Source organism: Streptomyces sp. NPDC004610, assembly GCF_040609715.1.
Classification (GTDB): Bacteria; Actinomycetota; Actinomycetes; order Streptomycetales; family Streptomycetaceae; genus Streptomyces.
The window spans coordinates 113,754-212,837 of sequence record NZ_JBEXLA010000006.1; the positions used below are offsets into that span (position 1 = coordinate 113,754).

Below are 99,084 nucleotides of genomic sequence, written 5' to 3' on the forward strand. Positions count from 1 at the left end.
CGGCGGCGTCCCGGGCCAGCTTGAAGGAGTCGCCGGTGACATCGGCGAACTGGATGACCTCGTCCCGCTGGTAGTGGTGCCCGAGCACGAACACCTTGTCGCCGAGCTTCTCCTTGGCCGCGCGGGCCCGCTCGACCAGATCCGGGTCGGACGGCGAGGGCAGGTCGCCGGGACACTCGACTCCGCGCTCGCTGCGCGGGTCGGCCTCCCGGCCGAGGAGCAGCAGGGCGAGCGGGGTCGGCTGTACGTCGAGGTCCTGCGTCGGGGCGGTGGTCACGACACACACCCTTTCTGTTCTGCGCACACTTCTCGTCTATTTGACGTTATCTATCATAACCGCTTCATGTCAGTTTGACGATGCGCATAACGTCGATGTGACGTGAATCCCCGTCGCGGTATGTGCGAGCATGAAAGGGGAAACGGCGGCAAGGGCGGGCACTCGAAAAGACGGGCCCCGGCCCCGGAATAGAAACGCCGGCCCCGCCGGTTGAACCGTCGGCAAGCAGTCTCCGAGCAGTCTCCGTACAACCCGGGAGAGATGTAGATGTCCGTATCGGACGAGACCACCACCGTCACCGACGGCATCGTGCTGACCGAGGCCGCGGCGGGCAAGGTCAAGGCCCTGCTCGACCAGGAAGGCCGTGAGGACCTCGCGCTGCGCGTCGCCGTCCAGCCCGGCGGCTGCTCCGGCCTGCGCTACCAGCTCTTCTTCGACGAGCGCTCCCTCGACGGGGACGTGACGAAGGACTTCGGCGGCGTCAAGGTCGTCACCGACCGCATGAGCGCCCCCTACCTCGGCGGTGCCACGATCGACTTCGTCGACACCATCGAGAAGCAGGGCTTCACCATCGACAACCCGAACGCCACGGGCTCCTGCGCCTGCGGCGACTCGTTCAACTAAGCCGCGCGCGGCTTGACGCCGAAGGCGGCGGGCACCCGGTAAACCCCGGGCACCCGCCGCCTTCGCCGTCCTCCCACTGCTCCGACTGCTACGGCTGCTCCAGCTCTCCGCTCACTCCGGCAGCCGAGCCCCCGCCTTCTCCAGCGGCACCGCGTCCCCGTCCGAGCCGAGCACCGCCCGACCACCCAGCGGCTCGTCCAGCCGTACGGTCTCGTGCTTGATCTCGGCGATCAGAATGCAGACCTTGTCCGGCCAGGGCGTCTCGGTCACCGTCACCCGCACCTCGCCACCGCTCTCCTCGGCCGACACGGCATAGTCCGCGCACACCCCACCGGTGAACCGGACGGTCAGCTCCCGCCCCGCGGCGGTGTACCCCTCGACCACCACGTCCCGGCTCTGCGCCCCACCGCCCGAAGGCTGCGCAGGCCGCCCCTCCGAACCCGCCAGATACGCCGGATCCACCGCCGGATGCGTCACCGTGAAGGCGTCCGCCGCCCCGGCCGCCCGCACCTCGAACAGCCACGACGGCACCAGCGCCGGCTGCCCCGCCACGGTGTGCGGCGCCAGCCCGAACACCGCGTCCTGCACCGTGACCGCCTCCTGTGCCCCCTTGCCGGGCAGGCCGGTGGAGGGCGCGCAGGCCGCGTCCGGCGGCACGGTCGCGTCCAGCGGTACGGGCTCGGCACAGCCGCCGATCCCGACCTCGCCGTTACCGGAGGTGGCGTTCAGCAGCCGCAGCGTCTCCTGCGCGCTCAGCACCGGGTACGAGTCCCCCTCGACCGGCGTCCCCAGCTGTCCGCTCCCGGCCACGACCTCGCCCTGCGCGCTCAGGGTGAGCTGGGTGTTCCACCCGTACGTCGGCAGCCCGCCGACCCGGGGCACGGCGTTCACGATCCTCTGAGGGCCCGCCGACTGCCCGGTGTCGATCTTGGCGTCGTCCTGCCCGACCGCCTTGAGCACGGGCACGGCCAGCTCCCGCGCCTCGGCCGCGCCGATGGGGTCGACGGTCGCCCCGGTGGGGGGAGCCGCGCACTTGGTGGGGCTCGCGCAGGTGTCCGGACCGGCGGCGTACCGCGAGAAGCTCCAGGACCCCGGCGCCTCGCGCCCCACCGACAGACTCGGCCCCTGACCGTCCTGCCCGCCGATCCGCCAGGCGTTCCCCTCGGCGACCGGCGTCCCCTCGATCCCGAGCGCCTCCGCGAGCCGGGTCACCTCCGCCGCGCCGATGTCCCCCGAGGGCCGGTACACGGCGGCGGAGCCCGGCCCCTTCGGCAAGGTCCCCTCGGCCCGGTAGGCACCCCCACCGGGATCCGGCTCACCCGGCGCGATACCGCTCCGCTCGCCGTACCCGTCCAGGGCGAGCGGCGGAGGAGTACCCGCCCCTTCCCCGGCCGCCGGCACCCCGGCATCGGCGTCCCGCCCCGCCCCGCCCCCGGCGGAGGTGGCGACATACAGCCCCCCACCACCCACCAGCAGCACAGCGGCGGCAACGGAGGTGATCAACGCGAGGGATCGGTGACGGGTGGGGCGGGGAGTGCGGTTCTCCGGGGGGGAGTGGCCCTCCGGGGGTGTACGGCCCTGCGGGGGTGATGGGGGTTCCGGGGGCGCTGTAGGCCCGGAGGGCGCCGGGGTGGCTGGGGATGCCGGAGCCTCCGGACCCCCTGGAGCCTCCGGACCGCCCGGAGTCGCGTGACCGCCCGCAGCCCCCGGCGTCGCCGGACCCCCCTCCCCTTCAGGCGCCCCCCGCGCCCCGGAAGCCCCCCGCGCCCCCAAAGCCTCAGAGGCAGCCCCCGCAGCCCCCGCAGCCCCCACACCCCCCATACCTTCCCCGCCCTCGGGTTCAGGATGGTCGGGTCGCTCGGTGTTCACCGCATCGCTCCTTCGGCCGCTCAGCTGTCCCGGACGACCCGGACGGTCGTATACCAGTTCCCCCGGACAGGGGATGCCGATGGGACGCGGCCGGGGAGCACACGGTTCCCGGCGGACGCCGTCAGTCGCCGTAGTCGGACATCGCGTCCAGCAGCCGCGCCGACCCCGGCGGCACGGTCACCCCATGGATCAGCGACGGCGGCACCGGGCTCGCCGCACCGCGCACCGGCACGGGGTAGTGCGGAGCCATCCGGGCGCCGTCCCCGCGCAGCGACGCGAGGTCGCCTTCGAGGTCGGCCGGAGCGGGGGAGTGGGCCTTGAGGTTCGTCATAGCGGCACCGTAAGCACGCTGGAGCCTGCGGAGAAAGATCTACTATCGGGTAGTTTTGCCTGCTTCAGCGGCGCCGGGCCACCCGGTAGCGTTGACTGTCACTTACCCTCCACTCAGGAGCGTCCACGCCGTGCGCATCGCAGTCACCGGCTCCATCGCCAATGACCACCTCATGACTTTCCCCGGCCGCTTCGCCGACCAGCTCGTCGCGGACCAGTTGCACACGGTCTCGCTCTCCTTCCTGGTCGACAAGCTCGACGTCCGCCGGGGCGGGGTCGGCGCCAACATCGCCTTCGGCATGGGCCAGCTGGGCACCCGGCCCGTCCTGGTCGGCGCGGCGGGCGCCGACTTCGGCGAGTACCGGGCCTGGCTGGACCGGCACGGGGTCGACACCGACTCCGTCCGGATCTCCGAGACCCTGCACACCGCCCGGTTCGTCTGCACCACCGACGCCGACCACAACCAGATCGGCTCCTTCTACACCGGCGCGATGAGCGAGGCCCGGCTCATCGAGCTGAAGACCGTCGCCGACCGCATCGGCGGCCTCGACCTGGTGCTGATCGGCGCCGACGACCCCGAGGCGATGCTCCGCCACACCGAGGAGTGCAAGACGCGCTCCCTCTCCTTCGCCGCCGACTTCTCCCAGCAGATCGCCCGGATGCCGGGGGAGGAGATCCGGATACTGCTGGACGGCGCCGCGTATCTCTTCTCCAACGAGTACGAGAAGGGCCTCATCGAGACCAAGACCGGCTGGAGCGACGAGGAGATCCTCGGCAGGGTCGGCCACCGGGTCACCACGCTCGGCGCGCGCGGGGTGCGGATCGAGCGGGCCGGCGAGGACCCGATCGAGGTCGGCTGCGCGGAGGAGGAGCGCAAGGCCGACCCCACGGGCGTCGGCGACGCCTTCCGCGCCGGGTTCCTGTCCGGGCTGGCCTGGGGGGTCTCGCTGGAGCGGGCGGCGCAGGTGGGCTGCATGCTCGCGACGCTGGTCATCGAGACCGTGGGGACGCAGGAGTACCAGCTGCGCCGGGCGCACTTCATGGACCGGTTCACCAAGGCGTACGGCCATGAGGCGGCGGAAGAGGTACGGGCGCATCTGAACTGAGTCCGTTCAGCGGGTCGGACCGAGTCCGTTCAGCGGATCGGGCTGAGTTCGCTTCAGCGGGTCGGACCGAGTTCGCTTCACCGGGTCCGACCGAGTGGTTCACCGGGTCCGGCGGACGAGGTACACCGTTCCCTTCTCCGCCGGTTCCTCCCCCACGTACTCCTGCCCCCGCATCGCGCACCACGCCGGGATGTCCAGGCGGGCGGCCTCGTCGTCCGCCAGGACCCGGACCGTGCCGCCCACCGGGACCCGGTCGATCACCTTGGCCAGCTCGATGACCGGCAGCGGGCACAGCTTGCCCAGCGCGTCCACCACCAGCGTGTCCCCGGCCACCGCAACGGTCGGTTCCGGGGCCCCGAGCCGCGCCCGCACCCCGGCCACCGCCCCCGGCAGCACCGCGAGGAACCGCTCCACCTCCCCCTCCTGCGCCCCCGGCGGCAGCGACACCCGGACATTGCCCTCGCTCAGCACCCCCATCGCCTTCAGCACATGGCTGGGCGTCAGCGTGCTGCTGGTGCAGGACGAACCGGACGACACCGAGAACCCCGCCCGGTCCAGCTCGTGCAGCAGAGCCTCCCCGTCGGCATAGAGACAGGAGAAGGTGACGATCCCCGGCAGCCGCCGCTCCGGATCGCCCACCACCTCCACATCCGGCACCTCCCGCGCCACCCGCGCCCGGATCCGGTCCGTCAGCTCCCGCAGCCGTACCGCCTCCCCGGCCGCCTCCGCCCGGACCGCCCGCAGCGAGGCCGCCGCCGCGACGATCGCGGGAAGGTTCTCGAAGCCCGGCGCCCGCCCCGACTCCCGCTCGTCGGACGGCCCTTGCGGCGCGAACCGCACCCCCTTGCGCACCACCAGCACCCCGACCCCCGGCGGCCCGCCCCACTTGTGCGCACTGGCCGTCAGCAGCGACCAGTCCCCCTCCACCCGGCCCCACCCCAGGGACTGCGCGGCGTCCACCAGCAGCGGCACCCCCGCCGCCCGGCACGCCGCCGCCACCTCGGCCACCGGCTGCACGGTCCCCACCTCGTGATTGGCCGACTGGAGACAGGCCAGCGCGGTGTCCGCGCCCAGCGCCCCGGCGTACTCCCCGGCCGCCACCGCACCCGTACGGTCCACCCCCACCCGGACGGCCGTCCCGCCCGCCGCCTCATGTGCCTCGGCCGAATGGAGTACGGACGAATGCTCGACCGCCGACACGATCAGGTGACGGCCAACTCGCCCACGCCCGGCCAGCGCACCCGCGATCCCGGTGTGCACCGCCCGCGTCCCCGACGAGGTGAACACCACCTCGTCCGCCCGGCACCCCACCGCCTCCGCGACCGCCTCCCGCGCGGCGTCCAGCAGCATCCGCGCCCGCCGTCCTTCCCTGTACAACCGCGAAGCATCGGCCCACCCGTCATCCAGCGCCGCGAGCAGCGCCTGCCGGGCGACAGCGTGAAGAGGAGCCCCGGAGGCGGCATCGAAGTAGGTCATGGGACAACGCTAGAACGCCGAGTGACACCGACGCCGGACAGGGGCGCGGGGCCGTATCGATCGCGGCTCCGCCGCGGGGCGCGACCAGCCCCCACGGCGCCGCACCCGGCCAAACCAGCGAACCGCCGATGACAAGGGCCCCCCTCCCCGCGAACCGTCGGAGACGGTCGGCTAGGGTTTGGTCCGCATAAACATCCAAACCCCTGCCCGACGCAGGGCGGCGACCGACCAGCGAGAAAGCAGGCCGCAGCCAACCGCGCGGGCGAGACTCTCGGGAAGGCGCTACGTGAGTCCCAACGGCTCCGACCTCCCCCACGGCCTGAAGGGCGTGGGCGGTACCCCCAAGCCGCGGCGCCCCGTGCGGCGCGCGCTGCTCCAGGCACTGACCGCGGGCCTGGTCCTGGCGACCGCCACCGGTTGCACATGGGAGGACTTCCCCCGCCTCGGTATGCCCACCCCGACCACGGAAGAGGCTCCGAGGATCCTCTCCCTGTGGCAGGGCTCGTGGGCCGCCGCGCTCGCCGTCGGCGTGCTGGTGTGGGGCCTCATCATCTGGAGCGCGATCTTCCACCGGCGCAGCCGCACCAAGATCGAGGTACCTCCGCAGACCCGGTACAACGTGCCGATCGAGGCCCTCTACACGGTCGTACCGATCATCATCGTGTCGGTCCTCTTCTACTTCACGGCTCGCGACGAATCCAAGCTGCTGAGCCTGGAGAAGGAGCCCGACGTCACGGTCAACGTGGTGGGCTTCCAGTGGAGCTGGTGCTTCAACTACATCGAGAACGTCGAGGGTTCCACCGGCGACGCCAAGACGGCGGAGGAACTCGACGCGATCCCCACCCGCTACAAGGAGGCCTTCCCCGACAACGCCGGGGGCGTCTACTCCTGTGGCACGCCGGGTGAGCGCAACCCGCAGACCAACAACCCGGGCCCGACGCTGTGGCTGCCCGAGGGCAAGACGGTCCGCTTCGTACTGACCTCCCGGGACGTCATCCACTCCTTCTGGGTGGTGCCGTTCCTGATGAAGCAGGACGTCATCCCCGGGCACACCAACGCCTTCCAGGTGACCCCCAACCAGGAGGGCACCTTCCTGGGCAAGTGCGCCGAGCTGTGCGGCGTCGACCACTCCCGGATGCTGTTCAACGTGAAGGTCGTCTCCGAAGAGCGCTACGAGCAGCACCTCCAGGAGCTGGCCGAGCAGGGACAGACCGGTTACGTGCCCGCCGGCATCGAGCAGACGCAGGCCGAGAAGGACCGGGAGACGAACCAGCTGTGAGCATCATCGACGAATCCCAGGGCGGGGCGGCGGCAGCGCCCGCCTCGCACTACGCGGACGAATTGCCGGTGCGCCGCAAGCAGCCGGGCAATGTCGTGGTGAAGTGGCTGACGACCACCGACCACAAGACCATCGGCACGATGTACCTGATCACATCGTTCGCGTTCTTCTGCATCGGCGGCGTGATGGCGCTCTTCATGCGCGCCGAGCTGGCCCGTCCGGGCCTTCAGATCATGTCGAACGAGCAGTTCAACCAGGCGTTCACGATGCATGGCACGATCATGCTGCTGATGTTCGCGACGCCGCTGTTCGCCGGGTTCGCCAACTGGATCATGCCGCTCCAGATCGGTGCCCCGGATGTGGCGTTCCCCCGGCTGAACATGTTCGCCTACTGGCTCTACCTCTTCGGTTCGCTGATCGCGGTGGGCGGCTTCCTCACCCCGAACGGCGCCGCGAGCTTCGGCTGGTTCGCCTACTCCCCGCTCTCCGACGCCGTGCGCTCGCCCGGTCTCGGCTCCGACCTGTGGATCATGGGTCTGGCCTTCTCCGGCTTCGGCACCATCCTCGGCTCGGTCAACTTCATCACCACCATCATCTGCCTGCGCGCCCCCGGCATGACGATGTTCCGGATGCCGATCTTCACCTGGAACGTGCTGCTGACCGGTGTGCTGGTCCTGCTCGCCTTCCCGGTGCTGGCCGCCGCGCTGTTCGCCCTGGAGGCGGACCGCAAATTCGGCGCCCATATCTTCGACGCCGCAAATGGCGGAGCCTTGCTATGGCAACACCTCTTCTGGTTCTTCGGCCATCCAGAGGTCTATATCATCGCGCTCCCCTTCTTCGGCATCATCAGTGAGGTCATCCCGGTCTTCGCCCGCAAGCCGATGTTCGGCTACCAGGGCCTGATCGCCGCGACCATCGCGATCGCCGGTCTGTCCGTGACCGTGTGGGCCCACCACATGTATGTCACCGGCGGAGTGCTGCTGCCGTTCTTCTCCTTCATGACGTTCCTCATCGCGGTACCGACCGGTGTGAAGTTCTTCAACTGGATCGGCACGATGTGGAAGGGGTCCTTGTCCTTCGAGACACCGATGCTCTGGGCCACCGGCTTCCTGATCACCTTCACCTTCGGTGGTCTGACCGGTGTCATCCTGGCCTCGCCCCCGATGGACTTCCATGTCTCCGACTCGTACTTCGTGGTGGCCCACTTCCACTACGTCGTCTTCGGCACGGTCGTCTTCGCCATGTTCTCCGGCTTCCACTTCTGGTGGCCCAAGTGGACCGGCAAGATGCTGGACGAACGGCTCGGCAAGATCACCTTCTGGACCCTGTTCGTCGGCTTCCACGGCACCTTCCTGGTCCAGCACTGGCTGGGCGCCGAGGGCATGCCGCGCCGGTACGCCGACTATCTGGCGGCCGACGGCTTCACCGCCCTGAACATGGTCTCGACCATCAGCTCGTTCATCCTCGGCGCGTCGATGCTGCCGTTCTTCTACAACGTCTGGAAGACCGCCAAGTACGGCAAGAAGGTCGAGGTCGACGACCCCTGGGGCTACGGCCGCTCCCTGGAGTGGGCGACCTCCTGCCCGCCGCCGCGGCACAACTTCCTCACCCTGCCGCGGATCCGCAGTGAATCCCCGGCGTTCGACCTGCACCACCCGGAGATCGCCGCGCTCGACCAGCTCGGCCATGGCGGTCACGAGACCGGCGCCATCGCGGGCGGCGGCAAGGAGGCCGGCAAGTGAAGATCCAGGGCAAGATGTTCATGTGGCTGAGCGTCTTCGTCCTCGCCATGGCGATCGTCTATGGCGTGTGGTCGAAGGAGCCGGTCGGTACCACGGCGCTCTTCCTGGCCTTCGGCATGTGCATCATGATCGGCTTCTACCTGGGCTTCACCGCCCGGCGGGTCGACGCGGGTGCCCAGGACAACGAGGAGGCCGATGTCGCGGACGACGCCGGTGAGCTGGGCTTCTTCTCCCCGCACAGCTGGCAGCCGCTCACCCTCGGCATCGGTGGCGCGCTCGCCTTCCTCGGTGTCGCGGTCGGCTGGTGGCTGCTGTACTTCTCCCTCCCCGTCATTCTGATCGGTCTGTGGGGCTGGGTCTTCGAGTACTACCGCGGCGAGAACCAGACGCAGTAACGCCGTCCCGTTTTTTCCGGTCGGCGCAGAGCCCGGACACTCCGTCAGGAGGGTCCGGGCTCGCGCGTTTGCCGCACTCCGTCCCCCGCACGGCTCACTGAACGCGCCGGACCGGCCGAGGCTTCCTAGCGTGAAGCCATGAGCACCTCTCCGCGCACCCGTACCGTCGTCAGCTGCACGCTGCTGGTGATGGCCCTCGGCGTGACCGTCACCGCCTGCGGCAGCGACGGCAACCCGCTCGCGGCCACGCCGTACGACGCTGCGGACCACGTCTCCTTCCAGGGCGCCACCACCGACGCCACCGCCGAGCCCGCCAAGGCGGGCAAGGGCACGACCGAATCCCCCGGCGCCCAGCCCGCCGGGCAGAAGCAGAAGCCCGGCGAGAAGGCCAAGCCGGGCGAGAAGCCCGAGCCGCAGCTCGCCGACCCCTCCAAACCGCTGGACGTCACCGCCGAGGGCGGCAGCCGGATCACCGACGTCACCGCCGTGGACGGCGCGGGGCGCTATCTCGCGGGCGAACTCTCGGCCGACGGCCGCCGCTGGCACAGCACCTCCCCGCTGGCCGCCGACGCCCGCTACACGGTCCGGGTGAGCACCGAGAACGAGGACGGCAAGCCCGGCCGCCGCACCCACTCCTTCGACACGGGCAAACCCCGCACCCAGAAGCGTCTGGACGTCATCTTCGGCCCGGACTCCGGGGACTACGGCGTCGGCCAGCCCGTCGTCGCCGAGCTGAGCGAGCCGGTCGCGGACAAGGCCCAGCGGCGGATCGTGGAGCGTGGACTGAAGGTCACCGCCAAGCCCGGGGTGGAGGGCGCCTGGCACTGGGTGAACGACCAGGAGCTGCACTACCGGGCCAAGGAGTTCTGGCCCTCCAACGCCACCATCAACGTCCGCAGCAACCTCAACGGCATCAAGATCAACGACCGGCTGTGGGGTGGCAAGGCCGACCCGCTGAAGCTCACCACCCGGGACAAGCTGGTCGCCGTCGCGGACGCCGGGGCGCACTGGATGACCGTCTACCGCAACGACGAAGAGATCATGTCGATGCCGGTCACCACCGGCAAACCGGGCTACGAGACCCGCAACGGCGTCAAGGTGGTGCTCGGCCAGGAGTACTTCGTCCGGATGCGCGGCAGCAGCGTCGGCATCTCCGCCAGCTCCTCGGAGGGCTACAACCTGCCGGTCTACTGGGCCACCCGGGTGACCTGGAGCGGCGAGTACGTGCACGCCGCGCCCTGGTCCATCAGCGACCACGGCGTCCGCAACGTCAGCCACGGCTGCGTCGGGATGAGCACCGGCAACGCCGCCTGGTTCTTCGAGAACTTCGGCGAGGGCGATGTCGTCGAGGTCGTCAACTCATGGGGCGACTCGATGGAGCCGTTCGGCAACGGCTTCGGCGACTGGAACCTCGACTGGAAGGACTGGCGCACCGGCAGCGCCCTCCTGGGCGGCACCCCCGAGGGCCCGAAACCGGAGGACGCCCTGCGCCTGAGGCCGGAGCAGGCGTAAGGGCTTTCAGGGGCGCGGGGAACTGCGCGATCAGCCACAGCTTCCCCGCACCCGCCCGATCAGGCGACGGCCCCGCCCCTCAAGCGCTCTGCAACTTCCGATTCCGCAGCAGCGACGCCAGCGCGGAGGCGAACTCCACCGGCTCCACCGGCAGGGTCACCGCCGCGTCCGCCCGCGACCACGTCGCCAGCCACGCGTCCTGGGGCCGCCCCATCAGCAGCAGCACCGGCGGCGCCTCGAAGATCTCGTCCTTGAGCTGCCGGCACAGCCCCATGCCCCCCATGGGCACGGCCTCGCCGTCCAGCACGGCCACATCGATCCCGCCCCTGTCCAGCTCCTCCAGTACCGCCGCGGGCGTCGCGCACTCCAGGAACCGCACCGGTGGCACATCCGGCGCCGGCCGCCGGCCCGCGGCGAGCCGCACCTGCGCGCGGGTGGTGGAGTCGTCGCTGTAGACCAGCACGGTGGCGGTCGGCTGCATGCTTCCTCCGTGACTTCGGCGTGACCACGGGCGGCGGTGCCCGATGCCGCGGATGCTACTCCTTCCCCCACCCCGTCGACACCGGTGGGAACACCCCTTTGATCACCCGGCGAACCCCCGATGACGGCCGAACGATCGGCCATCCGGGCAGTACACACGCTGCGAACACTCCGAACGGCACCCCCCGGAGTGAGGGCGGGATAAGCGACCGACATAATGTCGGTCGTGGCGACAGCAACGACAGTAGAAACCGGGCACGCGCACCCGTCGGTCAATCGGCCGAACCTCACCAGCGTCGGAACCATCATCTGGTTGAGTTCCGAGCTGATGTTCTTCGCGGCCCTCTTCGCGATGTACTTCACCCTGCGATCGGTGACCGGCGCCGAATTCTGGACGGAGAAGGCTGACACCCTCAACTTCCCGTTCTCGGCCGCCAACACCACGATCCTGGTGCTCTCCTCCCTCACCTGTCAGCTCGGCGTGTTCGCCGCCGAGCGCGGTGATGTGAAGAAGCTCCGGATGTGGTTCATCGTCACCTTCATCATGGGTGCCGTCTTCATCGGCGGTCAGGTCACCGAGTACACCGAGCTGGTCAAGCACTACGGCCTCTCGCTCTCGTCCGACGCCTACGGCTCGGTCTTCTACCTGACCACCGGCTTCCACGGACTGCATGTGGCGGGCGGACTGATCGCCTTCCTGCTGGTCCTGGCCCGCACCTACGCGGCTCGGAGGTTCACCCATGAGCAGGCGACCGCGGCCATCGTCGTGTCCTACTACTGGCACTTCGTCGATGTCGTCTGGATCGGCCTCTTCGCCACGATCTACATGATCAAGTAGCCGGGCCCGTGCCCGGCGCACGCACCCGCATTCCAGAAGCAGCATCGACGCAGAAGATCCTGACACCGGGGTAATCCGTGAAAAAGCTCTCCGTACGACGACGCCATCCGCTGGCGGCGGTCGTCGTCCTACTCCTCGCGCTGGCGGCCACTGGGGGGCTGTACGCCACGTTCGCGCCCGCGGACAAGGCGCAGGCCGATACGACCGCCCAGTCCCTCGCCATCGAAGAGGGCAAGAAGCTCTACGCCGTCGGCTGCGCCAGCTGCCACGGCACCGGCGGTCAGGGCACCACCGACGGCCCCAGCCTGGTCGGGGTGGGGGCCGCGGCCGTCGACTTCCAGGTCGCCACCGGCCGGATGCCGGCCGCCACCTCGCAGGGCGTCCAGGTACCGAAGAAGAAGAACATCTACTCGCAGGCCGAGATCGACCAGCTCGCCGCGTACATCGCCTCCTTCGGCGCCGGCCCCGAGGTCCCGACCGAGGAGCAGTACGGGCCCCAGGGCGCGGACATCGCCGAGGGCGGGGAGCTGTTCCGCAACAACTGCGCGCAGTGCCACAACTTCACCGGCAAGGGCGGTGCCCTGACCAAGGGCAAGTACGCGCCGCCGCTGGACGACGTCGACCCCAAGCACATCTACGAGGCCATGCAGACCGGCCCGCAGAACATGCCGTCGTTCCCGGACACCACGCTGACGGAGCAGAACAAGAAGGACATCATCGCCTACCTCGACGCGGTCAACAGCTCCGACACCGAGAACCCGGGCGGTATGTCGCTGGGCGGTCTCGGACCGGTCGTCGAGGGCCTCTTCGCGTGGATCTTCGGCCTCGGCGCGCTGATCGCGGTCGCCGTCTGGGTCGCCGCTCGGACCGCAAAGGCCAAGAAGTCATGAGTAGCCAAGACATTCCAGAAGAGCACCTGCCGGCCGAGGCCGAGCACCACGCGCCCGCCGTGGCGGACGAGCAGAACCCGTTCGCCGACCCGGGCCTGCCCCCCCACGAGCCGCGTGTCCAGGACATCGACGAGCGGGCCGCCAAGCGCTCCGAGCGCGCGGTCGCCTTTCTCTTCACCCTGTCGATGCTGGCCACCGTCGGCTTCATCGCCTCCTATGTGGCGATCCCGAAGGAAAAGTCGATCTTCGTCTTTCCGATCGGGCACATCAACGCGCTGAACTTCGCCCTCGGGCTCACCCTCGGCGGCGCGCTGTTCCTGATCGGCGCGGGCGCGGTCCACTGGGCCCGCACCCTGATGTCGGACCACGAGATCGCCGACGAGCGGCACCCGATCGCGGCGGAGCCCGAGGTCAAGGCCAAGGTCCTGGCCGACTTCAAGCAGGGCGCCAAGGAATCCGCGCTCGGCCGCCGCAAGCTGCTCCGCAACACCATGTTCGGCGCGATGGCCCTCTTCCCGCTCTCCGGTGTGGTCCTGCTGCGCGACCTCGGCCCGCTGCCCGAGGACAAGCTCCGCCACACCCTGTGGAAGCGGGGCAAGCTCCTCGTCAACATGAACACCGACGAGCCGCTGCGTCCCTCGGACGTGGCCGTCGGCTCGCTCACGTTCTGCAAGCCCGAGGGCCTGGAGGAGCACGACCACGGCTTCCAGAACGAGATCGCCAAGGCCGCCCTGATGATCGTCCGCATCCAGCCGGACGACATCAAGGACGCCCGCGAGCTGGAGTGGTCGCACGACGGGATCGTGGCGTACTCCAAGATCTGCACCCACGTCGGCTGCCCGATCTCGCTGTACGAGCAGCAGACGCACCACGTGCTGTGCCCCTGCCACCAGTCCACCTTCGACCTCTCCGACGGTGCCCGGGTGATCTTCGGCCCCGCCGGTCACGCCCTGCCGCAGCTGCGCATCGGCGTGAACGACGAGGGCTACCTTGAGGCGCTCGGCGACTTCGAAGAGCCCGTCGGTCCTGCATTCTGGGAGCGCGGATGAGCACTACGAGTTCCACGACGACCACCGAGAACGAGGCCAGGCGGGGCAAGGCCCCCGCGGGCGAGCGCGTCGCCGACTGGGCGGACGGCCGGCTGGGGATCTACTCCCTGGCCAAGGCCAACATGCGCAAGATCTTCCCCGACCACTGGTCGTTCATGCTGGGTGAGATCTGCCTCTACAGCTTCATCATCATCATCCTGACCGGTGTCTATCTGACGCTGTTCTTCCAGCCGTCGATGGCCGAGGTCGAGTACCACGGCTCGTATGTGCCGCTCCAGGGACAGCTGATGTCCCAGGCGTTCGAGTCGACCATGCACATCTCCTTCGATGTGCGCGGCGGACTGCTCATCCGGCAGATCCACCACTGGGCGGCACTGATCTTCCTGGCCGGCATGTTCGTGCACATGATGCGCGTGTTCTTCACGGGCGCGTTCCGCAAGCCGCGTGAGATCAACTGGCTGTTCGGGTTCCTGCTCTTCGTCCTCGGCATGTTCACCGGTTTCACCGGCTACTCGCTCCCGGACGACCTGCTCTCCGGCACCGGTGTCCGCTTCACCCAGGGCGCGATCCTGGCCACGCCGATCGTCGGCACCTACATCTCGTTCTTCCTCTTCGGCGGGGAGTTCCCGGGGACCGACTTCGTCGCCCGGTTCTACTCGATCCACATCCTGCTGCTGCCGGGCATCATGCTCGGTCTGGTGGTCGCCCATCTGATCCTGGTCTTCTACCACAAGCACACGCAGTTCGCGGGCCCCGGAAAGACCAACAAGAACGTCGTCGGCATGCCGCTGCTGCCGGTCTACATGGCCAAGGCCGGAGGCTTCTTCTTCCTGGTCTTCGGTGTCATCGCGGCCATCGCGGCGATCGCGCAGATCAACCCGATCTGGGTGCTCGGCCCCTACCGGCCCGACATGGTGTCCACGGGCGCCCAGCCGGACTGGTACATGGGCTTCGCCGAGGGTCTGATCCGGTTCTTCCCCGGCTGGGAAGTGAACTTCTGGGGCCACACCCTGGTCCTCGGCGTGTTCATCCCGCTGGTGCTGTTCGGTGTGGTGCTGATGGCCATCGCGGTCTATCCGTTCATCGAGTCCTGGATCACCGGCGACAAGCGCGAGCACCACATCCTGGACCGTCCGCGCAACGCCCCGACGCGCACCGCGTTCGGCGTCGCCTGGATCACGATGTACATGATCACGCTGGTCGGTGGTGGCAACGACCTGTGGGCCACCCACTTCCAGCTGTCGATCAACGCGGTCACCTGGTTCGTCCGGATCGGGTTCTTCGCCGGACCGGTCATCGCGTTCATCATCACCAAGCGGATCTGCCTCGGCCTCCAGCGCCGGGACCGGGAGAAGGTGCTGCACGGCCGGGAGACCGGCACGATCAAGCGCCTGCCGCACGGTGAGTTCATCGAGGTCCATGAGCCGCTCAGCCAGGAGCAGCTGCACACCCTCACCGCGCACGAGCAGTACGAGCCGGCCCAGGTCGGCGCGGCGACCGACGAGAACGGCGTCGCCCGCAAGGTGAAGGCCCCGGACAAGCTCCGCGCCAAGCTCAGCAAGGCGTACTACGGGGAGGACTCCCAGATCACCAAGCCGACCGTCGAGGAGTACAAGGAGATCACGAGCGGCCACGGCCACCACTGATCGCCTCCGGCGCCACCGGCAACACATGCAGTACGTGCCACACCCGCGTCGCCACAGCCGAGGGCCCCGTTCCGGACACCGGAGCGGGGCCCTCGGCCTGTCCGTCGTGGGGTTCCGCGTGGGTCCCTCGCGGGGTCCCGCGCCGGGTCCGTCCGCCGGGTCCGTTGGGTGGACGGGGGGCGGGCGGCCGGGCCCGGCTGGATAGGGTGGACCCGCATCGAACAGACCCGTCCCCGCCCCTCCCGGCGCGGGACCACACCCAGGAGCGGCTTATGAGCGCTGTGCACCCCGCTGGAGGCGACACCGCGGCGGCCCGCTCCTGGCCCGACGTCCTGAACGCGCTGCTCTCCGGCCGTGACCAGAGCGCCGAGGACACCGCCTGGGCGATGGACCGCATCATGAGCGGCGAGGCGACCGACGCCCAGATCGCCGGGTTCGCGGTCGCCCTGCGAGCCAAGGGCGAGACCGTCGAGGAGATCACCGGCCTGGTCCGGACGATGTACGCGCACGCCAAGGTGATCGAGGTGCCCGGCCGCACGGTCGACATCGTCGGCACCGGCGGCGACGGCGCCAAGACCGTCAACATCTCCACGATGGCCTCCATCGTCGTCGCCGGGACCGGTGCCACGGTCGTCAAGCACGGCAACCGGGCCGCGTCCTCCGCGTCCGGCGCCTCCGACGTCCTGGAGAAGCTCGGGGTCAATCTGGAACTGACCCCGGCCCGGGTCGCCGAGGTCGCCCAGGAGGCCGGGATCACCTTCTGCTTCGCGATCAAGTTCCACCCCGCCCTGCGGTACGCCGGCGCGGCGCGCGGGCAGCTCGGGATCCGGACGGTGTTCAACATCCTCGGCCCCCTCACCAACCCGGCGAGGGTGCGCGCGCAGGCCGTCGGGGTCGCCGATCCCCGGATGTCGCCGGTGGTCGCCGGGGTCTTCGCCGAGCGGGGCAACTCCTCGCTGGTGTTCCGGGGGGACGACGGGCTCGACGAGCTGACCGTCACCTCGACGTCCCGGGTATGGGTGGTACGGGACGGGAAGGTTACGGAGGAGACCTTCGATCCCCGGGATGTGGGGATCGAACTGGTGCCGGTGGAGGCGCTGCGGGGCGGGGATCCCTCGTTCAACGCGGGGGTGGCGTTGCGGGTGCTGGAAGGGGAGCGGGGGGCCGTGCGGGACGCGGTGGTGCTGAACGCGGCGGCTGCGCTGGTGGCTCTTGAGCCGACGTCTGCTCCGCTGGTGGAGCAGATTCGGGTGGGGATGGAGAAGGCGGCGGCGGCGATTGACTCCGGGGCGGCGAGGGCTGTGCTGGAGCGGTGGGTGGCTGCGAGTAATTCGTAGCCGGTCGGGTGCGGGTGGGTGGGGGCTGGTCGCGCAGTTCTCCGCGCCCCTAGAAGCCTTGCGGCTCCCCTCGGTTCAGGATCTGGGGGGAGTTGCGCTTTCTTCGATCGGTCGCGTAGGTTTTCGAGCAGGTCATGAGTGACAGCCATCAGGCCCCGGCCGGCTGTCCGGCAACCCTCCGTCCGTGGCGGGGTGCCCCGGGTGAAGACCAGGCCGTAGGCAGCGAGGTCTGCGGCAAGCGCGGACCCCTCGCGTCACCAGGGGTCCTGGTCGTCGAGGAGTGGGCCCATGTCCGTCGCCACCACCACCGCCGTTTGCGAGCCGCTGCCGGTTCTCGGCCGGGACGTCACCGTGCCGCTCGTCACCGGGGGCGAGGTCACCTACGCCGCGCTCGACTACGCCGCCAGCGCACCCGCGCTCCAGCGGGTGTGGGACGACGTCGCCGCGTACGCGCCCTACTACGGCAGCGTGCACCGGGGGGCCGGGTATCTCTCGCAGCTGTCGACCGATCTGTTCGAGAACGCCCGCGCCACCGTCGCCGCCTTCCTCGGGTGCCGGGAGGGTGACCAGGTGGTGTTCACCCGGTCCACCACCGACTCGCTCAATCTGCTCGCCGCCGCGCTGCCCGACGGCTGCCAGGTCTTCGTCTTCGAGACCGAGCACCACGCCTCCCTGCTGCCCTGGAAGGACGCCCGCGTCACCTACCTGGACGCCCCGCGCACCCCGGCCCAGGCCGTCGAGACCCTGGAGCGGGCCCTCGCCGCCCGGGACCCGCACGGCCCCGCCCTGGTCTGTGTCACCGGCGCCTCCAATGTCACCGGCGAGCTGTGGCCGGTACGGGAGCTGACCGCCGCCGCCCACGCCCACGGCGCCCGGATCGTCCTGGACGCCGCCCAGCTCGCCCCGCACCACCCCGTCTCGCTCACCGACCTGGACGTCGACTGGGTCGCCTTCTCCGGCCACAAGCTGTACGCCCCCTTCGGCTCCGGCGTCCTGGCCGGCCGCGCCGACTGGCTGACCGCCGCCGAGCCCTACCTCGCCGGTGGCGGCGCCAGCCGCAAGGTCACCCGGCGCGAGGACGGGGGAGTGGACGTCGAGTGGCACGACAGCGCCGCCCGCCACGAGGCCGGGTCGCCCAACGTCATCGGCGCCTACTCCATCGCCTCCGCCTGCGCCGCCCTCACCGAGGCCGGGTTCGACACCCTCGTCGCCCGTGAGCGGCACCTCATCGACACCGTACGGGCCGGGCTGGCCGGGATCCCCGAGGTGCGGGTGCTGTCGCTGTTCGGGGACGACGCCCCCCGCGTCGGGGTGATCTCCTTCGTCGTCGACGGCTGGAACAGCTCCCACTTCGCCGCCGCGCTCTCCGCCGAGTACGGCATCGGCGTCCGCGACGGGCTGTTCTGCGCCCACCCGCTGGTGCGCACCCTGCTCGGCAGCGACCCGCAGTCCCAGGGCGAGTGCGGCGCCCCGGAGGCCGCGCCCGGCGAGAAGTCCCTCAACGCCATCCGGGTCAGTTTTGGCGCCGGCACCCCCGACGAGCACATCGAGCGCTTCGTCCGCGCCGTGGGCGAACTGGTCGCCGACGGCGCCCGCTGGAACTACCGCACGGTCGACGGCCGCTGCGTCCCCGACACCTCCGCCTGAACCGGCAGCCGGGCCCCCAGCACCACCATCCGCAGCGCCCGCTCGGTGGCGTCGGTGAGCAGCTCCGCCGCCCGCACCAGCGCCTCCGCCAGCGCCATCGGGGCGGGCATGATGCCATGGCAGGCGTCCACGCCCGGTACGTCACCGGCACCCTTGCCGAGGGTGCCGGCCAGCGCCAGCACGGGACGGCCGGAGAGCTTGGCGCGGCGGGCCACCTCGCCCGGCACCTTGCCGCGCCGGGTCTGCTCGTCGAGGGCGCCCTCGGCGGTCAGCACCAGATCGGCGCGGGCGAGACGGGCGTCCAGGTCGAGATGGTCCAGCAGCACCTCGAAGCGCGGCAGCAGCCGGGCCCCCAGCGCCGCCAGCCCGGCCCCGAGCCCGCCCGAGGCGCCGGTGCCCGCCCCGGACCGCAGATCGACCGTGCCCGGCCCGAGATCGCGGCGCAGCAGATACGCCCAGCGCTCCAGCCCCTCCGACAGCCGCTCGACCTGCGCCGGGGTGGCCCCCTTCTGCGGCCCGAACACCCGGGCCACGCCCCGCTCCCCGCACAGCACGTTGTACGGGTTGCAGGCGACCAGGATCTCGGTCCGGGCCAGCCGGGGATCCAGCCCCCGCCCGTCGATCCGGTGGAGCCGCACCAACTCCCCGCCACCGGGCGCCAGCTCGAACCCATCGGCGTCCAGCAGCCGCGCTCCGAGCGCCTGGAGCGCGCCCGCGCCCCCGTCCGAGGTCCCCGAGTCCCCGCAGCCGACGACGATCCGCTCCACCCCGATGTCCAGCGCGGCCCGGATCAGCTCGCCCACCCCGTAGGTCGTCGTGGCCCCCGGGTCCCGCAGACTGGCCGGCACCAGCGACAGCCCGGCGACGGCCGCCATCTCCACGACGGCGGTACGCCCGGAGTCCAGCAGCGCGAAATGGGTGCCGACGCTCTCCCCGAGCGGCCCGGTGGCCGACAGCGCGACCAGCCGCCCACCGCCCGCCGAGGCCAGCGCGCGAGCGGTCCCCTCCCCACCGTCCACCAGCGGAATCAGATCCACCTCGGCCTCCGGCAACACCCGCCGCACCCCGGCCCCGATGGCCTCGGCAGCGGCCTGAGCGGACAACGACTCCTTGAACCCACTGGGGGCAACAGCAATACGGGAGAGCATCAGAGGGCTCCTCAGAGATAGGGGGAAGGGGGAACGCCCGTCTTTCACGGGGGCGGTCCCTGGTCGACAGGGGGAGGGGCAGCGCCCCGTCTTTCAGGGGCGCGGGGCTGTGTTGATATGCGGCTCCGCCGCGTGGGCGCGACCAGCCATAACGAACTCGCAGCCGCGCACAGCAGGTCCACGAACGGAGTGTTATCGCAACGGCACCCCCATCACCGGCCACACCACCACCGCGAACACCAGCACCAACACCGCGGTCAACGGCGCCAGAAACGCCGAAAGCCTCAGCAGATCCCGGGGCGTGTACGTGGCAACCCCCGGTACCTCCGCGAACAACGCGACCGGCTTCGCCGACGCCGGAAGCGTGTGGCAGAACCCCGCCGCCGCCGTCGACGCCAACGCCGCCGCGACCGGATTCACCCCCACCCCCACCGCCGCCGCCACCACCAGCGGCACCAGCACGGACGACCGCGCCGACCGCGACTGAAGCACCAGATGCGCCGCCGTGCTGATCGCGATCACCGCCGCGAGGAACACCTCCGGCCCCACCCCCGTCGGCAGCCCGGACACCAGCCACTTCGCCGCGCCCGAGTCGGACAGCGCGACCCCCATCGCCATGGTCGCCGCCATGAACAGCAACAGAGACCACGGCACGGTCTTCAGCGCGTCCTTCAGCCTCACCGTGCCGATCGCCGGTGAGGCGGCCACCACCGCGCCGATCAGCGCGACCAGCGCCGGCGGCACCTGGTGCAGCGGCTCGCTGCACCACAGCAGCACCACCGTCGCCAGCAGCAGCGCGCAGCGCGACTCGGCGGGGGACCAGGGCCCGGTGACGGGCTCCTCGGTGTGCTGCTGGATGTCCGCCGCGCTGATCTCCACCGGCAGTTTCCGGTCCGCCCGCCGGGTCGTCGTCAGCAGCACCACCTCCGCCGCCAGATGCGAGGAGACCACGGCCAGCGGCAGCCCGATCAGCAGCCACTCGGTGAACCCGACCCGCTCCCCGGTCGACTCCCACAGCACCGACACCGTGATCAGATGGGCGCCCGCGCCGATCAGGGTGGCCACCGCCGACAGCAGGATGACCGTCGGGAACAGCAGCGCCAGCATCACCACCAGCCGCCGGTGCTCGGACAGCGCCTTGGCCAGCGCCAGGAACACCGGCAGGGCGAGCGCGGCCCGCCCGGAGGTGGCCGGGACGGCGAACGCGGTGACGACCAGCGCGGCGGTGGTCAGATGGGTGAGCTGCCGTACGCTGCGCGCCCCGCCGACCAGAAAGGCCGCCGCCCGCCCCGCCAGCCCGGTCCGGGCCACCGCCGCCGCGAGGACGAACGCGCAGATCAGCAGCCAGACGGTGGAGTCACCGAGGGTGCCGAAGAAGGTGTCGCTGCTGATGACCCCGGTCACGGTCAGCGCCAGTCCGGCGCCGAGGGCGATATAGGTGTCGTCGATCGGGGTGGCGATCCAGGCGCAGGTCGCCAGGGCGAAGACGGCGAGGGTGAGACGGGCGGTGCCGGACAGGCCGGGGAAGGTGCCGGGGACCGCCAGCACGGCGCACAGCGACAGCGCCAGGCACAGGCCCACGGTCAGTCGGAGGTTCAGGGTCACGCCATCGAGCGTTCACGCGGGCGGTGAGCCCTTGATGAGCCGTCGATGAAAGAGACTTCATGCTCGCTGGTGAGGGGCGCCCGGCGGATGCTCCCCGGGGGTCACACCGGCAACCGGTACCCCATGCCCCGTACCGTCTCCACCCGTTCGGCGCCCAGCTTCTTGCGCAGGGCCCGGACATAGACGTCCACGATGTTCGACCCGGGGTCGAAGTCGTAGCCCCAGACATGGGAGAGGATCTGTTCGCGGGAGAGCACCTGGCCGGGGTGGCGCAGGAACAGTTCCAGCAGGACGAATTCACGGGCCGTCAGATCGACCGTGCGCTCCCCGGAGCGGGCCCGGCGGGTGCGCAGGTCCAGGGTGAGCGAGCCGGACTTCAGCACGGTCACCTCCGGCGCCCTGGCCGCCGTCCGCAGCCGCAGCCGGACCCGGGCGAGGAGTTCCTCGAAGCGGAACGGCTTGGTCATCCAGTCGTCGGCGCCGCCCTCCAGACCGGCCACGGTGTCCCGGACGGAGTCGCGGGCGGTGAGCACGATGACGGGGGTGGTCACCCGGGCCTCGCGCAGTTCGCGCAGCACGGTGAAGCCGTCGCGGCCGGGCAGCCCGATGTCCAGGACGACGAGGTCGAAACCGCCGGTGAGGGCGTACTCGTAGCCCGCCTCCCCGTCGCCGACGACGGTGGTGGTGAAGCCGTTGGCGCGCAGGCCCTTCTCGACGAAGGAGGCGATGCGCTCCTCGTCCTCCACGATGAGGATCCGGTTCATTCGGGGGGCCTCCCTCCGGGCGGGACGCGGCATGGCTTCATGGGCGGGTCTCCTCCAGGGTGAGGACGAAGGTGGCGCCGCCGCCGTCCGTCTCGTGCAGCCCGACCCGGCCGCCGTGCGCCTCCGCTATGGCCCGCACGATGGACAGGCCGAGCCCGGCGCCGGAGCCCCGGGTGCCGCGGCGGGCGGTGCCGCGCCGGAAGCGCTCGAAGATGACGTCGACGTCCTGCGGGCGCACCCCGGTGCCCGAGTCGGCGACATACAGCTGGACGCGGGCCCCGTCGGTGCGGGAGCCGATGCTGATGCGCTTGCCGGGGCCGGTGTGCTGCACCGCGTTCTGGGCGAGCTGGACCATGGCCTGGGTGATGCGCTGCGGATCGAGCCGGACCTCGGCGTCGGCGACCTCGGCGAGCTGCCAGTCGCGTTCGCCGAGCGCGCGGGCCTTGACATAGACATCGGCGGTGAGTTCGGCGAGCTGGACCGGCTCGGGGGTGACGAAGTCGGGGCGTTCGGCCTTGGCGAGCAGCAGCAGGTCCTCCACGATCCGGCTCATCCGGTCGAGTTCGTCGGTGACGAGGCGGACGGTCTCCTCGCGTTCGGCCGGGTCGTCTCCCATGACTTCCAGATGGCCGCGCACGATGGTGATCGGGGTGCGCAGTTCGTGCCCGGCGTCGTCCACGAACTCGCGCTGGGCGGCGAAGGCCCGCTCCAGGCGGTCCAGCATGTCGTTGAAGGTCTCGGCGAGGGCGGCTATGTCGTCCCGGCCGTGGACCGGTATCCGCCGGGTGAGGTCCTGCTCGGTGAGCTGGGCGGCGGCGGCCCGGACCAGCCGTACGGGCTGAAGTATGCGTCCGGCGACGACCCACCCTATGCCGGTGGTCATCAGCAGGGCGACGCCGGAGATGGCCAGCAGGATGCGGAAGACCTCGTCGGCGCGTTCGTACTCGCGCTGCGGGTGGAAGGCGACGACGAAGGCGGCCTCCGGCTCACCGCCGTAGGGGGCGATCTCCACCTTGGCCCAGCGGATCTTCCCGGCCGGGCGCTCCACCGTGCCGGTGGTGTCGTCCGAGCCGAAGATCTCCCGGCGGGCGTCGGCGTCCTGGTGCAGCGGCAGCGCGGCCGGGATCTCCCGCTGCTGGATGATCTTCGCCGGGTCCGGGCCGCGGCTCGCCACCAGCCCGATCAGCTCCTCGTCGGCGTCGGCGTGCTGGCGCTCCAGGAACACCCGCAGCAGCCGGGTCGCGTCGGTGAAGGGCTGTCCGCCGGCCGGGTCGACGCCGCGCTCCTCGAACTGGGTGAACTCCACCGCCTCCTGGGCCAGCAGATCCGCGATCCGCTGATCGGTGTCGCGCAGCAGGATGGTCCGTACGGTCGTGGCGACCGAGCCGAAGGCCACGGTCATCACCAGCAGCAGCCACAGCAGGATGCGGACCCGGGCGGAGATCCGCGCGCGACCCCGGTCAGCCGTCGTCGCCGCCGCCGATGCCGTCGTCGTCCGCGTCGTCGTCCCCGCTGCCGGCCGGTCCGCCTCGGTCGTCGTCATCGTTTCCGCCGGTGGTGCTGGAGTTGCCGGGTGTGCTGGGCGTGGTGGGGGTGCCGGGGGTGCCGGTGGTGGGTGGGGCGTCGGTGGCGGGGGGCGGGGAGACCACCTCGTCGCTGGGGGTGGGGGCGGGGACGTCGGGGTTCGCCGTCGGGGAGCCGCTGTCCAGTTCCACCTTGGCGGGCACCTCGGGGGACTCCGGCCGGTCGGTGAGGGCGAAGCTGGTCGCGGCGATCCCGAGGGGGATCACGACGACGGCGGCGAGGGCCGCGATTCGGTGGGAGAAGACCATGGTCTCGATGCTCGGCGCCGGGGACGGGAGTGGGGATGAAGCTTGGGTGAGGGTTTCTTCATGTTCCTCCCCCGGCGCCGCACCAGCCAAAGCCCCGCGAAGCCGCCCGGTGTGCTAGGAATCCAGGCCGATCGCGAACGCCGCCTCCAGGTCGTGCTGGGAGTACGTGCGGAACGCGACATGCGTGTCCGTGCCCTCCACGCCCGGGATCTTGCTGATGCGGCCCGGGATCACCTCGGCGAGGTCCTCGTGCTCCTTGACCCGGACCATGGCGATCAGATCGTACGTACCGGTGACGGAGAAGACCTCGCTGACGCTGTCCAGCGCGGCGATCTCCTCGGCGATCTCGGGGATCCGGTCCACGCTGGTCTTGATCAGGACGATCGCGGTGATCACGGCTGGTTCTCTCCCTCGGGGGCCGGAGCTGGGGCGGGCTTGGCGGGCTTCACTCTAACCGTCCGCCCGAACCGGGCCCACGCGTAGCCGAAGCCCAGGCCGAAGCCGATCAGATGGGCCAGATAGGCGACCCCGGGCCCCCGCTCGGCCCGGCCCGCCGCGATCCACTGGAGGGTCACCCAGAACGGCAGCACCACCCACGCCGGAAAGCGCACCGGCAGAAAGAACAGGAACGGCAGCAGACTGGTCACCCGCGCCCGGGGGAAGGCACACAGAAAGGCGCCGAGGACCGCGGAGATCGCCCCGGAGGCGCCGACCAGCGACTGATCGGAGTCCGCGTGCGCGGCGGCGTAGCCCAGCAGGGCGAGATAGCCGCAGCCGAGATAGAAGAGGGTGAACTCGACGCGGCCCATCCGCTCCTCGGTCAGCACCCCGAAGACGTAGAGGAAGAGCATGTTGCCGAGCAGATGGACCCAGCTGCCGTGGATGAAGAGCGCGGTCGCGGGGGTCAGCGCGGCCCGGGGTTCACCTTCGAACAACTGTGCGGGCACGACACCCCAGTGCCGGAAGTAGGCGCGCTGCGCGGCCAGCAGGGCGTCCCCGGTGCCGTAGGACGGATTGAACCCGGAGGCGGGGCCGATCAGGAAGATCAGACAGCAGACCGCGATCAGGGTGTACGTCATCGGGCCCGCCGGCCGGCGCAGCGCCGCCACCGCCCGGCCCGCCGTCCCGCTCCAGTTGCCGATCATGGCTACAGAGCATGACGTACCGGGACGCAACCACGCAGACCGCCTCGCCGCCGTCCCGGGATGGGCGTCGCCCGCCCCCCAGGCCGTAGGGTTACCCCCCGACATGCTCGGAGCGCCCGGCGTGTCGCGGACACTGGAAGGGGCGCTCGGCGCTCCGGGGCGCTCCCGTGCCCCTCCCGGCGCACGCGGGGGTCAAGGAACGCTCGGGCCCCGACGAAGACGTAGGACGAAGAGAAGGAAGCGGACGCCCACGATGACGGTTCCCCTGCCCACCGCCACCTCGCGGTGGCGCTGCACCCTCTGCGGCAATCTGACCCGCTTCGATGTGACGCGCTCGTCGAAGGTCGTCGAGTACGTCCATCTGGACCTGGCCGGGGAGCCGAAGGTCGAGGAGCGCGAGGTGCTCAGTGAGACCATCGAGTCGGTGCGCTGCCGCTGGTGCAACGCGGTGGACCAGGTGGAACTCGTGGACAGGCCGGGCACCGACTCCTGACGGAGCCGGGGCCCCCGACCGCCGATCCCGTGCGGGGATCGGCACAGGTATTGGGGTGACGGATGGTGGAGACCACAGGCGGGGGGCCGGGCGACGGCGCCGCTGAGGTGCTCGACCGTCCACTGCCCGACGGGGTGCGCCGCCGGGTCGTGCAGATCGTGTCCGACGGCTTCGGCGGGCTGACCGTCGCCGAGCTGCCCGCGCAGCTGCGGCAGTACGCCCGCTTCGCCCCCAACCGGCGGGCCAAGTTCGCCGGGAACGCGATGGCCGCCGCCCTGGAGACCGACGCGCTGTTCCGGCAGCGCATCGGCGAGAAGCTGCGCGAGGCCCAGCCGGAGCTGACCGGCGCGCTGGACTCCGGTGCCCCGCCGCCCGCCGCCGATCCCCTCGATGTGGCGGCGGCGGCCTATGTGCTGCGGCCCCCCGGCTGGGTGAAGCTGGTCACCGCGGCCGGCGAGGAGGCCCAGCGCGCGGACGCCGAGCGCGCCGACGAGGAGAGCCGCGCCGAACTGGAGCGGCTGCGCACCGAGCTGGCCACCGCCCAGGACCAGATCCGCGCCGAGACCGAGCGGCTGCGCACGGAGCTGGACAGCGCCCGCAAGGAAGCGGAATCGCTTCACCGCAAACTGCGCGCCGCGGTCAGCGATGTGCGGCGCGGCGAGGCGGCGCTGCGCAAGGTGCAGAGCGAGCTGGAGGCGGTGCGCGCCGAGGGGCAGGCCCAGGTGTCCGCCGCCGAGAGCGAGTCCCGGCGCCTCAAGGCCCGGCTCGGTGAGTCCGAGGCCGCCCTGGAGGCCACCCGGCGGGCCGCCCGCGAGGGCCGCAGCGTCGAGGACATGCGGGTCAGACTGCTGCTGGACACGGTCCTGGACGCCGCGCAGGGCCTGCGCCGCGAACTCGCCCTGCCGCCGGTGTCGGTACGGCCCGCGGAGACCGTGGACGCGGTCGAGCCGGGCCGGATGACCCCGAAGGACATCGCCGCGCGGGCGCTGTCGGAGCACGACCCGGCCATTCTCGACCAGTTGCTCGCGCTGCCGCAGGCGCATCTGGTCGTCGACGGCTACAACGTCACCAAGACCGGCTATCCGCAGATGCCGCTGGAGAAGCAGCGGCTGCGGCTGCTCGGCCAGCTCGCCCAGCTCGCCGCCCAGTCCGGCGCCGAGGTCACCTGTGTCTTCGACGGGGCGGAACTGGCCGCGCCGGTGCTGCTGGCGCCGCCGCGCGGGGTCCGGGTGCTGTTCTCCAAACCGGGGGTCACCGCCGACGAGCTGATCCGGCAACTGGTGCGCGCCGAGCCGCCGGGGCGCCCGGTGATCGTGGTCTCGACCGACCGCGAGGTGGCCGACGGGGTGGCGCGGGCCGGTGCCCGGCCGGTGGCGTCCGTGGTCCTTCTGAAGCGGTTCGCCCGGGGCTGACCCCTTGCCGGGGATCCGCCCCATGATCGGTGGGACACCCCAAGCGCAACCTTCGGGCCCATTGCCCGAATTAGTGGGATCTTCCCGCGACATACGGTCAATCCGGCATCACGGGATGTGAGTTGTGTGTAAATAATGGCCGGTGGGGCGAGATTTTTCAGCTGAGGATTTGAACTGATCACAACCGGGTCACTAGGGTCTGGGCTCGAACCTCCACTCGGTTGATCACTCATCAGGGGTGACGGTGGAGGGACACCGCCCACCGGCGTGTCGGTAGGCGGCTGGAGGAAGAAGGAGATCGCCCCCGTGGCGTCCCACCGTCGACCCAAGCAGCCGAGCCGCACCCGTGTGACCGTGCTGACCACCGCGGCCGCCGCCGCCGTCGCCCTCAGCTCCCAGGCCGCCCAGGCCGCCCCGAGCGAGAAGCCGACCAAGGACGAGGTCAAGGCGAAGGTCGACAAGCTCTACGAAGAGGCCGAGGCCGCCACCGAGAAGTACAACGGCGCCAAGGAGAAGCAGGAGAAGCTCCAGAAGGAGATCTCCACCATCCAGGACAATGTCGCCAAGGGCCAGGAAGAGGTCAACGAGCTGCGCGAGGGCCTCGGTTCGATGGCCAGCGCCCAGTACCGCGCCGGCGGCATCGACCCCTCCGTCCAGCTCTTCCTCTCCGCCGACCCGGACGACTACCTCGACAAGGCGTCCACCCTCGACCAGCTCAGCAGCCAGCAGGTCGACGCCCTGGGCAAGATCCAGGACAAGCAGCGCGAACTCGCCCAGGACCGCGCCGAGGCGTCCGAGAAGCTCCAGGACCTCTCCACCACCCGCGAGGAACTGGGCAACAAGAAGAACGAGGTCAAGGCCAAGCTCGCCGAGGCCCAGAAGCTCCTCAACTCGCTGACCGCCGCCGAGAAGGCCGCCCTCCAGGAGGAGGAGCAGCGCGCCAGCCGCGACTCCACCGAGCGCGTCTCCCTGGGCGACGCCCCGACCGGCTCGGGCCGCACCATGTCGGCCTACGCCGCCGCCCAGAGCGTCATCGGCAGCCCCTATGTCTACGGCGCCTCCGGCCCCTCCTCCTTCGACTGCTCGGGCCTGACCTCCTGGGCCTACGCCCAGGCCGGGATGCAGATCCCCCGCACCTCCCAGGCGCAGGCCAACGCCGGTACCCGCATCTACAGCCAGTCCGACCTCAAGGTCGGCGACCTGGTCATCTTCTACGGCGATCTGCACCACGTCGGCTTCTACGCGGGCAACGGCCAGATCCTGCACTCCCCGCGCACCGGCGCCGTCGTGCGTTACGAGTCGATCAACAACATGCCCTTCCAGTTCGGCGTGCGGATCTGACCCGCGTCGACCCACGACACGGCCTGCCCCCCGAACGAGGGAATCCACGTGCCGTGAAGTGACCCCACGCCCCGCCGGTGACCTGCGTCAGCGGCGGGGCGTCACTGTGCGTACGCACGGAGGTCTTTGGCCGAGGCCCCGTCGCACGGCTACTGTCTGCCGCGCTTGAGTCGTCCAATGCGTGCGCGTGCAGTGAGCGCCCAGTGAAAGGGGCACGGCTTCCCGTGGGGTCCCATCGCCGTCAGACACCGTCCGGGTTCGACCGAGGGTCGTACGTCGCCGTCTCCGTCCTCACCGCGGTCTCCGCCGCCGTCGCCGCGCTCGGCGCCGCCCCGGCCACCGCCGCCCCCGCCGATGACACCCGGGCCGAGGTCGACCGGCTCTACACCGAGGCCGAGCAGGCCACCGAGGCGTACAACAAGGCCGACGAACGCACCGGCACCCTGCGCGGCGAGGTCCGCCGCACCCAGGACCGCATCGCCCGCCAGCAGGACCGCGTCAACGAGCTGCGCGAGGCCCTCGGCTCGCTGGCCGGCGCCCAGTACCGGGCCGGTGGCGTCGACCCCTCCGTCGCCCTGCTGTTCTCCGACGACCCCGACGACTACCTCGACAAGGCCGCCGTCCTGGACCGGATCAGCACCCGGCAGGCCGCACAGCTCACCGAGCTGCGGGGCGCCCTGCGCGAGCTGGCCCAGGAGCGCACCGAGGCCACCGGACGCCTCGCCGAACTGGAGCGGAGCCGCAAGGCCGTCGCCGCCCACAAGAAGACCGTCGAGGGCAAGCTCGCCAAGGCCCGCGAACTGCTCAACGCGCTGCCCGACGACGACCGCGCCGCCTACGACCGCGCCTCCCGCTCCGGCCGCACCGATCCACCCGCCCCCTCCGGCGCCCGGCCCGCCTCCGGCCGGGCCGCCGCCGCGGTCGCCGCCGCCCGCTCCGCCATCGGCAAGCCCTACATCTGGGGCGCCAACGGCCCCAGCGGCTTCGACTGCTCCGGCCTCACCCAGTGGTCCTACGCCCAGGCGGGCATCGCCATCCCCCGCACCTCCCAGGGCCAGCGCCACGCCGGCCACCATGTCCCGCTCGCCCAGGCCCAGCCCGGCGACCTGGTCACCTACCGCTCCGACGCCAGCCATGTCGGCATGTACGTCGGCGACGGACAGGTCGTCCACGCCCCCTACCCGGGCGCCCCGGTGCGCTACGACCCGGTCGGCATGATGCCGATCGACTCGGTGACACGCGTCTGAATCCTCCGCTCCCCTTACGATCGGGAGGATGGCTGGACGACGGCGGGCACGGATATCCGGGGTCACCCCGGGCGCCGCGCTGTGCGCGCTGCTGCTGACCCTGGTGGCGCTGGTGTCCTGCGGCCGGACGCCCGCCCCGGACACCGGCCGCGCGGACGTCCAGCGGCTCCTGGACCGCCGTGCGGCGGCCCTGCTGGCCGGCGACACCGTCGCCTACCGCGCCACCGGCACCCCCATCGGCTGGGAGAACCTCGGCTCGCTGCCGCTGGCCGACTGGTCCTACCGGGTCACCGGCCTCGCCCCCGCCGCCGGTACCCGCGCCACCGACACCTTCACCGCCGACGCCGAGCTGAGCTACCGCCTCCAGGGCTACGACCGGGCCCCCGTCACCACCGCCCGCACCCTCACCCTCACCCGCGCCCGGGACGGCGTCTGGCGGCTCACCGCCGACCGGCCCGCCGAGAAGTCCGGACAGCAGCTGTGGGACCAGGGCCCGGTCCAGGTCATCCGGGGCACCCGCAGCCTGATCCTGGGCGTCGGCCGCACCCCGCAGTCCCTGCGCGACTTCGCCGCCCTCGCCGACCGGGCCGTCCCGGCCGTCTCCGACGCCTGGGGCCCCGACTGGGGGCGGCACGTCCTGGTCCTCGTACCGAAGTCGCTGGAGGGCATGGCGGGGCTGCTGGGGTCGCCCGCGTCCTCCTACCGGGGCATCGCCGCCGTCACCACCGGCGAGGTCGGCGCCACCGGGGACGCCCCCGCCGACCGGATCATCATCAACCCCGACGCCTACGCCGTCCTCGGCGACACCGGCAAGCAGGTCGTGCTCACGCACGAGACCACCCATGTCGCCACCCGGGCCCACACCAACGCCGCCACCCCGCTGTGGCTCTCCGAGGGCTACGCCGACTGGGCCGGCTACCGGGGTACCGACCGCACCCCCGCCGAGGTCGCCCCCGAACTCGCCCGCGCGGTCGCCGCCGGAGAAGTGCCCGAGACCCTCCCGGCCGACGACGACTTCGGCTTCACCGACGACCCCGCGACCCTGGCCCGCGCCTACGAGTCCGGCTGGCTGGCCGCCCGCATGATCGCAGGCCACTGGGGCGAGCCCCTGCTCGGCGACTTCTACCGCGCGGTCGCCGCCCACGGGAAGCGCGAGGGCGCGGTGTCCTCGGCCCTGACGAAGGTGCTGGGCGTGAGCGAGGAGCAGTTCACCAAGGAGTGGCGGGAGTATCTGGTGACACAGCTGTCGGCGGGGTGAGCGCCGCTCAGGAGGGGACGCGGCTGCCCTGCTCGCGGGCCGGTTCCGCCGGCGGCAGGGGAGCGCGGGCGGACCTCGCCGGTACCGTCTCCCGCCACAGGATCCGCGCCGCGAGCAGCGCCGCCGCGACCAGCAGCCCGTTGCGCACCACCAGCAGCGTCACCCCCAGCGCGTCGCTCGCCACCACATGCGAGAACCACAGCGGGAACTCCAGCACCGTCGCCAGACACGCCAGCAGCACCAGCACCACCGGCACCCGCATCCGGCTGGCCCGAAAGCCCAGGCACACCGCCGCCGTGCCGACCAGCCACACCATGTACTGGGGGCTGATCACCCGGCTGGTCACCGTGAACATCAGCACCCCGACGAAGGCCGCGTCCGCCGCCGTCCACGCCTCGAACCGCGCCGCCCGCAGCCGCCACAGCAGCAGCCATCCGAACGCCAGCCCCGACAGCACCAGCGCCGCCGCGCTGACCACCTCCACATACGGGCCGAGGAACTCCACCGACCCGTAGTTCAGCAGCACCTGCCCCTCCCAGCCGAAGTGCCGGGCGACATGGAACACCAGCGACCCCAGCGACTCCACCTCCGTGCCCCGGTCCCGCTGGAAGGTCAGGAACGCGAACGCCCCCGGCATCGCCAGCCAGCTCACCGCCGCCACCACCCCGGCCGCCACCAGCGCCGCCCCCCACGCCCGGCGCCGGACCACCCCCAGCAGCACCAGCGCCGGCCACACCTTCAGCATCGCCCCGAACCCCGCCAGCGCCCCCATCAGCCGGGGATACCGGGCCCCCGCCAGCAGCGCGCCCACCGCGACGGCGGTCACCATCACGTCATAGCGCGCGTACACCGTCGGGCCCAGCAGCGGGACGCCCACCACCCACACCCAGGCCCCGCGCAGCGAGCGGCCCCGCCCGGCCGCCGAGGTCAGCAGCAGCAGCGTCACCACCAGGTCCGCGGCGAAGGCCAGCACGAAGAACGCCTGCGCGTACTCCAGGAACGGCAGCAGGGCGGGCGACAGGATCGGCAGCGCGGCGGCGGGCGGGTACTGCCAGGTGACATCGTCCAGCGGGAACGTCCCGGTGCGCAGCACCTCGTACCAGCCCTGGTAGATCACCGAGACATCGCTGGTGACATCCGGACCCGGGAAGACCCACACCTTCATCACGAACAGCAGCAGGAGCACCCGGGTCAGGGCCCAGAGCGCGATCAGCCACGGCAGCGTCCGCCACATCCCCGACTTTTCCACTGAAGCCCCTGTTCCCGCGCCCGGCCGTGCCGAGCGGTGAGTCTACGTTGGGTAGGCTCGGCGGCGATGCGCAAGACCCTCGTCGTCACCAACGACTTCCCGCCCCGCCCCGGCGGGATCCAGGCGTTCCTGCACAACATGGCCCTGCGGCTGGACCCCGAACGCCTCGTCGTCCACGCCTCCACCTGGAAGCGCGGCCCCGAGGGCGCCGAGGCCACCGCCGCCTTCGACGCCGAGCAGCCCTTCACCGTGGTCCGCGCCCGGACGACGATGCTGCTGCCGACCCCGGGCGCCACCCGCCGGGCCGTCTCCCTGCTGCGCGAACACGGCTGTACGGCGGTGTGGTTCGGGGCGGCGGCGCCGCTCGGTCTGATGGCCCCCGCGCTGCGCCGGGCGGGCGCCGAACGGCTGGTCGCCACCACCCACGGCCACGAGGCGGGCTGGGCCCAGCTCCCCGCGTCCCGCCGCTTGCTGCGCCGGATCGGCGAGGGCACCGACACCCTCACCTACCTCGGCGAGTACACCCGCTCCCGGATCGCCGCCGCGCTCACCCCCGAGGCCGCCGCCCGGATGGTCCAACTGCCGCCCGGTGTCGACGAGAAGACGTTCCACCCCGGCTCCGGCGGCGCCGAGGTGCGCGCCCGCCTCGGCCTCACCGACCGGCCGGTGGTGGTCTGTGTCTCCCGGCTGGTCCCGCGCAAGGGCCAGGACACCCTGATCCTCGCCCTGCCCCGCATCCTGGCCCACCACCCGGACACCGCCCTGCTGATCGTCGGCGGCGGCCCCTACGAGAAGGAGCTGCGCCGCCTGGCCCGGGAGACCCGGGTGACGGACTCGGTGGTCTTCACCGGAGCCGTCCCCTGGGCATCCCTGCCCGCGCACTACGGCGCCGGTGATGTCTTCGCGATGCCCTGCCGGACCCGGCGCGGCGGCCTGGACGTCGAGGGCCTCGGCATCGTCTACCTGGAAGCCTCCGCGACCGGCCTCCCGGTCGTCGCCGGCGACTCCGGCGGCGCCCCCGACGCGGTCCTGGACGGCGAGACGGGCTGGGTGGTCCGAGGAGCGTCCCCCGAGGACACAGCGGACCGCATCATCGCCCTCCTGACCGACGAGGAACTCCGCCGCAGAATGGGGGAGCGGGGCCGCCAGTGGGTGGAGGAAAAATGGCGCTGGGACCTATTGGCAGACCGCTTGAGGGCTTTGCTGTAGAGAAACCCGAGGTTCAACGCGGGAGGCTTTGGCTTTTATCTTTTAGGGGCGCTGGGGGTACCCCCTCTGGGGGAGGAACTGCGCGACCAGCCACAATCAACCCGCACCCGCCCCCAACCATCAAGCCGCACCCCCCTTAGGCGCGTCACTTCCCGTAAAGCCCCTCAATCTCCCCAGCGAAATCCTTGGCAACAACATTCCGCTTCAGCTTCAGCGACGGAGTCAAATGCCCCGACTCCTCACTGAACTGCCCCGGCAGAATCCGGAACTTCCGCACCGACTCCGCCTTCGACACCGCCGCGTTCCCGTCATCCACCGCACTCTGGATCGCCGCCACCAGCTCCGGATCCCCGGCCAACGACGCCGCGGTCGAGCCGGAAGGCTTACCGCGATCCGCGGCCCACCGCCCCAGGAACTCCTCGTCGATCGTGATCAGCGCGCCCACGAAGGGCCGTCCGTCGCCGACCACCATGCACTCGGCGACCAGCGCATGCGCCCGGATCCGGTCCTCGATCACCGCCGGGGCCACGTTCTTGCCGCCCGCGGTGACGATGATCTCCTTCTTGCGCCCGGTGATCCGGAGGTACCCGTCCTCGTCCAGGGTCCCGACATCACCGCTGTGGAACCAGCCGTCGGCCAGCGCCTCGGCGGTCGCGGACGGGTTGTTCCAGTACTCCTTGAACAGATGCTCGCCGTGCAGCAGCACCTCGCCGTCGTCGGCGATCCGCACCACCGACCCCGGCAGCGGCTGCCCGACCGTGCCGATCTTCTGCCGGTCCCAGGGGTTGAACGTGGTCGCCGCGCAGGTCTCGGTCAGCCCGTAGCCCTCCAGGACGGTGAAGCCGATGCCGCGGAAGAAGTGCCCGAGCCGCTCGCCCAGCGGGGCGCCGCCGGAGATGGCGTACTCGCCGCGCCCGCCGAGCACCGCGCGCAGCTTGCCGTAGACGAGTTTGTCGAAGATCTTGTGCTTGACGCGCAGGCCGAACGACGGGCCGGACGGGGTGTCCAGCGCCTTGCTGTAGGCGATGGCGGTGTCCGCCGCCTTGTCGAAGATCTTGCCCTTGCCGTCCGCCTGCGCCTTGGCGCGCGCCGAGTTGTAGACCTTCTCGAAGACGCGCGGGACGCCCAGGATCAGCGTCGGCCGGAAGGTGGCCAGTTCATCGGTGAGGTGCTTGATGTCCGGGACGAGGCCCAGCTTGATCGGCGCCATCATCGGCGCGATCTGCACCAGCCGCCCGAAGACATGGGCGAGCGGCAGGAACAGCAGCACACTGCACTCACCGGTGCGGAACAGCGGGCGCAGCCGCTCCACGGCGTTGCCGCACTCCGCGAAGAAGGCGCGGTGGGTGAGGACACAGCCCTTGGGGCGGCCGGTGGTGCCGGAGGTGTAGACGATGGTCGCGGGGTCGTCGGCCCGCGCGAGGGAGGAGCGCTCGTCGACGGTGTCCTCGGAGACGTCCCGGCCGAGCCGCCCGAGTTCCTCGACCGCGCCGCCGTCGATCTGCCAGACATGCTTCAGCGCGGGCAGCCGGTCGCGGATCGACTCCAGTCCGGCGGCGTGCTCCGCGCTCTCCACCAGGCACGCGGTGACGCCCGAGTCCCCGAGGATCCACTGCACCTGCTCGGGCGAGCTGGTCTCGTACACCGGGACGGTGATCCCGCCCGCGGTCCAGATCGCGAAGTCCAGCAGCGTCCACTCGTAGCGGGTGCGGGACATCAGGCCCACCCGGTCGCCCGGCTGCACACCCGCCGCGATCAGGCCCTTGGCCGCCGCGCGGACCTCGGCGAGGAAGACGGTGGCCGTCACGTCCTGCCAGGCGCCGCCGGCCTTGCGGGCGATCACGGCGACGTCGGGATGCTGCGCGGCGTTTCTGCGGACGATGTCGGTCAGGTTGCCGTCCGCGGGGACCTCGTACAAAGCCGGAAGACTGAACTCGCGCAAGACTGCTGCTCCTCATAGGGCGCCGGCGCCACGACGTTGTGTGATGCGACGGTGCGGTCCAAGGCTCGGGCAGGTGCTCAGGGCGCTGCGCCGGGGCGCGGGGCCCTGTGGCCGAAAACCTGGGCACGACTGGACGGGCCGGACGTTACCCGCCGGTATGGCGTCTTCGACAGGGGGCCCCGGCGAGATGTTCGCTGCGTCACACAGATTGCTGTTCCTGTTGCTCCTCTGCGCGCACAGTAGTCCACCCCTTTCCGGACCGGCCAGTAACCGGTGGTCTATCCGACACTGTTCACTTATGCCGCCCCCGCCTACCCTTGATCACCATGGCCCCCTCACCGGACTCAGCGGACGGCAACCGCCGCCACCGTGTGCATGTGATCAGCGACGTGCACGGCAACGTCCGGGACCTGGCCACCGCCGGTGCGGGCGCGGACGCCCCGATCTGCCTCGGTGACCTGGTCCTCTTCCTCGACTACACCGACCACGCGCGCGGCATCCTCCCCGACCTCTTCGGCGCCGAGAACGCCCGCCGGATCGTGGAACTGCGCACCGCCCGGCGCTACACCGAGGCCCGGGAGTTCGGCGCCCGGCTGTGGGCGGGGGTCGGCGAGGACCGGGCGGCGGTCATCGAGCGGGCGGTGCGGGGCCAGTACGCCGAACTGTTCGCCGCCTTCCCGACGCCGACGTACGCCACCTACGGCAATGTCGACATCCCGCACCTGTGGCCGGAGTACGCCGGAGCGGGCACCACCGTCCTGGACGGCGAGCGGGCCGAGATCGGCGGCTGGACCTTCGGCTTCGTCGGCGGCGGCCTGCGCACCCCGATGCGCACCCCCTACGAGATCGACGACGAGGAGTACGCGGCGAAGATCGAGGCCGTCGGCGAGGTCGACGTCCTGTGCACCCACATCCCGCCCGAGGTGCCGGAGCTGGTCTACGACACCGTCGCGCGCCGCTTCGAACGGGGCTCGCGGGCGCTGCTCGACGCCATCCGCCGGACCCGGCCGCGCTACGCGCTGTTCGGGCACGTCCACCAGCCGCTGGTGCGGCGGATGCGGGTCGGGGCCACCGAGTGCGTGAACGTGGGGCACTTCGCGGGGGCGGGGCGGCCCTGGGTGCTGGAGTGGTGACCGGCCCTGTTCGACCGCGCGGTAGCCTTCACGCTGTCTATTCGGCCGCATCGGAGGAGCCACGGCGATGGCGGAACACACCAGCTCTAGCATCACGATCGAGGCGGCCCCCGCCGAGGTCATGAAGGTGATCGCGGACTTCGCCCGCTACCCCGACTGGACCGGCGAGGTGAAGCAGGCCGAGGTGCTCGCGACCGACGCGCGGGGCCGGGCCGAGCAGGTGCGGCTGGTGATGGACGCCGGGGCGATCAAGGACGACCAGACGCTCGGATACACCTGGACCGGGGACCACGAGGTGTCCTGGACCCTGGTGAAGTCCCAGATGCTGCGCTCCCTGGACGGCTCGTACCTGCTCCGGCCCGCCGGGACGGCGACGGAGGTCACCTACCGGCTGACGGTCGACGTCAAGATCCCCATGCTCGGCATGATCAAGCGCAAGGCGGAGAAGGTCATCATCGACCGCGCGCTGGCGGGCCTGAAGAAGCGGGTGGAGTCGGGGACGGCGTAGGTCCCGATCCGGGGGGCGGGTGCCCCGGCGCCCCCGGGAGTCGCGGTCGGCCCCTGCTTGAGGGGTGCGGGAACTGCGCGACCCGCCACAGACCACCCGCACCCGACCCGACAACCCCAGGACCCCATGCGAACCCTCCTCGTCACCGGCCCCGGCGGAGCCGGCCGCACCACCATCGCCGCCGCCACCGCCCTCCGGGCAGCCCGCCAGGGCACCCGCACGCTGCTCATCGGCACCGACCCCACCGACACGCTCGGCACCACCCTCGGCACCACCCTGGACGGCATCCCCGGCCTCACCGTCCGCCACCCCGACGCCACCGCCCGCTTCCGGCAGGACCTCGCCGCGTTCCAGGACCGGGCCGGCACCGTCCTCGACCTGCTGGGCGCCGGCCGCCTCGACCCCGAGGAACTCACCCCCCTGCCCGGCGCCCCCGAACTCGCCGTGCTGCGCGCCCTGCGCACCGCCGCCCTCGCCGAGGACGCCCATGACCTGGTCGTCGTCGATCTGCCGCCGATCGAGCAGGCCCTCGCCCTGCTCGCCCTCCCCGAGGAACTGCGCCGCTATCTGCGCCGGCTGATGCCGCCCGAGCGGCAGGCGGCCCGCGCCCTGCGCCCGGTCCTCGGCCGCCTCGCCGGCGTCCCCATACCCCCCGAGTCGCTCTACGAGACCGCCGCCCGCTGGGATCTGGAGCTGGCCGCCGCCGAGGCCGTCGTGGCCGACCCGGACACCAGCGTGCGGATCGTCGCCGAACCCACCCCGGCCGGTGCCGACGCCGTCCGCACCGCCGTCCTCGGTCTCGCCCTGCGCGCTCTCGCCCCCGAGGCGGTGATCGCCAACCGGGTCCTCCCCGAGCACACCGAGGACCCCTGGCTCGCGGGCCCGGTCGCCCAGCAGCGCAAGACCCTGGAGGAGTGGCGGGCCGGATACCCCGGGTCCCTGTGCCAGGTCCCGCACCTGGGGCACGACCCGCGCGGCGCCGACGACCTCGCCGCGCTCCCCGTCCCCGGCGCCACCCCCCGCCCCGCCCCCGTCGAGTGGCCCGTCGCCGACCGGCTCGCGGACGAGGGTGTGCTCGTCTGGCACATCCCGGTGCCCGGCGCCTCGCGCGAGGACCTCGATCTGGTCCGGCGCGGCGACGAACTCGTCCTCGGCTCCGGACGGTTCCGGCGGATCGTTCCACTGCCCTCCGCGCTGCGCCGCTGCACCGTCGTGGGCGCCGGGCTGCGCGACGGCGAGCTGCGCATCCGGTTCGCCCCCGACCCCGGGCTGTGGCCGACGGCCCGCTGAGGGCTCCGCGCCCGTTCGGGTAACGTCGTAAGGACGAAACGTAGTCAGGAGTCGCCATGAGCGAAGAGCGCCAGCCCGCCGACGCCGCCCCCGGGCCGGCGACCGACAAGGACGCGCCGGTCGCGCCGGTCTCCGACGCCGACGCCTGGGCGACCGCGTGCGCCGAGGACCTCGCCGAGGAGAAGGCCCGCCGCCGCGCCCAGCACGGCAGCCCGCCCGGCTCGGCCGCCGACGAACTGCTCCGGCTGGTCGACACCGTCGCGGACAAGCTGTCCGGCCTCGGGACCCCGCTGCTCGGCCCGGTGGCCGGGACGGCGGCCCAGCAGGTGGTCCGCCAGGTCGTCCAGCAGGCCAGATCCGTGGTGGAACCGGTCATCGAGCGCAATCCGGATGTCTTCGATCATCTCGCCGGGGCCGGTCAGGAACTGCTCGCCGCGTACCGCTCCGCCGTCCAGGCGCAGGAGCAGCGCTGGACCGCCCGCGCCGGAGATCTCGGCACCCCGCGGGACCGGACCGGCGAGGACGGCGAGGACGGCGACGACGACGACCCGCCCGCCGGTCCCCACCAGCGGATCGACCTGGACTGAGGGCTGTTGGAGCCCCGTGGGCCCCGGCCGCCTCGGGTACGGTTGGCCTTAGCGGGGCTCGACCGGAACTGAGGGATTCATGGGACTCACCATCGGCGTCGACATCGGCGGCACCAAGATCGCGGCGGGTGTGGTAGACGAGGAAGGCAACATCCTCTCGACCCACAAAGTGCCCACTCCGGGCACGCCCGACGGCATCGTGGACGCCATCGCCGCCGCCGTGGAGGGCGCACGCGCGGGGCATGAGATCGTCGGCGTCGGCATCGGCGCCGCCGGCTATGTCAACCGCGAGCGGTCCACGGTGTACTTCGCGCCGAACATCGACTGGCGCGAGGAACCGCTGAAGGAGAAGGTCGAGGCCCGGGTCGGGCTCCCGGTCGTGGTCGAGAACGACGCCAACGCGGCGGCCTGGGGCGAGTACAAGTTCGGTGCGGGCAAGGGCCACCGCAATGTCATCTGCATCACCCTGGGCACCGGCCTGGGCGGCGGCATCATCATCGGCAACAAGCTGCGGCGCGGGCACTTCGGGGTGGCCGCCGAGTTCGGCCACATCCGGATGGTCCCGGACGGGCTGCTGTGCGGCTGCGGCTCCCAGGGCTGCTGGGAGCAGTACGCCTCCGGCCGCGCCCTGGTCCGCTACGCCAAGCAGCGCGCCAACGCCACCCCGGAGAGCGCGGAGATCCTGCTCGGGCTCGGTGACGGCAGCCCCGACGGCATCGAGGGCAAGCACATCTCCATGGCCGCCCGGCAGGGCGACCCGGTGGCCGTCGACTCCTACCGCGAACTGGCCCGCTGGGCGGGCGCCGGTCTCGCCGACCTGGCCTCGCTCTTCGACCCCTCCGCCTTCATCGTCGGCGGCGGCCTCTCCGACGAGGGCGAACTCGTCCTCGACCCGATCCGCAAGTCCTACAAGCGCTGGCTGGTGGGCGGCAACTGGCGCCCGGTCGCCGAGGTCATCGCCGCCCGACTGGGCAACGAGGCGGGCCTGGTAGGAGCAGCGGACCTGGCCCGCCAGCCCGACCCGACGATGTAACCCCGCCTGGCACAGGGGCCCGGCCTTACGAACGCCGGGCCCCTGCGAACGCCGGGCGCCGGGCCTTACGAACGCCGGGCCCTACGAACGCCGGGCCGCTGCGAACGCCGGGCGCCTGCGAGCGCCGGGCCGCTGTGACGCCGCTAAAGGGGCGCGGGGAACTGCGCGACCAGCCCCCCACCACGGCCACCCGCGCACCACCCCTCACCCCACCCCCTTGGGCGCCCCAAACCCCACCCAACCCCCCATCCCCCCGCGTTACATTGGCCCCCATGCCAACCCCCCTATCCCCCCTCCCCCCCTTCCCCCCCTCCACGACGGAGTCGCCCGCCGTCATCCGCGTCCTGACCTACAACATCCGCTCCCAGCGCGACGACCAGCCCGCCCTCGCCCGAGTGATCAACGCCTGCGCCCCCGACCTCGTCCTGGTCCAAGAAGCCCCCCGCTTCTTCCGCTGGCGCAAAAAGCTCTCCCGCCTGGCCGCCGCCACCAACCTCGTGCTCCTCTCCGGAGGAGCCCCCGCCGCGGGCCCGGCCCTGCTCTGCACCCTGCGCGCCACCGTCCTGCGCACCGAGGACGTCCTCCTCCCCCTCACCCCCGGACTGCACCGCCGAGGCTTCTCGACGGCAGTCGTCCGCTTCGGCGCCTCCGCCCCGCTCGGCGTCCTCAGCGCCCACCTCAGCCTGGACAGGACGGAGCGCCACGCGCAGAGCGGCATGCTGCTCGACCGGCTCGCCGCACTCGGTGTGGAGCACGCGGTCGCCGGCGGCGATCTCAACGAGCGGCCCACCGGCCCCAGCTTCCGCCGCCTCGCCGAGAGCCTCCAGGACTGCCGTACGGTCGCCCCCTGGGGCGGCGCGGACGGCGAGGACACCTGGGTCCGCACCGAACCCCACAGCCGGATCGACGCGATCTTCGCCACCCGGGGCATCGAGGTGCTCGCCTGCGGTGTGCCGCACGGTCTGCCCGGCGTGCGGGAGAACGACCTGAGGGCGGCCACGGACCACCTTCCGGTCCTCGCCGCCCTCAGAATCCCACCCGCCTGACCCAGCACCTGACACCCAGCACCCGACCCGGCACCTGACACCCAGCACCCGAGCCGGCACCTGACCCGGCACCCGACCCAAACGGCGTTCGCCGCCCCGCGTCAGACCACCGCGCCCCGCCCGGGGTCCTCCCCGTCCTCGTCGTCCGTCCGCATCCGGGCCACCAGCGTGGAGAAGCCGCCGAGGAAGCCGCCGATGCCCAGCGTCGCCAGCCACCAGGTCATGTCCCAGCTCAGCAGCACCGCCAGCAGAAGCAGCAGCGGCCCGCCCACCACCGCGAGCCAGGCGAACTTCGCCGTGACATCGGCCGTGGGCAGCGGCGGCGGCTCCGGCGGGACGAAGTGCCCCTCGTCGGTCTCGTCCAGATCGTCCTCGGACGGCTCGGCCACGCTGTAGTCACGCGGGCCACCGCCCCCGACCCCCGGGGCGAAGGCCACCGAACCGCCGAGCGGCGCCGGTGTCTCCTCCTTGGGCTCCGCGTCCCCCGCGCTGCTCGCGGCAACGCCCTCCGTACCGCTCTCCGTACCGCTCTCCGCGCCGTTCTTCTCGCTCTCCAGGAGCGCCAGATCCTCCACCGACTTGAAGGGCTTGGCGCCCGGCGGGTCCTTCGGTTCGTCCCCGTAACCGGCGACGATCGCCGCCCAGGCGGCCTCCTCGTCGAAGGGGACGTTCTGCTCGTCCGGCTCGGGCCGCTCCCGGTCGTCCCGCCGGTCGCGGTCCTCCCGGTCCTCGCGGTCGGAGTCGTGCTCAGCCACCTGCGGCCGTCCCTTCCTTTCCGGAGCCCTTCCCTGCCTGCTCACCGGCCGCCGTCACGGCACCCGGCGCGTACCGGTCCACGAAGGCGCGGCTCTCCTCGAAGATCCGGCCGGCGTCATGGTCCAACGTCGCCACGTGGTAGCTCTGTTCCAGCAGCACCTCACGGATCTCGGTGGAGGAGACCCGGCTGAGGATGCGCGTCGAGTCCTGCGGCGGCACCACATGGTCCTGCGGGCTGTGCAGCAGCAGCAACGGCTGGGTGACCTGCGGCAGCTCACCGTCGACGAGCTGGAGGAACCGGCGCAGCGAGTGCGCCGCGTGCAGCGGCACCCGCGCGTAGCCGATCTCCACCGCGCCGGGCTTGGCGATGTCGCTGGCGATGCCCTTCGTCGTCCGGACCAGATGGCGGGCGACCGGGAGGGCGTGGGCGCTCAGGCCGTGCACCTTGTTCGCCGGGTTGACGACGACCACGCCGGTCACCGCCTCTCCGTGCCGGGCGGCCAGCCGCAGGGCGAGGGCGCCGCCCATGGACAGGCCGAACACGAACACCCGGGCGCACCGCTCGGTGAGGGCGAGCAGCGCGCGGTCCACCTCCGCGTACCAGTCCTGCCAGCCGGTGAGCTGGAGGTCCTCCCAGCGGGTGCCGTGGCCCGGGAGCAGGGGCAGCGAGACGGTGAGGCCGTGGGCGGCCAGATACTCCGCCCAGGGGCGCAGCGACTGGGGGGAACCGGTGAATCCGTGGCAGAGCAGGACGCCTACCTCACCGCCGTCATGGCGGTAGGGCTCGGCTCCGGGGAGGACCGGCACCTCGGTCTCCTGTTCATCAGAAGGGCGTCTCGGCGTCTCGGCACGAGAGCCGCACGAACGACTCGGGTGTCCTTCACCGTACGCGACCGCACTGACACCGACCAGGGCCGTCGGGTCCTTTGCGGGGCCTCCGGGTTAAGGTCTGACCGACAGACACAGGAGGCACTCGGTTGTTGTACGGCGCCATGAAGGTTTCCGTCGGGGGTTCGCTGAAGCTCGTCTTCCGCCCCTGGGTGGAGGGCCTGGAGAACGTCCCCGCCGAGGGCCCCGCGATCCTCGCCAGCAATCACCTCTCCTTCTCCGACTCGTTCTTCCTGCCCGCGGTGCTGGACCGCAAGGTCACCTTCATCGCGAAGGCCGAGTACTTCACCACCCCGGGCGTCAAGGGGCGGCTGACCGCGGCGTTCTTCAAGGGCGTGGGCCAGCTCCCGGTGGACCGCTCGGGGGCGCGCGGCGCGGGGGAGGCCGCCATCAGGAGCGGCATAGAGGTGCTGGAGCGCGGCGAGCTGTTCGGGATCTACCCGGAGGGCACCCGCTCGCCCGACGGCCGGCTCTACCGGGGCAAGCCCGGCGGTCTCGCGCGCGTGGCGCTGGCCACCGGCGCCCCCGTCCTCCCGGTCGCGATGATCGACACGGAGAAGATCCAGCCGCCCGGCAAGGTGCTGCCCAAGGTGATGCGCCCCGGCATCCGGATCGGCGCCCCGCTGGACTTCAGCCGCTACCAGGGCATGGAGCACGACCGTTTCGTGCTCCGGGCGGTGACCGACGAGGTCATGTACGAAATCATGAAGCTCTCCGGCCAGGAGTACGTCGACATCTACGCGACCGCCGCCAAACGGCAGCTCGCGGAGGCGGCCAAGGCCGACAAGGAGGCGGCGAAGGACGCCGCCAGGGAAGCGGCCGGAGCCGGAGGACGGCCCGGCGCATAGGCGCCAGGTCCTCGGGGCGAACGGCCGCCCCGCCGGTCCCGTACCCGGCACTCTGGGGACCGGACGCCGTACGGCGGAGGCACCGCGCCGGTCCGGTACGGCGGCCACCGGCACGGGTACGGCGGGTGGCACAGGGGCACGGAAACACGGTCGGGGTGGGGGAGATGGCCAAGCGCGAGCGCGTCATGCGGATGTCGGTCGAGCAGCCGCTGTGGCGTGCCCTGGCCGCCTACCGGGTCCTCACCCTCTTCTACGCCATCGGCCTGTTCGCCAGCGCCTACGACCAGTTCGCCCGCCCCTGGGTCGCCGTCGGCTACTTCGCGCTGCTCGCGGTGTGGACGTTCGCCACCCTGCCCCGGGTCGCGGGCGCCGACAGCTGCACCAAGCGCTTCCTCGCCGCCGATCTCACCGTCGCGGTCGCCGGGATCCTGCTCACCCGGGTCGCGGACTCCGCCGAGCGGGTCGACGCGGGCGGGCCGACCCTGCCGTCGATATGGACCGCCGGGGTCGCCCTCGCCTTCGCCATCAAGGGCGGCTGGCGCTGGGCCGCCGTCGCCTCCACCCCGATCGCCGTCGCCAATCTGATCCACCGGGGCGTGCCCGCCCGGGACACCGTCCACAATGTGATGCTCGTCTGGGTCGCCTCCATCGCCATCGGCTATGTCGTCGAGGTGGCCCGCGCCTCCGAGCGGACCCTCGCCCGCGCCCTGGAGATCGAGGCCGCCACCCGCGAACGGGAGCGCCTCGCCCGGGACATCCATGACGGGGTGCTCCAGGTGCTGGCGATGGTGCAGCGGCGGGGCGCGGTCATCGGGGGCGAGGCGGCCGAGCTGGGGCGGATGGCGGGCGAGCAGGAGGTGGCGCTGCGCACCCTGGTCTCCGGCGGTCTGCTGCCCGTCTCCCGGATCTCCGAGGACGCCGCCGAGGGCGCCCTCGTCCGGGCCGTCGAGGAGCCGGACGACGACGGCGGGCCCGTCGATCTGCGGACGCTGCTCGCCCCGTACGCGAGCGGGCGGGTGAGTCTGGCGGAGCCCGGCGCCCCGGTGGTGCTGGGGCCCGCCGCCGCGCGGGAGCTGACGGCGGCCGTCGGGGCGGCGCTGGACAATGTGCGCCGGCACGCCGGGGACGCGGCGCGGGCCTGGATCCTGGTCGAGGACGAACCGGACGCGGTGATCGTCTCCGTCCGGGACGACGGGCCGGGCATCCCCGAGGGGCGGCTCGCGCAGGCCGAGGGGGAGGGGCGGCTCGGGGTGGCCCAGTCCATCCGGGGGCGGCTGCGCGACCTGGGCGGCTCGGCCGAGCTGATCTCCACGCCCGGACAGGGCACCGAGGTCGAGCTGAGGGTCCCCAAGGACTCCGACGACAGCAAGGACACCGAGATGGCACGGGGGAGACGATGAGCGACGGCGGGCAGCGGCAGGGGCCGATCAGGGTGATGGTGGTCGACGACCACCCCATGTGGCGCGACGCCGTGGCCCGGGACCTCACCGAGGCCGGGTTCGAGGTGGTCGCCACCGCCGGTGACGGCGAGCAGGCGGTGCGCCGGGCCAGGGCCGCCGCCCCGGACGTGCTGGTCCTGGACCTCAATCTGCCGGCCAAGCCGGGTGTCCAAGTGTGCAAGGAACTGGTCGGACACAACCCGGCGCTGCGCGTTCTGGTGCTCTCCGCGAGCGGGGAGCACGCCGATGTGCTGGAGGCCGTGAAGTCGGGCGCCACCGGCTATCTGCTGAAGTCGGCGTCCACCGAGGAACTCCTCGACGCGGTGCGCCGCACGGCGGTCGGCGACCCGGTGTTCACCCCCGGCCTCGCCGGGCTGGTCCTCGGCGAGTACCGCCGCCTCGCCTCCGAACCGGCCCCCGGTCCCGGCACCGACCCCGACGAGCCGGGCGCCCCCCGGCTCACCGACCGCGAGACCGAGGTCCTGCGGCTGGTCGCCAAGGGCCTCAGCTACAAGCAGATCGCCGAACGCCTGGTCATCTCGCACCGCACGGTCCAGAACCACGTCCAGAACACCCTGGGCAAGCTCCAGTTGCACAATCGCGTCGAACTGGTCCGGTACGCCATAGAGCGCGGCCTCGACGAGGAGTAGCGGGCGGTACCCGCGAGGAATGCCCGGGTGGTGGTTGCCGCCCCGCGCGCAGAGAAGTCCCCGCCGGACCCTGCCGAAGTGACCTGCATCACCCTTACCGTGCTTGCAGGCTCCCAGAGCTTCCAGAGCCTTCCACGGCACACGGCAGCACCTCGCACGGCACACGGCAACCGCGGCGAAGGGGACTTTCCATGCGGGATTCCATGCGCGTCGGCGTACTGACCGGGGGCGGCGACTGCCCGGGGCTCAACGCCGTCATCCGGGGCATAGTCCGCAAGGGCGTGCAGGAGTACGGCTATGAGTTCACCGGCTTCCGGGACGGCTGGCGCGGCCCCCTGGAGGGCGACGCCATCCGTCTCGACATCCCGGCGGTCCGGGGCATCCTGCCCCGCGGCGGCACCATCCTCGGCTCCTCGCGCACCAACCCCCTCAAGCAGGAGGGCGGCATCGGCCGGATCAAGGAGAACCTCGACCGGATGGAGGTGGACGCGCTCATCGTGATCGGCGGCGAGGACACCCTCGGGGTCGCCGCGGAACTCACCGACGCGCACGGCGTGCCCTGCGTCGGCGTCCCCAAGACCATCGACAACGACCTGTCCGCCACCGACTACACCTTCGGCTTCGACACCGCCGTGAACATCGCCACCGAGGCGATCGACCGGCTGCACACCACCGCCGAGTCGCATATGCGGGTCCTGGTGGTGGAGGTGATGGGCCGTCACGCCGGCTGGATCGCCCTGCACTCCGGGCTCGCGGGCGGCGCCAATGTCATCCTCATCCCCGAGCGCCGCTTCGATGTCGACCAGGTCTGCGCCTGGGTCACCTCCCGCTTCCGGGCGTCGTACGCGCCGATCGTGGTGGTCGCGGAGGGGGCCAGCCCCCAGGACGGGGACATGGTCCTCAAGGACGAGTCGCTGGACTCCTTCGGGCACGTCCGGCTGTCCGGGGTCGGCGAATGGCTCGCCAAGCAGATCGAGAAGCGCACCGGCAAGGAGGCCCGCACCACCGTCCTCGGCCATGTCCAGCGGGGCGGCACCCCCAGCGCCTTCGACCGCTGGCTCGCCACCCGCTTCGGACTGCACGCCATCGACTGCGTCCGCGACCGCGCCTTCGGCTCGATGGTCGCGCTGCGCGGCACCGACATCGTCCGGGTCCCGATCGCGGACGCCACGGCCCGGCTGAAGACCGTGAGCCCCCAGCTGTACGAGGAGGTGGGCGTCTTCTTCGGCTGACCCGGGGGACGGGCCCGGTGGGGTGGGGGAGAGGGCCGTACCGTCAGGTGCGCTCGGCCCGCGCCTCCCTCACCCCGTACCGTCGTAGGCCCATACCTCCGTCGACGGGGAGCAGCCGTGGAAGTCCTGGCGTTCGGTGTGCAGGCCGACGAGAAACCCCTCCTCGAACGCGCGTTCAAAGGTCACTGCGGCATCCGCTGTCTGGATGTCTTCCTCAACGAGGACACCGCGCCGATCGCCCACGGCCACGAGACCGTCTCCACCTCCGTCAACGCCGACCTCGGCCCCCGCGTCCTGGAGACCCTCGCGGCCGGCGGCACCCGGCTGGTCGCCCAGCGCTCCACCGGCTTCAACAACATCGACCTCGCCGTCGCCGAACGCCTCGGCCTGACCGTCGCCCGGGTGTCGTCCTACTCCCCGTACTCCGTGGCCGAGTTCGCCTGGACCCTCGCCATGGCCGTCAACCGGCGGATCGTGCGCGCCTCCACCCGCACCCGGGACTTCGACTTCCGGCTCGACGGTCTGATGGGCCGCGACCTGCACGGCCGTACGGCCGGGGTGATCGGCACCGGCAAGATCGGCGAGTGCTTCGCCCGGATCGCCCACGGCTTCGGGATGCGGCTGCTCGGCTGGGACATCGCCGAGAACCCGGCCTGTCTCGCCCTCGGCATGACCTACGTCCCCAAGGAACGACTCCTCGCCGAGTCCGACCTGGTCTCCCTGCATGTCCCGCTGGTCCCGGAGACCCTCCGGCTCATCGACGCCGACGCCCTGGCCGCCATGAAGGACGACGCCATCCTGGTGAACTCCAGCCGCGGCGGCCTGATCGACACCGCCGCCCTGGTCACCGAGGTGCGCGCGGGCCGCTTCACGGGCGTCGGCCTCGATGTCTACGAGGCGGAGGCGGGCCTGTTCTTCCTCGACAAGTCCCTCGAACCGGTCGAGGACGACACCCTGGCCCGCCTGGTCACCTTCCCCAACGTCCTGGTCACCTCGCACCAGGCGTACTACACCCGCGAGGCCGTCGGCCAGATCGTCGACACCACCCTCGGCAACGTCCTGGACTATCTGGCCGGCCGCCGCTCGGACAACGTCCTGGTGCCCCGGAGCTGACCGATCAGCTCCGTCACCACCGCCGCCCCCTCCAGGCTCAGCACCGACTCCGGATGGAACTGCACCCCCGCGAACCCGGGCCCCCGTACGGCATGCACCTCGTCGTTCGCCGCCCGCTCGATCTCGATGCCGTGGGCCGCCAGCTCCTCGGCCACCTCGTCGTCGCAGCGCGCCACGAAGCTGTTGTAGAAACCGGCCGTCACGGTCCGCCCGAACAGCTCGATCACCGTCTGCGCCCCCTGGTACGGGACCTCCTTGCGGACGATGTCCAGCCCCAGCTCGGCCGCGATCAGCTCATGGCCGAGGCAGACCCCGAGGACACCCCCGGTGTGGTCGCGGAGCACCTCGGCGGTCAGCTCCCGCAGGAACGCCATCTTCGGATCGCCCAGATCGCGCGGGTCACCGGGACCGGGGCCCAGCACCACCGGGCCCTCGTGCGCCCGTACCGCCGCCCGCAGCCCCGGCTCGTCGTAGCGGCGGACGGTGACCGTCAGCCCCGAGGAGCGCAGGACGTGCGCGAGCATCGCGGTGAAGGTGTCCTCCCCGTCGACCACCAGGGCGTGCCCGCTCAGCGCGGTGCCGCGCTCCTGCATCCGCAGCCAGAAGGGTGCCAGCCGGGCCCGGCGTCCGTCGAGCGCCGCCCGCACCCGGGGATCGTCGGCCAGCCGGGGCCGCGCCTCCCCCGCGTCCGGCCGGGACGGACGCACTCCCAGCGCCGCCAGCACGCCCGCCGCCTTGGCATGGGTCTCGGCGACCTCGCCCGCCGGGTCCGAGCCCCGCACCAGCGTGGCGCCCACCGGCACCCGCAGCCGCCCGTCCGCACCGATGTCGGCGGTACGGATCAGGATCGGGGAGTCCAGGGTCTGCGCCCCGCCACCGTCCCGGCCGAGCAGGGCCAGCGCCCCGGCGTAGTAGCCGCGCCCGCCGCTCTCGTACCGCTCGATGACCCGGCAGGCGTTCTGCACCGGCGAGCCGGTCACCGTCGCCGCGAACATCGTCTCCCGCAGCACCTCCCGCGCGTCCAGCGACGACTTCCCGCGCAGCTCGTACTCGGTGTGCGCGAGATGGGCCATCTCCTTCAGCCGGGGCCCGACCACCACCCCGCCCATGTCGCCGACCGTGCACATCATCTTCAGTTCCTCGTCCACCACCATCGACAGCTCCTCGATCTCCTTGCCGTCGGCGAGGAAGCCGAGCAGATCCTCGGGGGTCGGGCCCCCGGCCGGGTAGCGGTACGTGCCGCTGATCGGGTTCATCACCACCGTCCCGCCCGCCATCCGCACATGCACCTCCGGGCTCGCCCCGACCAGCGTCCGGTCCCCGGTGTGCACCACGAAGGTCCAGTACGCGCCCCGCTCACCGGTGAGGAGCCGCCGGAACAGCGCCAGGGCGTCCGCCCGCGAGAACCCCGGGACCGTCCCCTCGTAGGTCCGCCGGATCACGAAGTTCGCGCCCTCGCCGCCGCCGATCTCCTCCCGCAGCACCCGCCCGACGATCTCGCCGTACGCCTCGTCGTCGACGTCGAAGCCACCGCCCTCGACCGTCACCCCGTGCGCGGGCAGCTCGGCCAGCACTCGCTCCAGGGGCAGCAGGCGGGTCTCCTCCGGGACCAGGGCGAGCAGCGGGGTGCCGTCGTCCCGGACATCGAAACCGCGCTCGCGGATCTGCCGGAACGGGATCAGGGCGAGCGCGTGATCGGGAAGATCGGCGAGCCGTTCGTAGGCCGTCACCGGGCCGCGCAGCAGTTCCACGGTGTCCTGGTCGTGGCCGGGGGTGCGGCGGCGCAGCAGGGCGAACGGGCGGGGATCGGTGAGCAGGGTGTCGAGCGAGGCGGTGGGGTGTGTGGTGAGGTCCACGGCGGGGCTCCTTCTCCGTCAGGGGTGAGCGGGGAGGAGCGGCCGGGCCCGGAAAACACCGAAGGCCGCCCCTCGGGCGGCCTTCGCGAGTCTGGGTACGCGCAGTCAGTGGGCCGCCGGATGAGCGGTCCACCACCAGGACTGGTGCGAGATCTGGCACGGATGCGCGAACATGCCGGGCACCCTACCCCATGACCCCCGGCCACGGAGTCCACCGCGCCTGTCCACCGTGCGGGTGCGGCGTCTCACGTACTGGGCATGGCCCGGACACCCTGTTTGGACACCGTAGGGTTGTGGCGTGACCGTGAACGCTGATTCCCAAGCCGTCGCCGCTCAGGCGAGCTGGCGTGACCTGCCCGCGGCGCAGCAGCCCGAATACCCCGACCCCGAGGCTCTGCGCGCTGTCGTTGCGGAGCTGGAGTCGTATCCGCCGCTCGTCTTCGCGGGCGAGTGCGACCAGCTGCGCTCCCGTCTGGCGGCCGTCGCCAAGGGGGAGGCGTTCCTCCTTCAGGGCGGCGACTGCGCCGAGGCGTTCGACGCCGTCGGGGCCGAGCAGATCCGCGCCAAGCTGAAGACCCTGCTCCAGATGGGCGCCGTCCTGACCTACGCGGCCTCCGTGCCGGTGGTGAAGGTCGGCCGGATCGCGGGCCAGTACTCCAAGCCGCGCTCCAAGCCCACCGAGACCCGTGACGGGGTGACGCTGCCGACCTACCGGGGCGACTCCGTCAACGGCTTCGCCTTCACCGAGGCGGCCCGGATCCCGGACCCGGACCGGCTGAAGCGGATGTACCACGCCTCCGCGTCCACCCTGAACCTGGTCCGCGCCTTCACCACCGGCGGCTACGCCGATCTGCGCCAGGTGCACGCCTGGAACCAGGACTTCGTCCGCTCCTCGCCCTCCGGCCAGCGCTACGAGCAGCTCGCCCGCGAGATCGACAACGCGCTGAACTTCATGCACGCCTGCGGGGCCGACCCGGAGGAGTTCAAGACGGTCGAGTTCTACGCCTCCCACGAGGCGCTGCTGCTCGACTACGAGTCCGCCCTCACCCGCGTCGACTCCCGCACCGGGCAGCTGTACGACGTCTCCGGGCACATGGTGTGGATCGGTGAGCGCACCCGGCAGCTGGACGGCGCGCACATCGAGTTCGCCTCGAAGATCCGCAACCCCATCGGCATCAAGCTGGGCCCCAGCACCACGGCCGAGGACGCGCTCCAGTACATCGAGCGGCTCGACCCGGACCGCGAGCCGGGCCGGCTGACCTTCATCGTGCGGATGGGCGCCGACAAGATCCGCGACAAGCTCCCCGAGCTGGTCGCCAAGGTCACGGCCTCCGGCGCGACGGTGGTGTGGGTGACCGACCCGATGCACGGCAACACCTTCGAGGCCGCCTCCGGCCACAAGACCCGCCGCTTCGACGACGTCCTGGACGAGGTCAAGGGCTTCTTCGAGGTCCACAAGGCGCTCGGCACCCACCCGGGCGGCATCCATGTGGAGCTGACCGGCGACGATGTCACCGAGTGCGTGGGCGGTGGCGACGAGATCTTCGTGGACGACCTCCACCAGCGCTACGAGACCGCCTGCGACCCCCGCCTCAACCGCAGCCAGTCGCTGGACCTGGCGTTCCTGGTGGCGGAGATGTACCGGGACCAGTAGCGGGACCGGTAAGAGGCACAGCTGCTCACCGCCTATGACCTGGGGCGCGGATCGATGTGATCCGCGCCCCAGGGCACTTTTCGGCCGACTGAACGCCGGGTAAGGTTAGGTTAGCCTCACCGATCATCGGGACGGCGTCACTCATCGATCCCGGCGGGAGGTGGACCGCGTGTTTGTGTGCAGTTGCTTCGGCATCACCGAGCAGCAGGTCAAGCAGCACGCGGCGAACGGTGCCTGCACCCCCCGCCAGATCGCCTCCGCCTGCAAGGCGGGCACCGACTGCGGCTCGTGCGTACGGCGGATCCAGGCGCTGCTGGGCCGCGGGGCCTGCCCGCGCCGGGAGGCGGCCGACCAGGGTCAGGCGGTGCTCTCGGAGGTGCTGGCGCGCGGCGAGGGCGCCCGGCTGGACGAGGCGGCCTGAGCTCCGACGAAGGCTCCTGGCGTGCTCAGCTCGTCTCGGGCTGCTCGATGAGCTGTGCGATGTAGAGCGCCTCACCGAGCTTCTCCACCAGTTCCAGCTGGGTGTCGAGATAGTCGATGTGGTGCTCCTCGTCCGCCAGGATGTCCTCGAAGATGTTCGCGGACGTGATATCGCCCTTGGCGCGCATCACCTCGATCCCGCGCTTGAGCCGGTCGATCGCCTCCACCTCGACCTGCCGGTCCGCCTGGAACATCTCGGTGACCGTCTGTCCCACCCGGACATGGAACAGCCGCTGGTAGTTGGGCAGCCCCTCCAGGAACAGGATCCGGTCGGTGAGCGTCTCGGCGTGCTTCATCTCGTCGAACGACTCGTGCCGGGTGTACTTCGCGAGCTTGTACCAGCCGAAGTTCTCCTGCATCTTCGCGTGCAGAAAGTACTGGTTGATCGCGGTCAGCTCACCGGTCAGCTGCTCATTGAGGAACTCGATGACCTCGGGGTCGCCCTGCATCGCAGAGGCTCCTTCCGCGTAGGGGTGACGGGACTGGGGGGTTGCCGCCGCATGATTGCACCGGTGAGGAAGATCGTCCAGTAAGTGCGAGCTTAGTAAGTTAGGGCATGCTTACTGGGATTTGCCCGATTCTGGACCGGCCTGGTCAGGTGCATGGCCCCGGGTCTGTCAGGATGGAAGGCATGGGTCAGCCGGTGGAACGCGAATCAGCGGAAGCGAAGGGGTCGGAGCTTCCGCCGGGGCAGCGGATCCAGCGCGGCTGGCCGGTCACCCACTACGGACCCGTCCCCAAGTTCCGCCCCGAGCGCTGGGAGTTCCGGGTCTTCGGCGCCACCGCCGACGGCGAGAAGCACTGCTGGAACCACGAGGAGTTCACGGCCCTGCCGTACACCACCGTCGTGGCCGATCTGCACTGTGTGACGAAGTTCAGCATGCTGGGCGCCGAGTGGGGCGGGATACCGGCCCGGACCATCCTGGACATCGCCCCGCCCGCGCAGGAAGTCACCCATGTGATGGTGTGGGCCGAGTACGGCTTCAGCTCCAATCTGCGGCTCGCCGACTTCCGCTCCGACCGCGCGATCTTCGCCACCCACAAGGACGGCGAACCCCTCACCGCGGAGCACGGCTTCCCGCTGCGGCTGGTCGTCCCGCATCTGTACGCCTGGAAAGGGCCCAAGTGGGTCCGGGGCGTGGAGTACATGACCGCCGACCGGCGCGGCTTCTGGGAGGAGCGCGGCTATCACAACGTCGGCGACCCCTGGAAGGAACAGCGGTACTCCTACCAGGAGGGACCCGGGGAGGGTCCGGAGCTGTAGCTGGTCGCAGGCTGGGCGGGGCTAGACGCTGACCGGCACGGCGGCGGTGGTCGTCCGCAGGCGTTTCAGCCGGGCCACGTCCGCCGCGTGGCCCTCCTTGCCGCCCGGGGTCTCGATGATCAGCGGGACGCCCTCGGTCGCGGGATGGGCCAGCAGCGCGCGGAACGGCTCCTCGCCAATATGGCCGGAGCCAATGTTCTCGTGACGGTCCTTGTGGGCGCCGACCACATCCTTGGAGTCATTGGCGTGGATCAGTTTCAGCCGCCCCTCGCCGACCGTCCCCACCAGCAGATCCAGCGTCTGGCGCATGCCGTCGGGGCCGGTGAGATCGTGTCCGGCGGCGAAGGCATGACAGGTGTCCAGACAGACGCCGAGCTTGGGATGGGCGTCCAGCGCGTCGAAGTACGGCCCGAAGTCCCAGGTCCGGGAGCAGAGCGAGGAGCCCTGACCGGCGGTGGACTCCAGCAGCAGACAGGGGTCGTCGTCCCGGGTCAGCTCGTCCAGCAGGGGCAGCAGATACCGGCGTACCTGCCGGAGGGCGACCGATCGTTCCCGGCCACCGGTCGCGCTGCCGGTGTGCACCACGACCCCGAGCGCGCCGATCTCCCGGCCCCGGCGCAGGGAGTGCCGCAGCGACTCCGCCGACCGCTCGACGGTGGCGGGGGTGTGGGAGCCGAAGTTGATCAGATACGGGGCGTGGACGTACACCGGGATCGACTCCGCCGCACAGGCCGCCCGGAACGCGTCGTCCTGCCGGGGGTCGCCGGTGGGGGTGGCCCAGCCGCGCGGGTTGGCGACGAAGACCTGCACGGTCTCGGCCCCCAGCTCCCGGGCATACGCCAGCCCGACCCGATCGAGCCCACCGGCGACGGGGACGTGGCTGCCGATGGGGTTGCGGGGGTGGGCGGGGGTGGTGGCGGGGACGGTGGCGGGGGTGATGCTCGGTGTGATGCGGGGAGGGGTGGGGGGAGGGGGGCTGGGGGTGGTGCTCGGTGTGGTGCGGGGAGGGGTGCTGGGGGTGGTGCTGGGGGTGGTGCTCGGGGCGGTGCCGGGAGGGGTCCTCGGGGTGCTGCTCGGGGACTGCTGTTTCTTCACTCGGCCAGGGTTTCATGGGGGTGGGGGGCTGCGGGTGGGGGGCTGCGGGTGCGGGTGCGGGTGCGGGTGCGGGTGGTGGAGGCGTGGGCCGGGTGGGGCGGTGGTTCGTGAAGGTCGGGGGTGGGGGTGAGTGCCGGGGGCGTGGCGGGTGGATGGCGCGGGCGGTACGGGAGCTGGACGACCCGGAGGTGTCGGCGGGGGCGTGGCCGGTGGCCCTGGTGGTGCTGGAGCAGCGGCTGCGGCCGGACGCGGGGGACACTCTGCGGTACTTCGCCGGTCAGGATGTCCGGGCGAAGGTGATCTCCGGGGACAACGCGGTCTCGGGGAATCTGGGGCTGACGGGTTCGGTGGTGGACGCGCGGGAGCTGTCGGCCGGGGGCGGTGGATGGTGGTGGCGTGGTGGCTCAGCGGGTCGTGACGGTAGCGGTCAGGTCGGTGGATCGTGACGGCAGCGGTCGGGCCGGTGGATCGCGGTGGCCAGGCGGGGCCGGTAAGCGCGGCGACCGGAGGTGAGGGCTCAGCGGATCGTCACGGCTGGAGTGGGACCGGCGGGTCGTGTCGGCCGGGGGGCGCCTCGGGTGGGGGTCAGCGGACGTGCGGGCCGGGGCGGGGTCAGCGGATGCTGGCGGCCGGGCGCGGGGCCGACAGAGGTCGGCGGCAGTGCGCGGCAACTCACCGGAGGGTGACCGCGGCGACTCACCGGACGGTGACCATGGCAACTCACCGGAGGGTGACCGCCGCAGCCCACCGGACGGTGACCGCAACCGTCCGGCCACCGTCCGGCCACCCTATCCGGCACGGCCGGGCGCGGCAGCCGCAGAGCGTGACCGTCGAGCGCCCGGCGCTCAGCGGATCGTCAGCGTGATCGTGGACCCCTGCGGAGCAGTCTCGCCGGGGTTCACCGACTGGTCGCTGACCGAGTCGCCGAACAGGCCCAGCAGGCCGCGGTCCTCCTCGACCCGGAAACCGGCGTCCTCCAGGGTCTGCCGGGCGGCATCCACGTTCTCGCCGGTCACATCCGGCACCTCGATCATCCGGGGCCCGCTGGACAGGGTCAGCGTCACCGCGTCGCCCTCGGCGAGGCGCGTGCCCTCGCCCGGGGTCTGCCGGGCCACCGCGCCCGCGTCGATCTCGGCGGAGTCGACCCGCTCGGCGGCGATCCGCACCGTCAGCCCGGCCTCGACCAGCTCCGCGCGGGCGTCCTCCAGTTCCTCGCCGGTGACGTCCGGGACGTCGACCGGGGCGCCCTTGCTGACCACCAGGGCGATGGCCGAGCCCGCCCGGCGCTCGGTGCCGCCGCGCGGGTCGCTGTCGATGACCGAGCCCTCGGCGATCTCCTCGTGGAACTCCCGGGTCACCATGCCCGGCTCCAGGCCCTCGTCCGTCAGCAGGGCCCGCGCGTCCGCCAGCACCATGCCCTGGACATCCGGCACCCGGACCGTCTCCGGGCCGTCGGACACGGTCAGCGTCACCGAGTCGTTCTGCCGTATCCGGCCGCCGGTCCCGGGGTCGGTGCTCATCACCGCGCCCCGCTCGACGGTGTCGCTGTAGGCGTGCCGGACCTCGCCCACGTCCAGCCCGGCGTCGCCCAGCCGGTCCCGGGCCTCGGCCTCGGTCTGCCCCAGCACCGCCGGGACCTGGGTGAACTGGCCGGAATTGATGTACCAGACGCCCGCCCCGACCCCGAACACCAGCAGCACGGCCGCCACCAGCGTCAGGGTCAGCCGCCGCTGCCGGGCGGTGCGGCGGCGCGGGGGCGGGGGCGGCTCGGCGGCGAACCGGCTGGTGCGGTGGAACTCGTCCGGCTCGTCCCCGTCGACCGGCAGCGGCCGGGGCACGGTCAGCGCCCGCGGGATGACACTCGTCCGGTCCAGCGCGTTGTCGTGCGCCTCGGCCCGCGCCTGCGGCGGTACGGCGTCGAGCTGGGCGTCGGTGAGCCGGCCACGGGCCTCGCGGACCCGGGCCAGCAGCGCCACCGCGTCGTACGCCCGGATCTCCGGGTTGCGCGCGGTGGCCGCGGCGACCAGTTCGTCCAGCTCGTAGGCCAGGGCGGGCACCCGGGCCGAGGGCGGCGGGACGTCCTCGTGGAGCGCCTTGTAGAGCACCTGGGCCGGGGTCTCCCCGGCGTGCGGCTTGCCCGCGGTGAGCATCTCGAACAGCATCACCCCGCACGCGTACACATCCACGCGCGCGTCGGCCGTGCCGTGCTCGATCTGCTCCGGGGCGAGATAGGAGACCGTGCCGAGCACCGCGCCGGTGGTGCTGGTCACCGCGTCCACCGACCGCACCAGGCCGAAATCCGCCACCTTCACCCGGCCGTCGTCCCCTATGAGGACGTTCTCCGGCTTCATGTCGCGGTGCACGAACCCCGCGCGGTGGGCGGCGCCCAGCGCGGCGAGGACCGGCTCCAGGATGTCCAGCGCGGCCCGCGGCTGGAGCGCCCCGCGCTCGCGCAGCACGTCCCGCAGGGTGCATCCGGCCACGTACTCCATGGCCAGATAGACATACGACCCGTCGGTGCCCTGGTCGAAGACCTGGACCACATTGGGGTGGGCGAGCCGGGCGACGGACTTGGCCTCGCGGATGAACCGGTCCACGAACGAGGCGTCGGCGGCCAGCGTCGGGTGCATCACCTTCAGCGCGAGCACCCGGTCCAGGCGGGTGTCCACGGCCCGGTAGACCGTGGCCATCCCGCCGACCGCGATCCGCGCGTCGACGCGGTACCGGCCGTCGAGCAACTGCCCGATCAGAGGGTCCTGGAGGGTCGTGTCCACGCTGGTGAGTCTACGATCCGGCACTGACAGCACCGTCCGTTCCACCGTTCGGGTGACACACTGCCACAGACTTGTGACCGGGACGGGACGGTACGGGCGGTACGTGCCGGGTGGCCGGAAAGGGCCGTACTGGACAGGTCCGGGCCGGGGCCGGTCAGAACGCCGGGCGCTCCGGGTCCAGGTCGGCGCGGCCGTCCGCCGGGGAGGACGCCTCGGCGAAGTGCCGCCTCGGGATCCGCCCCGCCCGCCGGGCCAGCCGCCCGGCCTCCACGGCGTGTCGCATGGCGTCGGCCATCAGAACCGGCTCCCGCGCGCGGGTGACCGCCGAGGCGAGCATCACCCCCGCGCAGCCCAGCTCCATCGCGAGCGCCGCGTCCGAGGCCGTCCCGGCGCCCGCGTCCAGGATCACCGGCACGCGCGCGTGCTCCACGATCAGCTGGAAGTTGTGCGGGTTGCGGATACCGAGCCCGGAGCCGATCGGCGAACCCAGCGGCATGATCGCCGCACAGCCCGCGTCCTCCAGCCGCCGCGCCAGCACCGGGTCGTCATTGGTGTACGGCAGTACGGTGAAACCGTCGTCCACCAGGGTCTCCGCCGCCTCCAGCAGCTCGATCGGGTCCGGCAGCAGGGTGCGCTCGTCGGCGATGACCTCCAGCTTGACCAGATCCGTGCCCAGCGCCTCGCGCGCGAGGCGGGCGGTGAGGACGGCCTCGCCCGCCGTGAAGCACCCGGCGGTGTTCGGCAGCACCCGGATGCCGAGCCGCTCCAGCACCGACAGCACCGAGCCGTGCACCTCGGGGTTGACCCGGCGCATCGCGACCGTGGTCAGCTCGGTGCCGGACGCCACCAGGGCGCGTTCCAGCACATCCAGGCTCGGGGCGCCGCCCGTGCCCATGATCAGCCGGGAGGCGAAGGACGTCCCGGCGAGGACGAAGGGGTCGTCGGCCATGGCTCAGCCTCCCTGGACGGCGGTCAGGACTTCCACCCGGTCGCCGTCGTACAGGGCGGTCGCGGCCCACCGCCCGCGCGGGACGACGGTCTCGTTGAGGGCGGCGGCCACCCCGGAGGGCGCCGCGGTGAGGGTGCGCACCAGCGCGTCCAGCGCCGTGCCGGGGGCGATCTCGCGGGGCTCGCCGTTGACGGAGACGGTGACCGGGGCGGGCGCACCGGCGGCGGGGCCGGTACCCGTGGCGGCCGGGTCCATGGGGCTCGTACGGTTCATGCGGGCTGCTCCGTGAGGGCTGCGGCGGTGAACCGCCGGGGTGTGAAGGGGCGGGCTTCCCCGGGGAGTTCACCGGTGACGAGGGCGTGCGCCAGGGCGTCGCCGGTGACCGGGGTGAGCAGGACGCCGTTGCGGTAGTGCCCGGTCGCCAGCAGCAGTCCGGGCAGGTCGGTCGGGCCGAGCAGCGGGGCGTTGTCCGGGGAGCCGGGGCGCAGTCCCGCGCGGGTCTCGGTCAGCGGCAGTTCGGTGATGCCGGGGATCAGCTCATGGGCGTCGCGCAGCAGCTCGTACACCCCGCCCGCGGTGACCGTGGTGTCCCAGCCCTGTTCCTCGCTGGTGGCGCCGACGACGAGTTCGCCGTTCTCGCGCGGCACCAGATAGACATTGCCGCCGCGCACCACCGCGCGCACGGTACGGCTCAGGAAGGGCGCGTACGGCCGCGGCACGGTCAGCCGCAGCACCTGCCCCTTCACCGGCCGCACAGGGGGCCGTACGGCGTCCGGGACGCCCGCGAGACGGCCGCTCAGGCTCCCGGCGGCCAGCACCACCTGCCCGGCGGCCAGCTCGGTGCCCGCGCGGGTGACGACCCCGGTGGCGCGGTCCCGGGCCACAGACAGCCGTTCGGCCCAGTCCCGGTGGAAGACCACCCCGGCCCGCTCACAGGCCGTCACAAGGGCCGCCGAGAGCCGTCTCGGGTCGATCTGGTGGTCCCCGTCGACCCGCAGCCCGCCGCGCACCCCCGGTGCCAGCATCGGCTCCAGCCGGCGGCAGTCCCGCCCGGACAGCCACTCCGACGCCAGACCGGACTGCCGCTGGAGGATGTGCAGTTCGCGCAGATGCGCCCGGTCATCGGCGTCCAGGGCGACGGCCAGGGTGCCGCAGCGGCGGTAACCGAGGTCCTGGCCGGTGAGATCGGTCAGCTCGGCCACGAAGGCGGGGTAGCGGTCGGCGGAGGCCAGATTGAGGCCAAGCAGGGTCTGCTCGCCGTGGTGCAGCTCGGTGACGGCGGCCAGCATCCCGGCCGCCACCTGGGCGGCCCCGCCGCCGGGCGCGGGATCCAGCACGGCCGTGGCCAGCCCGCGCTGCGCGGCCCGCCAGGCGGTGACCAGCCCGATGATCCCCCCGCCGACGACCAGGACGTCGGATGCCGGCGAGAGTGTGCCTGAGTGTGCGTGGGTGTCGGACGGCATGGGCGTTCGGCCCCTCCCTTCGCCGGCATGACCCGGATCAGGTTCGTACGGTCGGAGGCCGCCAGCCTCCCTCTCAGCCCGGTGCGTCCGGGCTCCCGCGAGTGCTCTACGTTGGGCAGCCTAGCCCGTGCCACCACGCCTCTGTAAGGGAGCCCGCGCCGATGCCCCGCTCGCTGGACGGTGTCGTCCTCGCCCCGGTCGCCGATCAGGCCCCAGGTCAGGTGGGCACCCGCACCCGCTTCGCCTACCACGAGCACAACGGCGAGATCTGGGCCGAGTACACGGGCGGGGACGTGGTGCGCGGGTTCCTGGTCGGCACGCGCGCGGGGGACCGGCTGGACTTCCGCTACGTCCAGCTCAAGACCGACGGAACGACCTCCTCCGGTCACTGCGCGTCACGGATCGGCGAACTGCCCGACGGACGGCTGCGGCTCACCGAGACCTGGGAGTGGGAGTCCCAGGAGGGCAGCGGGACGAGTGTGGTCGAGGAGATCGCCGACGCCGGGACGGGGTAGGAGCACCGTGTGCGGGACGCCACGCGGGCGGACCCGGCTGACACATCGTCAGGTGCCTACAGTGATCGGGTGAGCGTGGACAGAGAGCAGACGGCGGCGACCGGACCGGCCCGGCGGGTGGTCGTGGTGGGTGCCGGAATGGCCGGGGTGCAGACGGCGGTGGCCCTGCGTGAACAGGGCTTCACCGGGACCGTGACCCTGATCGGCGCCGAACCCCATCAGCCCTACGACCGTCCCCCGCTGTCCAAGGCCGTCCTGCTCGGCAAGGCCGAGGACTCCGCCTTCGACATCGACTTCGCCTCCCTCGGCATCGAGCTGCGCCTCGGCCACGAGGCGACCGGCGTCCGGCCCGCCGACCACGAGCTGGACACCACCCGGGGACCCGTCCCGTACGACGTCCTGGTGCTGGCCACCGGCGCCGAACCGATCCGCCTGCCCGGCACCCGGGGCGTGCCCGGGGTGCATCTGCTGCGCACCCTGGACGACGCCGCCCGGCTGCGCCCGGTGCTCGCCCGCCAGCACGACATCGTGGTCGTCGGCGCCGGCTGGATCGGCGCCGAGTTCGCCACCGCCGCGCGCGAGGCGGGCTGCGCGGTGACCGTCGTGGAGGCCGCCGACCGGCCCCTCGCCGGTGCCCTGCCCGCCGAGGTCGCCGCGCCCATGACCCGCTGGTACGCCGACAGCGGCGCCGATCTGCGCACCCACGCGCGCGTGGCCCGGGTCGAGCCCGGCGCGGTCGTCCTGGACGACGGCTCGCGGATCGCGGCCGGCGCGGTCGTCGTCGGCATCGGGGCCCGGCCCGCCACCGCCTGGCTGACCGGCTCCGGCATCGAGCTGGGCACCCACGGCGAGGTGGTCGCCGACGCCCGGCTGCGCGTCTCGGCCCCCGATGTCTACGCGGTCGGCGACTGCGCGTCCTTCCCCTCCGCCCGCTACGGCGAGCGCCTCCTCGTCCACCACTGGGACAACGCCCTCCAGGGCCCCCGTACGGTCGCCGCGAACATCGTCGAGGACGGGCACACCGACATCGTCTACGACCCGGTGCCGTACTTCTGGTCCGAGCAGTTCGGCCGCTTCGTGCAGTACGCCGGACATCACGCCGGAGCCGACAGCACCGTCTGGCGCGGTGACCCCGAGGGCCCCGCCTGGTCCGTCTGCTGGCTGCGCGGGGGACGGCTCGTCGCCCTGCTGGCGGTGGGCCGCCCGAGGGACCTGGCCCAGGGGCGGCGGCTGATCGAGGCGGGCGCCACCCTGGACCCCGGCCTGCTCACCGACCCGGCCCGGCCGCTGAAGTCGGCGGTCCGCACCGGCTGAGACCGAGGGCCGGGACCCGCCTGGACCGGCGGGCCGGACCCGCCGGGGAGGCGACCCGGACGGCCGGGCGGACGCCGCTCGGCTACCGGCTGTCAGTCCCAGATGGCAGTCTTGGTGACGTGACCGAGATTGACGCAAAGATCGATGTGCTCGTCCCCGCGTGGCTGACCCTCCCCGACATCGCCGAACAGCTCGATGTCGAGGTGACCCGTGTACGGCAGCTGGTCAAGGAGGGCCAGCTCATCGCCGTACGCCGGGGTGAGAACCGCGCACTGCACGTCCCCGCCGCCTTCATCGACGGGGACAAGGTCGTCAAGGGCCTCGCCGGCACCCTGACGCTGCTCAGGGACGACGGCTTCACGGTCGAAGAGATGATCCAGTGGCTGTTCACCCCCGACCCGAGTCTGCCCGGCACCCCCGCCCAGGCGCTGAGCGAGAACCGGGGTACGGAGGTGAAGCGGCGCGCCCAGGCGCTCGCCGTCTGATCCGCACCCGCACCCACACGCAGAGCCGAACACCGTCAGGCGTACGGACCACGACGGCCCGTACGCCCTGAACGGACCCATCCGATCCACCTGATCCATCCGCTCCACCTGATCCACCTGATCCATCCGCTCCAGACATGCATCCACACCGAGCCGCGTACAGCCATGTACGCGGACCATCACCTAGACAGGGATCGATCCGGCCCGCGCGGTTCAGCGGGCCGGATCGCGATCCGGGGGGACTCCTAGATGCCCGACCCCGTGGCCGCGCGCGAGCGGCTCGCCGACGCCCGGCTCTATCTGTGCACGGACGCCCGCAAGCGGCAGGGCGATCTCCCGGAGTTCCTGGACGCCGCGCTGGCCGGCGGTGTCGACATCGTGCAGCTGCGCGACAAGGGCATGGAGGCCGCCGAGGAGCTGGAGCATCTCGCGGTCCTCGCCGACGCCTGCCGGCGGCACGGCAGACTGCTCGCGGTCAACGACCGCGCGGATGTCGCCCACGCCGCCGGGGCGGACGTGCTCCACCTCGGGCAGGGCGACCTCCCGGTGCCCGCCGCGCGGGCCCTGCTCGGCCCCGAGGTGCTCATCGGCCGCTCCACCCACGCCGACGGCGAGGCCGCCGCGGCTGCCGTCCAGGACGGCGTGGACTACTTCTGCACGGGCCCCTGCTGGCCCACCCCCACCAAGCCGGGCCGCCACGCCCCCGGCCTCGGGCTGGTCCGGCACACCGCCGGGCTGGGCACCGACCGGCCCTGGTTCGCCATCGGCGGCATCGACCTGGCCAACCTGGACGAGGCGCTGGACGCGGGCGCCCGCCGGGTGGTGGTGGTCCGCGCGATCACCGAGGCGGACGACCCGGGCGCGGCGGCGGCGGAGTTCGCCAAGCGGCTGCGGGGGGCCTGAGAGCGCCTCGCGCCCCGCTCGGGGCCGCCTGGAGAGCCGATGTGGTTTCGGCCACGCAGTTGTCCGGGTTCTGTCCAAGGGGTGGACGGCGACCGGGCAAATCGGGCAAATTTCCGGACTCCGGTTGGGGTGCCGCCGAGCCGCCACTAACCTGCCGGTATGGCCTTCGGAACCGCGTCCACCAGGACTGACCGCGCCCGCACCGTGCGTGACATGCTCGCCACGGGCAAGAAGACGATCTCGTTCGAGTTCTACGCGCCGAAGACCGCCAAGGGCGAGCGGAGCCTGTGGAACGCGCTGCGCAGGGTCGAGGCGGTCGCGCCCGACTTCGTCTCCGTGACCTATGGCGCCGGCGGCTCCACCCGGGCCAGCACGGTCCGGGAGACCCAGCAGATCGTCGCCGACACCACCCTCACCCCGGTCGCCCATCTCACCGCCGTCGACCACTCCCTCACCGAGCTGCGCAATGTCATCGGGCAGTTCGCGGACGCCGGCATCCGCAACATGCTCGCCCTGCGCGGCGACCCGCCCGGCGACCCCATGGGCGACTGGATCGCCCACCCGCAGGGCCTCATGTACGCCGCCGAACTGGTCCGGCTGATCAAGGAGTCCGGCGACTTCTGCGTCGGTGTCGCCGCGTTCCCCGAGATGCATCCGCGCTCCCTCGACTGGGACAGCGATGTCGCCCACTTCGTCGACAAGTGCCGCGCGGGCGCCGACTACGCCATCACGCAGATGTTCTTCCAGCCCGAGTCCTATCTCCGGCTGCGCGACCGGGTGACGGCGGCGGGCTGTGCCACCCCGGTGATCCCCGAGGTCATGCCGATCACCAGCGTCCGGCAGCTCGAACGACTCCCGAAGCTCAGCAATGCTCACCTTCCGTCCACCTTCAAAGAGCGGATCCTCACAGCGAAAGACGATCCGGCGGCTGTACGCTCCATGGGAATCGAGTTCGCCACGGAGTTCTGCGCGCGACTGCTGGACGAAGGCGTCCCAGGACTGCACTTCATCACGCTCAACAACTCCACGGCGACACTGGAGATCTACGAGAACCTGGGTCTGCACCATCCACCGCAGAGCTAGACCGGTCGCACTCACATACGCCACACTGCGTAGCGGCCACAGGGAGAGGGGCGTACATGGGCTGGACGGTCCTCTACATCGCGTTCGGCATCGTCGCGTTGTGGCTGCTCGGTGAGGTGCTGCTCCAGTACAAGGCGCGGCTGCGCTGGCGGCTGCTGGCGTTCGGCGGCTTCCTCGGCGTGGTCGTCGGGGTGCTGATCCCCTCCGTCGTGGTGATCGGACTGGGCGCCGCCGCGTTCGCGGTCGGACAGACCTATGTCACGCTCTCCTTCCGCCGCGGCTTCTCGGCCGGCTGGGCGGTCAACGGCCGCGGGCCCGGCGGCAGCAAGCGCCGCCGCGGTGAGCCCGAGCACCAGGACCCCACCCTGGAGGTCTCCGACCTCCGGGCCGCCGGAGACTACGGCGACTTCGACCGGCCACGCGACGACACCGGCCACCAGGGCGACGACGCCTACGCCACCGGCGAGCGCCCCGCCTTCCCCCCGCACCAGGACGGCTACGAGCGCGACGACGTCTTCACCCCGGCCCGCGCCACCGCCCCGGCCGCCGAGGGCGCCTCCGTCTACCAGCCGCAGCCGATGCCCGACGACACCGGCTCCTACGGCGTGTACGCCGACACCGGCTCCCACGCGACCGCGAACCAGCCCCAGGACCAGTACGCGGCCACCGCCCAGGGCGCCGACCCGAGCTACGGCTACGACGGCTACACCGGCTACGACCAGCAGCAGTACGGCTACGACCCGGGCAACCAGCAGCCCTACCCGCCCTACTCCGACCCGTACATCGGCCAGGCGTACGGCTCCGGCCCCGGGTCCGGCTACGACACCGGCGGCTACAGCCAGCAGTCCTACGACCAGCAGGGCTACGGCCAGGACCAGTACGGCAACGGCTACCCCGACGGCACCCCGCCCGGCGGCGTCTGGGTCCCCCAGCAGCGCAACACCGACGACCCGTACGGCGGCGAACTCCCCCCGGAGCAGCCGTACCCCTACCAGGGACAGGACGACGGGCAGCAGCCGCAGGGCAACTCCTACGACGAGCGCTACCGCTTCTGAGCGGAGCGGCGCCCCCGGCCGGTCACTGGGAGCCCCGGAAGTCCGGGCCCTCCACGATCAGACCGGCCACCAGCGCACCCGACATCCCGGCGTGGGCGAGTCCACCACCGGGATGGGACCAGCCGCCGACCGTGAACAGGCCCGGCAGAGCGGTGGAGTTCGCCGGGTGGAGCTGTCTTCCGTCCGCCCCTGCCAGGGCCGGTGCCGGGACCGCGCCGCCCGCCGCGCCCGTCACCTCGGCGATGTCCGCCGGGGTGCGGACCTCCCGCCACAGCAGCCGGTCACGGAGCCTGGGGACGGCCCGCTCGGCGGTGCCGATCAACTGCTCGGCCAGGGCCTCAGCGGCAGCGGCCTGACTCCCCGCCGGGACCGTGGCCGTGAGCGTCACGGCCTCATGACCGGCGTCGGGGGCCGTCACCGGATCGTCCGGGCGCAGCACGGTCACGGTGAGCCCGCCGCCCGGCACGGTCGCCGCGAGTCCGCCCCCGCCGGTTTGCCCGGTCCCCGGGGCGGCCGGGTCCCCGAACACCGCGGCCAGTTCCCCGTCACGGTCCCGCGCGTGCACCACCGTGCGCGGGGCGGTGCCCTCGGGGCGGGCGCCGCGCAGGGCGAGCAGCACGGTCAGCCGGCTCGGCAGCCCCCGCCGGGGGGCGGGTTCGGCGCCCTGCCGGGCGGTCCCGGCGATCCGCTCCAGCGCGCCCGGAGCGACCCCGGCGACCACGAAGTCCGCCTCCACGACTGTCCCGTCGGCCAGCTCCACGCCCGAGGCGCGGCCGTCCTTCTCCCGCACCCGGCCGACCTCGGCACCGAACACGAACTCCACCCGGCGGGCCAGACACCGCTCGTACAGGGCGGTGGCCAGCTCCCGCAGGCCCCCGCGCACATACCAGGTGCCAAAGGCGTGCTCCATGTACGGCAGCACGGCCGCGCTCGCCGGTGCCGTCCGCGGATCCAGGCCATGGGCCACGGCGTGGCTCTCCAGCAGGGCCGCGAGCCGGGCGTCACACAGCTCCCAGGCGCCGACCTCGGCCAGTGTCCCGGCCCGGCGGGTGCGCAGCACGCGCTTGTGCGGCACCGACGGGTAGGGCTCGCGCCCGGCCAGCACCCGCCAGTTCGGCCACAGCGGCTCCTCCAGGAGCGGTCTGCGGGTGCGGTCCCACGCCTCCCGGGCGCGCACCAGGAAGTCACCCCAGCGGTCACCCGCGCCCGCGCCCAGGCCCTCGTCCAGCGCGGCCATCACGCCCGCGCGCGAGGCGTTGGGCAGCGACACCGAGGTGCCGTCCGCGAAGAGATGCCGGGACGAGGGGTCCACCTGGACCAGCTCGACACACGCCTCCAGCGCCTCTCTGCCGGTCTTCAGGAACAGATCCCGGTAGACCGCGGGCAGCGTCAGCAGGCCCGGTCCGGTGTCGAAGCGGAAGCCGTCCCGCTCGTACCGCCGCACCGCGCCGCCGTAGGTCTCCGCGCGCTCGTACACCGTCACCCGGTGGCCCGCCACGGCCAGCCGGGCGGCGGCCCCCATCGCACCCATCCCGGCGCCGATCACCACGATCCGTCCCATGCCCGCGACTGTAGCGGCCGGCACTGACAACGTCCCGGTCAGCCCGGTGGAGCGCCCTCTCCGCCCGGTGGAGCACCCCGGTCAGCCCGGTGGGGCCGGTCCCGCCCGTTCGCCCGCCGCGAGCCGCCGCTCCTCCCGGCGCTGGGCCCGGCGGCGCCAGAACCGGCGGATACGGGAGACCAGGAAGTACAGCACGACCAGACCGAGCAGCAGCAGGACACCCGCGATGATCGCCGCCGCCTCCGGATGGAAGATCGCGAACGTCACGATCCCGCCCACCCCGAGATCCTCGGCCAGGCTGAGCAGCACATTGCTCACCGGCTCCGGCGAGCTGTTCACCGCCATCCGGGTACCGGCCTTGACCGCGTGGCTGGCCAGCGCCGTGGTACCGCCGAGCGCGCCCGCCGCCAGCTCGGACATCGAGGCACTCTGCCCGGCGAGCAGCGCGCCCACCCAGGCGCCCGCCGCCGGGCGGATCGCGGTGTGCGCGGTGTCCCAGACCGAGTCGACGTACGGGATCTTGTCCGCGACCGCCTCGCACAGGAACAGCACGCCCGCCGTGATCAGCACCTCGGGGCGTTGCAGGGTCTCGGGGACCTCGTCGCTCAGCCCGGTCGCGCCGAAGAAGCCGAGCAGCAGCACCACCGCGTACGCGTTGATACCGCTGGCCCAGCCGCTGGTGAAGACCAGGGGGAGTACGGACACGGGGGCGATCGTAACCAGTGCGGTCCGATCCGGCCTGGGGTCGCGGGCGCAGACCTGAGTATCTGTACCTAGGGCCGGAGATGAGTAGCCGCGCGGATGGGGCCCGACCAGCGGGAACGAGAGAGTGGAGACACGGAAAGGGGCAAGGCGCCGGCACCGCCGACACGGGGCGGCGGAACGGCGCCGCCCTGGACCGCTCCTTCCGCCGGCCCGGGTCGGCGGGAGCGAGACAGGGGGACCGTGGGGGAGACCGCACGGGGATCGACGGGGGGACACGGGGGACGGGGGAAACGGGGGCAGGGGGAAACCCGGGGGAATGGGGGGACGGGGGACCAGGGGAAACGGGGGATCGGGGGATCCGGGGGGATCGGGGGGTGGGGAACACGGGGGAGCGTCGGTTCGGTGGTGGCCCGTCGGGGGGCGTGGCCATCTTCGGACCGGCGCTTTCTCGCGTCTGCGTCTGCGTCTGCGGGGCCGGGGACGGGGGCGGGCGGCGGCGACGGACCGTCGCCCTGACCTGATTCCTCGTATCCCTGAATCCCCGCATTCCCGCGCCCGCGCGGGGACGGCCTGTCCGCCCACAGTCCCCCGCCCCCGTACCCGCCCCCGTCCGCGCGGGAGCCGTCCCGGACGGGACGCCGCTCCACGCGCGCGGGGGCCCGACGGCGGGCGGCGGGATGGCGTAGAGGATCGTCGTCGCCGCTCCCCGCGCGCGGGGGCCCGACAGACCGTCAGGGTCTGCCGCTCACCCGGCCCTGGAGGAGGCGGGACAGCGCCGCGTGGACGTCGTCCAGGGAGCGTTCCGGCTGGAACGCCTGCCAGTCCAGGGCGGCCACCAGCACCATCCCCACCAGTGCCGCGGCGGTCAGCGGGATGTCGATCTCCTCGCTGAACTCGCCGCTGTCCACCCCGCCGCGCAGCACGTCCTCCACCACCGCCACGGCCTGCTTGCGCACCACCAGCAGGGTCGACTGCCAGGCCCGGTTCGTCCGCCACAGCTCGGCCACGTACAGCTGGGTGAAGGCGGGGTACGTGGCGATGAACTCCAGGCCCGCGCGGATCATCGCGTCCAGGGCGTCCACCTGGGAGCCGCCCTCGCGCGCGGAGCGCTCCGCGGCCTCCCTGAGGGACGCGGTGAGCAGGCCCACCCCGTGCCGCAGCAGCTCCTCGAAGAGGACCGACTTGCTCGCGAAGTTGTAGTAGACCGTCCCCTTGGCGACCCCGGCCCGTTCCGCGATCTCGTCCACGGTGGTGGCCGAGAAGCCCTGTTCGGCGATGAGCGTGACGGCCGCCTCGTAGAGCTTCTGCCGGGTGGACTCGCGGCGGGCCGCCGCCCCCGATGTGGCGCTGCTGCTTTCCATGGCTCCGATTCTCACAGCACCGGCCCCCGGGGCGGGCGCCGACGGGGGAGTGGGGGCGGCCGGGTCACAGACTCAGCTCCGGGTGCAGCCGGTCCAGCGTCCACACCTGCTTGCGGCGGGCCGACAGCGCGGTCAGCGCGAGCGCGCCCAGGGTGAACGCGGCCAGCACCGCGCACGCCTGCCACACCGGGCCCAATCCGCCGCCGGTGATCAGCCGGCGCAGCGCCTCGACCACATAACTCATCGGCAGGAAGGGGTGGATCGCGGCGAAGAAGCCCGGACTGGTCTGGACGGGGTACGTGCCGCCCGCCGAGGTCAGCTGGAGCATGAGCACGGCCAGCACCAGGATCCGCCCGGCGGCCCCGAAGCGGGCGTTCAGCCACTGCACGATCGCCGCGAAGCAGCCCGTCACCAGGAACAGGAACCCGACCGTCCCCGCCGTGCGGGCCGGTTCCAGGCCGACCAGCCAGTGCAGCACCGCCATCAGGGCCGTCACCTGGGCCGCGCCGATGGCCAGCACCGGAAGCCAGCCCGCCAGCGCGATCCGCCACGCCGAGCCGCCCGCGGCCAGCGCCCGCCGGTTCAGCGGCGCGATCACCATGTACGCCACCATGGCGCCCACCCACAGCGACAGCGGGATGAAGTACGGGGCGAAACCGGTGCCGTAGTTGGGCGCCTTGTGCAGCGATTCCGAGGCGAGCCGTACGGGGTCGGCCATGACCTGGGTACGGTCGTCTCGCTCGGCCCGGTCGTAGTCGGGGATGCGGGCGGCACCGTCGTGGAGGCCGCCGGCGAGTTCGCCGGAGCCGTCGACCAGTTTGAACATGCCCCCGCTCAGGTCGTCCGCACCGCTCTTCAGATCGCCGACACCGGTGTCCAGGTCGACCGCGCCGGTCTCGGCCGTACCGAGCCCCTTGTGGAGCTTCTCGGCCCCGGCGGCGACCTCTCCGGCGCCCTTGTCGAGGGCGTTGATCTTCGTGACGGCGTCGTCCAGGTCCTGCGACAGACGGGGGGCGTCGTCGGCGAGCGCCTGGGCCTGCTTCTCCAGGTCGGCCAGGTGCCCGTCCAGCCCCTCCAACTCGTCCGCGCGCTCCGACACCAGGGTGTCCAGCCCGTCGGCGAGGTCGGCGACCTCGGCCGCCGCGTCCACCGCGGGCTTCAGCTCCGCGCAGACCGGGTCCGGGCCGCCCGCCGGGTCGGCGCCGTCACCGGGGGCGGGTGCCTCGCAGCGCGCGCGGTAGGTCCCGGCGAGGCGGTCATGGGCCTCGCGGGCCTGTGTGGCGGCACCGGGGGCCCGCTCCTCCAGGGTCCCGAGGTTCTCCCGGATCGTCCCGGCCGCGTCCGCCACCGACCGGGCGGTCTCGCCGATGCCCCGCTCGTTCGCCGCCAGGAACGGTCCCACCGTGCCGGCGATCCCGTTGACCTTGTCCGCCAGCGCCCGGGTGCCCTCGGCGACCTTCGCGGAGCCCGCCTCCAGATCGGCCGCGCCAGTGCTCAGCTTCCGCAGACCCGACGACAGATCGCCGCTGCCCTCCTTGGCGTCCTTCAGCCCGTCCGCGAGGTCCTGGGAGCCCTTCTCGGCCTTCCCCAGGCCGCCCTTCAGCTCATCGGCCCCGTCCGCGGCCTTCACCGTCTCGCCGTGGATGTCCGAGAACGAGATGAAGATCTTGTCCAGGAACGACCGCGACGCCTTCGTGGACGCCGCCGTCCGCACCTCACCGAACACCGTGCGCGAGATCTGCCCCACGATGTAGTTGTTGGCATCGTTCGTACGCACCCGCAGGGCGCCCGTCTCCGGCGTGTCGCCCTCGCTGGAGGCGATGTTGCGACTGAAGTCCTCCGGCAGCGTCAGCGACAGGTAGTACCGGCCGTCCTCGACGCCCGCGCGGGCGTCCTCGGCGCTCACCTCACGCCAGTCGAACACCGCGCTGTCCCGCAGCCCGGCGACGATGTCGTCCCCCGCGCGCACCCGCTCGCCGCCCGCGGTGGCGCCCCGGTCCTCGTTCACCAGCGCCACCGGAAGCCGGTCCAGCCTGCTGTACGGGTCCCAGAAGGACCACAGATACAGCGCCCCGTACAGCAGAGGCAGCAGCAGGACCGCCACCAGCGCGGCCCGCGGCAGCCGTCCCCGCCCGAACCGGCGCAGCTCAAGCGCCGCGAGTTTCGGCGAACGCATCGCCCGTCTCCTTCGTCCCGGTGTCGTGGGTGGGGGCAGCGCCGCCCGCGCCTGCTGATGCCTGGGCCGTGTCCGCTTGTGCGCGTCTGTCCGGTGCCTCGCCCGCGTCCGCCTGCGCGCCTTCACCCGGTGTCTGCGCCGCGTCCGGCTGCGCGTGTCCATCCGGCGTCCCGGGCGTGTCCCGCTGTGCCGCTCCCGCGCGCGTGGGGACCACCTGCGTGTCCTCCGGGGCCTCGCTGCACACCGCGAGGACGGTCGTCCCGGACGCGGCGACCGAGCGCAGCATGGCCCACGCCTCGGCGCGTTCGGCGTCCGGGAGCTTCAGATCGGTGTCGTCCACACCGAGCAGCAGCGGACACCCGATCAGCGCCAGTGCGACGGACAGCCGCAGCGCCTCCAGCCGCTCCAGATCGCGTACCGCGGTCCGGGCGCCCTTGGGCAGTGCCGCGCTGTCCAGTCCGGCGGCGGCCAGCGCGGTGTCGATCCGCAGTCGGGCCTCAGAGCCCCGCTCGGCGCGGGGCCCCAGTAGTCCGCGCAGCGAACCGCCGAACCGGCGCTGGAGCAGCGCCCGTTCGCGCAGATGCTCGCCGACGGTCAGGGCGGGCTCCAGATCGGTGACGCCCTGGACATGGGCGACGGCGCTGACCCGGCGCAGCGGGGCGAGCCCGCGCGGCAGCCGGGCCCCGCACACGGTCGCCGTTCCCTCCGTGGCCCGCATCCTCCCGGTGAGCGCGAGCAGCAGACTCGTACGGCCCGTGCCGGACGGTCCTTCGAGCGCGGTGAGCGAACCCGGTCCGGCGCTGAACGAGAGGTCGCGGAAGACCCAGCCGCGCGGCCCCTTCAGCCCGAGGCCGCGCACCTCGATCCCGCCCGCTTGCCCGGCTTCCCGGGTGGCCCCGACTTCCCCCAACGCTTCCCCCCTGGGACAGGGGCCGGCCCTGAGACAGCCGCCCCAACGTTTGTACTGACTGGTCAGTCCAAAAGCTAGCCCGAACCTGCGATCGAAGCAAAACCGCAGGTCAGAACGGATTGTCAGTGGCATACCGCACGATGGACACATACGGCCACAGAGCCGTCACACAGACGACAGGAGGTTCGTCATGGCCAACTCGTCCGCAGCCGCCGCAAGCCGGCGTCGCGCCCCCGGCCCTGCCCCCTCACTGACCGGCCCGGCGAGCGATGTGCACCCGGTACTGCGCCGGGCCACGGCCCCGCCCGCCGCCCTCGACCTGCTCGCCCAGGCCCGCGCCGGACTGGCCGAGGCCGCCGTCCTGGAGACCTCCAACGAGCGGTACGCGACGGCCCATCTCGCCGCGCTGCGCACCGCCGCCGCGGTCCTCGCCGCCCGGGGCCGCCCGGAGACCGGCTCCCGGCGCCGGGCCCGGATACGCAGCGCCTGGGAAGTGCTGCCCGAGATAGCCCCCGAGCTGACCGAGTGGAGCGCGCTCTTCGCCTCCGGGGCCCCGCGCCGCGCGCGGGCCGAGGCGGGCATCCAGGGCGCGGCCACCCGCCGGGACGCCGACGACCTGATCCGTGATGTGGCGATGTTCGTCCGGCTCGTCGAACGCATGCTGGTGCTCCAGCCGGTCCTGCCCGCGCCCCGGCAGGACGCGGACGGTCGGGCGGGGGAGAGCGAGATGCCGGATGCGGGGTGAGCGCTCCCGTCCTTCCGGCGGGGCCGGGCCGCCCAGCCGATCCTCCGCCGCCGCGTGCCCACCGATCGCCCTCGCCGGTGCGCCCGCCGATCGCCCTCGCCGGTGCGCGCGCCGATCCTCCCGCCGGTCCGCCCACCTACTCTCCCGCCGGTGCGCCCGGCGGTGGGCCCAGCAGGGCGGCCCAGCGAGGCGGCGCGGCAGGGCAGCGTGGAGGCGCGGCGGGGCGGGGCGGCGTGGCGCGGGGCCCGGACCAGGCCCGGTACCGGCCCGGTACCGGCCCCGCCCGGCACCGTGATGGCCTGGTCCGCCGGCGCAGGCAATAGGGTGGGTGACGCCTGAAAGGTCCTCCGCCCGGCACACCCCGGCCAGGAGGGCGAGCCCGTTCGCGCCGCCGTCCCCAAGGCGGTGCCGCGCCGAGGAGTCAACTGCCGTGTCGGACCCGACTCGACCCCGCGCCTCTCTCCGTACCGCCGTGGTCTGGGACGTCCTCCAGGACGCTCTGGACCGCAGGGTCAAGGCCACCGGCCGGGACGCCCTCGACGTCCTCGACACCGGCGGCGGCAGCGGCAACTTCGCCGTGCCCCTGGCCCGCCTCGGCCACCGGGTCACCGTGGTCGATCCCAGCCCCAACGCGTTGTTCGCGCTGGAGCGCCGGGCCGCCGAGGCCGGGGTCGCCGAGCGGGTCACCGGCGTCCAGGGCGACGCCCACGGGCTCTTCGACGTGGTCGAGCGCGACCGCTACGACGCGGTGCTGTGCCATGGCGTCCTGGAGTACGTGGACGACCCCGCCGAGGGCCTGCGCAACGCCGTCGCGGCCCTGCGTTCCGACGGTGTGCTCAGCCTGCTCGCCGCCGGGCTCGGCGGTGCCGTGCTGGCCCGCGCGCTCGCCGGGCACTTCACCGAGGCCAGGCAGGCGCTGACCGACCCGGACGGCCGCTGGGGCGCCGGTGACCCCGTGCCGCGCCGCTTCACCGCCGAGCAGCTGACCGCGCTCGTCGAGGGCGCCGGCCTGCGCGTCGGCGCCGTGCACGGCGTACGGGTCTTCGCCGATCTGGTGCCCGGAGTGCTGGTGGACACCGAGCCCGGCGCGGTGGACGCGCTGCTGACCCTGGAGGCCGCGGCGGCCGAGCTGCCCGCGTTTCACTCGGTGGCCACGCAGCTTCATGTGCTCGGAGAGACCCAAGGGACGTGAGCGACGGCGGGCCACTGCCGTGGCGCGGCGCTGATCAGGGCTTGAGCATCGATGGAGTACGCCACAGGCCCCCCGATCGGGCGCTTGTCGCCGTATGATCGAGGGAGACCGCTCCGGCATGACGGGTCGGCCGCCGGGGAATGGAAGCCTCAGCGAGCCGGGACGCTTCATGGCGGAATCCGGTTGGCCAAATGGCGCAGAGGGGCGGGTTTCACGGGGGCGATTCCCTGCCTATCCTGAAGGGACCCCCCGGGTCGCCCCGGCGACTGCACGATGAGGAGGACTCCGTGCCGCTCTCGGAGCACGAGCAGCGCATGCTCGAGCAGATGGAGCGAGCGCTGTACGCCGAAGATCCCAAGTTCGCGACAGCGCTTGAGGGAAGCGGGCTGCGCACGTACACCCGGCGACGGGTCTACCAGGCGGTCGCCGGCTTCCTCGTAGGTATCGCGCTCCTCATGGCCGGAATGGTCGCCAAGCAGGAATGGCTCAGTGTGGTGGGGTTCCTCATCATGCTGGGGTGCGCGGTGCTCGCGGTGACCGGCTGGCGCAAGGCCCCCAGACCAGGGGAGCAGGCCGCTGCCGGCCCCCAGGCCCGCCGTCAGGGACGCCAAAGGCGTTCCATGATGGACCGGATCGAGCAACGCTGGCAGCGCCGCCGGGACGAGCAGCAGGGCGGCCAGTGACCCGCACGCTCACTTCCATGTGACGTCATGCGCATGAGGGGCCACCGTTCCACCGACGGCGGCCCCTCACGCGCGTTCTCATGGGTGTCGTGTCGCCGCCGTCACGCCGGAGGCCCAGGCAGGCCGCCGTCATACCGGCGGGGCAAGCCCTTGAGCCCGCCCCACCCGCCGCCGGTCCCGCCCCATCCCGTCCCGCCCCCCCGTCATGCGGAAGGCCCGAGCCGATGATCCGGCTCGGGCCTTCCGCATGTCTCGGACGCTGTCTCGCGGACCGCGCCCCGCGCGCCCCGCCGGGCAGCGCCCGCCCGCTCAGCCTCCCCGCGGTCCCGAAGGGGACGGCTTCGGTCGGCGGATCAGGCCCGCCCAGCGGTCCGCCACCCGGATGCGCAGGGTCGTCACCCGGTCGGACAGGGACCACACCGCCCGGATGGCCGAACGCGGGGCCAGCAGTGCCCGCAGCCGGGCCCGGCGGTTCGCCCGGGAACGCAGGGCGAGACGCAGCCGGCGGACATCGTCGGCCAGGCCCGGTACGGCCCCCGGCTCGGGGGCGAACAGCACCTGCTCCACCGCTCCCGCCACCCGGTGCACCGACGCGGCGGCGGCCTCGTCGACCTCGCCCAGCCGGACGATCCGCGCCGCCGCCTTGCGCGGGGTGAGCGCCTCGTCCGGGACGATGCCGAAGTCCCAGGCCGTGTCCGTCAGCTCCTGCCACACGGCGAGCACATGACCGGCGGCCGGTTGCCCGCCCGGTGGGGAGTCCAGCCGGATCCCCGGTCCCGGTTCGGGTCCGTCCGGGGCGGCCGGGCCGTGCTGCGCGGACGCGAGCCGTACCGTTCGCCGTCTGATCCGCCAGAGCATCGGGGCCAGCGGCACGGCCAGCACCGCCAGGCCCAGCAGGGTCCAGCCGATGATCTGGTACCAGGGCGGTCCACCCGACCCGGTGGTACCGGCGGCGCTGGGTGCCGCGCTGTCGCACACCTCCAGCCGCTTGTCCTCCGCCGAGCAGCTCGGGCTGCTGGACGGCTCCTCGGACGGCGCCGCCTGCGACGGACGCGCCGTGTCCTCCGTCTCCGGCACCGTCGTCCCGGGCAGGTCGGGCAGCGTGTACGAGGGCGTCGAACCCCGGCTCGGGGTCGGCTCGAAGCGGGTCCAGCCCACGCCCTCGAAGTACAGCTCCGGCCAGGCGTGCGCGTCCCTCAGGCCCACCGCCACCGAACCGTCCGCCTGCATCGTGCCCGGCGCGAAGCCGACCGCGATCCGGGCCGGGATGTCCAGCGAGCGGGCCATCGAGGCCATCGCGAAGGAGAAGTGGACGCAGAAGCCGCGCCGGTCCCGCAGGAACCGGGCGATCCCCTCCGACCCGCTGCCGACCTCGACCTCCGTGTCGTAGGTGAAGCCGCCGTTGAGGGCGAAGTACTCCTGGAGCCGGACCGCCTGCTCATAGGGGTTCTCGGCGCCCTGGGTGATCTCACGGGCGGTCTGCGCCACCACCGGCGGCAGTGAGTCCGGCAGCTCGGTGTAGTCCTGCTGGAGCTGCGACGGTGCCTCGGGCGCCTGCGCCAGCTGCTCCGCCGTGGGGTTCACATCGAGGCTGGTCACCTCGTAGGTCTGGCCGCCGGTGTTCTGGCCGTGGTCGCCGACCAGGGTCATGCCCACCGGCTCGTACCGCCACTGGCCCTCGATGTCGATCGCGCTCGGCGGGTACGGCATCGGCAGCCAGTCCTGCTCGTACCACTCGGCCGCCGTGATCTGGGTGGTCACCTCCGTGCGCGCCACGTCCGCGGCGAGCCCGGCCGGGGTGGGCAGATCCTCCGGGACCTGGACGATCCCGCGCTTGGCGGGGCGCCAGGTGGTGCCGTCGAACTCGTCCAGGGAGACGATCCGCAGATACATGTTGGACAGGTCGTCGGAGTCGGTGCGCAGGGTCAGCACCGTGCGGTCCTCGTCGACGTTGAGGCTGTCGCGGAGCGAGACCAGGGGGTTGACCGCGGAGATGGTGCCCCCGCCGCCGTTGCCCGCGCCGACCCCGCCGCCCGCGTTCTCCAGCAGGCCCCCGTCCATCGAGGGCAGGGCCAGCGGCACCACCAGGGCGATCCCGAGGGCCACCACACCGATCCGCCGCCCGGTGCGCACGGGGGCCGCCGCGCCGCCGCTGTCGGGGGCGGGCCCGCCGGGGGGACGCGGCCCGCCCGCGAAGACCCGGCCCCACTGGGAGAGCCGGTCACGGCCCTCGGCCAGCAGCAGCAACAGATAACCGGCCGCCGCGATCAGGAACCACACCCAGCCGCCCGAGCCGTCCGACAGCCCGGCCGCCACCGAGTACAGGGCCAGCAGCGGCAGCCCGGCCGGGGCCGCGCTGCGGAACGTCACCGCCAGCACATCGACCAGCAGCCCGATCACCAGCACCCCGCCGACCAGCATCAGCTGGATGCCGTCCGACAGCGGGGCCGGTATCGCGTACCGCTCGACGTCGTTGGTGCCCGCCTGGAGCAGGTCCCCGAAGCGCTGGAACGCCTGCGGGCCCGGGATCAGCCCGGCCAGGGCGTACTCGCGGGCGAAGGACAGGGTCAGCAGCACCAGCGAGACCAGCACCTGCGCGCCGATCGTCATCCAGCGCGCCAGCGGCACCCGACGGGCCGCCATGCCCACCCCGCTCTGCACCAGCAGCAGCACCGCCCCCTGGAGCAGCCAGCCCGGCGACTCCACCAGCGGCAGCAGGGCACAGGACGCCATCAGCGTGGCCAGTGCCGCCATCAGCGCCATCCGCGCGCGCATGCTCACGACCAGCCCTCCCCGCCACCGGCCACGGTCAGACCGGAACGCTCCCGGTCCGCCTGCCGCCACAGTTCACCCACCGTCGCCCCGCGCGGGACGCCCAGGGCCGTCCAGCCGGACTCGCGCAGCATCCGCAGCCGCTCCTGACTGTCCCGGTCGGGGCCGGGCACATCGGTCGGCTCGCGCGTCCAGGTGTCGCTGTCCAGGACGAAGGCGAGCGCGCCGCCGCTGCGCTGGCGCATCCGGGCGGCCACCGCCGCCTGCTCCTCGTCCAGATCGCCGAAGAAGGCGACCAGCAGTCCCTCGTTGCCCCCGCGCAGCACGTCGTACGCGCGCGAGAGGCCGTCCCCGTCGGAGTGGTCGATCACGGCGAGGGTGTCCATCATCAGCCCGGCCGCGTCCGCCGACTCCTGGCTGGCACCGGCGAAGCCGTCGGCGCCCTCGCCGGGCACCGAGTTGCCGGTGTCCGTCAGCAGGCGTACCGAGAAGCCCCGTTCGAGCATGTGCACCAGGACCGAGGCGGCGCCGCCGACCGCCCACTCGAAGGCCGAGTCGGGGCCCGCGCCCCGGTAGGCGAGCCCCCGGGTGTCGAGCAGCACCGTGCAGCGCGAGCGCTGGGGCTGCTCCTCGCGGCGCACCATCAGCTCGCCGTAGCGGGCCGTGGAGCGCCAGTGGACGCGGCGCAGGTCGTCGCCGTGGCGGTAGCCGCGCGGGATCACGTCGTCCTCGCCGGCCAGGGCCACCGAGCGCTGCCGTCCGTCGCCGTAGCCCTTGGCCTCGCCCGCCAGCCGCACCGGCGGCAGCGGCTCCACGCGCGGGATGACGGTCAGGGTGTCGTAGGAGGAGAAGGAGCGGGTCAGCTCGCACATGCCGAACGGGTCGGTCAGCCGGAGCTGGAGCGGGCCCAGCGGATACCGGCCGCGCAGATCCGAGCGGACCCGGTAGGACACCTCGCGGCGCCCGCCCGCCTCCACCCGGTCCAGCACGAACCGCGGGCGCGGGCCGAGGACGTAGGGCACCCGGTCCTGGAGCATCAGCAGGCCCGTGGGCAGCCGCGAGACATTGTCCATCCGCAGATGGACCCGGGCCTCGGCGCCGGCCGGCACCCGGCCGGGGGAGAGCCGGCGGCTGCCCGCGACCCGGTAGCGGGTGCGGTACAGCACTCCGGCGCAGACCAGCGGCAGCACCGCCAGCAGCAGCCCGACCCGCAGCAGATCGGCCTGCCCGAGGACATAGGCGCAGGCGGCGGCGGCGATCCCGGCGGCCAGGAAGGAGCGCCCGCGGGTGGTGAGCCCGGCCAGGGCCGTACGGACACCGCCCTTGTCGCCGCGGTCCGCCTCCGGGGGGCCCGCCGGATGACCCGCCGGATGCCCCGCGGGATGACCCGCGGTGCTCATCACAGCCTCCGGGGCGGCTGCTGGCCGTACCCGCCGCGGACCGGACCGCTGCCGTTGTGCTCGGGAGCGGCCGGGACCGGGGTGTGCTGGATGATCTCCTGCACGACCTGCTCCGCCGTCCGCCGGTTGAGCTGGGCCTGGGCGGTGGGCAGCAGCCGGTGCGCGAGGACGGCGACGGCGAGGGACTGGATGTCGTCCGGCAGCGCGTACTCCCGGCCGCTCAGGGCGGCGGACGCCTTGGCGGCGCGCAGCAGATGCAGCGTCGCGCGCGGGGAGGCGCCGAGTCTGAGGTCGGGGTGCGTACGGGTGGCGGCGACCAGGTCGACCGCGTAGCGGCGGACCGTCTCGGCGACATGGACCGCGCGGACCGCCTCGATCAGCTTCACCACCTCGTGCGCGTGGGCCACCGGCTGGAGGTCGTCCAGCGGGTTCACCGCGCCGTGCACATCGAGCATCTGCAACTCGGCCTCGGGGCTCGGGTAGCCGATGGAGACCCGGGCCATGAAGCGGTCGCGCTGGGCCTCGGGGAGGGGGTAGGTGCCCTCCATCTCGACCGGGTTCTGCGTGGCCACCACCATGAAGGGGCTGGGCAGTTCATAGGTCTGCCCGTCGCTGGTGACCTGGCGCTCCTCCATGGACTCCAGCAGCGCGGACTGGGTCTTCGGCGAGGCGCGGTTGATCTCGTCGCCGATCACGATCTGGGCGAAGATCGCGCCGGGCTTGAACTCGAAGTCCTTGCGCTGCTGGTCCCAGATGGACACGCCCGTGATGTCCGACGGCAGCAGGTCGGGCGTGAACTGGATACGCCGCACCGAGCAGTCGATGGACCGCGCCAGCGTCTTGGCCAGCATGGTCTTGCCGACGCCGGGGACATCCTCGATCAACAGATGTCCCTCGGCGAGCAGCACGGTCAGCGAAAGCCGTACGACCTCGGGCTTGCCCTCGATCACTTCTTCCACCGAGCTGCGCACCCGGTCCACGGTGGCAGTCAGATCAGTGAGGCTCGCTCGATCGTCATAGGTCGTCACCCGGCCCTCCTCGGCCCGTTCTTACGTACCGGCCGCCGCTCTGTGACGCGGCCGGCCCACCCCAAACACGAACACCACGCGGGAAAAGTTCCGCAGGGCTCCATCACCGCATTCTGGTTGCCGTTACCTGTTCGTGTCACTCGACTGCGGACAACTGGAAGTGATATGCGGTGTTTGTTGCCCTTTTGTGCACCGGACGGCCGGAGTTCGGTGAAGAACGAGCGTCCGCGCGGCCGGTCACGGCCCTACTCCGGGTCGATCTCCCGCAGCAGACCGGACCGTACGTCGAAGACGAAGCCGCGCACATCGTCGGTGTGCACCAGGAACGGCGAGGTGCGCACCCGCTGCATCGACTGCCGGACGTCCTGGTCGACATCGCGGAACGCCTCCACCGCCCACGCGGGGCGCTGGCCGACCTCCATCTCCAGGTCGTGCCGGAACTCCTCGGTCAGCGATTCCAGGCCGCACCCGGTGTGATGGATGAGCACGACGCTGCGGGTGCCCAGGGCGCGCTGGCTGATGGTCAGGGAGCGGATCACGTCGTCGGTGACGACACCGCCCGCGTTGCGGATGGTGTGGCAGTCGCCGAGTTCGAGGCCCAGCGCGGCGTGCAGGTCGAGACGCGCGTCCATGCAGGCCACCACGGCGACCTGGAGCACCGGCCGGGCGTCCATGCCCGGATCGGTGAACGCGTCGGCGTAGCGCCCGTTGGCCTCGACCAGTCGGTCGGTGACAGTGCCGGTGCCGGTGCGGGCTATGGCGCTCTCGGGTCCGGCGGGAACCGATGCAGAAGTCGTCATGCCTATGACGGTACTGGTCACAGGCGGTCCGGTCCTGTGGTGGGAGAGGACAAAGGACGTCATCGGACCAAGTTGTGAGCCGATACACAGCCTCCGTGCCGGGTACGTCACCCTGCGTCCACCCCTCGTTCCCCGGCGGGCCCGCCGCCCCGGCCGCCCATGGACCGCCCCCCCGGCCGCCCGTGGGCCCTCCCCCCGGCCGCCCGTGGGCCCTCCCCCCGGCGCACCCGGCGCGCGGCCGGGACCACCCGCGCGGGGGCCGTACCGTCCGCCGGACGAGTGATCTTCGTCCCCCGTACGCGGTGCGCGCAGCGCCCGCCGCGACGCGCAGGCCGGTTGATTGACCGGGCGCAACCGTGGACTAAAGTGACGCGGAGCGGGAGGCGAGGCTCCCCAGCTGTACCGAGACCCCCTTGAGAACTCCCTGAGACCCCCGGTGACCTCGGTATTCACCGGTGGATCTCGCGGCGTGCGCGGCGCGTACGCACGGCTCGGCCGCCACCCGTCTCCGGTCGGCCGACGCCCCCGGGCGCCGGCGGCCCTCGCCTTGTCGAGCGGGCGGGGACCCGGCGGTGCGTACCGCCCCGCCGGATCTGAGAGGCCCCTGTGAGCAGCGAGAGTCGACATGTCCCGGTGATGCTCCAGCGCTGCCTGGACCTGCTGGCCCCCGCACTGGAGCGGCCCGGCGCGGTCGTCGTCGACTGCACCCTCGGCCTCGGCGGGCACAGCGAGGCGCTGCTCGCCCGCTTCCCCGAGGCCCGCCTCGTCGCCCTGGACCGCGACAAGGAGGCCCTGCGCCTCTCCGGTGAGCGCCTGGCGCCCTACGGCGACCGCGCCACCCTGGTCCACGCGGTCTACGACGAACTGCCCGACGTCCTGGACAGACTCGGACTCGCGCGCGTGCAGGGCGTTCTCTTCGACCTCGGCGTGTCGTCCATGCAGCTCGACGAGGCCGACCGGGGCTTCGCCTACGCCCAGGACGCGCCCCTGGACATGCGGATGGACCAGACGACCGGTGTGAGCGCCGCCGAGGTCCTGAACACCTATCCCCCCGGCGACCTGGTCCGCATCCTGCGCGCCTATGGCGAGGAGAAGCAGGCCAAGCGGATCGTCGCGGCGGTCGTACGGGAGCGGGAGCGGGAGCCGTTCACGACCAGCGCCCGGCTGGTGGAGCTGATCCGCGACGCCCTGCCGCAGGCCGCCAAGCGCACCGGCGGCAACCCCGCCAAGCGCACGTTCCAGGCCCTGCGGATCGAGGTCAACGGCGAACTGACTGTCCTGGAGCGGGCGATCCCGGCGGCGGTGGCCGCGCTCGCCGTGGGCGGACGGATCGCGGTCCTGTCCTACCAGTCCCTGGAGGACCGGCTGGTCAAGCAGGTCCTGGCGGCCGGCGCCGCCTCCACCGCCCCGCCCGGCCTGCCGGTCGTCCCCGAGCGCTACCAGCCCCGGCTCAAGCTGCTCACGCGCGGTGCCGAACTTCCGGGCGAGGAAGAGGTCGCCACCAACCGCCGGGCGGCCCCGGCACGGCTGCGCGCGGCGGAGCGCGTCAGGGAGGACGTCGGGTGAGCCACGGGGCAGTGGGCGACGAGGGCAAGAGGAACGCGGTTGTGGGCGGGCCGGGGGCCCGTGCGGGGGTGTGCGTGGCGGGGCTCTGGACGGGGTTGCGTGTCGCGGGGCTCTGGACGGGGGGTCGGGTACCGGGGTTCCGGGGGCGGGGCTGTGTAACGGGGTTCTGGGTGGGTTGTTGCGTACAGGGGTCCTGGGCGCGTTGTTCCGTACCGGGGCCCCAGGTGGGTTGTTCCGTACCGGGTTCCTGGGCGGGTGGTTGCGGACGGGAGTCCGGGGTGGGTGGTCGTGTACGGCACCTTCGGGCGGGCGGGTGCCCGTCTCGTCCCGGGGCGGGCGGTTGCCGGTCGGGCCTCCAGGGGCTCGGTTGCCGGTCGGGCTTCCGGGGTTGCGGTCCCTTGTCGGGGGGTCTGGAGGGCGGTTGCCCGGTGGGCTTCCAGGGTGACGGTCGCCGATCGCGCCTCCGGGCGGGTGGGTGCACACCGGGCCCATGGGCGGAGGGTCGCCTATCGGGCTCCCCGGCGGGTGGTTGCCCGTCACGCCCTGGGACGGACGAGGGCCGACGACCCGGCCTCCAGGATCACCGTTCCCGACCGGGCCCCCAAGTGGGTGGTTGCCCGGCGGGCTTCCACGGTGACGGTCGCCGACCGCAGGCCCACGCGCCCGTTCGTGTACCGGTCCTTCAGACGGGCGGCTGCCCGGCGGGCCTTCTCCAGGGCGGCGATCGCCGATCGTGCCTCCAGGCGCCTGTTCGTGTACCGGTCCTTCAGACGGGCGGCTGCCCGGCGGGCCTTCTCCAGGGCGGCGATCGCCGACCGTGCCCCCAGGCGCCCGTTCGCGTACCAGCCCCCCGGACAGCCGCCTGCCCGGCAGGCCCCCAGGGCGACGATCGCCCGCCACACCCCCAAGCGGGCGGTCTCACCCCGAGCCTCCGCGCAACCGGCAGCGCACCGCGCCCCCATACGACCGCTCGCCCACCGCACCTCCAGGCGACCGGCCACCCACCGCACCCCCGCGCGACGAGCCACCCACCCCACCCCCACACCGATCCCCCTGCCCCCACCCTCTCCCTCCACTCCGCCGGGACGGCCCTCCACTCCGCCGGGATGGCCCCTCACTCCGCCGGGACGGCCCCTCACCCCGCCGCGACGGCCCTCCACCCCGCCGGGACGGCTCCCCACTCCGCCGCGACGGCCCCTCCCCCCGCCAGAACAACCCCCCACCCCGCCAGAACACCCACCCACCCCGCCAGGACAGCCACCCCCCGGCAGCCCAAGGAGCGTCCGTGAGTGGGAAACCGGAGTTGCGGGGCAGGGCCGCCCGGCTGGCGCGGCTGTTTCCGGCCGGGCGGGGGCAGGCGCACGCGGCCCGCACCCCGTTCGTGCTGCTCGTCGTCGTGCTGCTCGGCGGTGGGCTGATCGGGCTGCTGGTGCTCAACTCCGCGCTCAGCGAGGGCTCCTTCCGGCTGGCGGACCTCCAGCGGGACACCAAGGCGCTCACCGACGAGCAGCAGGCGCTCCAGCGGGACATCGACGCCTACTCCGCCCCCCAGGCCCTCCAGCGCCGCGCCCGCGAGCTGGGCATGGTCCCCGGCGGCGACCCCGCCTTCCTCGGCGCCGACGGCAAGGTCAGGGGCGTTCCCTCGCCCGCCGCCGAGCCCGCCTCCGCCCGCGACCCCCTCGTCCTGGCCCCCGAGGCGATGCCCCCCGCCACCGGAGCCACCCGGACCCCGACGGCGACCCCGGCGACGACAGCGACCCCGCCCCCGGTGCCCCCGGCAACCGCAGGCACCCCACCAGCACCCTCCACCCTCACCCCCACCCCCACTCCCACCCCCTCAAGCGCAGGCGCCCCCGCCGCGCCCCCGACCCCCGGCAGGTGACGGAAGTGTCCGACAGGGAAGCGCCGCGCCGGCGCGTGCCCGGCCCCGTACGGTCCGACCGATCCGTGGGCCGGCAGCGTCCGGGGCCCGGCGCCCGGCCCGTCCGGCGGCCCGCCGCGCCCCGCAGGCCACCCGGCCCGCGCACCATCCGGCTGGGCAGCCCCCGCCCCCGGCTGCGGCTGGTCGGCGTCGCGCTGACCCTCGTCCTGTCCGTCTTCGTGGTCCGGCTGCTCCAGGTGCAGGCCATCGACGCGGGCACCTACGCCGCCAAGGCCGAGGCCAACCGCTATGTCCACTACGTCCTGGCCGCCGAGCGCGGCGGGATCACCGACCGCAACGGCGTGGAGCTGGCGACCAGCGTCGACGCGTACGACATCACCGCCGACCCGACCCTCTTCACCCGTGAGCAGCTGAAGATCGACGACGGGCCCGAGCAGGCCGCCGCGCTGCTCGCGCCCATCCTCGGCCGCGACCAGGCCGACATCGCCGAGCTGCTGCGCCCGGCCAACAAGGAGCTGCGCTACGTCAAGCTCGCCAGCCGGCAGACCCCGCAGGTCTGGAAGCAGATCAAGGACCTGAAGTCGGCGCTGGCGGGCAAGGCGGAGGCCGACAAGGCCACCGTCAACGTCCTCGCCGGGGTGCTCGCCGTCGCCAGCAGCAAGCGGGTCTACCCGAACGCCGATCTCGCCGCCGGGATACTGGGCTGGGTCAACGCCGACGGCAAGGGCGGCGGCGGGGTGGAGCAGCAGCTGAACGGCACCCTGGCCGGTGAGGACGGCAAGATCCGCTACGCCCAGTCCGGCGGGCTCCAGGTGCCCACCGCGGGCTCCACCGAGACGCCCGCCGTGCCCGGCAGCGATGTCGAGCTGACCATCGACCGGGACATCCAGTGGGCCGCCCAGAACGCCATCAGCGAGCAGGTCGCCGAGTCCAAGGCCGACCGCGGCTATGTGATCGTCCAGGACACCCGGACCGGCGAGATCCTCGCCATGGCCAACTCACCTGGCTTCGACCCCAACGACCTCTCCAAGGCCGAGTCCGCCAACCTCGGCAACGCGGCCGTCCAGGACGCCTACGAGCCCGGCTCCACCGCCAAGGTGATGTCCATGGCCGCCGTCCTGGAGGAGAACGTCGCCACGCCGGCCACGCATGTCACCGTGCCGAACCGGCTCCAGCGGGGCGACCGGCTCTTCCGCGACGACATCGACCACCCCACCTGGTATCTGACGCTCAACGGCGTCCTCGCCAAGTCCAGCAACATCGGCACCATCCTGGCCACCGGCCAGCTCGGCGCGAACCAGGCCGAGTCCAACGAGATCCTCTACTCCTATCTGCGCAAGTTCGGCCTCGGCGGCTACACCGGGCTCGGTTTCCCCGGCGAGACCAAGGGCATCCTCGCGCCGCCCGACCAGTGGTCCACCTCGCAGCAGTACACGATTCCTTTCGGCCAGGGCGTGTCCCTCAACGCGATGCAGGCGGCCTCCGTCTACTCGACCATCGCCAACGGCGGTGTCCGGATCGAGCCGACCCTCGTACGCGGCACCAAGGGGCCCGACGGGCGCTTCACCCCGGCCGAGAAGCCCGAGGAGACCAGGGTCGTCAGCGAGAAGACCGCCACGACGCTGTCCCGGATGCTGGAGTCCGTGGTGGACGACCAGGAGGGCACCGGCACCAAGGCGCGCATCCCCGGTTACCGGGTCGCGGGCAAGACCGGTACCGCCAACCGAGTGGATCCGGCCACCGGCCAGTACCGCGGCTACACCTCGTCCTTCGCCGGGTTCGCCCCCGCCGACCAGCCCCGGGTCACCGTCTACTGCGCCATCCAGAACGCCACCGAGGGCAGTTACTTCGGCGGCCAGATCTGCGGACCGGTCTACAAGGAGGTCATGGAGTTCGCGCTGAAGACCCTCCAGGTGCCCCCGTCGGGAACCGACCCGCCGAGACTGCCCGTCACCTTCAGCCCCTGACCCACCGAGCACCGAACCCCTGACGAAGCAGTACCGACCCCCCCCGCCGAGCAACGCCGAGCAGCACCGAACCCCGTACAGGCAGCACCGAGCAGCACCGAACCCCGTACCAGGCAGTACCGAGCACACCCGCCACGGCGGAGCACCCGCGCCACCGGAACCACCAGGAACCACCTCGTGACAACGATCACCCCGGATCCCGGGAACCAAGGACCGCCCCCCGGGTCGCCCGGCCCCTCACTTCGCCCGCGGCCGGGTACGCCCGGTACGCTCACCGCCGTGCCACACGCTGATCAGTCCCAAACCACCCAGAAGGGCCAACCCCCGGCCCCTCCGGGCCCGCCCCGGCCGGACCGGGTCTCCGCCACACCCCTCGCGGAACTCGCCGCCCAGCTCGATGTCACCGCGCCCGGGGACACCGCCGGCATCACCGGCATCACCCATGTCTCGGGCGCCGTCCGCCCCGGCGACCTCTATGTGGCCCGCCCCGGCGCCCGAGTGCACGGCGCCGACTTCGTCACCCAGGCCGCCGGACTCGGCGCGGCGGCGGTCCTCACCGACCCGGCCGGCGCCGAGCGCGCCGCCACCACCGGACTGCCGGTCCTGGTGGTGGACCACCCGGCCGCCGTGATGGGCGAACTGGCCGCCACGATCTACGGCCACCCCGGCCGCGATCTGCTCCAGATCGGCATCACCGGCACCTCCGGCAAGACCACCACCGCCTATCTCGTCGAGGGCGGACTGCGCACGGTCCGCGCCACCGGGCTGATCGGCACCGTCGAGACCCGGATCGGCGACGAGCGCATCAAGTCGGAGCGCACCACCCCCGAGGCCACCGACCTCCAGGCCCTGTTCGCGGTGGCGCGCGAGCGTGGCACCGAGGCGGTCGCCATGGAGGTCTCCAGCCACGCCCTGGTCCTCGGCCGGGTCGACGGCTGTGTCTTCGACATCGCGGTGTTCACCAACCTCAGCCCGGAGCACATGGAGTTCCACTCCGGGATGGAGGACTACTTCCAGGCCAAGGCCCAGCTGTTCACCCCGGCGCGCAGCAGGCTCGGGGTGGTCAACCTGGACGACGCGTACGGCCGCAGACTCGCGGCCGAGGCCGGCGTCCCGGTCGTCACCTACTCCGCCGAGGGCCACCCGGACGCCGACTGGCGCGCCGAGAACGTCTCGGTGGGCCCGTTGGACTCGCCGTTCACCGCGGTCGGCCCCGGCGGGCTGCGGATCGCGGCCCGTTCACCGCTGCCCGGCCCCTTCAACGTGGCCAACACCCTCGCCGCGCTGGTCGCCCTGGCCGCGGCCGGGCTCGACCCGCAGACGGCCGCCGACGGCATCGCCGCCGTGCCCGGGGTACCGGGCCGACTGGAGCGGGTCGACGAGGGCCAGGACTATCTGGCGGTGGTCGACTACGCGCACAAGACCGACGCCGTCGAGTCCGTGCTGAAGTCCCTGCGCAAGGTCACCAAGGGCCGGCTGCACATCGTCCTCGGCTGCGGCGGCGACCGGGACACCACCAAACGCGCCCCCATGGGCGCCGCCGCGGCCCGGCTCGCCGACACGGCCGTACTGACCTCCGACAACCCCCGTTCCGAGGACCCCCTGGCGATCCTCGCGACCATGCTCCAGGGTGCCGCCTCGGTGCCCGCCCATGAGCGCGGCGAGGTGCTCCTGTTCGAGGACCGCGCCGCCGCCATCGCCGCCGCGGTGGGCCGTGCCCGGCCCGGGGACACCGTGCTGGTCGCGGGCAAGGGCCATGAGCAGGGCCAGGACATCGCCGGGGTGGTACGCCCCTTCGACGACCGCCTGGTGCTGCGCGAGGCCATCCGGACGACCCAGGGACCCGAAGCCCGGGGACCGCAAGCCCAGGGATGAGAATCCAGAAGACCCGGGGATGAGAATCCACACGACCCAGGGATGAACTTGTGATCGCCCTCTCCCTCGCCGAGATCGCAGCAGTCGTCGGCGGGCAGACGTACGACATACCGGATCCGTCGGTCCGGGTCACCGGGCCCGTGGTCCGGGACTCCCGCGAGGCGGTGCCCGGCAGCCTGTTCGTCGCCTTCGCCGGCGAACGCGTCGACGGACACGACTTCGCCCGGGACGTGGTGGCGGCGGGAGCCGTCGCCGTCCTGGCCGCCCGCCCGGTCGGGGTGCCCGCGATCGTCGTGGACGACGTCCAGGCCGCGCTGGGCGCCCTCGCCCGCGAGGTCGTCGCCCGGCTCGGCGCCACCCTCGTCGCCCTCACCGGCTCGGCCGGCAAGACCAGCACCAAGGACCTGATCGCCCAGGTGCTCCAGCGCGCGGCACCGACCGTCTGGACCCCGGGCTCGCTCAACAACGAGATCGGGCTGCCGCTCACCGCGCTCACCGCCACTGCCGAGACCCGTTTCCTGGTGCTGGAGATGGGCGCCCGCGGCATCGGCCACATCCGCTACCTCACCGGTCTGACGCCCCCTCGGATCGGCCTCGTGCTCAACGTCGGCACCGCCCACATCGGCGAGTTCGGCGGCCGGGAGCAGATCGCCGAGGCCAAGGGCGAACTGGTCGAGGCCCTGCCCCCGGCCGGCGAGGGAGGCGTGGCGGTCCTCAACGCCGACGACCCCCTCGTCCGGGCCATGGCCGCCCGCACCGAGGCCAGAGTCCTGCTCTTCGGGGAGAGCGACGAAGCGGACGTTCAGGCCGAGAACGTACGACTCACGGACAGTGGGCAGCCCGCCTTCACCCTTCACACACCCTCCGGGTGCAGTGATGTGACCATGCGCCTGTACGGTGAGCACCACGTGTCGAACGCGCTCGCCGCCGCCGCCGTCGCCCATGAGCTGGGCATGTCCGCACCGGAGATCGCCCTCGCGCTCTCCGGGGCTGGCTCCCTCTCCCGCTGGCGGATGGAGGTCACCGAGCGCCCGGACGGCGTCACGGTCGTCAACGACGCCTACAACGCGAACCCCGAGTCCATGCGAGCCGCTCTGCGCGCGCTCGTGGCCATGGGCAAGGGGCGTCGTACGTGGGCCGTGCTCGGCCCGATGGCCGAACTGGGGGACGAGGCGCTCACCGAGCACGACGCGGTCGGGCGGCTCGCCGTCCGGCTCAACGTCAGCAAGCTCGTCGCGGTCGGGGGCAGGGAAGCCGCCTGGCTGCAACTGGGCGCATATAACGAGGGTTCGTGGGGTGAGGAGTCGGTGCACGTGTCCGACGCACAGGCGGCGGTCGACCTGTTGCGCAGCGAGGTGCGCCCGGGGGACGTCGTCCTCGTGAAGGCGTCCCGATCGGTCGGCCTGGAGAGTGTCGCCGAGGCGCTGCTCGCCACGGGTGCCGAGGGTGAGGTGGCCGCCCGATGATGAAGCAGATCCTGTTCGCAGGAGTCATTGGTCTGTTTCTGACGCTGATCGGCACCCCGCTGCTGATCAAGCTGCTGGCCCGCAAGGGCTACGGCCAGTACATCCGCGACGACGGCCCGCGCGAGCACGCCAGCAAGCGCGGTACGCCGACGATGGGCGGTATCGCCTTCATCTTCGCCACCGTCGCCGCCTACTTCCTGGCGAAGGTCGTCACCGGCTGGACGGACCCGGAGACGGACGCGGCGCCGACCTACTCGGGTCTGCTGGTGCTCGGTCTGATGGTCGGGATGGGCCTGGTCGGGTTCCTGGACGACTACATCAAGATCGTCAAACGGCGTTCGCTGGGGCTGCGGGCCAAGGCGAAGATGGCCGGGCAGCTGATCGTCGGTATCGCCTTCGCGGTGCTGGCCCTCCAGTTCGCCGACAGCCGGGGCAACGCCCCCGCCTCCACCAAGCTCTCCTTCATCACCGACTTCGGCTGGACCATCGGCCCGGTGCTGTTCGTGGTGTGGGCGCTGTTCATGATCCTGGCGATGTCGAACGGCGTGAATCTGACGGACGGTCTGGACGGCCTCGCCACCGGCGCCTCCGTCCTGGTCTTCGGCGCCTACACCTTCATCGGTGTCTGGCAGTTCCAGGAGTCCTGCGCCAACGCGGGCGCCCTGACCAACCCGGGCGCCTGCTACGAGGTGCGCGATCCACTGGACCTCGCGGTGGTCTCCGCCGCGCTGATGGGCTCCTGCCTCGGCTTCCTGTGGTGGAACACCTCACCGGCCAAGATCTTCATGGGCGACACCGGTTCGCTGGCGCTCGGCGGTGTGCTGGCCGGTCTCGCGATCTGCTCCCGCACCGAGCTGCTGCTCGCCATCCTCGGCGGTCTGTTCGTCCTCATCACCATGTCGGTGGTCATCCAGGTCGGTTCCTTCCGGATGACCGGGAAACGCGTCTTCCGGATGGCGCCACTCCAGCACCACTTCGAACTCAAGGGCTGGTCCGAAGTCCTGGTGGTGGTCCGCTTCTGGATCATCCAGGGCATCTGTGTGATCGTCGGACTGGGCCTCTTCTATGCGGGATGGGCAGCGGACAAGTGACCTCCTCGGTGCCCGAAGGGCCAGTGGAATTCCAGGGCAGGCGCGTCACGGTCGCCGGGCTCGGCGTCTCCGGCGTCCCGGCGGCCAAGGTGCTCGCCGGGCTCGGCGCCCGGGTCACCGTCGTCAACGACGGCGACGACGAGCGGGCCCGCGCCCAGGCCGCCGAACTGACCGCGCTGGGCGTCACCGTCCGGCTCGGCGACGGCGCCACCCTGCCCGAGGGCACCGAGCTGATCGTCACCGCGCCCGGCTGGCAGCCCGGCAAGCCCCTGTTCGCCGCCGCGGCCGAGGCCGGCGTCCCGGTCTGGGGCGATGTCGAACTGGCCTGGCGGCTGCGGGGCCTGGACGGCCGAAAAGCAGCCCCCTGGCTCGCCGTCACCGGCACCAACGGCAAGACCACCACCGTCCGGATGCTCGCCTCGATCCTCACGGCGGCGGGCCTGCGCACCGCCGCCGTCGGCAACATCGGCGTCTCCCTGCTGGACGCCGTCCTCGCCGAGGAGCCCTACGACGTCCTCGCCGTCGAGCTGTCCAGCTATCAGCTGCACTGGGCGCCCTCCCTGCGCGCCCACTCCGCCGCCGTCCTCAACCTCGCCCCCGACCACCTCGACTGGCACGGCTCCATGGAGGCGTACGCCCACGACAAGGGCCGTATCTACGAGGGCAACCGCGTCGCCTGTGTCTACAACGTGGCCGACAAGGCCACCGAGGACCTGGTGCGCGCGGCGGACGTCGAGGAGGGCTGCCGCGCCGTCGGCTTCACCCTGGGCGCCCCGGCCCCCTCCCAACTCGGCGTCGTGGACGGCCTCCTGGTCGACCGGGCCTTCGTCGCCGACCGGCAGCAGAGCGCCCAGGAGCTGGCCGAGGTCGCCGACATCGACCCGCCCGCCCCGCACAACATCGCCAACGCCCTGGCCGCGGCGGCCCTGGCCCGCGCCTACGGCGTCCCCGCCAAGGCGGTCCGGGACGGGCTGCGCGCCTTCGCCCCGGACCCGCACCGCATCGAGCATGTGGCGGACGTGGACGGCGTCTCCTATGTGGACGACTCCAAGGCCACCAACACCCATGCCGCCGAAGCCTCCTTGGCGGCATATGACCCGATCGTATGGATTGCGGGCGGCCTCGCGAAGGGCGCCACCTTCGACGAACTGGTCGCCCGTTCCGCCGCCCGGCTGCGGGCCGCCGTGCTGATCGGCGCCGACCGTGCCCTCATCCGGGACGCCCTTGCGCGACACGCGCCGGAAGTACCCGTCGTCGACCTCGACCGGACCGACACTGGGGCGATGCTCCAGGCGGTGACGGAGGCGAAGCGGCTGGCTCGGCCCGGCGACACGGTGCTGCTGGCCCCGGCCTGCGCCTCCATGGACATGTTCACCAACTACAACCAGCGCGGTGACGCGTTCGCGGCGGCCGTCCGCGGACTCGGCGCAGGCGCCTGACGGCGGGTCCCGGCCCCGCGGGGTGCTCCGGACCCCGCTTCGGGACCCTTGGAGGCACGGGGTGACTCGGGTGACGCGCATGAGGCTGAGGTCGGGAGGAGCCGGTCATGTCCGGTAGCCGTACAGGCCGCCCCCCGGTGCAGCGGACCGTCCGACGCCCGTCGCCCCCGCGGGCGCCGCGCGAGAACCCGGTCCTGCGGCTCCACACCCGCGCCCGCCGCGCCTGGGACCGGCCGCTGACCGCGTACTACCTGATCATGGGCGGCGCGCTGCTGATCATCGTCCTGGGGCTGGTGATGGTCTACTCGGCCTCCCAGATCACCGCGCTCCAGATGTCGCTGCCCGGCTCCTACTTCTTCCGCAAGCAGCTCCTCGCCGCGTCCATCGGGGGCGTTCTGCTGCTCGCGGCCTCGCGGATGCCGGTGAAACTGCACCGGGCGCTCGCCTACCCGATCCTCGCCGGGGCCGTCTTCGCGATGGCGCTGGTCCAGGTGCCCGGGATAGGGGTCGCGGTCAACGGCAACCAGAACTGGATCCCCCTCGGCGGCTCCTTCCAGCTCCAGCCCAGCGAGTTCGGCAAGCTGGCACTGGTGCTGTGGGGCGCCGATCTGCTGGCCCGCAAACAGGACAAGAAGCTGCTCGCCCAGTGGAAGCACATGCTGGTGCCGCTGGTCCCGGTCGCCTTCATGCTGCTCGGGCTGATCATGCTCGGCGGCGACATGGGCACCGCGATCATCCTCTCGGCGATCCTGTTCGGTCTGCTGTGGCTGGCCGGCGCCCCCACCCGGCTCTTCGTCGGGGTGCTGTCGGTCGCCGCGCTGCTCGGTGCGATCCTGATCAGGACCAGCCCCAACCGGATGGCCCGGCTGGCCTGCATCGGCGCCACCGAGCCCGGCCCGAACGACAGCTGCTGGCAGGCCGTGCACGGCATCTACGCCCTGGCCTCCGGCGGACTCTTCGGTTCCGGCCTCGGGGCCAGTGTGGAAAAATGGGGCCAACTCCCCGAGGCGCACACCGACTTCATCTTCGCCGTCACCGGTGAGGAACTGGGGCTCGCGGGGACGCTGTCGGTGCTCGCCCTGTTCGCCGCTCTAGGCTATGCGGGCATCCGCGTGGCCGGCCGTACGGAGGACCCCTTCGTCAGGTATGCCGCGGGAGGCGTGACCACCTGGATCACGGCCCAGGCCGTGGTCAACATGGGTGCGGTGCTCGGTCTGCTGCCGATCGCCGGTGTCCCGCTCCCGCTGTTCTCCTACGGGGGATCCGCCCTGCTGCCGACCATGTTCGCCATCGGGCTGCTGATCGCCTTCGCGCGCGACGAGCCCGCTACGCGGTCGGCGCTTGCCATGCGGCAGCCCCGCTTTGGTAGAAAGCGGGCGGGAGGCGCCATGCTGGAGCGGGGGCCTCGGAGATGGAACACGATGCGACGGCGTGCCTCGGCGGCGCGTACGTCCGGAGAGCGGTGAATTTCGGTGCATGTCGTACTCGCCGGTGGGGGGACCGCCGGCCACATCGAGCCCGCGCTCGCCCTCGCGGACGCCCTGCGCAGGCAGGATCCGGCCACGGGCATCACGGCCCTGGGCACGGAACGCGGACTGGAGACCAAGCTCGTCCCGGAGCGCGGCTATGAGCTGGCGCTGATCCCGGCGGTCCCGCTGCCGCGCCGGCCGACCCCCGAGCTGATCACCGTCCCGGGCCGGCTGCGGGGCACGATCAAGGCCGCGGAGCAGATCCTGGAGCGCACCAGGGCCGACGCGGTCGTCGGCTTCGGCGGCTATGTGGCGCTGCCCGGCTATCTCGCCGCCAAGCGGCTCGGCGTGCCGATCATCATCCACGAGGCGAACGCCCGCCCCGGCCTGGCCAACAAGATCGGCTCGCGCTACGCGGCCCAGGTCGCCGTCTCCACCCCGGACAGCAAGCTGCGCGGCGCCCGCTACATCGGCATCCCGCTGCGCCGCACCATCGCCACCCTGGACCGGGCCGCCGTCCGCCCGGAGGCCCGCGCGCTGTTCGGCCTGGACCCGAACCTCCCCACCCTGCTGGTCTCCGGCGGCTCCCAGGGCGCCCGCCGGCTCAACGAGGTGGTCCAGCAGGTCGCCCCCTGGCTCCAGCAGGCCGGAATCCAGATCCTGCACGCGGTCGGTCCCAAGAACGAACTGCCGCAGGTACAGCAGATGCCGGGAATGCCCCCGTACATCCCGGTAAGTTACGTGGACCGGATGGACCTCGCGTACGCGGCGGCCGACATGATGCTCTGCCGCGCGGGCGCGATGACCGTCGCCGAACTCTCCGCCGTCGGGCTCCCCGCCGCCTATGTCCCGCTGCCCATCGGCAACGGCGAGCAGCGGCTGAACGCCCAGCCGGTGGTCAAGGCCGGTGGGGGACTGCTGGTCGACGACGCGGAACTCACCCCGGACTGGGTGCGGGAGAACGTGCTCCCCGTCCTCGCCGACCCGCACCGGCTGTACGAGATGTCCCGCGCCGCCGGGGAGTTCGGCCGCCGGGACGCCGACGACCTCCTGGTCGGCATGGTGTACGAGGCGATCGCCGCCCGTGCCCACCGCTAGCAGGCCCGAGTAGGGCGAAAGGCAGGAAGCGTGGCCGGAACGACGACCGCCGAGCGCGGACAACGCCAGCAGGAGTCGTCCGGCCCGCCACCACCCCGGCGCCTGCGCGCACTCCGGCTTCGTACGATCATCATCCTCGCCGTCTGCCTGACCCTGCTCACCGGCGGCGGGTTGTGGGTGCTGTACGGGTCGCAGTGGGCGCGGGTGGAGCGGGTCTCCGTCTCCGGGGCCCGGGACCTCACCCGCGAGCAGATCAGCGAGGCGGCCGACGTCCCGCTCGGGGCGCCGCTGATCTCCGTCGACACCGATGCCATCGAGGCCCGGCTCCGGCGAGAACTGCCCCGCATCGACACCGTGGACGTGGTCCGCGCCTGGCCGCACGGAATCTCGTTGAAGGTGACCGAACGCACCGCCGTACTCCTGGTCGAAAGCGCCGGGAAGTTCACGGAAGTGGACGACGGCGGTGTCCGGTTCGCCACGGTTTCCAAGGCGCCGAAAGGCGTTCCGCTGCTGGAACTGACCGTCGCCCGGACGGGTTCGGCGGCGGCGAGCGCGCGCCGCTTCGGCGAGGCCCGGCTGATGCGCGAGGCGGTCCGGGTGACCGCCTCCGTACCGGCGTCCGTGGCCCGGGTGACCCGGGTGGTCAAGGTCCGTTCCTACGACGACATCTCGCTGGAGCTGACGGACCGGCGCACGATCGCCTGGGGGAGCGCCGAGCAGGGCGCCGCGAAGGCCCGTACGCTGACGGCTCTGATGAAAGCCGAGCCGGACGCCCGGCACTTCGACGTCAGTGTTCCCACCGCCCCTGCCGCTTCAGCGAGTTGACGTACATCCGTGCAGTTCAGCACCCTGGTTGGGCAGCGCTACGGCTGATCACATAGGGTGAAAAGAAAAACGGGAGGTTCGGCGTGTTCGTTGAACGGGCGCCACTTGTCGACTTACTGTCCTGTTCAGAAGACTTCAAGGAACAGACATACTGGTAACCCTAAACTTCAGGGTTAGGGTTCGGGTCGGCGCTACGGACCGTCCCATTCGGCATCAGTCGCCACAGCGCGGAGAACCGCGACACGGCGACACGTAATCGAGGCGAGAGGCCTTCGACGTGGCAGCACCGCAGAACTACCTCGCAGTCATCAAAGTCATCGGTGTCGGCGGCGGTGGTGTCAATGCCATCAACCGGATGATCGAGGTCGGTCTCAAGGGCGTCGAGTTCATCGCCATCAACACCGACGCCCAGGCGCTGTTGATGAGCGACGCCGACGTCAAACTCGATGTCGGCCGCGAACTGACCCGCGGACTCGGCGCCGGAGCCAACCCGGCCGTCGGCCGCAAGGCCGCCGAGGACCACCGCGAGGAGATCGAGGAGGTCCTCAAGGGGGCCGACATGGTCTTCGTCACGGCCGGCGAGGGCGGCGGCACCGGCACCGGCGGCGCCCCCGTCGTGGCCAACATCGCCCGCTCGCTGGGCGCCCTGACCATCGGCGTGGTCACCCGCCCGTTCACCTTCGAGGGACGGCGCCGGGCCAACCAGGCCGAGGACGGCATCGCCGAACTCCGCGAAGAGGTCGACACCCTCATCGTCATCCCCAACGACCGGCTGCTGTCCATCTCGGACCGCCAGGTCTCCGTCCTGGACGCCTTCAAGTCGGCCGACCAGGTCCTGCTCTCCGGTGTCCAGGGCATCACCGATCTGATCACCACACCGGGTCTGATCAACCTCGACTTCGCCGATGTGAAGTCGGTCATGTCCGAGGCCGGTTCGGCCCTGATGGGCATCGGCTCGGCCCGCGGCGACGACCGCGCGGTGGCCGCCGCCGAGATGGCCATCTCCTCGCCGCTGCTGGAAGCCTCCATCGACGGCGCCCGCGGGGTGCTGCTCTCCATCTCCGGCGGCTCCGACCTGGGCCTCTTCGAGATCAACGAGGCCGCCCAACTGGTCAGCGAGGCCGCCCACCCCGAGGCCAACATCATCTTCGGCGCGGTCATCGACGACGCCCTCGGCGACGAGGTCCGGGTCACCGTGATCGCCGCCGGTTTCGACGGCGGCCAGCCGCCCGCCAAGCGCGACGTCCTCAGCTCGGCCGGCGCCAAGCGCGACGAGCCCGCTCCCGTACGGCAGTCCGAGAGCCGCCCCTCCTTCGGCTCGCTCGGCAGCGTCAAGCCCAAGGAGGAGCCGGAGCCCGCCCCGGAGCCGGTCGCCGACCACTCCGCCCCGCCGGTCCCGCCCTCCCGCAGCTACTCCAGCGCGGCCGAGGAGATCGAGCTGGACGTGCCGGACTTCCTGAAGTGATAGGACGGCAGACAGACGTGAGCGGCGCGCACTTCGCCTTCACCGACCGGTGGGGCGGGGTGAGCGCCGCTCCGTATGAGGAGCTCAACCTCGGCGGCGCGGTCGGCGACGACCCCGGAGCGGTCACCGCCAACCGGGAGACGGCCGCCAAGTCGCTGGGCATCGACCCCGGCCGGGTGGTCTGGATGAACCAGGTGCACGGCGACACGGTCGCCGAGGCCGACGGCCCCTGGGGCGAGCGCCCGGTGCCCGAGGCCGACGCGCTCGTCACCGCCGAACGCGGTCTCGCCCTCGCGGTGCTGACCGCCGACTGCGTCCCGGTGCTGCTGGCCGACCCGGTCGCCGGGATCGTCGCCGCGGCGCACGCCGGGCGCCCCGGGCTGGTGGCCGGGGTGGTCCCCGCCGCGCTACGCGCGATGACCGACCGCGGCGCCGACCCCGCCCGGATCGTCGCCCGCACCGGACCGGCCGTCTGCGGGCGCTGCTACGAGGTGCCGGAGCCGATGCGCGCCGAGGTCGCCGCCGTCGAACCCGCGGCGCACGCGGTGACGAGTTGGGGCACTCCCGCGGTCGATGTCGCCGCCGGGGTGCACGCCCAGCTCGCCCGCGCCGGAGTGCGCGACCTGGAGCGGTCGCCGGTGTGCACCCGGGAGTCGCCCGACCACTTCTCGTACCGCCGCGACCGGACCACGGGCCGGCTCGCGGGCTATGTCTGGCTGGACCGGTAGGACATGACGGACCGCAGGAGTGAACTCGCCGCGAATCTGGCGGGAGTGCGGGAGCGCATCGAGGCCGCGTGCGCAGCCGCCGGGCGCGACCCCCGGGACGTGACCCTCATCGTCGTCACCAAGACCTATCCGGCGAGCGATGTGCGGATCCTCAGCGAACTCGGGGTGCGCGATGTCGCCGAGAACCGCGACCAGGACGCGGCACCCAAGGCCGCGGACTGCGCTGACCTGCCGCTGAGGTGGCACTTCGTCGGACAGCTCCAGACCAACAAGGTGCGTTCCGTGCTCGGTTACGCGGACTTCGTGCAGTCCGTCGACCGGTCCCGGCTGGTCACCGCCCTGTCCAAGGAGGCGGTCCGGGCCGGTTGCGAGGTGGGGTGCCTGATCCAGGTGGCCCTGGACGCGGGCGCCGACGGCCGGGGGGAGCGCGGGGGTGTGGCGCCGGGCGGCGTCGAGGAGTTGGCCGGTCTCGTCGCCCGGTCGCCGGGGCTGCGGCTCGACGGACTGATGACCGTCGCCCCGCTGACCGGCGCGTTCGCGGGGCGGCAAGAGGCGGCGTTCGGGCGGTTGATGGAATTGTCGACCGACCTGCGCCGGGCCCATCCGGCTGCGACCATGGTCTCGGCAGGGATGAGTGCGGACCTGGAGCAGGCCGTGGCGGCCGGGGCGACACATGTGCGCGTCGGTACGGCGGTACTCGGAGTCCGCCCCGGGCTCGGGTAACGTCGCCAAGAAGTCGGACCACAGCAGAAAATATGGTCAATACCGCCGAAAGGCGGGCGCAACGACCTCGTGGATCGCGGGCACTTGGCAGTCGTCAGTCGATCCACCACAGAGCGGAGGACTCAGAGCATGGCCGGCGCGATGCGCAAGATGGCGGTCTACCTCGGCCTCGTGGAGGACGATGGGTACGACGGCCGGGGCTTCGACCCCGATGACGACTTCGAGCCCGAACTCGACCCGGAGCCGGAGCGGGACCACCGACGGCATGAACCATCCCATCAGTCCCATCAGTCACATGCGGTGCATCAGTCCCAAAGGGATGAAGAGGTGCGAATCGTTCAACCGCCCGCGCCTCGCGAGCCGGTGGCGCGCTCCTCTTCGCTGGCCGCGGAATCCGGACGTCCGGCGCGTATCGCGCCCGTGGCGTCCATCACACAAGAACGTCAGTCCCTGGAGAAGAACGCACCGGTGATCATGCCCAAGGTCGTGTCCGAACGAGAGCCGTACCGGATCACCACACTCCACCCGCGGACCTACAACGAGGCCCGTACCATCGGGGAACACTTCCGTGAGGGCACCCCGGTGATCATGAATCTGACTGAGATGGATGACACAGACGCCAAGCGACTTGTCGACTTTGCGGCCGGTTTGGTGTTTGGTCTTCACGGCAGTATCGAGCGGGTGACGCAGAAGGTGTTCCTGTTGTCGCCTGCTAACGTCGATGTCACGGCGGAGGACAAGGCCCGTATCGCAGAGGGCGGGTTCTTCAACCAGAGCTGAGACGTACGAACCGGAACAGCGGTACAAAAGAGCAACGGACTGGGGAGAGGGAAGCACCGAACATGGGCGTGGTCCTGGATGTCATCTACATCGCGCTGATGGTGTTTCTCATCGTGCTGATCTTCCGGCTGGTCATGGACTACGTGTTCCAGTTCGCCCGCTCATGGCAACCCGGCAAGGCGATGGTGGTCCTTCTGGAGGCCACCTACACTGTCACCGATCCACCGCTCAAGCTTCTGCGGCGGTTCATTCCGCCGCTGCGTCTCGGGGGCGTGGCGCTCGACCTGTCCTTCTTCGTACTGATGATCATCGTCTACATCCTGATCTGGATCGTGAGCCGGCTGTGAGCGATGTGAACTACCGTCTTGCCGACTGCCGACGACTACGTTGAGGTGAAGAGATGCCGTTGACCCCCGAGGATGTGCGGAACAAGCAGTTCACGACCGTCCGCCTCCGAGAAGGCTATGACGAGGACGAGGTCGATGCCTTCCTCGACGAGGTCGAAGCCGAACTGACCCGGCTGCTCCGTGAGAACGAGGATCTGCGCGCCAAACTGGCCGCGGCCACCCGAGCCGCCGCGCAGAACCAGCAGAACATGCGCAAGCCCCCGGAGCCGCAGGACCAGCAGGGCGGCATGCCCCAGCAGGGCGGGATGCAGCAGCAGGGCGGCATGCCCCAGCAGGGCGGGATGCAGCAGCAGGGCGGCATGCCCCCGCAGGGGATGCCGCAGCAGGGCGGGATGCAGCAGCAGGGCGGCATGCCCCCGCAGGGGATGCCGCAGCAGGGCGGGATGCAGCAGCAGGGCGGCATGCCCCCGCAGGG

90 protein-coding genes, 1 pseudogene and 2 riboswitches (1 of these 93 cut by a window edge) are annotated in these 99,084 nt (G+C 72.2%); of the genes and pseudogenes, 58 read left to right on the top strand and 33 right to left on the bottom strand.

What is annotated here, in order from left to right; all coding sequences use genetic code 11:
* Window positions 1-277: the start of a quinolinate synthase NadA gene (gene nadA, locus ABZX40_RS08540; RefSeq protein WP_355736405.1), read on the bottom strand. It extends 908 nt beyond the left edge of the window; only the first 277 of its 1,185 coding nucleotides appear in the window; the start codon lies at window positions 275-277; the stop codon falls past the left edge of the window.
* 267 nt (window positions 278-544) lie between these two features.
* Between nadA and ABZX40_RS08545 the strand changes: the two genes are divergently transcribed.
* Window positions 545-901 carry an iron-sulfur cluster assembly accessory protein gene (locus ABZX40_RS08545; RefSeq protein ID WP_355736408.1) on the top strand — a complete coding sequence of 119 codons (357 nt, stop codon included), beginning with the start codon at window positions 545-547 and terminating at the stop codon, window positions 899-901.
* Window positions 902-1,012: 111 nt separating this feature from the next.
* Here the strand turns inward: ABZX40_RS08545 and ABZX40_RS08550 are convergent, their stop codons facing one another.
* Together ABZX40_RS08550 and ABZX40_RS08555 are read right to left on the bottom strand one after the other, a co-directional pair.
* Window positions 1,013-2,404, bottom strand: coding sequence for a hypothetical protein (locus ABZX40_RS08550; RefSeq protein ID WP_355736411.1), 1,392 nt, complete (start codon window positions 2,402-2,404; stop codon window positions 1,013-1,015).
* 487 nt (window positions 2,405-2,891) lie between these two features.
* The gene (locus ABZX40_RS08555) at window positions 2,892-3,101 is read right to left on the bottom strand and encodes a hypothetical protein (RefSeq protein ID WP_355736414.1); all 210 of its coding nucleotides are present in this window, start codon (window positions 3,099-3,101) and stop codon (window positions 2,892-2,894) included.
* Between the two features lie 130 nt (window positions 3,102-3,231).
* Between ABZX40_RS08555 and ABZX40_RS08560 the strand changes: the two genes are divergently transcribed.
* A complete protein-coding gene (locus ABZX40_RS08560) occupies window positions 3,232-4,206 on the top strand; it encodes a carbohydrate kinase family protein (protein ID WP_355736416.1) in 975 nt (324 codons plus the stop codon).
* 99 nt (window positions 4,207-4,305) lie between these two features.
* Here the strand turns inward: ABZX40_RS08560 and ABZX40_RS08565 are convergent, their stop codons facing one another.
* Complete coding sequence (locus ABZX40_RS08565) at window positions 4,306-5,682, bottom strand: aminotransferase class V-fold PLP-dependent enzyme (RefSeq protein ID WP_355736418.1); 1,377 nt, start codon at window positions 5,680-5,682, stop codon at window positions 4,306-4,308.
* Window positions 5,683-5,968: 286 nt separating this feature from the next.
* On the opposite strand from ABZX40_RS08565, the gene coxB reads away from it, so the two are divergent.
* From coxB to ABZX40_RS08585, 4 genes are all read left to right on the top strand, one after another.
* Window positions 5,969-6,961: a cytochrome c oxidase subunit II gene (gene coxB, locus ABZX40_RS08570; protein ID WP_355736421.1), complete on the top strand. Its 993-nt coding sequence runs from the start codon at window positions 5,969-5,971 to the stop codon at window positions 6,959-6,961.
* Entirely contained in the window at window positions 6,958-8,703 is a 1,746-nt protein-coding gene (gene ctaD / locus ABZX40_RS08575; protein ID WP_355736423.1) for a cytochrome c oxidase subunit I, read from the top strand. Before coxB ends, ctaD begins: the two co-directional genes overlap by 4 nt.
* Complete coding sequence (locus tag ABZX40_RS08580; RefSeq protein WP_355736425.1) at window positions 8,700-9,098, top strand: cytochrome c oxidase subunit 4; 399 nt, start codon at window positions 8,700-8,702, stop codon at window positions 9,096-9,098. Before ctaD ends, ABZX40_RS08580 begins: the two co-directional genes overlap by 4 nt.
* Window positions 9,099-9,236: 138 nt before the next feature.
* Window positions 9,237-10,610, top strand: a complete 1,374-nt coding sequence (locus tag ABZX40_RS08585) for an Ig-like domain-containing protein (RefSeq protein WP_355736428.1) — start codon at window positions 9,237-9,239, stop codon at window positions 10,608-10,610.
* A 79-nt stretch (window positions 10,611-10,689) separates the two neighbouring features.
* Here the strand turns inward: ABZX40_RS08585 and ABZX40_RS08590 are convergent, their stop codons facing one another.
* Complete coding sequence (locus tag ABZX40_RS08590) at window positions 10,690-11,091, bottom strand: hypothetical protein (RefSeq protein WP_355736431.1); 402 nt, start codon at window positions 11,089-11,091, stop codon at window positions 10,690-10,692.
* A gap of 216 nt (window positions 11,092-11,307) precedes the next feature.
* Between ABZX40_RS08590 and ABZX40_RS08595 the strand changes: the two genes are divergently transcribed.
* The 6 genes from ABZX40_RS08595 (at window position 11,308) to ABZX40_RS08620 (ending at window position 18,497) form a co-directional block, all read left to right on the top strand.
* Window positions 11,308-11,928, top strand: coding sequence for a heme-copper oxidase subunit III (locus tag ABZX40_RS08595; protein ID WP_355736434.1), 621 nt, complete (start codon window positions 11,308-11,310; stop codon window positions 11,926-11,928).
* Window positions 11,929-12,005: 77 nt separating this feature from the next.
* Window positions 12,006-12,818: a c-type cytochrome gene (locus ABZX40_RS08600; protein WP_355736437.1), complete on the top strand. Its 813-nt coding sequence runs from the start codon at window positions 12,006-12,008 to the stop codon at window positions 12,816-12,818.
* Entirely contained in the window at window positions 12,815-13,867 is a 1,053-nt protein-coding gene (locus ABZX40_RS08605) for a Rieske 2Fe-2S domain-containing protein (RefSeq protein ID WP_355736440.1), read from the top strand. Before ABZX40_RS08600 ends, ABZX40_RS08605 begins: the two co-directional genes overlap by 4 nt.
* Complete coding sequence (locus tag ABZX40_RS08610; RefSeq protein WP_355736443.1) at window positions 13,864-15,513, top strand: cytochrome bc complex cytochrome b subunit; 1,650 nt, start codon at window positions 13,864-13,866, stop codon at window positions 15,511-15,513. The genes ABZX40_RS08605 and ABZX40_RS08610 overlap by 4 nt, the downstream gene beginning before the upstream one ends.
* A gap of 272 nt (window positions 15,514-15,785) precedes the next feature.
* Window positions 15,786-16,850, top strand: coding sequence for an anthranilate phosphoribosyltransferase (gene trpD / locus ABZX40_RS08615; RefSeq protein ID WP_355736444.1), 1,065 nt, complete (start codon window positions 15,786-15,788; stop codon window positions 16,848-16,850).
* A gap of 130 nt (window positions 16,851-16,980) precedes the next feature.
* Window positions 16,981-17,097: riboswitch (SAM riboswitch) on the top strand.
* 41 nt (window positions 17,098-17,138) lie between these two features.
* Window positions 17,139-18,497 carry an aminotransferase class V-fold PLP-dependent enzyme gene (locus ABZX40_RS08620; RefSeq protein ID WP_355736447.1) on the top strand — a complete coding sequence of 453 codons (1,359 nt, stop codon included), beginning with the start codon at window positions 17,139-17,141 and terminating at the stop codon, window positions 18,495-18,497.
* Here the strand turns inward: ABZX40_RS08620 and ABZX40_RS08625 are convergent.
* The 7 genes from ABZX40_RS08625 to ABZX40_RS08655 all read right to left on the bottom strand — a co-directional run bounded on the left by ABZX40_RS08625 (window position 18,452) and on the right by ABZX40_RS08655 (window position 24,991).
* Window positions 18,452-19,645, bottom strand: coding sequence for a glycerate kinase (locus ABZX40_RS08625; protein ID WP_355736450.1), 1,194 nt, complete (start codon window positions 19,643-19,645; stop codon window positions 18,452-18,454). The genes ABZX40_RS08620 and ABZX40_RS08625 overlap by 46 nt on opposite strands.
* A gap of 192 nt (window positions 19,646-19,837) precedes the next feature.
* The gene (locus ABZX40_RS08630; RefSeq protein ID WP_355736453.1) at window positions 19,838-21,250 is read right to left on the bottom strand and encodes an SLC13 family permease; all 1,413 of its coding nucleotides are present in this window, start codon (window positions 21,248-21,250) and stop codon (window positions 19,838-19,840) included.
* Between the two features lie 101 nt (window positions 21,251-21,351).
* Entirely contained in the window at window positions 21,352-22,014 is a 663-nt protein-coding gene (locus ABZX40_RS08635) for a response regulator transcription factor (protein ID WP_355736455.1), read from the bottom strand.
* Window positions 22,015-22,051: 37 nt separating this feature from the next.
* Window positions 22,052-23,416, bottom strand: coding sequence for a HAMP domain-containing sensor histidine kinase (locus ABZX40_RS08640; RefSeq protein ID WP_355736809.1), 1,365 nt, complete (start codon window positions 23,414-23,416; stop codon window positions 22,052-22,054).
* Window positions 23,417-23,474: 58 nt separating this feature from the next.
* The gene (locus tag ABZX40_RS08645) at window positions 23,475-23,846 is read right to left on the bottom strand and encodes a small secreted hydrophilic protein (RefSeq protein ID WP_355736458.1); all 372 of its coding nucleotides are present in this window, start codon (window positions 23,844-23,846) and stop codon (window positions 23,475-23,477) included.
* 114 nt (window positions 23,847-23,960) lie between these two features.
* On the bottom strand, window positions 23,961-24,242 hold the full coding sequence (locus ABZX40_RS08650; RefSeq protein ID WP_355736461.1) for an Lrp/AsnC ligand binding domain-containing protein: 282 nt from the start codon (window positions 24,240-24,242) through the stop codon (window positions 23,961-23,963).
* Window positions 24,239-24,991 (bottom strand): rhomboid family intramembrane serine protease, encoded by a 753-nt coding sequence (locus tag ABZX40_RS08655; RefSeq protein WP_355736464.1) that lies wholly within the window; start codon window positions 24,989-24,991, stop codon window positions 24,239-24,241. The genes ABZX40_RS08650 and ABZX40_RS08655 overlap by 4 nt, the downstream gene beginning before the upstream one ends.
* 253 nt (window positions 24,992-25,244) lie before the next feature.
* Between ABZX40_RS08655 and ABZX40_RS08660 the strand changes: the two genes are divergently transcribed.
* The 5 genes from ABZX40_RS08660 to ABZX40_RS08680 all read left to right on the top strand — a co-directional run bounded on the left by ABZX40_RS08660 (window position 25,245) and on the right by ABZX40_RS08680 (window position 30,742).
* On the top strand, window positions 25,245-25,484 hold the full coding sequence (locus ABZX40_RS08660; protein ID WP_355736467.1) for a hypothetical protein: 240 nt from the start codon (window positions 25,245-25,247) through the stop codon (window positions 25,482-25,484).
* A 62-nt stretch (window positions 25,485-25,546) separates the two neighbouring features.
* A complete protein-coding gene (locus tag ABZX40_RS08665; RefSeq protein ID WP_355736470.1) occupies window positions 25,547-26,896 on the top strand; it encodes an NYN domain-containing protein in 1,350 nt (449 codons plus the stop codon).
* 306 nt (window positions 26,897-27,202) lie between these two features.
* The gene (locus ABZX40_RS08670; RefSeq protein ID WP_355736473.1) at window positions 27,203-28,237 is read left to right on the top strand and encodes an NlpC/P60 family protein; all 1,035 of its coding nucleotides are present in this window, start codon (window positions 27,203-27,205) and stop codon (window positions 28,235-28,237) included.
* A 224-nt stretch (window positions 28,238-28,461) separates the two neighbouring features.
* Window positions 28,462-29,484 carry an NlpC/P60 family protein gene (locus ABZX40_RS08675; RefSeq protein ID WP_355736476.1) on the top strand — a complete coding sequence of 341 codons (1,023 nt, stop codon included), beginning with the start codon at window positions 28,462-28,464 and terminating at the stop codon, window positions 29,482-29,484.
* A gap of 28 nt (window positions 29,485-29,512) precedes the next feature.
* A complete protein-coding gene (locus tag ABZX40_RS08680; protein WP_355736479.1) occupies window positions 29,513-30,742 on the top strand; it encodes a hypothetical protein in 1,230 nt (409 codons plus the stop codon).
* Between the two features lie 7 nt (window positions 30,743-30,749).
* On the opposite strand, the gene ABZX40_RS08685 is transcribed toward ABZX40_RS08680, so the two are convergent.
* Entirely contained in the window at window positions 30,750-31,976 is a 1,227-nt protein-coding gene (locus ABZX40_RS08685; RefSeq protein ID WP_355736811.1) for a glycosyltransferase family 87 protein, read from the bottom strand.
* An 81-nt stretch (window positions 31,977-32,057) separates the two neighbouring features.
* Here ABZX40_RS08685 and ABZX40_RS08690 point away from each other — a divergent pair, with 81 nt between their 5' ends.
* Window positions 32,058-33,200, top strand: coding sequence for a glycosyltransferase family 4 protein (locus tag ABZX40_RS08690; protein WP_355736482.1), 1,143 nt, complete (start codon window positions 32,058-32,060; stop codon window positions 33,198-33,200).
* A 145-nt stretch (window positions 33,201-33,345) separates the two neighbouring features.
* Here ABZX40_RS08690 and ABZX40_RS08695 read toward each other — a convergent pair whose 3' ends face one another.
* Window positions 33,346-35,142 (bottom strand): AMP-binding protein, encoded by a 1,797-nt coding sequence (locus ABZX40_RS08695; protein ID WP_355736485.1) that lies wholly within the window; start codon window positions 35,140-35,142, stop codon window positions 33,346-33,348.
* A gap of 326 nt (window positions 35,143-35,468) precedes the next feature.
* Here ABZX40_RS08695 and ABZX40_RS08700 point away from each other — a divergent pair, with 326 nt between their 5' ends.
* From ABZX40_RS08700 to ABZX40_RS08725, 6 genes are all read left to right on the top strand, one after another.
* Complete coding sequence (locus tag ABZX40_RS08700; RefSeq protein WP_355736487.1) at window positions 35,469-36,275, top strand: metallophosphoesterase; 807 nt, start codon at window positions 35,469-35,471, stop codon at window positions 36,273-36,275.
* A 67-nt stretch (window positions 36,276-36,342) separates the two neighbouring features.
* Window positions 36,343-36,783, top strand: coding sequence for an SRPBCC family protein (locus ABZX40_RS08705; protein WP_355736490.1), 441 nt, complete (start codon window positions 36,343-36,345; stop codon window positions 36,781-36,783).
* Window positions 36,784-36,909: 126 nt separating this feature from the next.
* Window positions 36,910-38,073, top strand: a complete 1,164-nt coding sequence (locus ABZX40_RS08710; protein ID WP_355736493.1) for an ArsA-related P-loop ATPase — start codon at window positions 36,910-36,912, stop codon at window positions 38,071-38,073.
* A gap of 56 nt (window positions 38,074-38,129) precedes the next feature.
* On the top strand, window positions 38,130-38,660 hold the full coding sequence (locus tag ABZX40_RS08715) for a DUF5304 domain-containing protein (RefSeq protein ID WP_355736496.1): 531 nt from the start codon (window positions 38,130-38,132) through the stop codon (window positions 38,658-38,660).
* A gap of 79 nt (window positions 38,661-38,739) precedes the next feature.
* Complete coding sequence (locus tag ABZX40_RS08720; protein ID WP_355736499.1) at window positions 38,740-39,693, top strand: ROK family glucokinase; 954 nt, start codon at window positions 38,740-38,742, stop codon at window positions 39,691-39,693.
* A gap of 272 nt (window positions 39,694-39,965) precedes the next feature.
* The gene (locus ABZX40_RS08725) at window positions 39,966-40,739 is read left to right on the top strand and encodes an endonuclease/exonuclease/phosphatase family protein (RefSeq protein ID WP_355736502.1); all 774 of its coding nucleotides are present in this window, start codon (window positions 39,966-39,968) and stop codon (window positions 40,737-40,739) included.
* A 101-nt stretch (window positions 40,740-40,840) separates the two neighbouring features.
* Here ABZX40_RS08725 and ABZX40_RS08730 read toward each other — a convergent pair whose 3' ends face one another.
* Together ABZX40_RS08730 and ABZX40_RS08735 are read right to left on the bottom strand one after the other, a co-directional pair.
* Window positions 40,841-41,494, bottom strand: a complete 654-nt coding sequence (locus ABZX40_RS08730) for a hypothetical protein (RefSeq protein ID WP_355736505.1) — start codon at window positions 41,492-41,494, stop codon at window positions 40,841-40,843.
* Window positions 41,487-42,302, bottom strand: coding sequence for an alpha/beta fold hydrolase (locus ABZX40_RS08735; protein WP_355736507.1), 816 nt, complete (start codon window positions 42,300-42,302; stop codon window positions 41,487-41,489). Before ABZX40_RS08735 ends, ABZX40_RS08730 begins: the two co-directional genes overlap by 8 nt.
* 173 nt (window positions 42,303-42,475) lie before the next feature.
* On the opposite strand from ABZX40_RS08735, the gene ABZX40_RS08740 reads away from it, so the two are divergent.
* The 5 genes from ABZX40_RS08740 (at window position 42,476) to ABZX40_RS08760 (ending at window position 47,665) form a co-directional block, all read left to right on the top strand.
* Window positions 42,476-43,231, top strand: a complete 756-nt coding sequence (locus ABZX40_RS08740) for a lysophospholipid acyltransferase family protein (protein WP_355736510.1) — start codon at window positions 42,476-42,478, stop codon at window positions 43,229-43,231.
* Window positions 43,232-43,395: 164 nt separating this feature from the next.
* Complete coding sequence (locus ABZX40_RS08745; protein WP_355736513.1) at window positions 43,396-44,631, top strand: DUF5931 domain-containing protein; 1,236 nt, start codon at window positions 43,396-43,398, stop codon at window positions 44,629-44,631.
* Entirely contained in the window at window positions 44,628-45,320 is a 693-nt protein-coding gene (locus ABZX40_RS08750) for a response regulator transcription factor (protein WP_355736516.1), read from the top strand. Before ABZX40_RS08745 ends, ABZX40_RS08750 begins: the two co-directional genes overlap by 4 nt.
* Before the next feature lie 203 nt (window positions 45,321-45,523).
* Window positions 45,524-46,552: a 6-phosphofructokinase gene (locus ABZX40_RS08755; RefSeq protein ID WP_355736814.1), complete on the top strand. Its 1,029-nt coding sequence runs from the start codon at window positions 45,524-45,526 to the stop codon at window positions 46,550-46,552.
* Window positions 46,553-46,669: 117 nt separating this feature from the next.
* Window positions 46,670-47,665 carry a 2-hydroxyacid dehydrogenase gene (locus ABZX40_RS08760; protein WP_355736519.1) on the top strand — a complete coding sequence of 332 codons (996 nt, stop codon included), beginning with the start codon at window positions 46,670-46,672 and terminating at the stop codon, window positions 47,663-47,665.
* On the opposite strand, the gene ABZX40_RS08765 is transcribed toward ABZX40_RS08760, so the two are convergent.
* A complete protein-coding gene (locus ABZX40_RS08765; protein WP_355736522.1) occupies window positions 47,617-49,521 on the bottom strand; it encodes an anthranilate synthase family protein in 1,905 nt (634 codons plus the stop codon). The two genes, ABZX40_RS08760 and ABZX40_RS08765, sit on opposite strands and share 49 nt — an antisense overlap.
* A gap of 304 nt (window positions 49,522-49,825) precedes the next feature.
* Between ABZX40_RS08765 and ABZX40_RS08770 the strand changes: the two genes are divergently transcribed.
* Together ABZX40_RS08770 and ABZX40_RS08775 are read left to right on the top strand one after the other, a co-directional pair.
* Window positions 49,826-51,175, top strand: a complete 1,350-nt coding sequence (locus tag ABZX40_RS08770; RefSeq protein WP_355736817.1) for a class II 3-deoxy-7-phosphoheptulonate synthase — start codon at window positions 49,826-49,828, stop codon at window positions 51,173-51,175.
* A 169-nt stretch (window positions 51,176-51,344) separates the two neighbouring features.
* Entirely contained in the window at window positions 51,345-51,596 is a 252-nt protein-coding gene (locus ABZX40_RS08775) for a (2Fe-2S)-binding protein (protein WP_355736524.1), read from the top strand.
* A 25-nt stretch (window positions 51,597-51,621) separates the two neighbouring features.
* Here the strand turns inward: ABZX40_RS08775 and bfr are convergent, their stop codons facing one another.
* On the bottom strand, window positions 51,622-52,104 hold the full coding sequence (gene bfr / locus ABZX40_RS08780; protein WP_355736527.1) for a bacterioferritin: 483 nt from the start codon (window positions 52,102-52,104) through the stop codon (window positions 51,622-51,624).
* 182 nt (window positions 52,105-52,286) lie between these two features.
* On the opposite strand from bfr, the gene ABZX40_RS08785 reads away from it, so the two are divergent.
* The gene (locus ABZX40_RS08785) at window positions 52,287-52,919 is read left to right on the top strand and encodes a sulfite oxidase-like oxidoreductase (RefSeq protein ID WP_355736535.1); all 633 of its coding nucleotides are present in this window, start codon (window positions 52,287-52,289) and stop codon (window positions 52,917-52,919) included.
* 21 nt (window positions 52,920-52,940) lie between these two features.
* Here the strand turns inward: ABZX40_RS08785 and ABZX40_RS08790 are convergent, their stop codons facing one another.
* Window positions 52,941-53,858, bottom strand: coding sequence for a deoxyribonuclease IV (locus tag ABZX40_RS08790; protein WP_355736820.1), 918 nt, complete (start codon window positions 53,856-53,858; stop codon window positions 52,941-52,943).
* Window positions 53,859-54,166: 308 nt separating this feature from the next.
* On the opposite strand from ABZX40_RS08790, the pseudogene ABZX40_RS08795 reads away from it, so the two are divergent.
* Window positions 54,167-54,388: pseudogene (locus ABZX40_RS08795) on the top strand (hypothetical protein); the annotation flags it as partial.
* 471 nt (window positions 54,389-54,859) lie between these two features.
* On the opposite strand, the gene pknB reads toward ABZX40_RS08795, so the two are convergent.
* From pknB to thiO, 4 genes are all read right to left on the bottom strand, one after another.
* A complete protein-coding gene (pknB, locus tag ABZX40_RS08800) occupies window positions 54,860-56,788 on the bottom strand; it encodes a Stk1 family PASTA domain-containing Ser/Thr kinase (RefSeq protein ID WP_355736538.1) in 1,929 nt (642 codons plus the stop codon).
* A gap of 154 nt (window positions 56,789-56,942) precedes the next feature.
* On the bottom strand, window positions 56,943-57,737 hold the full coding sequence (locus ABZX40_RS08805) for a thiazole synthase (protein ID WP_355736541.1): 795 nt from the start codon (window positions 57,735-57,737) through the stop codon (window positions 56,943-56,945).
* A gap of 3 nt (window positions 57,738-57,740) precedes the next feature.
* Entirely contained in the window at window positions 57,741-57,992 is a 252-nt protein-coding gene (thiS, locus tag ABZX40_RS08810; protein WP_355736823.1) for a sulfur carrier protein ThiS, read from the bottom strand.
* Window positions 57,993-58,006: 14 nt separating this feature from the next.
* Window positions 58,007-59,200: a glycine oxidase ThiO gene (thiO, locus tag ABZX40_RS08815; protein WP_355736544.1), complete on the bottom strand. Its 1,194-nt coding sequence runs from the start codon at window positions 59,198-59,200 to the stop codon at window positions 58,007-58,009.
* A riboswitch (TPP riboswitch) is annotated at window positions 59,198-59,309 on the bottom strand. (Overlaps the previous gene by 3 nt.)
* A 52-nt stretch (window positions 59,310-59,361) precedes the next feature.
* Between thiO and ABZX40_RS08820 the strand changes: the two genes are divergently transcribed.
* The 6 genes from ABZX40_RS08820 to ABZX40_RS08845 all read left to right on the top strand — a co-directional run bounded on the left by ABZX40_RS08820 (window position 59,362) and on the right by ABZX40_RS08845 (window position 64,555).
* Window positions 59,362-59,715 (top strand): hypothetical protein, encoded by a 354-nt coding sequence (locus tag ABZX40_RS08820; protein ID WP_355736547.1) that lies wholly within the window; start codon window positions 59,362-59,364, stop codon window positions 59,713-59,715.
* 138 nt (window positions 59,716-59,853) lie between these two features.
* Complete coding sequence (locus ABZX40_RS08825; protein ID WP_355736825.1) at window positions 59,854-61,029, top strand: FAD-dependent oxidoreductase; 1,176 nt, start codon at window positions 59,854-59,856, stop codon at window positions 61,027-61,029.
* 119 nt (window positions 61,030-61,148) lie between these two features.
* Window positions 61,149-61,514: an Rv2175c family DNA-binding protein gene (locus tag ABZX40_RS08830; RefSeq protein WP_355736549.1), complete on the top strand. Its 366-nt coding sequence runs from the start codon at window positions 61,149-61,151 to the stop codon at window positions 61,512-61,514.
* A 249-nt stretch (window positions 61,515-61,763) separates the two neighbouring features.
* Window positions 61,764-62,417, top strand: a complete 654-nt coding sequence (gene thiE / locus ABZX40_RS08835) for a thiamine phosphate synthase (RefSeq protein ID WP_355736552.1) — start codon at window positions 61,764-61,766, stop codon at window positions 62,415-62,417.
* A 159-nt stretch (window positions 62,418-62,576) separates the two neighbouring features.
* Window positions 62,577-63,500, top strand: a complete 924-nt coding sequence (gene metF, locus ABZX40_RS08840; protein WP_355736555.1) for a methylenetetrahydrofolate reductase [NAD(P)H] — start codon at window positions 62,577-62,579, stop codon at window positions 63,498-63,500.
* Window positions 63,501-63,556: 56 nt separating this feature from the next.
* Window positions 63,557-64,555, top strand: coding sequence for a hypothetical protein (locus ABZX40_RS08845; protein ID WP_355736558.1), 999 nt, complete (start codon window positions 63,557-63,559; stop codon window positions 64,553-64,555).
* A 22-nt stretch (window positions 64,556-64,577) separates the two neighbouring features.
* On the opposite strand, the gene ABZX40_RS08850 is transcribed toward ABZX40_RS08845, so the two are convergent.
* The 5 genes from ABZX40_RS08850 to ABZX40_RS08870 form a co-directional block, all read right to left on the bottom strand.
* Window positions 64,578-66,116 (bottom strand): NAD(P)/FAD-dependent oxidoreductase, encoded by a 1,539-nt coding sequence (locus tag ABZX40_RS08850; protein ID WP_355736561.1) that lies wholly within the window; start codon window positions 66,114-66,116, stop codon window positions 64,578-64,580.
* Window positions 66,117-66,197: 81 nt separating this feature from the next.
* Complete coding sequence (locus tag ABZX40_RS08855) at window positions 66,198-66,821, bottom strand: DUF4126 domain-containing protein (protein ID WP_355736564.1); 624 nt, start codon at window positions 66,819-66,821, stop codon at window positions 66,198-66,200.
* A 731-nt stretch (window positions 66,822-67,552) separates the two neighbouring features.
* Window positions 67,553-68,182 carry a TetR/AcrR family transcriptional regulator gene (locus tag ABZX40_RS08860; RefSeq protein ID WP_355736567.1) on the bottom strand — a complete coding sequence of 210 codons (630 nt, stop codon included), beginning with the start codon at window positions 68,180-68,182 and terminating at the stop codon, window positions 67,553-67,555.
* A gap of 64 nt (window positions 68,183-68,246) precedes the next feature.
* Window positions 68,247-70,358, bottom strand: coding sequence for a YhgE/Pip domain-containing protein (locus tag ABZX40_RS08865; RefSeq protein ID WP_355736570.1), 2,112 nt, complete (start codon window positions 70,356-70,358; stop codon window positions 68,247-68,249).
* On the bottom strand, window positions 70,330-71,223 hold the full coding sequence (locus ABZX40_RS08870; protein ID WP_355736828.1) for an ATP-binding cassette domain-containing protein: 894 nt from the start codon (window positions 71,221-71,223) through the stop codon (window positions 70,330-70,332). The genes ABZX40_RS08865 and ABZX40_RS08870 overlap by 29 nt, the downstream gene beginning before the upstream one ends.
* Window positions 71,224-71,458: 235 nt before the next feature.
* On the opposite strand from ABZX40_RS08870, the gene ABZX40_RS08875 reads away from it, so the two are divergent.
* The 3 genes from ABZX40_RS08875 to ABZX40_RS08885 all read left to right on the top strand — a co-directional run bounded on the left by ABZX40_RS08875 (window position 71,459) and on the right by ABZX40_RS08885 (window position 73,888).
* Window positions 71,459-72,013 (top strand): SAV_6107 family HEPN domain-containing protein, encoded by a 555-nt coding sequence (locus ABZX40_RS08875; RefSeq protein WP_355736573.1) that lies wholly within the window; start codon window positions 71,459-71,461, stop codon window positions 72,011-72,013.
* Between the two features lie 430 nt (window positions 72,014-72,443).
* Window positions 72,444-73,205 (top strand): methyltransferase, encoded by a 762-nt coding sequence (locus tag ABZX40_RS08880; protein ID WP_355736576.1) that lies wholly within the window; start codon window positions 72,444-72,446, stop codon window positions 73,203-73,205.
* 287 nt (window positions 73,206-73,492) lie between these two features.
* A complete protein-coding gene (locus ABZX40_RS08885) occupies window positions 73,493-73,888 on the top strand; it encodes a DUF3040 domain-containing protein (RefSeq protein ID WP_355736579.1) in 396 nt (131 codons plus the stop codon).
* 309 nt (window positions 73,889-74,197) lie between these two features.
* On the opposite strand, the gene ABZX40_RS08890 is transcribed toward ABZX40_RS08885, so the two are convergent.
* The 4 genes from ABZX40_RS08890 to ABZX40_RS08905 form a co-directional block, all read right to left on the bottom strand.
* Complete coding sequence (locus ABZX40_RS08890) at window positions 74,198-76,663, bottom strand: DUF3488 and transglutaminase-like domain-containing protein (protein ID WP_355736831.1); 2,466 nt, start codon at window positions 76,661-76,663, stop codon at window positions 74,198-74,200.
* 2 nt (window positions 76,664-76,665) lie between these two features.
* On the bottom strand, window positions 76,666-78,060 hold the full coding sequence (locus ABZX40_RS08895) for a DUF58 domain-containing protein (RefSeq protein ID WP_355736582.1): 1,395 nt from the start codon (window positions 78,058-78,060) through the stop codon (window positions 76,666-76,668).
* Window positions 78,060-79,088, bottom strand: a complete 1,029-nt coding sequence (locus ABZX40_RS08900) for a MoxR family ATPase (RefSeq protein WP_355736585.1) — start codon at window positions 79,086-79,088, stop codon at window positions 78,060-78,062. The genes ABZX40_RS08895 and ABZX40_RS08900 overlap by 1 nt, the downstream gene beginning before the upstream one ends.
* Before the next feature lie 245 nt (window positions 79,089-79,333).
* The gene (locus ABZX40_RS08905) at window positions 79,334-79,888 is read right to left on the bottom strand and encodes a carbonic anhydrase (protein WP_355736588.1); all 555 of its coding nucleotides are present in this window, start codon (window positions 79,886-79,888) and stop codon (window positions 79,334-79,336) included.
* A 606-nt stretch (window positions 79,889-80,494) separates the two neighbouring features.
* Here ABZX40_RS08905 and rsmH point away from each other — a divergent pair.
* Window positions 80,495-81,454: a 16S rRNA (cytosine(1402)-N(4))-methyltransferase RsmH gene (gene rsmH, locus ABZX40_RS08910; RefSeq protein WP_355736591.1), complete on the top strand. Its 960-nt coding sequence runs from the start codon at window positions 80,495-80,497 to the stop codon at window positions 81,452-81,454.
* 536 nt (window positions 81,455-81,990) lie between these two features.
* Here the strand turns inward: rsmH and ABZX40_RS08915 are convergent.
* The gene (locus tag ABZX40_RS08915; protein ID WP_355736594.1) at window positions 81,991-82,362 is read right to left on the bottom strand and encodes a hypothetical protein; all 372 of its coding nucleotides are present in this window, start codon (window positions 82,360-82,362) and stop codon (window positions 81,991-81,993) included.
* A gap of 377 nt (window positions 82,363-82,739) precedes the next feature.
* On the opposite strand from ABZX40_RS08915, the gene ABZX40_RS08920 reads away from it, so the two are divergent.
* The 15 genes from ABZX40_RS08920 to ABZX40_RS08990 all read left to right on the top strand — a co-directional run.
* Window positions 82,740-83,336 carry a septum formation initiator family protein gene (locus ABZX40_RS08920; RefSeq protein WP_355736597.1) on the top strand — a complete coding sequence of 199 codons (597 nt, stop codon included), beginning with the start codon at window positions 82,740-82,742 and terminating at the stop codon, window positions 83,334-83,336.
* On the top strand, window positions 83,333-85,303 hold the full coding sequence (locus ABZX40_RS08925) for a penicillin-binding protein 2 (protein ID WP_355736599.1): 1,971 nt from the start codon (window positions 83,333-83,335) through the stop codon (window positions 85,301-85,303). The genes ABZX40_RS08920 and ABZX40_RS08925 overlap by 4 nt, the downstream gene beginning before the upstream one ends.
* A 177-nt stretch (window positions 85,304-85,480) precedes the next feature.
* Complete coding sequence (locus tag ABZX40_RS08930) at window positions 85,481-87,178, top strand: UDP-N-acetylmuramoyl-L-alanyl-D-glutamate--2,6-diaminopimelate ligase (protein ID WP_355736601.1); 1,698 nt, start codon at window positions 85,481-85,483, stop codon at window positions 87,176-87,178.
* A 50-nt stretch (window positions 87,179-87,228) separates the two neighbouring features.
* Window positions 87,229-88,644 (top strand): UDP-N-acetylmuramoyl-tripeptide--D-alanyl-D-alanine ligase, encoded by a 1,416-nt coding sequence (gene murF, locus ABZX40_RS08935; RefSeq protein WP_355736604.1) that lies wholly within the window; start codon window positions 87,229-87,231, stop codon window positions 88,642-88,644.
* On the top strand, window positions 88,644-89,735 hold the full coding sequence (gene mraY, locus ABZX40_RS08940) for a phospho-N-acetylmuramoyl-pentapeptide-transferase (RefSeq protein ID WP_355736834.1): 1,092 nt from the start codon (window positions 88,644-88,646) through the stop codon (window positions 89,733-89,735). The genes murF and mraY overlap by 1 nt, the downstream gene beginning before the upstream one ends.
* Window positions 89,717-91,174: a UDP-N-acetylmuramoyl-L-alanine--D-glutamate ligase gene (gene murD, locus ABZX40_RS08945; protein ID WP_355736607.1), complete on the top strand. Its 1,458-nt coding sequence runs from the start codon at window positions 89,717-89,719 to the stop codon at window positions 91,172-91,174. Before mraY ends, murD begins: the two co-directional genes overlap by 19 nt.
* Before the next feature lie 107 nt (window positions 91,175-91,281).
* Window positions 91,282-92,640 carry a putative lipid II flippase FtsW gene (gene ftsW / locus ABZX40_RS08950; protein WP_355736610.1) on the top strand — a complete coding sequence of 453 codons (1,359 nt, stop codon included), beginning with the start codon at window positions 91,282-91,284 and terminating at the stop codon, window positions 92,638-92,640.
* A 6-nt stretch (window positions 92,641-92,646) separates the two neighbouring features.
* A complete protein-coding gene (murG, locus tag ABZX40_RS08955) occupies window positions 92,647-93,741 on the top strand; it encodes an undecaprenyldiphospho-muramoylpentapeptide beta-N-acetylglucosaminyltransferase (RefSeq protein ID WP_355736613.1) in 1,095 nt (364 codons plus the stop codon).
* 30 nt (window positions 93,742-93,771) lie between these two features.
* Window positions 93,772-94,566, top strand: a complete 795-nt coding sequence (locus tag ABZX40_RS08960) for an FtsQ-type POTRA domain-containing protein (RefSeq protein WP_355736616.1) — start codon at window positions 93,772-93,774, stop codon at window positions 94,564-94,566.
* Between the two features lie 277 nt (window positions 94,567-94,843).
* A complete protein-coding gene (ftsZ, locus tag ABZX40_RS08965; RefSeq protein WP_355736618.1) occupies window positions 94,844-96,031 on the top strand; it encodes a cell division protein FtsZ in 1,188 nt (395 codons plus the stop codon).
* Window positions 96,028-96,759, top strand: coding sequence for a peptidoglycan editing factor PgeF (gene pgeF / locus ABZX40_RS08970; protein WP_355736621.1), 732 nt, complete (start codon window positions 96,028-96,030; stop codon window positions 96,757-96,759). Before ftsZ ends, pgeF begins: the two co-directional genes overlap by 4 nt.
* A gap of 3 nt (window positions 96,760-96,762) precedes the next feature.
* Complete coding sequence (locus tag ABZX40_RS08975) at window positions 96,763-97,482, top strand: YggS family pyridoxal phosphate-dependent enzyme (RefSeq protein WP_355736624.1); 720 nt, start codon at window positions 96,763-96,765, stop codon at window positions 97,480-97,482.
* A 129-nt stretch (window positions 97,483-97,611) separates the two neighbouring features.
* Window positions 97,612-98,262 (top strand): cell division protein SepF, encoded by a 651-nt coding sequence (sepF, locus tag ABZX40_RS08980; protein ID WP_355736627.1) that lies wholly within the window; start codon window positions 97,612-97,614, stop codon window positions 98,260-98,262.
* Window positions 98,263-98,324: 62 nt separating this feature from the next.
* Window positions 98,325-98,609 carry a YggT family protein gene (locus ABZX40_RS08985; RefSeq protein ID WP_355736629.1) on the top strand — a complete coding sequence of 95 codons (285 nt, stop codon included), beginning with the start codon at window positions 98,325-98,327 and terminating at the stop codon, window positions 98,607-98,609.
* Between the two features lie 53 nt (window positions 98,610-98,662).
* The coding region (locus ABZX40_RS08990) for a DivIVA domain-containing protein (RefSeq protein WP_355736632.1) at window positions 98,663-99,084 on the top strand (422 nt) is incomplete at its 3' end.

Excerpts from the sequence above, each read along its gene's own strand:
- ABZX40_RS08545 (WP_355736408.1), top strand. The coding sequence starts at position 545 with ATGTCCGTATCGGACGAGACCACCACCGTCACCGACGGCATCGTGCTG.
- ABZX40_RS08555 (WP_355736414.1), bottom strand. The coding sequence starts at position 3,101 with ATGACGAACCTCAAGGCCCACTCCCCCGCTCCGGCCGACCTCGAAGGC.
- ABZX40_RS08565 (WP_355736418.1), bottom strand. The coding sequence starts at position 5,682 with ATGACCTACTTCGATGCCGCCTCCGGGGCTCCTCTTCACGCTGTCGCC.
- ABZX40_RS08585 (WP_355736428.1), top strand. The coding sequence starts at position 9,237 with ATGAGCACCTCTCCGCGCACCCGTACCGTCGTCAGCTGCACGCTGCTG.
- ABZX40_RS08590 (WP_355736431.1), bottom strand. The coding sequence starts at position 11,091 with ATGCAGCCGACCGCCACCGTGCTGGTCTACAGCGACGACTCCACCACC.
- ABZX40_RS08595 (WP_355736434.1), top strand. The coding sequence starts at position 11,308 with ATGTCGGTCGTGGCGACAGCAACGACAGTAGAAACCGGGCACGCGCAC.
- ABZX40_RS08605 (WP_355736440.1), top strand. The coding sequence starts at position 12,815 with ATGAGTAGCCAAGACATTCCAGAAGAGCACCTGCCGGCCGAGGCCGAG.
- ABZX40_RS08610 (WP_355736443.1), top strand. The coding sequence starts at position 13,864 with ATGAGCACTACGAGTTCCACGACGACCACCGAGAACGAGGCCAGGCGG.
- trpD (WP_355736444.1), top strand. The coding sequence starts at position 15,786 with ATGAGCGCTGTGCACCCCGCTGGAGGCGACACCGCGGCGGCCCGCTCC.
- ABZX40_RS08620 (WP_355736447.1), top strand. The coding sequence starts at position 17,139 with ATGTCCGTCGCCACCACCACCGCCGTTTGCGAGCCGCTGCCGGTTCTC.
- ABZX40_RS08625 (WP_355736450.1), bottom strand. The coding sequence starts at position 19,645 with ATGCTCTCCCGTATTGCTGTTGCCCCCAGTGGGTTCAAGGAGTCGTTG.
- ABZX40_RS08635 (WP_355736455.1), bottom strand. The coding sequence starts at position 22,014 with ATGAACCGGATCCTCATCGTGGAGGACGAGGAGCGCATCGCCTCCTTC.
- ABZX40_RS08640 (WP_355736809.1), bottom strand. The coding sequence starts at position 23,416 with ATGACCGTGGCCTTCGGCTCGGTCGCCACGACCGTACGGACCATCCTG.
- ABZX40_RS08645 (WP_355736458.1), bottom strand. The coding sequence starts at position 23,846 with ATGGTCTTCTCCCACCGAATCGCGGCCCTCGCCGCCGTCGTCGTGATC.
- ABZX40_RS08655 (WP_355736464.1), bottom strand. The coding sequence starts at position 24,991 with ATGATCGGCAACTGGAGCGGGACGGCGGGCCGGGCGGTGGCGGCGCTG.
- ABZX40_RS08660 (WP_355736467.1), top strand. The coding sequence starts at position 25,245 with ATGACGGTTCCCCTGCCCACCGCCACCTCGCGGTGGCGCTGCACCCTC.
- ABZX40_RS08665 (WP_355736470.1), top strand. The coding sequence starts at position 25,547 with ATGGTGGAGACCACAGGCGGGGGGCCGGGCGACGGCGCCGCTGAGGTG.
- ABZX40_RS08680 (WP_355736479.1), top strand. The coding sequence starts at position 29,513 with ATGGCTGGACGACGGCGGGCACGGATATCCGGGGTCACCCCGGGCGCC.
- ABZX40_RS08685 (WP_355736811.1), bottom strand. The coding sequence starts at position 31,976 with ATGTGGCGGACGCTGCCGTGGCTGATCGCGCTCTGGGCCCTGACCCGG.
- ABZX40_RS08690 (WP_355736482.1), top strand. The coding sequence starts at position 32,058 with ATGCGCAAGACCCTCGTCGTCACCAACGACTTCCCGCCCCGCCCCGGC.
- ABZX40_RS08700 (WP_355736487.1), top strand. The coding sequence starts at position 35,469 with ATGGCCCCCTCACCGGACTCAGCGGACGGCAACCGCCGCCACCGTGTG.
- ABZX40_RS08705 (WP_355736490.1), top strand. The coding sequence starts at position 36,343 with ATGGCGGAACACACCAGCTCTAGCATCACGATCGAGGCGGCCCCCGCC.
- ABZX40_RS08710 (WP_355736493.1), top strand. The coding sequence starts at position 36,910 with ATGCGAACCCTCCTCGTCACCGGCCCCGGCGGAGCCGGCCGCACCACC.
- ABZX40_RS08715 (WP_355736496.1), top strand. The coding sequence starts at position 38,130 with ATGAGCGAAGAGCGCCAGCCCGCCGACGCCGCCCCCGGGCCGGCGACC.
- ABZX40_RS08720 (WP_355736499.1), top strand. The coding sequence starts at position 38,740 with ATGGGACTCACCATCGGCGTCGACATCGGCGGCACCAAGATCGCGGCG.
- ABZX40_RS08725 (WP_355736502.1), top strand. The coding sequence starts at position 39,966 with ATGCCAACCCCCCTATCCCCCCTCCCCCCCTTCCCCCCCTCCACGACG.
- ABZX40_RS08745 (WP_355736513.1), top strand. The coding sequence starts at position 43,396 with ATGGCCAAGCGCGAGCGCGTCATGCGGATGTCGGTCGAGCAGCCGCTG.
- ABZX40_RS08750 (WP_355736516.1), top strand. The coding sequence starts at position 44,628 with ATGAGCGACGGCGGGCAGCGGCAGGGGCCGATCAGGGTGATGGTGGTC.
- ABZX40_RS08755 (WP_355736814.1), top strand. The coding sequence starts at position 45,524 with ATGCGCGTCGGCGTACTGACCGGGGGCGGCGACTGCCCGGGGCTCAAC.
- bfr (WP_355736527.1), bottom strand. The coding sequence starts at position 52,104 with ATGCAGGGCGACCCCGAGGTCATCGAGTTCCTCAATGAGCAGCTGACC.
- ABZX40_RS08785 (WP_355736535.1), top strand. The coding sequence starts at position 52,287 with ATGGGTCAGCCGGTGGAACGCGAATCAGCGGAAGCGAAGGGGTCGGAG.
- ABZX40_RS08805 (WP_355736541.1), bottom strand. The coding sequence starts at position 57,737 with ATGGCCGACGACCCCTTCGTCCTCGCCGGGACGTCCTTCGCCTCCCGG.
- thiS (WP_355736823.1), bottom strand. The coding sequence starts at position 57,992 with ATGGACCCGGCCGCCACGGGTACCGGCCCCGCCGCCGGTGCGCCCGCC.
- thiO (WP_355736544.1), bottom strand. The coding sequence starts at position 59,200 with ATGCCGTCCGACACCCACGCACACTCAGGCACACTCTCGCCGGCATCC.
- ABZX40_RS08820 (WP_355736547.1), top strand. The coding sequence starts at position 59,362 with ATGCCCCGCTCGCTGGACGGTGTCGTCCTCGCCCCGGTCGCCGATCAG.
- ABZX40_RS08825 (WP_355736825.1), top strand. The coding sequence starts at position 59,854 with ATGGCCGGGGTGCAGACGGCGGTGGCCCTGCGTGAACAGGGCTTCACC.
- thiE (WP_355736552.1), top strand. The coding sequence starts at position 61,764 with ATGCCCGACCCCGTGGCCGCGCGCGAGCGGCTCGCCGACGCCCGGCTC.
- metF (WP_355736555.1), top strand. The coding sequence starts at position 62,577 with ATGGCCTTCGGAACCGCGTCCACCAGGACTGACCGCGCCCGCACCGTG.
- ABZX40_RS08845 (WP_355736558.1), top strand. The coding sequence starts at position 63,557 with ATGGGCTGGACGGTCCTCTACATCGCGTTCGGCATCGTCGCGTTGTGG.
- ABZX40_RS08850 (WP_355736561.1), bottom strand. The coding sequence starts at position 66,116 with ATGGGACGGATCGTGGTGATCGGCGCCGGGATGGGTGCGATGGGGGCC.
- ABZX40_RS08860 (WP_355736567.1), bottom strand. The coding sequence starts at position 68,182 with ATGGAAAGCAGCAGCGCCACATCGGGGGCGGCGGCCCGCCGCGAGTCC.
- ABZX40_RS08865 (WP_355736570.1), bottom strand. The coding sequence starts at position 70,358 with ATGCGTTCGCCGAAACTCGCGGCGCTTGAGCTGCGCCGGTTCGGGCGG.
- ABZX40_RS08875 (WP_355736573.1), top strand. The coding sequence starts at position 71,459 with ATGGCCAACTCGTCCGCAGCCGCCGCAAGCCGGCGTCGCGCCCCCGGC.
- ABZX40_RS08890 (WP_355736831.1), bottom strand. The coding sequence starts at position 76,663 with ATGCGCGCGCGGATGGCGCTGATGGCGGCACTGGCCACGCTGATGGCG.
- ABZX40_RS08895 (WP_355736582.1), bottom strand. The coding sequence starts at position 78,060 with ATGAGCACCGCGGGTCATCCCGCGGGGCATCCGGCGGGTCATCCGGCG.
- ABZX40_RS08905 (WP_355736588.1), bottom strand. The coding sequence starts at position 79,888 with ATGACGACTTCTGCATCGGTTCCCGCCGGACCCGAGAGCGCCATAGCC.
- mraY (WP_355736834.1), top strand. The coding sequence starts at position 88,644 with ATGAAGCAGATCCTGTTCGCAGGAGTCATTGGTCTGTTTCTGACGCTG.
- murD (WP_355736607.1), top strand. The coding sequence starts at position 89,717 with ATGGGCAGCGGACAAGTGACCTCCTCGGTGCCCGAAGGGCCAGTGGAA.
- ftsW (WP_355736610.1), top strand. The coding sequence starts at position 91,282 with ATGTCCGGTAGCCGTACAGGCCGCCCCCCGGTGCAGCGGACCGTCCGA.
- ABZX40_RS08975 (WP_355736624.1), top strand. The coding sequence starts at position 96,763 with ATGACGGACCGCAGGAGTGAACTCGCCGCGAATCTGGCGGGAGTGCGG.
- sepF (WP_355736627.1), top strand. The coding sequence starts at position 97,612 with ATGGCCGGCGCGATGCGCAAGATGGCGGTCTACCTCGGCCTCGTGGAG.
- ABZX40_RS08985 (WP_355736629.1), top strand. The coding sequence starts at position 98,325 with ATGGGCGTGGTCCTGGATGTCATCTACATCGCGCTGATGGTGTTTCTC.